Raw genomic sequence first — 110,152 nt, 5'->3', positions numbered from 1 at the left:
CGTGCCAGAGCCGCTGTCCCTGCAGGAACCGGCGCAGCGTCCACACGGGCAGCTGGTGGGAGACCAGCACCGCCTCGCGTCCGGCGGCTTCCACCCGCGCCTTGTTCACCGCGGCCAGCATGCGGTGCGCGATCTGCAAGTAGGGTTCGCCCCAGGACGGGGTGAACGGATCGCGCAGCTTCCACCAGTGCCGCGGTTTGCGCAGCGCGCCGTCGCCGACCGAGACGCGCAGACCCTCGAAGGTGTTGCCCGCCTCGATGAGGTTCTCGTCGGTCCGGACGATCAGGTCGTGCTGCCCGGCGATCGCCTCGGCGGTCTCCTGCGCCCGCTGCAGCGGCGAGGCGATCACCAGTGCGATGTCGTGATCGGCCAGCGTCCGAGCGACCGCGCCGGCCTGCGCGCGGCCCGCCACCGAGAGACTGAATCCGGGCAGGCGTCCGTAGAGGATGCCGTTCGGATTGTGCACCTCACCGTGCCGCAGCACGTGCACGATCGTCTCGATGGGCGCGGTGCCACCGTCGTGCACCCGCTCGGCGGCCGGGGCCGGGCCGTCGGCGGGCTCGGCCGAAACCTCGTTCCCGGCGGAAGCGGTCTTTCCCTCTTTACGCGCGGCGGTGACCTGCGCGGTCGGCGCCGCGGCCGCCGCGAAATGGGCGCCGGCGTCGACCACGCTGGATTCCACGGACTCGGTGTCGGCCGCCGCGGACTCGGTCGCGGCGCTTGCCGCGGCGAACTGCTCGCCCGCGTCGATCACGGTTGCCTCCGATACCGGATCGACGACCGGCGCCAGGGCATCGACGGCACTCCTCTCGGCGGCGTCGGTGGTTGGCTTGGGTAGCTCGCGCCGGTCGGCATCGGGTTGATCGAGATCGGAGCTCACGCGCGGGGTCCTTCGGGGGTGGCGGCCGCCGCCGCGTGCGCGGCGGCGGGCAGGGCGGCAGCGATACGGTCGAATGCGTTCTCGTCGAGCGCCGCGGAGACGAACCATGCTTCGAACGCGCTCGGCGGCGCGTACACGCCACCGTCGAGCAGAGCGTGGAAGAACGCTGGATAGCGCCACGTCTCGCTCGCCTTGGCGGCGGCGTAATCGGTGACCGGGCGTTCGGCGAAGAACACGCTCACCATATTGCCCGCGAATTGAACCTGGTGCCCGACCCCCGCCGTGGTCAGCGCGTCGCTGAACAAACCGCCGAGCCGCTCGGCATTGCGATCCAGCGCCGCGTAGACCTCATCGTCGGCCGCGCGCAGGGTGGCCAGACCCGCGGCCACCGCGACCGGGTTACCGGACAGCGTGCCCGCCTGATAGACGGGCCCGAGCGGGGCGAGATGGTTCATGATCTCGGCGCGCCCGCCGAACGCGGCGGCGGGAAGCCCGCCGCTCATCACCTTGCCGAAGGTGTAGAGATCGCCCGCGACGCCCTCCCGGCCGAACCAACCCGCGCGGCTGACCCGGAAGCCGGTCATCACCTCGTCCATGATCAGCAGCGCGCCGTGCTCGGCGGTGAGTGCGCGCAGGCCCGCGTTGAACCCGGGCAGGGGTGCGACCGCGCCCATATTGCCCGCCGCCGCCTCGGTGATCACGCACGCGATCTCGCCGGGATTCGTGGCGAACGCGGCCGCGACGGCGTCGAGGTCGTTGTAGGGCAGCACGATGGTGTCCGCCGCCTGGGCGCCCGTGACGCCGGGCGAGGTGGGCAAGCCGAGCGTGGCGACGCCGGATCCGGCGTCGGCGAGCAGCGCGTCGACGTGGCCGTGGTAGCAGCCGGCGAACTTGATGATCTTGGTGCGTCCGGTGTAGCCGCGAGCCAGCCGGACCGCGCTCATGGTGGCCTCGGTCCCGGAGTTCACCAGGCGCACCCGCTCCACCGGCGCGACCCGCCGCACGATCGCCTCGGCCAGCTCGATCTCCGCCTCGGTCGGCGCACCGAAAGATAGCCCGCCGGATGCCGCGTGCCGCACCGCGTCGACGACCGCGGGGTGCGCGTGGCCCAGAATCATCGGGCCCCAGGAGCAGACCAGATCGACGTACTCGTTGCCGTCGGCGTCGACGAGTGTGCAGCCGTGGGCCGAGGCGATGAATCGCGGTGTGCCGCCGACGGATCGGAACGCCCGCACCGGAGAGTTGACACCACCCGGAATCACCGAACTCGCCCGGTCGAAGAGCTGAGCGGAGACCGGCACCGCCGCACTGGTCAGACGCGGAGAAGAACTCACGTGTTCCAGTGTCTCAGTACCGCTGAAATGGTTCGACGACAGGGTGTAGTGCAGTGACGCAGGCCGCAGCCGGCCCGCAACACGCCGAGATGAGGTTCGCGCGAATTTCGATCGCTGGAGGGTTGCCGGTGCGTAATGTCGGGGCCATCGTCTACCGGCTGGGAGGGTCTGCATGCGGATTGCCATCGTCAGTGCGGGTTTACTCACCGCGGTCGCCTGCGCCACCGCGGCACTGGGCGCCGGTTCCGCCACCGCGGAGCCGCTCGATCAGCTCGACCACTCGCGCATCGGCATCCATCTGGACCACGTGGCGACCACGACGCTGGCCGGCGGCCCCATTCCCGCCGTCGTCACGATGGTCATCCCACCCAACCGCATCGGGGCCGGCCTGAAGACCGACTCCGCGATATACCGCGATCAGCACGGCAGGGTCTACGCCTCGCTGCGCCAAGTGCTGATGGAGGCGGCCGGCCATCCGGACGGGACGATCACCGTCTACCTCAATGCCCCCGGTACCCGCGACGGCCGCGTGCTGGACATCTACCAGCACTGGAGCTGAGGACGCCGCGGGCCAACGCCATCAGGTGTACATGCAGGGCACCTGCGCCGACATGGTGTGCAGGACGCACATGAACGAGTTGTAGGGCCCGGCCGAACCCGAATCCGGCACGAAGATCGGCGTCGCGTCTTCCAGCGGCAGACCGGAGTTCGCGCTGGCCGGCGCTGCCCCGATCCCGAGGGCGGCGGCCACGGCAAACGCGGCACAGATCTTTACGGCGAACCGGTTCATCAAACACTTTCCTTCATCACGTGCGTTCCGAACTACGGCCGAAATACTAACGGCCGCAGGAACATTCCTGGCAAAGCGCGCGGTCGCCGGGTGCGCACACCGGACGACACGCGGTTGCACGGTAGCCCAGACTCGCGGTATCCGCAGCGCTTCACACTCGATCCGGGGCTACGTGATGCGGAGGCAGAAAGCGGCGAATCCGGTTGTCACCAGGCACGCCAACGGCGCGGGCAGCGCATGCAGCAACGGCGCGGGCGGGGTGGCCGCGAATGCGGGCAGTGCCGGAAGCGGAGGTGCGGTAGCGGTTTCGGCGGACGCGGCCGGAACCGCTGCGGTGACGCCGATCACGCCCGCCGCCACCGCGCCGAAAAGTGTTCGTTGTACAGGTGGTCTCATGAATTCGGCGTTCCCGTCATCGCGGGGGTCAAACGAGGCGCATATGCCGAAGGCCCGGTCAGCGGCCGGTTCCTGCTCAGCCGCGGAGGCCGCGGACCAACCGGGCCGCCGCATCGATCACGAGCACTCCGGCCACCGCGACGAGCACCGCGGCCAATAGCTGCCAGGGCGCCGCGTAACGGGTCGCGGTGAACCCCGGCACGTCGCCCGAAGGCGCGAAGTCGACGGTGCGCACACTGTTGCGCCAGCTCAGCACCGCAGCCACCAGCGCGAGCAGGATCAGGTCGAGTTCCACGAACACCGGGATGATCCAACGCCTCAACGGTCGGCTCCGTTCTCGCCGCGCTGCACGGCTCCGGTCAACGCCGCCCGCAGCGCTCTGTGGTCCTTGGCCCATGCCTGCACCAGCGTATCGTCGGCCAGCCGCAGCCCGATGCCGGTGCGGCGGCGCGGCACGCCGGTCAATTCCCCGAGCGCCCTGGCCGACTCCCACGGTTCGTCGTCCCAGGACTCCTCGTCGCGTTCGGGGAGGACCTCCGCGACCGAGCTCAGCGGCAGCGACTCGGTGCCCGAGCGCAGCGTCGTCGAGGTGAGCTCGACGCTCGCATGCCGCTTACCGGCGAGCACTTGCAGCGCGACGAAGCCCGCGATCAGCGCGGCGCAGAACAGCAAAGCGAACCAGTGCACGGAACCACCCGTGACGAGTTCGAGGACGAGAATCGCCAGGCACAGGATCGGTCCATAGAGCACCGCACGCCAGCGGGCGCCCGGTTCGGCGAACAAAACGGTCGCTGCGGTCACACCCAGCCCATCACGGCGGCGCGCGGCGACACGGCGTAAAGCGGGATCAGCGAGTCAGGCCGGGCAGCAACAGCACGGCGACGGTCAGCACGGCAAACAGAATCAGCAGGCTCAATACGGCCAGATCCCGCCGAATGCTGTGCGGCTGCTGGATCACCACTCGCATCGCTGCCTCCGATCCTCCGGAGCCACCTGCTCAGTTCCCGCACGAAACGTAAAACAACGCATGGCAAATGACTTCCGGTTCCCATGTCCACTGTGACAGCCCTCACCATACATGCCGGTCTGTCTCGGACAAACTGGGAACGTGTTCCACCGGCCGGTTCAGCGTCCGCCCAGCTGGAAGTACGCGGTGGACTCCGGACGATGCGACAGATAGACGGCCCCAGCCGCGAGCACGGCCTGCACGATCGATGCTCCGCCCGCCACCAGCGAGGCTGTACCGGTCACCGCGTCGATCGCCAGCAACGAGCCGACGCCGATCACCACGACCCAGACGCCGAGCACGGTCAGCAAGGTGCGCGCCCAGAGCTTGCCGCGCCCGAACTGGTACACGATCACCAGCGCGAGCGCCGCGACGCCCAGCCCGATCAGCACCACGAACACGTACACCAGCGACACCATGAGCTCGGCGCTGGCCATCGTCACCTGCGGGTCCTTCGCACTGGCCTGTTCGAAGACCTCCTCGGCGAAGGCGCGCCGCCGCTCCAGCGCGGCGATGACCGACGCGATCAGCTGCACGACGCCGAATCCGAGACCACCCCACCACAACTGCCGCGCGGTACCGACATCCTCCGGCATCGGAACCCGGGCCGGTTGAACGGCGGACGGCTCCGTCATATTCGTCACGACAGCCAGTGCGCGGCCTCGGTCGCCCAGTAGGTGAGCACGATGTCCGCACCCGCCCGCCGGATACCGAGCAACGACTCGAGAACGGCGCCGCGGCGATCGATCCACCCGCGCTCGGCGGCGGCGGTGATCATCGCGTACTCGCCGGAGATCTGGTAGGCGGCCACCGGGACGGTCGCGCGATCGGCGACGTCGCGCAGGATGTCCAGGTACGACATGGCCGGCTTCACCATGACGATGTCCGCGCCCTCGGCGAGGTCCAGCTCCAATTCGCGGATCGCCTCGCGGCGATTGGCCGGGTCCTGCTGGTAGGTGCGCCGGTCGCCTTGCAGCGAGGAACCGACGGCCTCACGGAACGGGCCGTAGAAGGCCGAGGCATACTTCGCGGCGTAGGCCAGGATGCCGGTGTCGGTGCGGCCGGCCGCGTCCAGTCCGCGCCGGATCGCGCCGACCTGGCGGTCCATCATGCCGCTGGTGCCCAGCAGGTCGGCGCCTGCCTCCGCCTGCGCCAGCGCCATCTCGACATAGCGGTCGAGGGTGGCGTCGTTGTCGACGGCGCCGTCGGCGGCGAGCACACCGCAGTGGCCGTGGTCGGTGAACTCGTCCAGGCAGGTGTCGGCCATGACCACGGTCGAATCGCCCACCTCGTCGGCGAGGGCGCGCAGGCCGCGGTTGAGGATGCCGTGCGGATCGCTGGCCTGGCTACCGACGGCGTCCTTGTCCTCGGGGCGGGGCACGCCGAACAGCATGATCCCACCCACGCCCGCCGTGACCGCCTCGACGGCGGCCTTGCGTAGCGAATCCAGCGAATGCTGCACCACTCCGGGCATCGAGCTGATCGCGCGCGGTTCCTCCAGACCGTCGGCGACGAACATCGGGAGCACCAATTGCCGTGGTTCCAGTGTTGTTTCGGCCACGAGACGACGCAAAGCCGGGGTACGGCGCAACCGCCGCGGGCGGTCCATTCCGGTCATGAATCGCACGATACGCCTGTGTCCAATTTGCAGCGCCTGCGGCACTGCGTGTTCGCGGCAATGCTCGGTCTCGCTGCGCTCGAAACCGAGAGCTGGGCCGGCAGGTTGCGTTGGGTGGCGACCGGAGAGTCCTCGGCAGCGCCACGGGCCTTCGGAGTTTGCCGTCACCGATTCTCGCTGGCGACTGCATCGCAGATACCGCTGCCGCTCGGACGCGAGCCGAGCCGCTCGAAACGATTATGTCGAAGCCCCGCCCCGCTGAAACACCAGATAGGGGCACATTTTGGCCGGAATCGCGTCATGCTTGATGTGGGTGAAATCACACCGAAGACCCCGCCCGAGGCGCATACTCCGACTAAGCGAGACCCGCTGGGGGACAGGATGACCGATCCGCACATCGATATCTCGCTGGCCAGAGCCGCCGACTTCGAATCGTGGGTGGCGGTGCTGCTGGCGGACTGGTGGCCGGTGCTGACCCGCGGTCTGCCCCCGCCCGCGACCACGATGCGGACTTGGCGCCCCGCCGACGCCACCGGGCAGAACATCTATGTGGAGTTCGTCGCGCGGCAATGGTCCGATCCCCAGCTGATGCGTGGCGCGTACGCCGCCTTCGCGACCCTCGACATCCGCCCCGACGAGCACGAATGGATGCGCAGCCGCGGCACGCACCTGGCCGGTCGCACCGAGGATGCCTTCGTCGGGCTGCGGTACTCCGACACCGCCCACACCGTTTTCCTCCGCCTGCAGAGCAAGCCGTGCCCGGTGACTCCGGGGGCGGGCCGGCGGCTGCTGGCCGTGGCCCAGGCGAATCTGCCGTTCCCGGACACCGCCGCGGGACCGCTGGACGTGCGGGTGGCCCGCAACAGCGCGCGGCACCTGCTCGCGGCGCACAGCGCACGGCACAGCACTCCGGCCGATCCCCTGCAGCTCGGACCGCCGGAGCGGGTCTGCGACATCGGCTGGGCGTTCATCTTTCCGTGGTCGACCACGTCCTGGTACACCGACGGCGCGGTGCCCACGCTGACCCCGGGCAACCGAGGACCGATCGTGGTGGTCAAGGACACTGGACACACCTGGCTGCTGGACAGCCTGGGCAACTACGACGCGCAGCTGATCGCCTACGCCCGCGAGCACGGGTACCCGGCCCCACTCGGACAACCGTGATGATCGGCGGCGTGGCATCCGCCGGAAGCCGCCGGGCAGGAGTGTCGACATGACCGAGCCGCCGAGCGAGATCGAACTGCTCGCCATGCAGCGGCGCGCCGAAGCGCTGTGGGACGCCGGCGACGCGGCCGGCGCCGAACGCTGGCTGCGCCGGGCCGCCGCGGGCGGCAGCGTGCCCGCCATGGGAATGCTCGGCGCGCTGCTGTGGGCCGTCGGGCGGATCGGCGAAGGGATCCGCTGGTTGGAGCAGGCCGCCGCGCGCAACGACGAGTCCTCGGGTGTGCACCTGGGCCTGCTGCACCTCGAGCGTGGGAATCTGGACGAGGCCGAGCGCTGGTTGCGGCCCGCGGCCGAGAACGGGCTGCCCGAAGCACTGTGCAACATGGGCGTTCTCGCGAATCGGCGCGGTGACGACGTGGCGGCGGAGTGCTGGTACGAACGCGCCGTGCGGGCCGGAAACCCCACGGCCATGCGCAGTCTCGGCGTGCACTTGGCCCGCCGCGGCGAATTCGACCGTGCGATCGCTCTGCTCGCCGAGGCCACGCGCCGCGGAAAGACCGACGCGATGGCGGTGCTCGGCGCCTTGCACTTGGATCGCGGTGACCGGATCGAGGGCGAGCGGTGGCTGCGCAAGGGCGCCGATGCGGGCGATCCGGACTCGATGTTCCACCTCGCGCTCTTGCTGCGCACGGCGGACACGTCTTATCTCGCAGGTGATTTCGCCGACCCCGAGGTGCTGCGGGCCGCCGCCGCGATCGCGGCTGGCCGTACGCGGGCCCAACAGGAGGCCAGGCAGTGGCTCGAACGCGCCGCGGCCCTCGGCCATCCCCAGTCGCTGCGGCTGTTGCACGATCTGTGATCCGTCGCACCACATGGTGCGCGAAAACCATTGTGGCCAGCGAAGTTTGTCGGTCCCCAACGGTAGAATCGAAGGTACGTTCGAGGGGGCTAGCCGCCCCCGATCGCTACGGGAGGGATGCCAGTGCGCACACCACAAACCGTTCTCATCGATCGCCCCTACGCGCCTTTGCAGAAGCGCCCGCTCCCGCCGGGCCGTCCCCGCGCGTGGTACGTCATGCACAACCGGCGGCTGAAGGCGATGCGCCTGGCGATCGCCCTGCTCGACTCGGGCGTCTACGCACCGAGTTACGCCACCAACAAGCGGATCCGGCATACCGCCGAGGTGATCGGCATCCGCCCGCCCTCCGACGCCACCTGCACCATGGTCCGCACGATGATGCGCAGGCGGTACTGAGACGTCCGGGTGGCCGCCGCGCAAGCGATGAAGTTGCAAGCGGCGGCCACTCGGACGCGAGCCACAAGGGGGCCGCGAACACGCAGCACCGTAGGCGCTGCCAATTAGACAGAGCTCAGCGGCTGCGGCGGCTCTTCTTGCGCGGCGGCGGCAGGAGCCCTTCGGCGCGCAGACGGGCGGCATGCTCCGCCAGTGCCTCGACCAGCGGACCGACTTGGGCCACCTCGGGCTGCACGTCCACGCGCAGGCCGAACTCGATGGCCGTTTCGGCGGTCTTGGGGCCGATGCACGCCACGATCGTGCGCGCGTGCGGCTTGCCCGCGATGCCCACCAGATTGCGCACGGTGGAGGAGGAGGTGAACAGGACCGCGTCGAAGCCGCCGGTCTTGATCATCTCGCGCGTCTCCGCGGGCGGCGGCGACGCGCGCACCGTCCGGTAGGCCGTGACGTCGTCGATCTCCCAGCCACGGTCGCGCAGGCCCTCGGCCAGCGTCTCGGTGGCGATGTCGGCGCGCGGCAGCAGCACCCGGTTCACCGGGTCGAAAACATCGTCGTACGGTGGGAAGTCGGCAAGCAGGCCCTCGGAGGACTGCTCACCGCTGGGCACCAGCTCCGGGTTGATACCGAAGGAGCGGACCTTGTCCGCGGTGGCCTCGCCGACGCAGGCGATCTTCACCCCGGAGAAGGCCCGAGCGTCCAAGCCGAACTCGGCGAACTTCTCCCACACCGCGCGCACCGCGTTGGTGGAGGTGAAGACCACCCACTGGTAGCGCCCGTCGACCAAGCCCTTGACCGCCCGCTCCATCTGAGCGGGGCTGCGCGGCGGCTCGACCGCGATGGTCGGCACCTCCATCGGGATGGCGCCGTGCGTGACGAGCCGCTCGCTCATCTCGGCGGCCTGGTCCTTGGTGCGCGGCACCAGCACGGTCCAGCCGTACAGCGCGCGCGATTCCCACCACGACATCTTCGAGCGCTGTGCGACCACCTTGCCGATGGTCACCACCAGCGGGCCGACCAGCTCGGAGGCCGCGCTGTTCAGCGTGGCCAAGGTGGCCTCGATGGTGCGCTGCTGACGGGTGGTCCCCCGTACCGTCACGGCCACCGGGGTCTGCGGCGCCATGCCGTGCTCGACCAAGGCGCTCGCGGTCTCGGCCAGGTGCCCGGAGGTCGCGTGCAGCACGAGCGGACCGGGCGCGGCCGCCAGCGCGGCCCAGTCGACCTCGCCGCGCACATCGGCCTCGGTGTGCCCGGAGCCGAGCGCGATGCCCGCGTAGCTCGGCACCGCCGACCCATTGGGCAGGCCGGGCAGCACCTCGAAGACCATGTGCGACCGGGTGACGGCGTTGACCTCGGCGATCACCGAGTCGGTGGTCAGCGGGTCGCCGGCGACCACGCGCACCACGTCGTGCCCAGTGCGGGCCTCGGCGATCAGCGTCTTGGCCACTTCGGCGGGCTCGCCGAGCGCGGGCCGCACGTCGACCGGGCGCTCGCCGTCGAGGCCCGGCTCGACCTCGGTGCCGATCAAGGCCAGCACGCCTTTGTCGACGTCCGGATCGGTGAAAGCCAGCGTCGCCCGTCCGATCACCTCACGCGCCCGCACGGTGAGCAGCGACGGGTCCCCCGGACCTGATCCGACGAAAAGGATCCGACCAGGGTGCTTTTTCGTGCCTCGGCTCATGCCTGCACCTCGCTTGCGCTCGGCTCCGGCATGCCCGAAGGCGCGGTGAGGATTCGCTCACTCATCGGCTGTTCTCCATTGGGCTGGGGTTGGGCAAGTCTGTGGCGGGCGGACGCACCGCCCGGGTGAGGGAACCGTCGTCCGGTTCGGTGGCGAGCAGCTCGCGCGCGCCCATATCGAGTAACTCGCGGGCCAGCGCACGGCCGAGCTCCGCCGCGTCCGCCGGGGCGCCGACCACCGACGCCCGTAACACGTCGGACCCGTCGACGGCCGCGGCGCACGCGCGCAGCGAGAGCTCGTCCACGATCCGGCCTTCGTCGTCGAGCGACTCGACCACCTCGGCCAGCGCGCCGATCGGCGCGGTGCAGCCCGCCTCCAGCTCGGCCAGCAGGGACCGTTCGGCGAGCACGGAGGCGCGGGCGGCCGCGTCGTCCAGCCCGGTCAGGATCGCCACGAGGGCGGCGTCGTCGCTGCGGCACTCCACCGCCAGCGCGCCCTGGGCGGGAGCGGGCAGCATCTGCACCGGCTCCAGCGCCTCGGTGACCGCGTCCAACCGCTCGATGCGGGCCAGTCCGGCCCTGGCCACCACGACGGCGTCCAGCTCACCCTCGCTGACCTTGCGCAGGCGGGTGTCCAGATTGCCGCGCAGCGGGACGATGTCCAGGCCGAGACCGAGCGCCCGCAGCTGTGCGGCGCGACGCGGCGCGGAGGTGCCGACCTTGGCTCCCGCCGGCAGCTCGCCCAGCACGAGTCCGTCGCGCGCGACGAGTGCGTCACGCGGATCCTCCCTGGGCGGGATGGCGGCGATGGTGAAGCGCGGGTCCTGCGCGGTCGGCAGGTCCTTGTAGGAATGCACCGCGATGTCGATCGCGCCTGCGGCCAGTTCGTCGCGCAGCGCGGAGGTGAATACGCCGACTCCGATCTTCTGCACCGGATCGGCGGACAGGTCTCCGGCGGTCTTGATCACGACGAGTTCGGCCGGGTGCCCGGCGGCGATCAGCGCGTCGCGCACCGTGCCGGCCTGGGTGAGCGCGAGCAGGCTCCCCCGGGTGCCGATGCGCCACGGCGTGCGGATGCCGTCCGCGGCCGCGTTGCCTTGGTGGTGCACCATGGTCATGCCGTCTGCCCCTGTTCCTCGCCGCGATGTCCCTCGGTGAAGTCGTCGGCCAGCGCGATGTCCCCGTCGGCCAGTGTGATCTCGGCGCGATCGCCGGTGAGTGCGGTGATCTCCATCGGCGCGGCGACCGCCTGCGCCGCACCCGGTTTCAGCTCGAACAACTCGCGCAGCGCCTCGGCGTAGCTGTCGCCGCCCGGCGTGGACGCCAACTGCTTGACCCGCACGGTCGGCGCGTGCAGCAACTTGTCGACCACACGGCGCACCGTGCGCGCGACCTCGTCGCGCTCGGGGTCGGCCAGGCCGGGCAGCCGCGAATCCAGCCGGAGCAGTTCCGCCTCGACCACCTCCGCCGCGCGCTGACGTAGCGCGGCAACGGTGGGGGTGACCTCGGCCATCCGCTGTCCGGCAAGGTATTTGGCGAGTTCGTCGGCGACGATCGAGCGGGCGGCCGCGGTGTCGTCGGCGGCGGCGCCCGCCGCGGGATCGCGCTGCAACGTCTCGATGTCGATGAGCGTGACGCCCGGTAGCCCGGCCACGGCGTGCTCGACGTCACGGGGGAGGCCGAGATCGCAGAACACCAACGGCCGCTCCACCGTGGCGAATCCCTCGCCGCGCTCGCGGTCGGTCAGCGCACGGTGGGTGTCGGCGAGCGTCACGACCGCGCCTACCGCGCCGGTACAGGTGACCACCACGTCGGCCGCGGACATCGCCTCGGTGAGCCGGGACAGCTCCTTCGCCTCGGCCGTGACACCGTGCGTGCGCGCGGTCTCGGCGAGCCTGCGCGCCCGGCCGATCGTGCGGTTCACCACGATGATCCGGCCGATTCCCGCTCGCGAAAGATGCGCTACCGCAAGGCCGCCCATCGCGCCGGCTCCGACAACCGCGGCCGTCCGACCGGCCAGCGGCCCGAGCACGTGCTGTGCGCGGTCCAGCGCCACCGACACCACCGACGCACCCGCGCGATCGATCCCGGTTTCCGCGTGCACCCGCTTGCCGACCCGCAGTGCGTGCTGGGCCAGCTCGTGCAAGGTCCGCCCGACGGCCTGCTGCGCGTCGGCGGAGGCATAGGCGCCGCGAATCTGGCTGAGCACCTGCTGTTCGCCGACCACCATCGAGTCGAGGCCGCTGGCCACCGCGAACAGGTGCTCGGCTGCGGCCTCGGAGTACCGGACGTAGGCGTGCTTGGTCAGGTCGGGCAGCGGCAGGCCGGAGTGCTTGGTCAGCAGGTCGCCGATCTCGGCCAGGCCGCCGTGGAAGGCGTCGACCACCGCGTAGACCTCCACCCGGTTGCAGGTGGAGACGATCATCGCCTCGGACACGTGGCTGGAGGCGAGCAGGCGGTCGATCAGCTTCGGCCGGTCGGCATCGGTGATGGCCACCTTCTCCAGCACCGATACCGGCGCACTGCGGTGCGAGATGCCGACGAGGAGAACGCTCATGGTGTGACCACCGATCCCTTGCTGCTTGGCTCCGTTGCCGTATGCGGGGTTGTCGAGTGCTGAAGTGCCGGATGCGCGGACCCCGCGTGCGGTGCCGGCAGGTGACGAGCGATGCGGCCCGACCCGCCGTGCGCGACCTCGGGTAGCGAGGTCTGTTCCGCGTTGCGCACCCGTTCGAAGGAAAGCATCTGCATTTCGACGGCCAGATCCACCCGCCGCACCTCCACCGACGCCGGCGCGACCAGCTCGCACGGGGCGAAACTCAGGATCGACTGCACGCCGGCCGCGACGAGCCGGTCGCATACGTCCTGGGCCGCGTCGTCGGGAACGGTGATCACCGCGATGGTCGGCTCCAGCTCGGCGACCGCTTCGGCCAGGACGGCGACGTCACGCACCACCAGCCCGGCGACCGTCATGCCGATCACCTCGGGGTGGCTGTCGAACATGCCGACCACGCTGAATCCGCGCCGCCGGAAGCCGCCGTACCCGACCAATGCCCGGCCCAGATTGCCCGCGCCGACCAGCACCACGCGGTGGCCCTTCGACAGGCCGAGCACGTCCTCGATCCTGGAGCGCAGCTTGGCCACGTCGTACCCGACGCCACGAACTCCATTGGGGCCGAGGAAGGATAGATCCTTGCGCAATTTGGCCGAATTGACACCCGCCGCGACAGCCAGTTCCTCACTCGATACGATGGCAACACCGTCGTCGGCCAACATGGCGAGGACCCGGAGATAGGTAGCCAGCCGCGCGACGGTGGCCTGCGGGATGTCTTTCTGCAGAGCCCTGCCGGAGACGCCGCCTGGCGCCTCATGCTGCTCTGTCACGTCGTCGGCTCCTCGTCCCGGCGCCTCGGGCACCGGTTCGTCGCTCGACCCTCTGACCCGGGACGGTCCGGTGCCATGGGTGTCGAAGTTTCGGATTTCGGGGCGGCTCCGCAGCCTCGGCATGCGGGTCGCGTGCCACCACCGTAACTGCTTGTGAAGCCCTGCACAAAGTCGGTGAAATTGGCCTCATTTTCCGTCCCGACCAGCGCAGTGGCGGAAACGGTCCGGAAACGGCTCCGCTCAGCGCGTCAGGTCGGCGCGCAACCGGGTCTCGTCGACATCGAAATAGCTGTGTTCGCGGCCGTCGAGCAGCACGACCGGAAGCCGGTCGCCGTACTCCGCGCGCAGGCCAGGGTCGGTTGCCGCGGCTTCGTCGACGTCGACGGTCCCCGGTTCGATACCGAATTCGGCGCAGATCACGCGCAGCTGTTCCAGCGCCGTCGCGCACAGCCCGCAGCCGGCGCGAGTAAGCAATGTCACCGAATGTGTGGGATTGGCCATGCGGGATATTTAATCGGGAGTCCGCGCGCCCCGCATGCTCGGCACGCGTCACTCGATTGTGTCGCACGCCGCCTTCCGCCGTGACTGTCACCCGATCCGGCTACTGTTGACATGGTTCGCGCGACGGGCGGAGGTACTGGTGCCGGAACGATCGAAGGTGGCAAGGGCCGGATTCATCGCGGGACGATTCGGGGAGTTTCCGGCGCGCTGGAATCTGAGCCAGATGGGTCAGGGGCTGCAGGACCAGCTCGCCCGCATCTCGCGCAGCCCTTTCGGCCCGAGCGAAGAGGAATTGCGCGCCAACCTGGCGGGTGAGGCGAGCGCGGACGCCGCGCTGACGTTGCACGACGCGGAGCTGGCCGCAGGCGAGGTGGAAGCCGCGGGACCGGAGGCGCCGCGCGACCTGACCGCGGCGGCATTCTTCGACGTCGACAACACCATGGTGCAGGGCGCATCGATCGTCCATTTCGCTCGCGGGCTGGCCGCGCGCAAGTATTTCAAGACCTCCGATCTGGTGGATGTCGCCTGGAAGCAGGTGAAATTCCGGGTCACCGGCAAGGAAAGCAGCACCGACATGGCCAGCGGCAAGGAAAAGGCGCTGGCGTTCATCGCCGGTCGCTCCACCGCCGAACTGGCCGCGCTCGGTGAGGAGATCTACGACGAGATCATCGCCGACAAGATCTGGCCGGGCACCCGCGCACTCGCGCAGATGCACCTGGACGCGGGCCAGCAGGTATGGCTGGTGACCGCGACACCCGTCGAATTGGCGCAGGTGATCGCGAAACGGCTCGGGTTGACCGGCGCTCTCGGCACGGTCGCCGAAAGCGTGGACGGGAAGTTCACCGGACGCCTGGTCGGTGACATCCTGCACGGTCTCGGCAAAGCGCACGCGGTGCGCACGCTGGCTATCCGCGAGGGCTTGAACCTCAAGCGGTGTACCGCCTACTCCGACAGCCACAACGACGTGCCGATGCTTTCGCTGGTCGGAACGGCGGTGGCGATCAACCCGGATTCGGATCTGCGCGAGGTGGCCAAGAATCGGGGCTGGGAGATCCGTGATTTCCGGACCGGCCGCAAAGCCGCCAAGATCGGCGTGCCGACCGCACTGGCCCTGGGCGCCGCGGGCGGTGCCGTCGCCGCGGCGGTGACCCGCCGACGCGACGGCAGCTAGCCACTCACCCCGTGAAAACGTTGCGGCGCTTGGTGAGCAGCTTGTAGAGCGTCTGCTGGATGGTCTCGCGCACCTGGTCGGTGATCTCGAACATGGTCATCGGGTCGTCGGCCGCCTCCGGCTCGTAGGCCGTGGTCGGGATGGGAGTGCCGAACTCGATGTACCACTTCGACGGCAGCGGCACCGCGCCGAGCACGCCGAGGTGCGGGAACAGCGGCGTCACCGGGAAGTAGGGCAGCCCGAGCAGCCGGGCCAGCGGCTTGAGATCGGCCAGCTTCGGGTAGATCTCCTCGGAACCGACGATGGAGCACGGGATGATCGGAGCGCCGGTACGCACCGCCGCGGCGACGAAACCGCCCCGGCCGAAGCGCTGCAGCTTGTAGCGGTCGGTGTACTGCTTGCCGACGCCTTTGAAGCCTTCCGGGAACACGCCGGTCAGATTGCCGCAGCGCAGCAGGCGCTCAGCGTCCTCGCGGCAGGCGAGCGTGTGCCCTGCCTTGCGGGCCAGGACGCCGAGGACCGGCAGCTCGAAGATCAGGTCGGCGGCGAGCAGGCGCAGCGCACGCTGCTTGGGGTGCCGGTCGTGCACGGCCAGTTGCAGCATCAGGCCGTCCAGCGGCACGGTGCCCGCGTGGTTGGCGACGATCAGCGCGCCACCGGCTTCCGGGATGTTCTCCATCCCGCTGACCTCCACCCGGAACCACAGCTCCGACAGCGGGCGCAGCGCGGGCAGGATGAGCGACTCGAGCAGGTGCTCGTCGAGGCCGAACTCGTCGACCTGGTAATCGCCGGTGAGCCTGCGGCGCGCGAAATCGGCGGTCTTGCTGACCTGTTTGCCGAGTGCGCCGCGCACCATTTCCGACACCGACTGCGGCGCGGGCGGTGCCACCGCGGCGCGCCGCTCGATCAGCGACGTCACCGGGCTGGGAGCCGACAGCCGTCGCGGCGCGGGCCGCTGGCGCGCCTCTACCTGGAGGTCGTGGAGTTGGATGACCTTCGCTACGTCACTCATTGGTGTGCTCCCGTACCGGCCCTGAGCAGGCCGAGCAGTTTGTGTTCTGCGGCGTCGATCCATGCTGGATCGACCACGGGCCGCAACGCTGCGCCCCCGATGAAGTCGTCGAACGCCTGTACCGTCGTCCAACGCGGCTCGAACCCGAGTTCGATGCGCATCCGCGTGGTGTCCAGGCCACAACCGAAGTGGAAATAGTCGAGTTGTTCGGTGGAGAACTCCCGCATCACCGGGCCCATCACCAGGCGCCCCGCGGTGCGGAACACCGTGAAGGGCACCGGCAACTCGATCCGGCCCGCCCGCCGAACCGCTTGCGACAGCGACAGCGCGCCGTCGCCCGCGATGTTGTAGGTGCCGCTCGCCGCGGTGCGCGCCGCGAGAGTCAGCGCGGCCACTGCGTCCTCCTCGTGCAACAGCTGCATCCTGGCGTCCCGGCCGAATACGGTGGGGGTCACCGGCGAACGCAGATATTGCACGCCGCGGGCGGCCAGCCGGGGACCAACGATCGGGGCGAATCGCAGAATTGATGTGGCGATATCGGGGCGCCGACGGGCCAGCCCACGAACATAACCTTCGATATCGATAAGGTCGCGCGCGAACCCACCCCGTGGCGGTGTGCGCGCGCTCATTTCCTCGCTGAATTTCGCCGGGTCCTTCGCGCTGCACCCGTACACCGCCGACGAGGACCGCAACACCACCCGGCGCACGGATGGCGCCTTCTGGCAGACCGCGAACAGCTGCATCGCGCCGAGGACGTTCAGATCCTTCATTACCGCGCGACCGCCGCCCGCCGGTGGACGAGCCAGCACCGCGGTGTGCACCACGGTGTCCACTTCGCCACCATCGATCACCTTACGGATCAATGGGTTCCGAATGTCGGCGCGCACGAATTCCGCGCGGCCCATGCGCCGCTGCAACTCTCGACCGGGTGTCATCGTGTCGACGGCGAGAATACGCTCGATGCGGGGATCCTGGGCGAGCCGTGCGACAACCGTGCCGCCGAAGAACCGGCTGGCTCCAGTGACCAGCACGACCTTCGGTGTGTGTCCTTCCCGACCCTCAGAACCCACCGGCACCCGCTTCCCATCGGCCAGCCGTCTTGTGTTCATTCCCGGTCCTAGCGTAGCGGGTGCCTACCCGCTCACCGAGAGTATTAACCAGGATCTAACGATGACTTCAGTCACGTGATACAAATGGCGATTCCGAAATTTCAACTTTCAAACGAAAGGCCCGTCACCTATTGGTGACGGGCCTTCGCAGCTACCGCGCAGCGACGCTTACTTGCCGAGTTTGCGCCGCTGAACACGCGTGCGGCGAAGCAGCTTGCGGTGCTTCTTCTTCGACATGCGCTTGCGGCGCTTCTTGATCACAGAACCCATAGGGTTGTCCTCGCGTTCTCTCTACTCGGCGCGCACGCTCGCCGTGCGCGATTGCCGGACGTCTGTCCGCCGAGGCCCCGGCCGACGAGCCGGGTCGCTCGGCAAGCTCACGCCCCGTGTCCGCGCCGCCGGAGACCACGAGGCAACCGACAGCGATGCCACCGGCGGGCGAACACGAACCGAAGAGCTATCGTACCGGCCCGCCCCTGTAGTCCCGAAACCGCCTCATCCAGCGTCGAAATAAGAGGTTTCCAGATAGTCGTGCACCGCCTTGGCGTGCACGCGGAACGATCGACCGACGCGCACGGCGGGCAACTCGCCCGAGTGCACGAGCCGGTACACCGTCATCTTGGATACCCGCATCAGATTCGCCACTTCGGCGACGGTGAGAAATTGAGTGCCGCCGCCGAGCACGGATTGCCCCTGCGGCGCGGTCTCACGTTGTGCCCGGGAATTCCCCCGACCGCCTGCGGGACCGGAGCCGCCGGATGCTCCGGAACTTGCAGACATCTTGTTTGAAGACATCATTGCACCATTGACCTCCGGCACGTCCGCGCCGCCGGCTTCCCCACCGGCGGAACAGACACGCACGTGCTCCTTGAAGCTTAGCGGGACCAGTGGTGTTACTGCGACGGGAGTGAGAAATCGGGTTTTCCGATCGGAAACAGACCGGTCATTCCGCTGACGCGCCCTGTTCGGCTGACCGTTGCTTGGCCGCGAACAGCGCCTCCAGGAAGGACGAGCGCAGTCCGCCGCGCTCCAACTCGCGCATCGCGGCCGCGGTGGTGCCCGCAGGCGAGGTGACCGCGGCGCGCAGTTCCGCAGCGGTCTGGCCGGATTCATCCAGCAGCGCGGCCGAGCCGACCATGGTCTGCACCACGAGCCGGGTGGCGACATCACGGGTCAGTCCGAGCCCGACGCCCGCGTCCACCATGGCCTCGACGACCAGGAAGAAATACGCGGGCCCCGATCCGGACACGGCGGTGACCGCGTCCATCTGGTTTTCTGCGACGGTCACCACCTTGCCGACCGCGGCGAGCGTCTCCGTCACCAGCTCCAGATGGCCCTCGCGCGCGTAGCGACCTGGCGCGATCACGCTCATGCCTTGACCCACCAGCATCGGCGTATTCGGCATCACCCGGACCACCGGGAATCCGGCGGGCAACTTGCCTTCCAACCGGGTGGTCGGCACACCGGCAGCCAACGAGACCAGCACCTGATCCCGGTCGCCCAACTCGGCTTTCCCCAGCGAGGCGAGCACCGCGTCCACATCGCCCGGCTTCACCGCGATCACCAGCACATCCGCGCCGACGGCCGCATCGGCCACGTCGTCGGTTACCCGGATGCCGAGACGATCGACGATCAGATCGGCCCGTTCCCGATGCGTCTCCACGACGACCAGATCCTTGGTCAGTCGCCCGGACTCCAGCAACCCGGCGACCAACGCCTCACCGATGCGGCCGCCGCCGATCACCGCAATTCTCGTCATGGGTGTCAAGGCTAGACGGCGCGCCCGCGCACTCAGCGCTGGGGAACGAGCGCCAGCTGACGACTCTGCGCGACGACGGCCCCGGTCGAGTCGAGCACCAACTGGTCCTCGTCGAACATTCGCCCGCCCACCTCATGCGTGGTCGCTATGATCCGCAGCCAGCCGGGCGCGGGCCTGCGACGCAGGTAGGTGGTCATCTGCACGGTGGGCGCCCAGCCGAAGTGACCGAGGTTCACCGGCACCGGCGGGCTCATGTCGGCGGTCATCATCGCGAAGAACATGGCGACGTCGGGGTCCTGCTCGTCACCCGGCCGCGGACGCATCCACAACCGCAGGCGCGGTTCGCCCTGCTCGCCCTCCAGGAAGCGCGCCCACTCCCGGTCCAGGTAGATGTCGGCCCCTTGGCCGACGTGCACCACCTCACCCATCGGGGAGCCGGGCTCGTAGCCGATCGCGTCGGCAGGCGGCTGCACCGGCATGTCGGCGTGCTGCGGCGCGTAGATCGGGTCGGCGTCGTCCAAGCGGCTGAAGGTCAGTGCCGTGCGCACCAGGACGCGGCCGTCCTGGATGAGCTCAGTGTCGACCAGGCAGATCTGGCGGCCGATCTTGCGGACACGCACCTCGTACTCCACCTCGCCTGGATTGGGCGCGCCGAGAAAGTCCGAGCTCGCGGCGATCGGAGCCATACCGACCAGGGCCGGATCGGTCGCACGCAGCCAGTTGGTCGCCGCCGCCGCGCTGGCCGCGACCATCGTCCCGCCGTGCACCTTCGGTCCGATAGTCCAGATCTCGTCGATGACGCCGAGATAGCGGCCGGTGTCCGTCCGCGGAGTGCCGTCCGGGGCGGAAGGCGCCAGTTCGGTCAGCGCGCACACCCGGCTGAACGGCGCGTCGGTCGTGGCAGCCGGGCCGAGGTCGGCCGTCAGCTCCGTCGTCATCCTCACTCCTGTCATCCGTCGGCGTCGGCGGCGTCGCATACGCGTTTCGCGCCGCGATGCCGCCGAGCGGCGTTCGTACAGCGTACAACGCAGCGTCCGGAAGGGAATTTCTCCGTGTCGGAGGTTGCGACGATCGTCACATCGGCGGTTCGGCGGAGGCGCGGTTGGCCCCGGTCGCCGCGGGGGCGACGGACACGTCCAGGTGCCTGCGCGCGAACGCCAGCGTGCGGTGCAGCATGGCGGCCCGGTCCTGCGTGGTGCGGGCGTTCTGCGTGTTGATCTCCGCCACCACTTGGCCGGTGAAGCCGGTGCGGACCAGGCTCGCGCAGAGTTCGACACACGGCTGGGTGCCCTCGCCGGGAACCAGATGTTCGTCGTGGGCGGCGCCGCGGCCGTCGGCCAAGTGCAGATGGGCCAGGCCGGGCCCCATGCGGGCGGCCAGGGCCAGCGGATCGGTGCCCGCGGTCGCGGTGTGCGACAGGTCCAGGGTGTAGTGCCGGAAACCGGTGTCGGTGGGGTCGTAGGACGGGCTGAACGCGGTGAGCGCCGGACCGGGCCCGCCGCGCCGGGTCAATCGTTTGACCGCGCCTTCGCGCCTGCCGAACAGCGTGTCCGCCCGCATCGGGAACATGTTCTCCACCGCGACGATGACCGGGCTGTTCTCCTCCAGCTCGGCCACCTGCGCGGCGAACCCCGCCGCGTAGCGGCGCTGCCAGCGGAACGGCGGGTGCACCACCACGGTGCGCGCGCCGAGCGCCTCCGCGGTGTACACACTGCGCTCGAGCTTCGCGATCGGATCCGAGCCCCAGACCCGCTGCGAGATCAGCAGACAGGGCGCGTGCAGCGCGAGCACCGGGACACCGTATCGGCGGGAGTAGGTCTGCACGGTGGCGATGCTCTGGCTGGCCGGTTCGGCCCAGACCATCAGTTCGACGCCGTCGTAGCCGAGTTCGGCCGCGTAGCGGAACGCGGCCTCGGCATTCTGCGGGTACACCGACGCCGTGGAAAGGCCCACCTGGATCGGCGTGGGCCCAGGCGCGGCGCCGGGCTCGTCCGACGAGCCTGCCCCGGTCCACGAGTCCGCCTCGGGCGCCTGCCGCGTCCCGTTCTCGCCCGCCTGCCCGATATTCCCCACGGCCGCTCCCTACTCAGTTCGTGCTGAGGAGAAAGGCTAGTGGCCCCAACGTGACGAAGATGCCCACGACGACGGCGATCACAGTGCTGAGGATGTCGTCGGTCCTGCGCAGAATCCGCACGAGAGCCACCAAGCCGAGAATCACGATCATCGCCAAGGCCAGCGCCACCCAGGGCAGCATCTCCCACATGCGCTCGAAGCCCTTGAACAGCAACATTCCCGCGACCGCCGCGCCGGTGCTCTGGCCGCCCAGGATCATCCACTGGCGCCGGTTGTCGTCGTACTCCGCCTTGTCGGCCGCCCGCGACCGCCGCGGTGACGTGGAGCGTTCGCGGAGTGCCGTCCGTCCGCGGAGCGCCGTCCGAGGCCGCTCGGCGGCTTCGGCCTCGTCGTCCTCGCTGTCCAGGTCGATCGGCTCGTAGACATCGGTGACGCCGTCCAGCTCCCCGACGTCGACCGCGGAGCGGCCGGCACCGCGCGCGCCGCGCCTGTCCCGGTCCGTTCCGGCGCGCTCCGCCCGGTCCATGCCGTCACGCAGCAGGTCACCCGCGACCGTCTGCCCGGATACCAGTTGCTGATCCTGGCTGGCCAGTGACCAGGCGGCGGTCGGGATGCCGCCGGACTCCGGCGCCGCGTCGCGGGCCGGATCCTGGGACTTGTGGCGGCGGGCGGACCAGGCCGGGATGCCGTTCTCGCCCACGGCGTTGCTCCGGGACCCTCTTCGGGGCGCCTCCGGCCGCGGGTCGGGGGGAAGCGGCCGCCCTGGCTTGGGTCGCGTGTCGGGCAGTGGCAGCGGCTCCGACTCGGGTGCGAAGCCGCCCGTGGCCGGGGACCAGGCCGCGGTGGCGGGTCCGAGTTCCTCGGCCGCCTCCGCCGCTCTGCGCCTGGCCGCGCGGCCGCCCTGGACACCGTTGTGTTCGGGAAACCCGTGCGACCGGCCGAAGCCGGGCTCGTCGAAGTCCGCGTGGCGGCTGCGGCCGGGTTCGGCGGCCCCATGGTCGGGCAGCACGTCCCGGCTGGACGGCTCGGGCCGCATGTCGTGCCACCCGCGTACCCCGGTGGCTTCCTCCTCCGGCTCCTCCCGTCTGCGCCTGCGCCCGGAGCGCGGCGGCGCCTCCGGCACGGCACCGCTGGACAGCGGGTCCGGCGTGTACGGACCGGGCGCGGCCGAAAACAGTTCGGACACCGGAGTATCCGACGAGAGTGGATCGAATGGCGCGCTGTGCCGCGTGGCGGAGGGCATCTCGCGGCCAGGCATCACCCTGCTCGACCAACCGGGGCTCGGATAGTCCGCCTGGGACGGCTCCCCGGCCCGCGGCGGATCCGGCTGGGCATAGCCGGCCAGCGGGTCGTACATCGAAATGGGGCCCGAGATGGGCGAATACGCCGACGGATCGGGCTCGGGTTCCGGGGCGTAGGAGACCGGCTCGGGCGCGGGCGGGTCGAACGAGGGCGGCGCGTACGCGGGCTCCTCCGCGACGGCATCGGGCGCGGCGTGCGCGGAATGGCCGCCCCCCTCCCGGATGACCGGCAGGTCACCGGTCAGCTCGGCGACGGAGATGCCACGGCCGCTACGGCGGCGCCTGCCCCCGCCGGACGAGGCGCCTCCCTGCTGGCCGTTGCGTGCCAGCAGCTCCGCGACCGACAGCTGTTTGGAATCCTCACTCATGACGACACCGTCCCGATCGGGCCCGACAGCGGCGCGCCACCGCCGGGCGCCGGCTTACCGTCCGCGGCCGCCGGGCCCGCCGAGTAGATTGCTTCGGGTCCACCATTCATATCGGTATCCAGTTTGCGCAGGATGAGTCCTTCGCGCAGCGCCCACGGACAAATCTCCAACGTATCCAGCGACAGTGCCCGCATACTCGCCTCCGCGACCAGTGCGCCAGCCACCAATTGCTGTGACCGATCGGAACTTACGCCTTCCAATTCTGCACGGTCCGACGCCGTCATCCGCGAGATGAACGCAATCAGTTGGCGCAGACCTGAGCTGGTCAGTGTACGGCGCGCCCGTGGGCCAGCGGCGGAAGGAGCCGCCCCGGTCAGTCTGGCCAGTGATCGAAACGTCTTCGACGTGCCGACGGCGAGGTCGGGTTTCCCCGGCTCGAGCAGCTTTTTCGCCGGAACCACCAGCTCGGCGTCGAGCCAGTCGCGCAGCACGGCCACCCGGCGCTTGCCCGGCGGATCCTCGCGCAGCCATTCCCTCGTCAAGCGGCCCGCACCCAGTTGCAGCGACAACGCGACGTCCGGTTCCTCGTCGCCGCCGTTGGTCATCTCCAGCGATCCGCCACCGATGTCCAGATTCAGAATGCGTCCGGCGCTCCAGCCGTACCACCGGCGCACCGCAAGAAAAGTCAGCCGCGCCTCGTCGACGCCGGAGAGCACCTGCAGGTCTACGCCGGTCGACGCGCGCACCTCGGCGAGAACCTCGTCGGAGTTGGTCGCCTCGCGCAGCGCCGAGGTGGCGAACGGCATCAGCTCCACGCACCGGGACGTCTCGGCGATGCTGGCGAATTCGGCGACGGTGTCGATCAGCCGCCGCGCGCCCGCCTCGGTGATGCGGCCCCCGGCGTCGATGTTCTCCGACAGCCGCAACGTTGCTTTCGTCGAGCTCATGGGCAGGGGGTGACCGCCACGATGCGCGTCCACCACCAGCAGGTGAACGGTATTGCTTCCGACGTCGAGTACCCCAAGCCGCACATGAACACGGTACTGGGTGCCGCGGCACTTCAGCCCAGGCGATCGAACTGTTAGCGTCCTAATTCGTGACGGTAGGCGCATCCGCGAGCAGCCCGACCCGGTCCCGACCAGCGGGGAAGATCGACCCGGCTCCCGAAGTCGATCTCGACTTTCCCCGGGAATGGATCGAGTTCGTCGACCCGGCAAACGACGAGCATCTGATCGTCGCCGATTTGACGTGGCTGCTGTCGAAGTGGACGTGCGTGTTCGGCACACCCGCCTGTCAGGGCATTCTGGCCGACCGGCCGGATGACGGTTGCTGCTCACACGGTGCCTTCCTCTCCGATGAGGACGACCGCAAGCGACTGCAGCGTGCTGTGAAAATGCTCACACCGCAGGATTGGCAGCTGCGCGAGGAGGCCACCAACGCCGAAGGCAAGGTCACCAAGAACGGCTATCTGGAGCTCGACGAACTGGATGACGAACCCGCGCTGCGCACCCGCCGGGTCGACGGCGCGTGCATCTTCCTGAACCGTCCCGGCTTCGCGGGCGGCGTCGGCTGCGCACTGCACACCATGGCGCTGCGCCGCGGCATCGAACCGCTGGAGGTGAAGCCGGACGTGTGCTGGCAGCTGCCCATCCGGCGCACCCAGGACTGGGTGGACCGCCCGGACGGCGTGCAGATCCTGCGCACCGTGATCACCGAGTACGACCGCCGCGGCTGGGGTCCGGGCGGAGCCGACTTGGACTGGTACTGCTCCGGCTCCCCCGACGCCCACGTCGGTAGTAGGCCGGTCTGGCAGAGCTACGCGCCGGAGCTGACCGAGCTGATCGGCGCGCCCGCCTACGAGGAGCTGGCCAGACACTGCAAGCGCCGGGAAGGTCTCGGCCTGATCGCCGTGCACCCGGCCACCGTGCACGCCGAGCGAATGCGCGATTGCACCCGTCCGTCCGCCTGAACGTTTGCCGACCGAGCGCCTGCTCGGTGCGCCAGTACGCGGAACGGGTTCACTCCCTCGCCATGCGAGCTTCACCCGAATGGGGTTTGATGTGCCGCTATGTCGAAGAAAGTTCTCACCATGGCGACCATCGCGCTGGGCGCCGCCCTCTCGCTGACCGGAGTAGCTCACGCGGAGCCGAACGGCGACCCGCACAAGTTCTACGACTTCACCTCGGAGTTCGTGGCGGCCACGGATCCGGCCGCGGCCAACGCCAAGGCGGCGGGCAAGCTCGTGATCGCGAGCCCGTACGGCGCCTCGCGCACCATCGCCTGCCGCGGCACCAACACCGCCGACCTCTACGACTGCATGCAGGAAGACGATCTCGGCTGGATCACCCTGCGCAAGACCGAGACCCCGCTCGGCACCACCTGGATCTACTTGCCGTAGCCGCCTCTCCGCGACTTCAGGCCGTACTAGTCGGGTGAGACAGGATTTGCGTTCAGGTCCCGCGTTGGGTGCCACTCGGGTTCTGGTCGTACCCGGCGAGTTACCCATGTGCTTACGAAATCAGTTGTACTGTTTCGTGAGCACATGGGATATCGCCGATGGGTACAAGGCTGGGACTGACCTCGGCTTTGCGTTCTACGCTTCGAGTTTGTAGCCCAGGCCGCGGACCGTGACCAGGTGCTCCGGCTTGGCCGGGTCGGCCTCGATCTTCGAGCGCAACCGCTTGACGTGCACGTCCAGGGTCTTGGTGTCGCCGACATAGTCCGCTCCCCATACGCGGTCGATCAGCTGACCGCGGGTGAGCACCCGGCCGGAATTGCGCAGCAGGTATTCGAGCAGGTCGAATTCCTTCAGCGGCAACGTGACCGGCTTGCCGTTCACCATGACGGTGTGCCGGTCGACATCCATCCGGACCGGACCGGCCTCCAGCACGCCGCTCTCACTGGAACCGTCCAGCTCGTCGCCCGCGCCGCGGCGCAGCACCGCGCGGATGCGCGCGATGAGTTCACGCGCGGAATACGGCTTGGTGACGTAGTCGTCGGCGCCGAGTTCCAGGCCGACCACCTTATCGATTTCGCTGTCGCGCGCGGTGACCATGATCACCGGGACGCCGCTGCGGGTGCGCAGCTGCTTGCACACGTCCGTGCCGCTCATGCCCGGCAGCATGAGATCGAGCAGGACGATGTCCGCCCCGGACCGGTCGAATTCGGCGAGCGCGGACGGCCCGTCACCGACCACGGTGACCTCGAAACCCTCCTTGCGCAGCAGGAACGCGAGCGGATCGGCCAGCGACTCCTCATCCTCGACGATTAGAACACTCGTCATCTGCGTGCCTCCACACCATTCGGTCGGCCCGGACCCGAGGGACGCGGGCTTGTTTCTATCGTGCTCACCACAGGGCCGTCGTGATCATCGTCGGCGCCTGCTTCGTGGTGGGCGGGTATGCGCAAGGTGAACGTCGATCCGGTGCCCAACTTGCTCCACAGGGTGATTTCCCCGTTGTGGTTGGCGGCCACGTGTTTGACGATAGCCAGGCCGAGCCCGGTTCCGCCGGTGGCGCGGGAACGCGCCTTGTCGGACCGGAAGAATCGTTCGAACACCCGCTCTTGGTCTTCCTTGGCGATGCCGATGCCGCGGTCGGTGACCGCCATCGCGACGTGATCGCCGCGCAGCGAGCGGCTCACCGACACGTGCGAGCCGGGCGGCGAGTACGCGATGGCGTTCTCCACCAGATTGGACAGGGCGGTGACCAGCAGGGTTTCATCGCCGAGCACCTCGAGACCGCTCGGCCGGTCGGTGCTGACCGTGATGCCGGCGGCCTCGGCGGCGGTGCGCGAGCGGTCGACCGCCTGCATCACCACGGTGTCCACGTCCACCACTTCCAGTTCGGGCAGTTTCTCCGCGCCTTGGAGGCGCGAGAGCGCGATGAGTTCGGTCACCATCTTGCCGAGCCGGCGCGATTCGCCGAGCACACGCTGACCGAAGTGGCGCACGGCCTCGGGGTCCTCCGCCGATTCCAGCAGGGCCTCGGCCAGCAGGCTCATCGCGCCGACCGGGGTCTTGAGCTCATGGCTGACGTTGGCGACGAAGTCGCGCCGGGTGGCCTCCATGCGCGCCTGCTCGGAATCGTCGTCGGCGAACAGCACGGTGAACGTGGTCTCTTCGCGCGATAGTTGCCTGGCGACGCCGCGCACGGCGATGCGCCCGCGGCCGGGAACGGGGTTCTTGGCGGTCAAGTCGAACTCGGCGGACTCCCCGGTGGCGAGCACTTTCTCCACCGCGGCCCAGGCACGCTCGTCGAGCAGACGGTTGCGGACCAGGCCGAGTTCCTCCGCACGCGGATTGACCAGCACTACGTCGCGGTATTCGTCGACTACCGCGATGCCGCTTTCGGAGGCGAGCACGATCAGGTCGAGAACCTGCGACGTGGTGAGGCCGGACTCGGCCTGCCTGCGGGCGGCCTGCCTGGCATTGACATACGGGATCAGAAGCCCGCCGACTGCCAGGCCGACGACAGCCGCGAGGACTGCCAAGAGCACGGCCTGGGGAACACTCACACTTGAATCGTACGGTCGCCGACCGTTCGGCCAACTCCGGGTACACGATGTTTCGCGCAGGTCATAGCACCTTACAACCCCGTTAGCCGCGCGTTTACGCGATGTTAGGTGTGCCTCCCCGCCGCTCCGCGTATCAGGCCGTACTGGTCGGGAAGCGCGAGATTTGCGTTCAGGGCCTGCCTTAGGTGCCACCCGAGTTCTGGGCGTACCCGACGAGTTACCCATGTACTCGCGAAATCAGTCGTCACGTCGTAGTCAGTCTGCTTCATGGTCCGCCTCGGCCATGGCCTCGTTCACCGCCCTGCCGTGTTTGTCCACCCAGTCGCCGAGAGCGTAGATCGGGATCAACAGGTCTTCCCCCGCCGCGGTCAGCTCGTATTCCACCCGCGGCGGGGCCTCGGCGTAGCGGTGGCGGCGCACCAGCGTCATCTGTTCCATGCGGCGCAGGGTCTGGGTCAGCATCTTCTGGCTGATCCCGCCGATGGCCGCGCGCAGGTCGCCGGGGCGCATCGGACCCTCGCGCAGCATGTACACGATCACCGGCAACCAGGAGTTGCCGAAGATGTCCACACCCATCCGGGCCGGGCAGTCGGATTCGAAGTCGCCGTAGGGCGCGAATTCCACCCGCTCGGCGGCGATCGGTTCGGTCGGGGCTGCGCTCACCGCTCCAGCTTGCCACCGACGTCGCGCACCCTGAGGTGCCTATCGGAATTCGTAGCGTCGGTGCCGAACGCTTTTCGAGTGAGGAGTTCCAGATGCGAATCGGAATCATCGGCGCGGGTGCGATGGCAAGGGCACTTGGCGGCGGTTGGACCAAGGCCGGTCACCAAGTGCTCATCGGCGCCCGGTCCGCCGACGCCGCGGCGGAGCTTGCCGCGGTGCTCGGCGCCCAGGCCGGAACTATCAGCGAGGCCGCCGGTTTCGGCGATGTCGTGGTGCTGGCGGTACCGGTCTCCGCTTTGACGGAAGTGCTGCACGCAACCCGGGAATTGCTGGTCGGCCGGACGGTGGTCGACTGCACCAACGCCTTCGCCCCGGACGCGGCGGCACCGGAGGGATCGACCGCCTTCGTGCTCGCGGAAGACGCTGTGGGCGCACGGATCGCGGCGCAGGCGCCCGGAGCACACGTGGTGAAGGCCTTCAACCTGTGCGCCGCGGAAGTGTGGCAGTCGCAGGAGCGGACGTTCGACGGGCGCCGCCTGTCCGTGCCGATCTGCGGCGACGACGAGACCGCGATGGGGCTGGTCGCGACGCTTGCGGAAGATCTTGATCTGCGCGCGATCCCGGCCGGTGGGTTGCACCGCGCCAGGTATCTGGAGGCGATGTCGGTGTTGACCGTTGGCCTCTGGTTCGCCGGACACGATGCCCGCGCGATGTTCCCGCCGCTGGAGGCGGCGTTCGCCGTCGCCGACTGACAGATCCGCTGCCACAGCGTGCTCGGCGGACCGATCGGAGCGTGCACCCCCTCGCCCATACTCCCGGAGTGGAGAGGCGCGACGGGTGCACGCTCGCACAGCGACCGGATCTACCAGCCCGGATTTCCGCGGAGCGGGATGTTGACGAAGCTCGGCCGATCGGGATCCAGTTGCACATGCTGTGGCCGTAGACCGGTGTCGATGAGCATCGGCAGGATCGGTAGGCCCTTGGGGGAGTTGCCCGCATATACGTCGACCCGCAGGCGGTGGCCCGGCTGGAGGATCGACTCGGTGGCGGGCAGCGCGATGTCCAGCGTGGTCGCCTCGCCGGGGATCGTCAGCTGCCGCTGGTCCAGGGAGGTGAACGGTCGCGGGTCGGTGTAGTCGCCGCTGGCCGACTTGGTGCTGTTCGCGTCGTCGATCGCGCGCAGCGAGGCCATGAGCTGCCCCGATGACAGCACGCTCGACCGGCCGTCCGGCGCCACGTCGTTCACCGTGACCACCCAGTAGCCGTCGGCGGCGTCCTGAACAGTATTCAGCCGCACCGCGATCCGGCCGGAGACCGCGATCGGCTCGGCGACCGGGGCGCTGGTGAAGGTCAGCCCGTTCAACTCCTGGATCCTGGAGTCCTTCGCGCAGCCGTCGATCACCGAAAGCGCGCCCGCGCTGCCCTGCGCGGCGTCGTTGGAGCACATGCTGGTCAAGCCGGGCGCGACGGTCACCCGCGCGGTCTCCCCGGTCGCCTCCGGGGTGAGCGAGCCGTCGTAGAGGCTGTTCGCCGTGCCGCTGGGCGCGGCGGACAAGTACATCCTGCGGTGCACCGCCTGCCCGGAAACCGTTTCGTCGGCCGGCGCGGCGAACGAGTCGGTGGTGATCCAGCCGCCGCCCTGCTGGCGCAACGTGACCGGACCGTACTGCTCGATGCCGTTGTCGATGTCTTTGAGCCACCGGTCGAACCACGCGCGTTGCAGCACGTCCAGCCGCGGCGGCAAGCCCGGCTTGCCGTACTCATTGCCCGAGTTGATGTGGTATGTGTTGCCCATCAGCAGCTGTTTCTGCCCGGGCGGCAGCGGAATCTCGTTGTAGATCTTGGATTGCGAATAGGTGAACAGGTCGTGCCAGCCGCCGGTAACGAAGGTCGGCGTCTGGATCCGGCTCGGGTCACCCAGCCAATCCCGGCGCGGCTGGGAGCCGTCGGTGAGCAATTCCTTGGCGCGCGGGTCGAGATCCTCCATCCGCGCGGTGGTGTAGACGTTGAGCAGGACGTCCATGAAGGTCAACGGGTCTCGGGCGCGGTCGGCCAGCCAGGTGGTGTCGAGCTGCCCGGTGAGCACGGACGCGAGGTCGGGAATCAGCTTGAGTCCGTTGATCGCGGTGAGCCACAGTGGGATGAAGTTGAAGCCGAAACCGCCGCCCGGCGCGAGCACGTCGTTGACCAGGTCGCTGCCCGGCACGACCGGGAAGATCGCCTGCAGGGCGGCCGGGCGCTTCTCGGCGGCCTGCACCTGGTTGATCCCGGAGTAGGAGATGCCGTTCATGCCGATCCGCCCGTTTGACCACGGCTGCCGCGCCGCCCAGTCGATCACCTCGACGGTGTCCTGCTGCTCGCGCCCGCGCAGCATGTCCCAGACGCCCTGGGAGAAGCCGGTCCCGCGCACGTCGACGACCAACTGGGAGTAGCCGCTCTTGATCAGCTGGCGGTCGACGGTGAAGTTGCGCAGTTCGCCGCCGCCGAACGCCTTGGTCAGGTCGGTGACGCCGGACAGCGGGGTGCCGCTCATATCGATCTGCCGGAACAGCTGGATCAGCGCGTCGGACAGGCCGGGAATGGACTGCGCGTGATCGGCCAGGTTCGACACCAGCTTGGTGTAGGGCGTCAGGTTGACCACCGTCGGCGTCGGGGTGTCGATCGGGCGTCCCGAGGCGTCCGCGGGCCGGTAGACATTGCCCTTCAGGACGGTGCCGTCACTCATCGTGATGGGGACGTCCCACTGGATGTGGATATTCGGATACTGCTGAGAGGCGTCCTGGGTCGCCACCCAAGCGGCTCCGGCCAGGCCGCCGTCGGGTCCGGTCGGCGGCACGGCGGCGGCGCCACTGGTGAGGAAGGGGGCGAGCACGGCGACGGCAAGTGCCGCCACTGTGGCCCGCAACGCGTGCTTCATTGGACGTGATCCACCTCTCGGCTGGTCGAACGGACGAGAGTGTACCGACCTACTTGTCGGTAAGAACAGCGGGTAACACCAACTTTGTTCGGAATAACAGTTCACATAACCCGACACGATGCCGGAGATTCCGCCTTTGCGCTGGCTACACCGATTGCGGCCCGCACCCGTCGCCGGAATTGTGCCTCAGCGCAGGAACCGTAGACGGCGCCGCCCCGGACTGGCGTTCACCCATCCGGCGTGTCGCATAACACACACTTCGGAGCGCTCGGCGAACGAGCCGAAAAGACAACGCGCTGCCACCCGAATGGGTGGCAGCGCGTTGGATTCGCGTTCGGAGGTTACTTACCGCCCTGGCCCGCGACGGCGGCGGCGCCGGCGGCCGCGGCTTCCGGGTCCAGGTACTCGTGCGGGCGCACCGGGCGCAAGTTCTCGTCGAGCTCGTAGCGCAGCGGGATGCCGGTGGGGATGTTCAGGCCCGCGATGTCCTCGTCGGAGATCCGGTCGAGGTGCTTGACCAGCGCGCGCAGCGAGTTGCCGTGCGCGGCGACCAGCACGGTCTTGCCGGAGAGCAGGTCCTTGGAGATGGTCGACTCCCAGTACGGGACCATCCGGTTCACCACGTCGAGCAGGCACTCGGTCTTCGGGACATCGATGCCCGCGTAGCGCGGGTCGCCCTCCTGGCTGTACTCGTTGGCCGGGTCGATCGGCGGCGGCGGGGTGTCGTAGCTGCGGCGCCACAGCATGAACTGCTCGTCGCCGTACTTCTCCCGGACCTGCGCCTTGTTCTTGCCCTGCAGTTCGCCGTAGTGACGCTCGTTGAGCCGCCAGTCGCGGACCACCGGAACCCAGTGCCGGTCGGCTGCGTCCAGCGCGATGTTCGCGGTGGAGATCGCGCGGCGCAGCAGCGAGGTGTAGACGACGTCGGGCAGGATGCCGTGCTCGGCCATCAGCTCCCCGGCCCGCTTGCCCTCGGCGATGCCCTTGTCGGTCAGGTGCACGTCCACCCAGCCGGTGAACAGGTTCAGGGCGTTCCATTCGCTTTCGCCGTGGCGCAGCAGCACGAGGGTGTACGTCATGCCGTCATCCTCCCATGCGCGCCCGGCCAGGGCGCATCGGTTCCCCGCCACCGGCCCGACGAGCCGAGCGGGACAAGCGCGAAATCAGACCGCTTGGTCCGTGGCGAGCACGCCCGCACCCACCAGCGTGGCGCCGTGGGTGATGCGGGACGGCTCCACGCGCAATTTCCGCAGGAAGTTCAGCCGGGCGTGCTTCTCCACCGCGGCGCGCAGTGGATCCCACAGCGGCGCACCGGATTGCGCGAAGCCGCCGCCGATCACCACCCGGTCGATGTCGAGCAGGGCGGCGGCGGAGGCGATGGCCGTGCCGAGCGCGATGCCCGCCCGGTGCAGCGCGGCGATGGCGATCCCGTCGCCCGCGTGCGCGTCCTCGGCCAACCGCGCCCCGGTGTCGCCCGGCCACCCCTGCTCGCGCGCCCAGCACACCGACGACATGCCGCTGGCGACCGCCTCGACGCACCCGACCCCGCCGCAGCCGCACGGCGTGTCCCAGCCCGGCACCACGATATGCCCGACATGCCCGGCGTTGCCGGTGCGCCCGAGCAGCACCTTGCCGCCCGCGATCAGCCCGCCGCCGATCCCCGACGACACGGTCATCGCCAGAGCATCGGGCACTCCGCGCAGCGCGCCGACGCGGTGCTCGGCCAACGCCAGGCAGGCGCCGTCCATGGCGAATCGAATCGCGGCCGAGGGGAACAACTCCTGCACGGCGGCGACGATCCGAAACCCCGCTTTCCACTCGGGGATGTTCAACGGCCCGGTCACACCGGTTCGCACGTCTACCGGACCGGCGGAACCGATCCCCACGCCGACGACCGGCTCCGCGCCCGCCACCTCGAGCAGCAGTCCGCGACAGGCCTCCCAGACGCCCGTCCGCGGCACGTCCACCCGCCGCACGTCGCGCACCTCATAGCCGGGGTGCACTACCCCTGCCGCGAACTTCGTCGCGCCGATATCCAGAGCGAGAACCGCCAACGCCGTGTCCCTTTCGCCGATCCGAGCCACCAGAGATTGTCACCCAGGGCACGGGCCGGCGCGCCGGTTCCGGCGACCGACGTGCTCATGACCACGCACGTGGCTGTGTTGATTGTTCGCTCGCTACGCTCACTCAGGGCTTGTCGGCGGAGTCCACCAGATGCTCGAAGGCACGCAGATTCTGCAACGACTCACCCCGGGAGACGCGCCACTTCCATTCCCGCCGAATGGATTCGGCGAAACCGAGTTCCAGCAGCACGTTGAAATCGGCGTCCACGGCCTCGAGGATCTGGCCGAAAACCCGATCCAGCTCGTCGGGGGTGACCGCGTGCGCGGCCATCCGGCCGACCAGGTAGATGTCGCCGATCCGGTCCAGCGTGTAGGCGACGGCGTAGAGCCTGCGGTTGCGGCGCAGCAGGAATTTGTAGACGCCCTCGAAGTTCTCGTCCGGCTTGCGGCAGACGAACGATTCGATGCGGACCCCGTGCTTGCCCACCGTGAGCATCACCGTGGTCTCGAGCTTGCGCTCGCCGGGCAAGACGACGACGAAGGTCTCGTCGACGGGGCGGGTGTACTCGATCTCCCTTTCGCGCAGCGTCTCATCGATGAGCCGCGCGGTCGCCTGTACCTCGTTCACCGGCGTACTCCCATCCGGCGCCGCCACAGCGCCCGCGACCTGGCCTGGCTGCTCTCCCCGAGGAGAGCGGCCGTCCGTTCGCCGGCCAGGTTAGTGCGCTCGCCGGAGACGCGGTCGTAGGCGTCGTCGCGCAACACGCTGTGCGCGAGGCCACGACCGCCGAGCACCGCGCGATCGTCGCGGAAACCGGCCAGCGCGGCGGAGTAGCTGGCGAGCAATCCGTCGGCGGTGTGCGCCCAGGAGAAGTTTGCGGCGTGCGCGACGGCTCGCTCGCTCATCCGGTGCAGCCGATCCGGGTCGTCGAGCAGATGGCGCAGCGCGTTCGCCCAGTCCGAGGTGCGGTGCCCCGGGACGAGCAGGCCGGAGATGTCGTGCCGCACGGCCGTCCCGAGGCCGCCGACGTCGGCTGCGAGCACCGGGGTGCCGCTGGCCTGCGCCTCGATCGCAACCAAGCCGAAGGACTCGTTGTAGCTGGGCACCGCGACCAAGTCGGCAGCGCGGTATACCAGCACCAGCCGATCCGGCGGCTGCGGCGGCAGGAAGCTGACCCGCTCGGCGATACCCAGTTCGGCCGCCAGCTCGATCAGCGCGTCGGGTCGCTCGAGGCCGCTGCCGGACGGTCCGCCGACGATGAGGACGCGCAGCGCGCGCCGCGGATCGCCGCGCAGCACCTCAGCCGCGGCACGCACCAGCACGTCGGGCGCCTTCAGCGGCTGGATGCGACCGACGAACGCGACGATCTGCTCGTCGGCGGCCAGTCCGAGCGCCGCGCGCGCTTCGGTCCGGTCGCCGGGGCGGTAGCAGGTCAGATCCGCGCCGGGAGGCACGACATCGATCCGCTCGGCGTCGGCGCCGTAGAGCTCGACCAGCTGGCGGGCCTCCTCGGCGGTGTTGGCGACCAGCCGATCGGACTCCGCGATCACCTGCTTCTCGCCGATCTCGCGGGTCACCGGTTCGGGGCAGTCGCCTTCGGCCAGTGCGGCGTTCTTCACCGCCGCGAGCGTGTGCGCGGTGTGCACCAGCGGCACCCGCCAGCGGTCCCGGGCCAGCCAGCCGACCTGACCGGACAACCAGTAGTGCGAGTGCACCAGGTCGTAGTAGCCGGGCAAATGCCTGGCCTCCTGGCGCAGCACCTCCGCCGTGAACGGGCACAGCTGTGTGGGCAGATCGTGCTTGTCCAGCCCTTCGAACGGTCCGGCCACCACGTTGCGCACCAGCACGCCGGGCGCGGCCTCTTGGACGGGCGGGACGTTCGAGGCGGTGGCGCGGGTGAAGATCTCCACCTCGGTGCCGCGTCGGGCCAGTTCAACGGCTGTTTGGAGGACATAGACGTTCATACCGCCCGCGTCGCCGGTCCCTGGCTGGGCGAGTGGTGAGGTGTGCACCGATAGCACGGCGATACGGTTCGGCCGTAGGTCCAGGCGCTGACTCACACTCTCCATAGTGCACGGCGCCGCGCCGGTCTCAGACGCCCTGACCGCACCAAGTGAGAGCTATCACACAGCAGATGCCCGGGATCACAGGTCAGCGGCGAACGCGCTCACCTCGGCGACGAACCGGGAGCGATCCTCGATGAACAGGCCGTGCTGGGCGCCGTCCCAGTACGACGCGCGCCCGTTCGGGACGGTGTCGACGATGTAGCGGCCGTTCTCGATCGGGACGATCCGATCGGCGGTCCCGTGCATGACGAGCACCGGAATATCCAGCGCACGTAGCGTTTCAGTGTTGTCGACGGTGCGGTAGAAAAGCGCTTTGCGCACCGCGGGTGCCGTGGCGACACTGGCCCCGAACAGGCGCTGAGCATCCGGCCCTGTGTCTGCTCCCGGCCCGGTGTTGGCATTGCCGAAGGCGCCGAAGGCCCGCACCGCACGGCCCGCGCTGTCCTCGAAGACGCCCGGAATCGCCTCCCGCATGAGATCCCCGGTCACCGCGCCCGGCACACCCGGGCCGATATTCGCCATCGAGCCGCTGTAGATCACGCCTGCGACGGCGTCCGTGCCGTAGGCGGTCAGGTAATCCGACAGCACGATCCCGCCGTAGGACCAGCCGAGCAACACCGCGCCCGACGCGATGCCCTCAGCGGCCAGCACCGCCCCGACGTCGGCGGCCCAGTTCTTCGGATCGTCGTAGCCCGCGGCGGGCGCGTCGGAATAGCCGTGGCCGCGCAGGTCGACGGCGACCACCCGGAAGTGCGCGGTGAGGTCGTCCGCGGCCGCGCCCCAGCAGCGCAGATTCGCCGCCCAGCCGTGCAGCAGCACCAGCGGGCGGGCGCCGTCCGGCCCGCTCACCCGGTAGACGATGGACGTTCCGTCCGTGCTCACCACATCCCGAATAGGCATGGAATTCAGGCTAACCGTGATCCCGGCGACAGCGCGGTCCTGGCAAACATCGCGCATTTAGGATCACGGGCATGAGTACTCGCACCGCCGTCGTCACCGGAGCCAGCTCGGGAATCGGGGAAGCCACCGCCAGGAAGCTGGCCGAGCAGGGCTACCACGTCTACGTCGGCGCTCGCAGGCTCGACCGGCTGCGCCGCCTCGCCGACGAGATCGGCGGCACGGCAGTGGAACTCGACGTCGCCTCGGAGGAGTCGGTGCGCTCGTTCACCGACGCGGTCGAGCGCGTCGACGTGCTGGTCAACAACGCGGGCGGCGCGAAGGGCCTGGCTCCGGTCGCCGAGGCCGACCTGGATGACTGGCGCTGGATGTGGGAGACCAACGTGCTCGGCACGCTGCGCGTCACGAAGGCACTGCTGCCCAAGCTGATCGACTCCGGTGACGGATTGATCGTCACCGTCACGTCGGTGGCCGCGTTCACCGCCTACGACAACGGCTCCGGGTACACCTCGGCCAAGCACGCGCAGGCCGTGCTGCACCGCACCTTGCGCGGCGAGCTGCTCGGACAGCCGGTGCGACTGACCGAGATCGCCCCTGGTGCGGTGGAAACCGAGTTCTCGCTGGTGCGCTTCGGCGGCGACGCCGACCGCGCCGCGAAGGTGTACGAAGGCATCGACCCGCTGGTCGCCCAGGACATCGCGGAGATCATCGGCTTCGTGGCGTCGCGGCCCCCGCACGTGAACCTGGACCAGATCATCGTGAAGCCGCGCGACCAGGCCGACGCGAGCCGATTCGCTCGTCGCGGCTAGGTCCGCCCGTCCCGCCCCGAGCCGTTAGCATCCGGGGGACCGAACGCAGGACATCGGATGGGAGTGGTTCGGCTCATGCTCAAAGGCTTCAAAGAGTTCCTGATGCGCGGGAACGTCATCGACCTCGCGGTTGCCGTCGTCATGGGCACCGCGTTCACCGCCGTGGTGACCTCGGTGACGAAAGGGATCATCAATCCTTTGCTCGCCGTCTTCGGCAGCACCAATGAGCTGGGCCTCGGTGTGCAGCTGATTCCCTCCAAACCCGCCACCTTCATCGCCGCCGGGCCGATCATCACGGCGGCCATCGATTTCGTGATGGTCGCGGCCGTGCTGTATTTCGTGCTGATCCTGCCGATGAAGACGATCAAGAACCGCTTCGGCACCACCAAGGCGGCCGAGCCAACCGAAATCGAGCTGCTGATCGAGATCCGCGATCTGCTGGCCGAACGGCACGAGGCGGTCCGCGCCGAACGCACTGCCGACCGCCGCATCGAAGAAGATCAGGAGCCCGACACGGTCGGTAGTACCAAAGACCGCGGCTGACCGGACTCAGCGGCCGCCGGCCGGCTGCGGCGGCACCGGCGTCGCCGACACCACCGCCGACGGTGCGCCCCGCAACGCCGACATGCTCTTCCAGGTATTCCAGTCGATGGTCCAGTCGTAGAGGTCGCCGTCGGCGGCGGAGAGCGGGATCGACGTCCCGGTCACCTCGACCGGATCGCCGTAGAGCGCGGTGGGGAAGTAGGCCTGCGCGTCGGCGGGCGAGAGATTGATACAACCGTTGGTGACGTTCGCCGAACCCTGTGCGGACAGCGATTCCGGATTGGCGTGGATGAATTCGCCGTTGTTGGAGATGCGGACCGCCCAGCGTTCGCGGACATTGGTGTAATACGGCGGATTCGACATCATGAAGTCTTCGTATTTGTCGGTGACCACGTGAACGCCGGACCGGGTGACGTTGCGTGGCTCGTTGCCCTCGCCATAGCTGACCGCGAAATCGAACACGGTTTGCCCGTCGCGGACCACCTGCATGCGGTGGCTCGGCGCGTTCGCCTTGACGATCTGGCTGCGGCCGATGCGGAAGTCCGAGGTCAGATCGGAATAGCCGTAATTGCCGCCGCCCAGGTCGAGTCCGTAGAGCCGCGCCGAGACGTGCACGGTGGTGCCGGGCGTCCAGTAGTTCTTCGGACGCCAGTGCACCCGCGAACCACCGTCGTCCGGAAACCATGCCCACGCGCCCTCGGTGGGTGGGTCGGTGGTGACCGTGAGCGCCTTCTCCACCGCGGCCTTGTTCAGCACGGCGGACTTGAACTGCAGGACGATCGGTGCGGCGATGCCGACCTCCTGGTTGTCGCCGATATTGATGGTCGCGGGGACCGTGCTCTTCGGCGCGAGCGTGCGGAACGAGCCCTCGATCGGGATCGCCTTGCCATCGGTCCCTACCGCGGTGCCCGACCAGGTGTAGGTGGCGTCGTAGCCGAGCGGCTCGGTGATGGTGTAGCCACGCTTGTCCGGGGCGAGTTCGCCGCGGACCTGCTTGCCCGCCGCGTTGGTCAGCGCGATATGGTCGATCGTGCCGTCGCTGATCGTCACCGAGACCGGCGCGGTCGGGTTGACGTTCGCGGCGTCGTCGGCGGGAACCAACGTCGCCTCGGCGACCGGACCCGCGTCGCGGCCGCCCGCTGCGCCCCGGTCGATCGTGCATCCCGCCACCAAGGCGACGACTACCAGCAGCACAGCCGACACCGCGGCCCCTGAGCGGCGCATTATCGGTCGGTTGCTCACGTCATCGAATTTACGCGGACGCTCCTGCGCCTCTCCGCGTCTTCAGGCCGTACTAGTCGGGAGACACGGGATTTGCGTTCAGGTCCTGCGTTGGGTGCTCCTCGAGTTCTGGGCGTACCCGATGAGTTACCCATGTGCTCACGAAATCAGTCGTCGCGTCACGCCACGTCACATTCAGTCGATCCTCGGGACGAGGATCAGAGTGTGATGCCGACGGTGACGGGTTCCGGTTCCAGATGGATCCCGAAGCGGTCGGCTACGCCGTCGCGCACTGTTCTCGCCAGCGCCACCAGATCGGCCGCGCTGGCGCTGCCGCGATTGGTCAGCGCGAGTGTGTGTTTCGTCGACAGCCGGGCCGGTGCCTCGGCACCGGGGAACCCTTTCGCGAAACCCGCCCGCTCGATCAGCCAGCCCGCGGAGAACTTGACTCCACCCGCCGCCGGGTAGGTCGGCACCGTCACATCGCCCACCTGGGTGGCGATCGCGGCCCGCACCTGCGCCACCCGATCCGGGGCGACCACCGGGTTGGTGAAGAACGATCCCGCGCTCCAGGTGTCGTGGTCGGCCGGGTCGAGCACCATGCCCTTGCCCGCGCGCAGCCGCAGCACCGCGTCTCTGACCTGGGCCGCGGGCCGGGACTCCCCCGCCTCCGCGCCCAACGTTCCGGCCAGCTCGCCGTAGCGCAGCGCAGCGCTGGAACCGTCGGTGCGCAACGCGAAATCGACCGCGAGCACCACGGCGTCGTCGCGGTGCTTCAACACGCTGGTGCGATAGCCGAAGCCGAGTTCGTCGGGCGCCACCCAGCGGATCTCGCCGCTGGCGCGGTCCAGCAGCCGCACCCGGCGCAGCAGGTCGGCCACCTCGGCGCCGTACGCCCCGACGTTCTGCACCGGCGTCGCACCCGCCGAACCGGGAATGCCGGACAGACATTCCAGCCCGCCGAACCCGGCGGCGATTGTGGCGTGCACCACGTCATCCCAGTTTGCTCCGGCCTCCGCGATCACGCCGTCGGCACCGATCTCGACGCCCGTGGTGGCGACCCGGACCACCACACCGTCGAAACCGTCATCGCCGAAGAGCAGATTGGAGCCGCCCGCCAGCAACAGCACCGGGACGCCCGCGGCGTCCAGCGCGCGCACCGTCGCGACCAGCGCTTCGGTCGTCGCGCACTCGGCGACCAGCGCGGGTCCGCCCACCCGCAGCGTGGTCAGCTCCGCCAGCCGCACGTCCTCGCGCAGCCGCGCACCGGTGTCGGCGAGGAGATCCGACAGCACCAAACGTGAAGTTCGCACGCCACACGGTAGCGTGGCGTGCACTACGCGAGCAGGTCCGATGGCACCACTCGTGTAGTTCGCGCGCCACACGGTAGCGTGTGGACTCATGGCTACACCGCTGGCGTACACGGCCCGCTACTCGCATTCCCCCGCCGCCGTGCGCGCGGCCTTCGCGAACGAGTTGTACTGGAAGGACCGCGTCACCGAGGTCGGCGGCACCAACGCCCGCCTGGAGTCGGTCACCACCAGCGGCGACCAGGTGCGCGTCGAGCTGGTGCAGGCCATCGCCGCCGAAAAGCTGCCGCCCGCGATCACCGCGGTACGCCCCGGTGACCTGGTCATTCCCCGCGTAGAGAACTGGAGCGGCGATACGGCCACCTTCGAAGCGCGCGTCGACGGCGCGCCCGCCCAAGTGCGCGGCACCATCACGCTGTCCGCCGACGGCTCCGGCGCCACCGTCGCGGTCGAGGGCACCATCGAGGTGAAAATCCCGCTGTTCGGCGGCAAGATCGAGAAGGCGATCGACGAGCACCTCACCGAGCTGCTGAAGAACGAGGCGGAGTTCACCGAGACCTGGATCGCGTCGCACTGAGCCGCACCGGAGAACGGACACCGGATCCGGCCACATCCTCCGATGCCCGCGTTTGTGTGACCTCCGCACACCACCCGCCCGCCGAGGTACCTGTTACCGGACCCAGTAACCTGTGAGCCCATGGCACGCCGACTGGACTACTCCGCCCGCTATCCGCTGCATACCACAAAAGAGCTGTACGCGGCGCTGTCGAACCGTGACTACTGGGAAGCACGGGTCGAAGAGATGCGGAAGTACACCCCCGGCAACGAGGTGGTCAAGCTGGAGGCGGGCGACGGCGGCATCGACATCGAACTGCACCACATCCTGCCCCGCGAGATGCTGCCGGAGCTCGCGCAGACGGTGCTGCGCAAGGACATGGTGATCACCCGCAAGGAGAGCTACAGCGCCTACGCGCCGGACGAGATCACGGGCAAGTACTCGGCGTCGATTCCGGCCGGACCGGGCAGCCTCGGCGGCACCATCCGCCTCTTCCCCACCGAAACGGGCTGCACCATGCGCTTCTCCTCGGAGGCGAAGGTCTTCATCCCCATGGTCGGACCGCGCCTGGAGCAGCTGATGCTGGTGAACTTGGTCGACCTGTTCCGCGGCGAGGCCGAGTTCACGGTTCAGTGGCTGGAAGAACACCACCCCACCCGCTGACCGCACCGGTCGGCACCATCACCCGTGGCACCACCGCCGTCAACCGACTCCGCCGCAGCGATCGCTGGCTGATCAACGACGAGTTCGTCGCCGCCCGGCTGCGCGAGACGGCCGATCCGCTCGTGGTCGATCTCGGGTACGGCGCCAGCCCGTGGACCACGTTCGAGCTGGCCGCGCGGCTGCGCACAGTGCGCGACAACGTGCGGGTGGTGGGGCTGGAGATCGATCCGCAGCGTGTGGTGCCCGGCCGCGACGGCGTGACCTTCGCGCGCGGCGGATTCGAACTCGCCGGGCTGCGACCGGTGCTGGTGCGCGCGTTCAACGTGTTGCGGCAGTATCCGGAATCGGCGGTGCCCGAGGCGTGGTCGACCATCCGATCCGGGCTGGCGCCGGACGGTCTGCTGGTCGACGGCACCTGTGACGAAGTGGGCAGGCGCTGCGCATGGGTCCTGCTCGACCGCGATGGCCCGCGCTCACTCACGCTGGCCTGGGATCCGTTCACCGTGGAGCGGCCTTCCGATCTCGCCGAACGGCTGCCGAAGGCGTTGATCCACCGCAACATCCCCGGGGAGCCGATCCACGCGCTGCTCGCCGCCGCGGATCGCGCGTGGGCCCGCGCCGCACCGCTGGCTCCCTTTGGTCCCCGGATCCGCTGGCGCGCCGCCGCGCGGTCGCTGCGCGAGGAAGGTTTCCCGATCCGCCACTACCGTCGCCGCCTGCGCGACAACGTGCTGTCGGTGCCGTGGTCGGCCGTGGCGCCGGTCGGCTTCGGATAGCCGTTACGCGACGGCGAGCGCGCGATATACCCTTCTGGCCGCGCGGGGTGTCAGTCGCGCACCCGCGTCGGTGATCTCCTCGCCCGCACAGCGGTCGATGGCGACCGCGTCGGCGACCACCTCGTTCAAGGCGACCTGCCCGATCCCGGCCTCGGCCAGGTCGAGCACCGTGCGCACCGGCGTCGTCACCAGGAACGGACCGGCCGATTCCACGTCGACACCGGTCAGCGAGCGCCGCAGGACCACCAACCGCGGCGGCGCAGTTCGGTGGCCCGCGCGCACCGACAGGTGCAGGAACCGGGGGCGCAGCCTGCCGAGGCCGTGCAACTCGGCCGCGCTGTGATGGGACACCACCGCGGCTCCGTCGAACCAGGCCGACCACATCGCGTATTCGTCGAGCGGACCCTCCGGCCATCCGGCCAAGCGCAGCAGGCCGTCCGCCCCGGCCCTGGTCACCGAACCGTCGCCGAGCCCGTCCCGCACCCGCGCTGCGCACCCGGTGCGCAGCACCTGCCGGATAGTAAAGAAACCGGCGTGCCGACCGGCCCATCGGCGCAGAACGCGCCATCCTTGTTCCGCGGATCCGATCGCGCGGCTTGCCGCATCGCCAGCCATGCGCACCAGGCTACGCTCGGTGTTTGTGCTGCATGTCACATTCGAACCCCTCAATGCCTCCACAGAAACGGCACAGAAAGGTCGGGAAGAATCGCCACCATGAGTACGAACGCGCCGTCCACCTCGACGATCAACCGGCGGACCCTGCTGATCGCCCTGACCGTGGTAGCGATTCTGCTCGCGACGGTCCTGGTCGGCGGAGAAGTATATGCCAGGCACTCGGTGTCGAGCTGTATCAGCACGCAATTCGAGAAGGAGATGGGATCGAAGATCGACGTGAGCTTCGGTCCCAAGCCGATGCTGATCACCTGGATCGACGGCAAGGTGCCTTCGGTGCGGGTGAACAGCGACGACACCAAATTCGGCCCCGCCGTCGGGATGGTGGTCCACGCGGTCTTCCGCGACGTCGACGTCGCCGATCAGAACGGGAGCACGATCGGCAGCTCCTCCGCCGACGTCAACTGGAGCAACGAAGGTATCAAGGAGACGCTCGGCGGTCTGGTCACCGGAGTGAGCTCGTCCGAGAGTTCGGGCATGCTCACCCTGGCCGTGCTCGGCGGCTTGGCCGAGCTTCAGCTCAAGCCGCAGATCCTGAACGGGACGGTCGAGGTGGAGACGATGTCGGCGCAGCTGCTCGGCGTCGGAGTACCCTCCGATCTGGTGCAGAGCATCGTCGATATCTTCACCCAGAGCCTGCAGAGCTACCCGTTCGGCATGTCGGCGACGGACCTGAAGGTCACCGATTCCGGCGTGGTCGTCAAGCTGGCCGGTGGACGCGCCCAGCTGGAGTCCGCGGGCGACAGTTCCGGGTCTCGCTGCTGAATTCCCAGTACCGCAAAGTCTTCGGGCCGACCGCCGGGGCCACAGCAGGATGGGCCGAATACCGCCGCCACGAAACAGCATTCGGTTGACGGTCAGGCTGGAAAGCCGTCGAGCACGTCGCGGGATTTCGACAGGCCGAGCCGGGTCGCACCCGCGGCGATCATTTCGGCCGCGGCCGCGGCGGTGCGGATTCCGCCACTGGCCTTGACGCCGAGCCGACCGCCCACCGTCTCCGCCATCAGCCGCACCGCGTGGGCGCCGGCGCCACCGGCGGGGTGAAATCCGGTGGAAGTCTTCACGAAATCGGCTCCGGCGCGTTCGGCGACCCGGCACACCTCCACGATCGCCTGATCCGGCAGGGCGGCGGATTCGATGATCACTTTCAGCAGCGCCCGATCGCCGACTGCCTCGCGCACCGTGACAATGTCGGCGAGCACCGCCGTATAGTCCCCGGTACGCGCCGCGCCGACATCGATCACCATGTCGACCTCGGCCGCTCCTTGGTTCACCGCGAGCCGCGCCTCGGCGCCCTTCACCAGCGAATGATGTTTCCCCGAGGGGAATCCGGCGACCGTCGCGACCACGAGCCCCGGCGCGCGTACCGGCAGCATGGACGGCGACACACAGATGGCGAGCACGCCCAACCCACGCGCCTCCTCGACCAGCGCGGCGACTTCGGCGGGCGTCGCCTCCGGGGCCAGCAGCGTATGGTCGATCATGGCGGCCACTTCGGACCTGGTCAGCGACGCGGAATCTGCCATGGGGTGAGAGTCTGGCACACCGGACGCCGGACCCGTTCGGTGGGCGAATTCCGTTGCGCACCTGGAGGCGATTCACGCACACTCGTAGCTGATGGCGCATCGGAGAGCGTGCCGCCACGGCCGACTGACTAACGTGTGCGGGTGGGCCCCTACTTCGTTCGGGAGGAGACGACCGTGCTGATCCGTCGCGAACGCGCGGACGACGCCGCTGCGATCGCGGCGGTGCATCGCAGCGCATTCGCACCGCGCTACGCCACCGCCACCGATCCCGATGGCACCGACACGCCAGGTGACCACGGCAGCGCGGATCCGCCCGAGGTGGGCCTCGTCGCCCGGCTGCGCAGCGACGAGGGCTGGATCCCGACGCTCTCGCTGGTGGCGATCGAGCACGACAGCGTGGTCGGCCACCTGTGCCTGACCAGGGCCACGGTCGGCCCGTTCCCCGTGCTGGCGCTCGGCCCGATCGGCGTGCTCGCCGACCACCAAGGAGCGGGCGTCGGCTCGGCACTCATGCACGCGGCTCTCGGCGCCGCCGACGCCCTCGACGAACCCCTGGTCGGCCTGCTCGGCAGCCTGGAGTTCTACCCCCGCTTCGGCTTCGTCCCCGCCGCCCGCCTCGGCATCACCCCGGATGAGCCCGCCTGGGTCAGCCATTTCCAGGTCCGCTCCCTGTCGGCCTATGACTCGCAAATAGCGGGCGAATTCCATTACGCCGAGCCGTTTTACGACCTCTGATCCGCCTCGGCTTCGTCGCGGCAGTGCTCGCGGCGCCCTATGGCTCGCGTCCGATCGAGAGCCACCGGCCGCTCAGTCGCGAACGGGGGGACCACTCGGACGCGGCACTACGTTTCTCCCGTATCAGCCCCGCACTCCGGTTTCTATGCCCACGGGTCGATGACCTGCACTCCGGCCGCCCGGAAGGGTGCGATATCTCGGGTGGCCACGGCCATGCTCGCGGCACTCGCTGTCGCCGCGATGTACCCGTCAGCGGCGCCGATCGGGGCCCCGGCGAGGCGAGCACGGGTCATGAGTTCGGCGTAGGCGGCGGAGGCGGTCATGTCGAAGGCGAGCACGCGGCCTGCGAACAGGGGCAACACCCGGGTTTCGATCCTGTCGCGCAACGTATCTCGCCGCCTGCCCGCAGGCATGGCCGCAATACCGAACCGCAGTCCGGCCACGGTGACGGCCGACAGGTACAAGGTGTGCAGGGGCTGCGCGTCGATCCAGGCGACCACCCGGGCGTCCGGCGCCTTGCGCAGCGGCTCGGAGATCACGTTCGTGTCGAGAACGATCACTCGAACTCCATGGGCGCGACCGGGCGTCGGTCACGAGCGGTGAGCGCTTCGAATTCGTCGTCGGTGAGTTCGACCTCGCGACCGATCTCGGCCAGCAGCGTCCCGAGCGCTACCTGCGCCGCAGGCGTGACGGCCTCGATAAGGATCGCCCGGACCTCGGCCTCGGTACTGCGGCCGTGCTGGGCCGCGCGGACACGCAACGCCTCGCGTACGTCGTCGGGAAGATCCCGGACTGTCAGCCTGGCCATGTACACCTGCTCTCTATTGATGGCAATAGCGTCAACGCCTTCGTTGCCTTCACAATAGAACGCGAGCACGCTCACGGCATTCGGCGAAGCCGCGGCAAATCTCCGGCAGCGCACCTGGGAGGATGAGGGCATGAGTTCCGCTCCACCCGTCCAGGTCGACCGCCGCTATGTATTGACTTTGGGGTGCCTGGACCGACCCGGCATCATCGCGCGGATCACCTCGTTCATCGCCGAGTTCGGCGGCTCGATCGTGGAGGCGGGCTACCACTCCGACCTCGACACCGGGTGGTTCTTCACGCGTCAGGCGATCAAGGCCGAGACGGTGCCGTTCTCGATCGCGGAACTGCGTGAGCGGTTCGCCGCGGTGGCGGCCGGCCTTGGTCCGGAAACCGAATGGCAACTGCTGGATTCCCGCGAGCGCCGCCGCGCGGTCCTGCTAGTCAGCAAAGACGGTCACTGCCTGCACGACCTGCTCGGACGCGCCGCCAGCGGCGAGCTGCCCGCCACCATCGAGGCGGTGATCGGCAACCATCCGGATCTGGCGGCGATGACCGAGGCGCACGGCGTGAAATTCCATCACGTGCCGTTCCCCAAGGACCCGGCCGAGCGCGGCCCCGCGTTCGAGGAGGTCCGCGCCCTGGTGGACGCGCACGACCCGCACGCGGTGGTGCTCGCGCGGTTCATGCAGGTACTGCCCGCCGAGCTGTGCGAGCACTGGGCGGGCAAGGCGATCAACATCCACCACAGCTTCTTGCCCTCGTTCGTCGGCGCTCGCCCCTATCACCAGGCGTTCGCCCGCGGCGTGAAGCTGATCGGGGCCACCTGCCATTACGTGACCGCGGAACTGGACGCGGGTCCGATCATCGAGCAGGACGTCATCCGCATCGACCACGCCGACGAGGTGCGCGACATGGTCCGTCAGGGCCGCGACATCGAGCGGGTGGTGCTGGCGCGCGGCCTGCGCTGGCATCTGGAAGGACGGGTCCTGGTGCACGGCCGCCGCACGGTCGTCTTTTCCTGACCGCTGGCGCAACCGCCCCGGGAATTTCAGCCCACGAGGTCGGCGCGGCGGCGCGGGCGCACCGCGGCGAGCACGCGCGCGAGTTCCTCGTTGAACCGTTCGTAGGCTTCGACGTTGCCCAGATGGCCGGTGGGCAACACGCCGTAGCGCACCAAACTGCCGGTCTGCCGGAGCATCTCGACGATCCGCTCGGAGTGGACCGGCGGGGTCATGTCGTCGAATTGGCCCGCGAGAACCGTGGTGGGCACCACCAGGTTGCGCGCCGACTCCCCGACATCCATCGTGGCGAGCAGAACACCGAACCTGGAGCGCACCCACGCCGGACACGAGCGGACGATGGCCATGCTGAACGCCAGCACGTCGCCTTTCGCCGCGGTGCTGAGGATCTGCCGTGCGAACAGCCAGCGCACCGGCGCGATGGGCGGGAAGACGAGCGGAGTGCCGAGCCCGAGCCTGCCGAACAGGAACGGCAGCGGCACCTTCAGTTGCAGCAGCCGCAGCGGCCGGTTGAGCAGCGGCACCAGGGTGGTCTCCAGGATCAGCCGGTCGGCCGCGGTATTGAGCAGTAGCGCCGCCAGCGCCTGCTTCTCGACCCGCTCGGGGTACCGGCCGGCCCATGCCTGCATGGTCATGCCGCCGAGGCTGTGGCCGACCAGCACGGCCCGCTGTCCGGGCGCGAGCGCGGCATCGAGCACCGCGGCCAGATCGTCGGCCAGCAGCTCCATATTCAGCTTGCCGGACCCGTACTCGCTTTCGCCGTGGCCGCGCTGGTCGTAAGCGATCACGCGGTAGTCGCCGGCAAAGGCGTTGATCTGCGGGTTCCAGTACTCCAGGCAGCAGGTCCAGCCGTGGATCAGCACGATGACCGGCCGATCGGACGGGCCGTAGGCGTGCACCCGCAGCAGCGCGCCGTCCCGGGTGTGTACGGGGATCACCTCGGGCGCCGTCGTCGGGGGATTGAACGCCGCGGTCTGGTACGAACGGGAACGCAACTCGGCGCTGTGCGCGTCGCGCAAGCCCCGGAGCAGGGCCCGGAAGCTCGTCAACGCGGTCGGCAGCATGGCACGCATCGGACACTCCTTTGTGTTACTGATAGATACAGTAACCCCGATTCGCGCTGCTTGCTAGTGCAAGCACCCGTACCAGTCCGCCGAACTACTCCCTCACCAGCGCGGACCCCGCTGAACTTCATCTACCTTGGGCCGCACGTCGGCGAGGTAGACGCCGGTCGCGATGATCGCCGCGAACGAAAGCAGGCCGAGGCCCGCAGGCGAGAGGAGAAGCACGAGCACGGCCACCCCGAGAATCGCCAGCCAGATCGGCTTGGTCAGTTTGTCCACCGCGGTGAACGCGTCCGGACGCTGACGCACGGCGTGGATCAGTGCGAAAATCGTCGCACCGAGCGCCGCCAGCCACAGCACCAGCAGGATCATCCCGGTCAATCCGTGCACCATATTCACCCCAACCATGATAGGCGTACCTCCGCCTTCGCTCCGGCCATGCGCGGACTGCGGACGGACTGCGTCCGACAGCGTCCCTTATGCGTACTCCGCCTTCGCTCCGGCCATGCGCGGACTGCGGACGGACTGCGTCCGACAGCGTCCCTTTGCGTACTCCGCCTTCGCTTTAACTGCTCCATCAACAGCAACGCCCCCATACACCACTTGGGTGCACGGGGGCGTCGAAGGGGTTATCCGCTGGGCGTTCAGGCCTTCTTCGGGGCGGCCTTCTTGGCGGCGGGAGCCTTCTTCGCGGCGGGGGTGGTGGCCTTCTTGGCCGGCGCCTTCTTCGGCGCGCCGTTCGTAACGGGAGCCGGGGTCTCCTCGGTGGTCACGTCGACGACTTCGGCCTCGACGACCGGATCCGCCGCGGCGTCGTCCTCGGCCTTGGCCGGACGGCCGAGCAGCCCGTTGACGCGGTCGAGCACGTCCTCGGCGCGGCTCACCGCGTCGCCGTAGAGGGTCTCGACCTTACCGATCCGCTCCTCGACGCGTTCGTTGGCGCGCAGCCGCTCGATGGTCTCCTCACCGCGGACGGCGAGGTCGGCGTAGGCGTCGAGCACCTGGCGGTAGTACTTCTCGGCCCGCGCGCGCAGCTCCTCGGCGGTGAACTTCTCGCGCAGCTCGGCGAGGTCGTCCGGCAGCTCCGAAGGCAGCCCGGACAGCCGCTCGCGCAGCGACTCGAACTGGGCCTGCACATCGGCGGGCACGTTCGCGAAGCGCTCGCGCGCATCCTCCACCCGCGACTGGACATCGGCGCCGGCCGCGCGCTCGCGAACCTGCGCGACGACGTCGTTGACGGCGGCGTACAAGGCGTCACCCGCGCCGACGGTGGCGAGTAGGGGCTTGGTCACGGTGGCGTTCTTCTCGGTCATGATGTTTCGTTCTCCTGGCGTGGCGGAGTGTCGGTTGTCGTGCGCGGAACGTCGCTGTCCCAAACGTCCCCCCCTGCCTCGTTTCCTCCGTTTTCCCGGCGAAACGATTCATAGATGTCCAGCAGCACCTGCTTCTGCCGCTCACTGATCGACGTGTCGGCAAGCAGGGCATCCCGGACCGGACTGTGCGGCCGCTGCTCGAGATAGCCAGCCCGTACGTACAAGACCTCCGAGGAGACCCGCAGTGCCTTGGCGATCTGCGTGAGCACTTCGGCGGACGGGTTGCGCAGTCCGCGCTCGATCTGACTGAGATACGGATTGCTCACCCCCGCCAGCTGGGCAAGCTGGCGTAGCGAGACTTGCGCGGCTTCTCGCTGCGCCCTGATGAAGCCTCCGATGTCGTGCGCCGCGCTGGCGACGCGACCCCCTCGTTCGCCGACGCCGGACGAGTGCTCGTCCGATCTGTCGGTGTACTCGGCGGAAACCTCGGGCTGGTCTGCCATCACTCACCTTCTGGCGGTTGTACGGGGTCGATTCTAGGTCAGGGTGCTAGCTATTGCAAGCAGTGTGCTAGCAGAGTGTCGGCAAACGGTCCGCGCACTGCGGATCAGCCGCCGAACATCAGATGGGAGATCGTGTAGATCGCCAGTCCGGCAAGCGAACCGACCACGGTGCCATTGATGCGGATGAACTGCAGATCCCGGCCGACCTGCAATTCGATCTTTCTGCTCGCCTCGTCGGCGTCCCACCTGGCAACCGTGTCGGTGACCAGAGTGCTGATCTCATCCGCATAGTTCCCCACCAAGTAGCGGGCGCCCCGGTCGATCCAGCCGTCCACCTTCGCGCGCATTTCGGCATCGTCGCGCAAGCGCTCACCGAGCTGCTGGACATTTTCGGCGACCTTGCGCCGCAGTGTGCTGCTCGGGTCGTCGGCCGATTCCAGGATCAGCCGCTTGGCCGCCCGCCACGTGGCCTCGGCCATTCCGGTGATCTCCTCGCGACCCATGATCTGCGCCTTGACGCGCTCCGCCTTCTTGATCATGGCGTCGTCGTATTGCAGGTCTTCGGCGAATTCCTCCAGGAAGCGGTTCGCCGCCAGCCGCACCTCGTGCTCAGGGTTGGAACGGATCTTCCAGGTGAACTCGACCAGCTCGCGGTAGATCCGCTCGGAAAGCAGGATGTTGACGAATTTCGGCGCCCACTGCGGTGCGTCCCGAAGCACGATGCGGTCGATCGTCTCCTGCGAGCCGAGCGCCCATTGGTGCGCGCGCTCGGCGAGCAGGTCCAGCAGCGCCTGCTGCCGGTTGTCGGCGAGCAGTTCCGCGAGCACCCGCCCGATCGGCGGACCCCACAGCGGCTCGGCGATCCGCTTGACGATGGTGTTGTCGATCACCTGCTGCACGTCTTCGTCACGCAGGACTCCGACTACGGCGCGCAGAATCGTCGAGCTCTCCTGGGCCACGCGTGCGGCGTGGCCGGGATCGGCCATCCAGCGCCCCACCCGCCAGGAGACCTGCGCGGAGTTCAGCTTCGCCGAAACCACTTCCGGCGCGAGGAAGTTCGTGCCGACGAAGGTGCCGAGGCTGGCGCCGAGCTGGTCCTTCTTGCGCCGGATGATGGCGGTGTGCGGAATGGGCAAGCCGAGCGGGTGCCGGAACAGCGCGGTCACCGCGAACCAGTCCGCCAGCGCGCCGACCATGCCCGCCTCCGAGGCCGCCCGCACGTAACCGACCCAGTCGCCACCCGCGCCGCGCGATTCGGTCCAGCGGCAGAACAGGTAGATCGCCGTCGCCAGCGCCAGCATGCCGGTGGCGAGCGCCTTCATCCGCCATAGGTCGCGACGCTTGGCCGCCTCGTCGAGCACGGCGGCGAAGCCGAGGGACGCGGCGGCAGGCGCGGCGCCTCCGGCGCGCTCGCCCCGGGCGTTCAGCACCACGGTGTTGCCGGGAGCTTTCTCCATGCCTCCCATTCTGCTGTGCCGCGGGATCCGGGCGCGCCGGCGAGTGGCTCTCGACACGCCAGGCACGCCCGACGCTGTGGTTCCCGCCGCATCCGGGCCCAAACGCGCATATCACGGCTATCCGGGACCTAAGCTGGTAGCCACCGGAGCAATTACGAACGAGGGAGCCCACGCTGTCCACCGAAGACCTTGTCGACATCGGCGAGCGACCGACGGCGGTGCGCGGCGGCCAGATGGACGGCCGCAAGCGCCGGTGGCGGCAACACAAAATCGATCGCCGCGAGGAACTCGTCGACGGCACCCTCTCCGCCGTCCGCGCGCGCGGCAGCAACGCGGGCATGGACGAGATCGCCGCGGAGATCGGCGTTTCCAAGACCGTGCTGTACCGCTACTTCTCCGACAAGAACGACTTGGTCCACGCGACCATGCAGCGGTACATCGAGACCACTCTGATGCCGCGGGTGTACGGCGCGATCAGCCTGGACGCCGACGAATACCAGCTGGTCCGCTCGGCGCTGGCCGAATACGTCGGCACCGTCGACGAGGACCCGGAGGTCTATCGCTTCATCATGGGCAACGGCGCGGCCGACCAGTCCTCGCTGGCGGAGTTCGAGAAACTCTTCGCCGAGGTGGTCTGCACCGTCATCACCGAGCGCGCCCAGGAGCGCGGCGTGCGTACCGAAGGCGCGGCGCTGGCGTCGTATGTGCTGGTCGGCGGCATCCAGCTGGCGACGCACTGGTGGTCGACGAACAAGTCGCTGTCCCGCGAGGACGTCATCGATTACCTCACCATGCTGGCCTGGAGCGCCATCGAGGGCATGGCCCGCACCGGCGGTTCGACCGCGGTGTTCAACGCGCAGCCGCACGTGCTGCCGACGCCCGAGACGCCCGCGGCGGACTGATCGCGCCGATCGCCCATGGGTGCTAGCTGGGCCGCTAGCAAAAGTTCATCAGCCCTCTCGACTTTGCCGAAACGTTGGCTAGTCTGAAGCCGAGCGGTGCGCCGAGTGCGCTGCGTCACCGCAAGCGCCGTACTCGACGGCGGTCCGCGCGGGACGTAAGCCGGTCACGCGAGCTACCGCCCGCGCGTCCGTCGCTCCGACCGCGGCACCAACGGAGGTACCTCGATGGCGAAGCAAGTACCGACCTCTCGGCTTGCTCGTGGCACCAAGCTGGGCGCGGTGGCGGCGAGTTCGGTGCTTCGCACACAGCGGACGCGGCTGACCATGCGGGGCAGATCCGAGGCCGTCCGGGCGAAAATGGCCGAGGAATCCATGATTCGCACCACCGAGCAGGTGGTCATGGTGCTGGGCACCATGAAGGGCGTAGCAATGAAGCTCGGGCAGATGATGTCGGTGCTCGACCTGGATCTGGTGCCCGAGAACCACCGGGAACGCTTCCAGAAACGCCTGGCCGTGCTGCGCAACGCGGCGCCGACCGTCTCCTTCGCGGCCATGCGCGCGGTGATCGAAGAGGATTTCGGCAAGCCGCTCGACGCGGTGTTCGCCGAGTTCGACGCAGAGCCGGTGGCCGCGGCCTCGATCGGCCAGGTGTACCGGGCGCGCCTGCACGACGGCCGCCAGGTCGCGGTGAAGGTGCAGTATCCGGGCATCGACACGGCGGTGCGTGCGGACCTGAAGAACCTCGCGATGTTCCGGCGCGTGCTGCAATCCGCGATGCCGTGGGTGACGCCCGCGGTGCTGGACGAGCTGCGGCTGAACATGGAGGCCGAACTCGACTACCGTGCCGAGGCCGCGACCCAGCTGCAGATCGCCGAGCTCTACACCGAGCATCCGTTCATCATCGTGCCGCGGTCGCTGCCGGAGTTCAGCACCACTCGGGTGCTGGTCACCGAGTATGTGGAGGGCAAAGGCTTCGAGGAGATCCGGCAACTGCCCGAGGCCGACCGCAATCGGATCGGCGAGATCATCTACCGGTTCTACGTCGGTTCGCTGTTCACCTTCAACGAGTTCTGCGGCGACCCGCACCCGGGCAACGTGCTGTTGGCCGAAGACGACCGGGTCGGCTTCCTCGATTTCGGGTTGTTCAACCGAATGGATCCCGAGCATGTGCGGTTCGAGCTGATCTGCCTGCGCGCCGCCGCCGAGGACCGCGCCGAAGAGCTGCGGGAGTTGATGATCCAGCGCGGCGTGATCGATTCGCCGCAGGAGATCGGCGCCGATGAGTGCCTGGAATACGTGCTGGCCGCCTCGGAATGGTGTCTGGTCGACGAGGAACTGACCATCACCCCCGAGCTGGCCAGCGGCGCCTTCCTGCTCGCGGTCGACCCGAGGGCCAGCGAGTTCACCGGGATGAAGCAGCAGAATCTGCCGCCGGAGCACCTGTTCTCGCGCCGCGCCGACTTCCTCACCTTCGGCATGCTCGGTCAGCTCGGTTGCACCGCGAATTGGCACCGGGTGGCCCGCGAATGGCTGTACGACGAACCACCGGTCACCGAACTCGGCCGCGCGCACCACGCCTGGCTCGCCGACCATCCGCCCGCCGCGCCGAAGCGGCCGCGGGCGCGGAAGAAGACCACGCAGTAGCCGCCGACCGGCGACTCGATCCAGAACGGAAGACCATGGCAGACACACGGGAATTCGACCTAGTCCTCTTCGGCGCGACCGGCTTCGTCGGCAAGCTGACCGCGGAATACCTCGCCGGTGCCGCACCGGAATCCGCGCGCGTCGCGCTGGCCGGGCGGTCGCTGGACAAGCTGACCGCCGTACGCGAGGGACTCGGGCCGAAAGCCGCCGGTTGGGGCCTGGTGGTCGCCGATTCGACCGACCAGGCCGCGCTGGACGAGCTGGCCGCGCGAACCAAGGTGGTCGTCACCACCGTCGGGCCGTACCTGCGCTACGGGATGCCGCTGGTGGCGGCGTGCGCCAAGGCCGGAACCCACTACGCCGACCTCACCGGTGAGCCGCTGTTCATTCGCGACGCCATCGACGCCTATCACGACCAGGCCGCCGCGACCGGCGCGAAGATCGTGAATTCCTGCGGCTACGACTCGATTCCGTCCGACATCAACGTGTACCAGCTCTACCGCCGCTCGGTCGAGGACAACACCGGCGAGCTGGTCGACACCACGACCGTCGCCTGGCTCAAGGGCGGCGCCAGCGGCGGCACCATCGATTCAGGGCGCGCCATGATGGAGGCGATCGCCGCCGACCCGGCCAAGGGCAAGGTGCTGTCCCACCCGTATTCGCTGAGCCCGGACAAGTCGCGGGATCCCGACGTCGGCCGCCAATCCGATCAGGCGCTGTCCCGGGCGAGCGCGATCGACCCGAGCCTGGACGGCTGGGTGAGCACGTTCGTCATGGCCGCGCACAACACGAAGGTCGTGCGCCGCACCAACGGGCTGCTCGGCTGGGTGTACGGCAAGAACTTCCGCTACCGCGAGGTGATGAACGCGGGCAAATCACGGATGGCGCCGCTCGTCGCCGCGGGTATGGCGGGCGGCATCGTGGCGGGGATGACTGTGGGTGCGCTGCTGTCGCGGTCCTCCGCGGGTCGCAAAGTGCTCGACCGGGTGCTGCCCGAGCCGGGTACCGGACCGAGCGAAGAAGCCCGTACCAGCGGCTGGTTCACCATGAAGACGTTCGCGCACACCACGTCCGGCACGAAATACGTGGCTACCTTCTCGGGCACCGGCGACCCCGGATACCAGGCCACCGCGGTGCTGCTCGGCGAGAGCGGCCTGTGCCTGGCGTTCGACACCGACGAGCAACCCGACCTCGCCGGCATTCTCACACCTGCCGCCGCGATGGGCGACGCCCTCACCGATCGGCTGCGTGCGGCGGGCATGACCATCACAGTCGACCGCGCCTGAGCCACACTTCCGGTGAATCTCGCTCGCAAGACCATGAACGCCCCGGCCCTGGCCGCGGTGTACGAACGGGCCTGGCGGCCAACGGTGTTCTATCTCGCCAGCGGCCGCACCACCGCGGCGGACCGGCGCGACGCGGTTGCCACCCTGCGCCTACGCGGCGCACAGAAGGTGCTCGACATTGCCTGTGGGCCGGGCAATTTCACCAAGTATCTGAGCGAAGCGCTGTCCGGTGACGGCTACGCGGTCGGCGTGGACTATTCCGCGCCGATGTTGGCGCGCGCCGTCGCCGACAACGCCGGACCTCGCGTGGGCTATCTGCGCGGCGACGCGCGCACCCTCCCGTTCGCCGACGGAACATTCGACGCCGTCTGTTGTTTCGGCGCGCTCTACCTCATTCCGGACCCGCTCACCGCCACCCGGGAAATGATCCGGGTCCTCGCGCCCGGCGGACGAATCGCCATCACCACCAGCCACCGCGGCGACAATCCCATCGGCGATATGAGCCGCGTGGTCGGCAGTTGGAGCGGTCTGCGCGTCTTCGACACCAAGACCTTTCCCGCCCTCTTCGCCGAAAACGGCCTCGTGGAGATCGACCAGCACATCCACCGCATGCTGCAGTACGTCAGCGCGACGAAGCCCGCATAGTCTCGGCATGTTCAGTTCGTGGTGACGGACCGGACGAGGAACTCGAGCTTGTCCACGGTCTGGTCGAGCGCGCGGGTGCTGCGTTCGACCCGGCACATCGCCACGGTGCCCTCCACCGCGGCGACGATCAGCGTGGCGGTCTGCTGGGCATCGACGTCATCGGCGCCGTGGTCGCGCAGCGATCGCGCCAGCAGCGTGGTCCAGTTCTCGAACGCGGCGGCGGCTCGCTGCGGTCGGTCGTCGTCGACGGGATCTTCGATGGCGACCGCCAGAACCGGACAGCCTGCCCGGAAATCACTGTCGAGCAGCACTTTTCGCCATATGTCCGTGAACGAACGCAGAGCGGCGACCGGCCCGGCCGCAAGTCCGTCGGCGAGCTTGCGAACGGTAAGCGTCTCGGCGAACCGCACGGCTTCGGCGGCCAGCTGGGATTTGCCACCCGGAAAGTAGTGGTAGGTGGAGCCCAGTGGCGCCTGGGCGTGCTTGGCCAGTTCCCGCACGCTCGTCGCGCGCTGGCCTGGTGCCGGATCGATGAGGTGCCCGAAGGCGCCTTCGGCAGCGCCGAGGATGATCTGCCGCGGTTCCGCGTCGACGTCACCGTGCCGGAGGGCGCGTTGTCCGATCGCCGCAAGGAGGGCCTGATCGAGGAGGTGACCGCGGACGTCCTCGCCGCGGCCGGACTCGACGCCACCGAAGGATTGCGGGTCTGGGTGCTCATCCACGAGCAACGCGAAGGCACATGGGGCGCGGCCGGAAACGTGGTCCGCTTCGCCGAGCTGGCCGTCTTGGCCAAGGGTCAGCGCGCGGATGCGTGAACCGCACTTCATCCGGGCCGGGCGACTCGAATGGCGGGAACGCCCGGATCCCAGTTCGCAAACGCCTTCGGCGTCAGGGTGCGGGCGGCGCGGTACCGAGATCGACCATGCGGTGGAGGATGGCGGGCGCGAGCGCCAGTTCGAATTCTGTTCCGCTGCTTTCGAAGACGAAGGCGAGGTAGTTGTCGCGGTGTAGCGGAGCCAGCCGGACCGAGCAGTGCTCCCCCACGATCACCCAGCCGCCGATGGTCAACTGATCGGACATCGCAACTCCCACCCTTCGACGCTTCCGATAACTGGACTATGCCAGTTGCGGACGAGGGGTGTCAACGGCGGGAATCGGCCGCTGAGCTGGTGGAATACTCCTGCTGGATGACCCAGTGGCCGGGCGGGTGGACGGCCGTGCGGAACTCGAGGGCCCGGCCGTCGGCGTCGCGACAGGTGCGGTGGACGACCAGCACCGCGGCTGGCGACGGCAGCGCCAGATAACCGCGCTCGTCGGCAGTGGCCAGGCGGGCGCCGATGCGCTCGCGCACGACCGCGGGACCGCGTCCGATGACGGATTCCAGGTAGCGCAGGGCTCCGCCGGGCAGGCGTTCGAGGGTGAGCAATCGAGTGGCGGAATCGGCGAACTCGACGGGATACCAAGAGGTTATCAACGTTGTGGAGCCAGATGGACTGATGCTCAACGCTTTTCGTATCACGGCACGTGCACGGGGCAGGCCGATCGCCTCCGCGACCTCGCGCGGCGCCGCGACCACCGCCGCTTCGAGCACCGTCACCGAGTCGTCCTCGGCGAACGGCGGTCCGTATCGTGGCGCGTTCTCCCGCATCAGGGCGGACCGATCGGTCACGTAAGTGCCCGACCCGCGGCGAGAGTGGACGATTCCCTGCTGGCGCAACGTGTTCAGCGCCTTCGCCGCGGTGGGCCGGGCGACCTTCCATTGGGCGGCGAGTTCCCGCTCGGAGGGCACCTCGGCGCCCGGAGCCAGCTCACCGCGCTCGATGAGCTCGCGCAGATATGCCGAGATCTGCAGGTATTTCGGGAGCATGTCGTAGATTTCGGCCATCATTCGCCTCCCCTGCCCCGCGGACCATTGGCCAGTTTAACAACGGGCGCGTCCGATATCGGGGAGCGCGCACCGAGGCGATCCGCGCCACGACACCGGCCGGTAAAGTGCGAATCCAGTACAGCGCGGTACGGACAGGACCGAGCGGAAGGGGGCTTCCTGATGGCAGTACCCGATACCGGCCAGGGGACGGCACGAAAGCTGTACGCGGCGGCTATCGGCGAGGGCGGGGGCGAACCATTCGAGCTGGACACCGCGGTCGCCGAGAATCTCGCCGCCGCATGCGACAAGCTGGTCGACGATCTGCGTCGCGCCATGGACGACGGGCAACTCGTCACGGACGTGACGGGCTTCCCGGACCTGCCGACCGGACACGCCCTCACCCGCGGCTTCGCCGACAAAGGCAGGCAATACCTGGACACCCTGGCGGCGTTCCAGGAAACAGCGCTGCTGTTCAAAGCCGCGTATTTGGCGGCGGCCAACCGGCTGGCCGACGCCGAGGCGGCGAATCAGGCCGCGCTGCGTTTGATCACCGAGTACCTGGAGCCCCGGTGAACACGCGCCGGTGCACCGGGACCGACTGAGGGGGACGATCATGGCAGACTCCGCGGCACGCGCGGCCGCCGATGGCATCCGGCAGCAGCTGTCCGAATTCTCCGGCGGTGCAGCGGATCCCGCCTACGCACCGGATCGGGAACTGTTCGGCGCCTATACCCACCAGCAGATCTGGGATCGGGTGCACGAAGCGCTCGACCCGGCGGCGCTCGGCCGGACGGCCGCGGCATGGCAGGCCAACGCCACGGTGGTTGCCGAGGCGTTCCAAGCCTTTTCCGATGCCACCAACCGTGAGTTCGCGCATTGGACCGGCCGTGCCGCCGACGCGGCGGTGACCGCGACCAGGCAGTTCGTCCGCGCGGGTGGGGAGGCGCACGATGTGTGCCGGGCAGTCGCACGGCTGATGGAGTTGAATAGCGATGCCGCGCAAACGGTCCGGGGTGCGATCACGCCGCCCCAGCGGTACGAGCCGCTGGCCGACCCGGCCGCCGAAGCGGTTTACGGTGGAAAACGTAGGATGGAACACGATAGTGCGGCGGCAGACATCGAGGCGGATGTCCGGGACACGATGACCTACGTCTACACCCCCACCATGCCCGCCAGCGGCGACCGCGTTCCCCAGTTCCCTCGGCCGCAGGAGCCTTCGGCCGCAAGCAACCCCACCCCCGCTGATCCCAGCACCGTCCGCGGAGGCGGCGCGCGGTGAAATGGGTGCTCACCCCGGACGAATTCACGCATGTCTGGACGAACGAAACAAGCCTGGACCGTAGGCCTTACCCGGTCAACATGGTTCCCGCGGCCACCGTGCGTACCGAATCCGAGTATCGCGCACTGCGCTTGCCGCAGCGTTTCGCCCGCCAGGCCGACCCCGACCTGGCCGCCGCGCTGATGTTGTGTGCGCGCAACGACGCGACCACCATCACCGTCTCCGGCGAACGCGGCGCCCTCCCGCGCGATGGGGACGCCGCGCAGGTCGAACGGATTCTCGCCTTCGCCGCGGTGGTGCACAACCACGCGGGCATCCTGGTGGCAACGCCGGACAAGGTGACCGTGCTGATGTGCCATGCCCGCGCCGTGGGCGAACGCCTGGTGCAGATCATCGGCTCCGCGCGGGCGGGCAGGCTCGCCCCGATGCGCGAGCCGCAAGACGCGGTGCTCAGCCCTGATCGCACTGAGCCATTCGTCACCAACGGTCACCGCGGCGCGGCGCGATTCCGCCAGACGCTGCGCAAACCGGTCGACGGACGCGGCTTCATCACCGTGACGGTGCAGCCGGACAACCCCATGTCCCCGCCCACCCGCCACCGCACCTGGCTGGACTTCACCGGCGACGGCCGCTACCTGCTCACCACCGCGCACGACCTCATCCTCACGCCGGTGTCGGATGACGAGTTCGCCGCTCAGTTGCTGCGCTTGGCGCACGTCTGAAAGGGGACAGCCGGACGCTGTCGTGTTGCCGTGGGCGCTCGTCGACGGCCGAGCTCCGGCGCTCGCTTCTGGCCTGATCGGCTGCGACGGCGTGGTTAGCTGTAGGTCATGGCCAAGCAGTGGACGGTGGCGGCTACCGAGGCCCTGAAAGCCGATGGATTGCGGATCGCCGAGCTCGACACGTCAGCGCGGCCGGGATTCACCGGCGACAAGAAGGCGGGCCTCGAGTTACTCGCGGAACGAAGCGGGATTCTGTCGGATCTCCAGGAGAAGCTGTACGCGAACGGCCGCTCCGGAGACAAGCGCAGCGTGCTGCTGGTGTTGCAGGGGATGGACACCGCGGGCAAGGGCGGCATCGTCCGGCACGTCATCGGCTCGGTCGACCCCCAGGGCGTCGACCACACCGCGTTCGGCGTGCCGACTCGAGAGGAGCTGCGCCATCACTATCTGTGGCGCATCCGCAAGGCGCTGCCACGCGGCGGCCAGCTCGGCGTATTCGATCGCTCGCACTACGAGGACGTGCTGGTGGTGCGGGTGCACAACCTGGTGCCACCCACGGAATGGGAGCCGCGATACGACGAGATCAACGCGTTCGAGCGTGAACTGGTGGAAGAGGGCACCACGCTGGTGAAAGTCGCGATGTTCGTCTCGCTCGACGAACAGAAGAAGAGGCTCGCCGAGCGCTTGGAGCGCCCGGACAAATACTGGAAGTTCAATCCCGCCGACATCGACGAGCGTGCGCATTGGCCCGCCTACGAACAGGCATACCAGGCGATGCTGGACCGCACGTCCACCGAGTACGCGCCGTGGTACGTGCTGCCCGCCGATCGCAAATGGTTCTCCCGCGTCGCGGTCACCGAACTGCTCATCGACGCGCTGGAGCGGCTGGAGCTCGACTGGCCCGCACCGCAATTCGACGTCGAGGAGCAGAAGCGGCGGCTCGCGCCGGCGTAGTGCCCGCTCAGGAGACCAGCGGCCGTACCAGCTCGGACACGAAGCGCAGGAACGCGGCGGGGTCCGGATCGTCGGCGGTGGTCTGCACGACGACGGTGTCCGCACCCGCCTCAGCCAGACGGATGACGGCTTCGGCGACCGCGTGCGCGTCACCTGCGACGCCCGCACCGGGTGCGTGCGCTGGAGTGCGTTCGGCGGCGAGGCGGGCCTCGGCGTCCGGGCCGGTGACCGCGAGCAGATTCGCCACGATGTGGTGGCGGTCGGTCCGGCCCGCGGCGGCACGACCCTCATCGATCAGCTTGCGGGCAGCACGGACGCCGTCGGAGTCGGTGATCGAATCGAGCAGCGTGCCGTCGGCGTGCTCGCCGCACAGCCGGATCGAGCGCGGACCGCGGGCGCCCGCGTATACCTTCGGCGGCGCCGCGGGGGGCCAGTCCAGTGCCACATTGTCGAGGTGCACGTAGCGGCCCGACGTGGTGACCCGCTCACCGGCGAGCAGCGCACGCAGCGCGCCGAGATGCTCGCTGAGCAAGGTCACCGGCGACTCGACGCGCGCGCCGACTTGCTCCATCCAGGTCTGCACACCATGTCCGATACCGAGGATCAGCCGGTCGGGGAACAGTCGGCAGAGCGTCGCCGCCTCCATCGCGGTGAGTGCGACGTTGCGCAACGGCACGGGCAGCAGCCCGATGCCGACCCGCACCCGCTCGGTCCACGCGAGCGCCGCCGCGGCAGTGGCGATTCCGCTCTCCAGGAAGCAGTCCTCCCACAGCCACAGCTCCTCCAGCCCAGTCGCCTCGGCGACACGGACCGCCTCGCGGAGCGACTCAGGCGGATTTTGCGGACGGAACACAGCACCGAGAACAGTCACCCCGACATTCCTACCCGCCGCGGCCGGTCGGCGAAGGCATATGTCGCATAACGCGGCAACAGTGCCGAGCACCGATGTCAATCCCCTGGATATAAACGATTTTTGAGAATTTTCGGTGCTGCGGCCGGTCACCACGGGCAGTTAGGCTCAGGCAACGGGTTGCCGAGCCACACCAAGGTGGTGTCGGTGGCCAGGACAAGGAGTGGGGACATGGCATCGACAGAGCCGATCGGGCCGCTAGCGGGCCGTACCGCGATCATCACCGGGGCCAGCCGTGGCATCGGCCGTGCCGTCGCTATCCGGCTGGGCGCGGCCGGCGCGAACGTCGCCATGATCGCCCGAACCCAGGAGCCGCACCCCAAGTTCATCGGCACCATCCATACCGCTGCGGCCGAAGCGGAGGCCGCAGGCGGTGATGTGCTGCCGATCGTCGCCGACGTGCGCGACGACGTGTCCATGGCCGACGCGGTCCAGCAGACCGTTGAGCGTTTCGGCGGCATCGACTTCGTGATCAACAACGCCGCCGTGATCGCACCCGATCGGACCGAGCAGGTGAGCATGCGGCAATACGATTGGATGCACGACACCAATCTCCGGGGAACGCTGCTGCTGACCAAGCTCTCTCTGCCGGAGTTGCGGCGATCCGCACAGCAGGGGCGCTACCCGCACGTCCTGAACATCTCGCCCCCGATCAACCTCAGCCCGAAGTGGCTCGGCCGCCATCTGGAATACGCCGTCATCAAGTACGGGATCAGCATGGCCACCATCGGCCTCGCGCATGAGTACGCCCGGTACGGCATCGCGGTGAACTCCCTGTGGCCGCGCACCACCATCGACACCGCCGCGATCCGCAACGTACTCGGCGGTGAGGAATCAGTCGCCGCCTCCCGCTCCCCGTTCGTCGTCGCCGAAGCCGCCGTTCACCTCCTCGGGCAGGGCGCCGAGCCCGGGCACAGCGGACAACTCCTCCTGGACGAAGATGTGCTCACCGCCAACGGAGTCACCGACCTGGACCCGTACCGCGCTGTCCCCGGCGACGGCGAACTCGACTTGGACTTGTTCATCGACGCGTGAACCACCTGGGCGAGGGGTTCGCATTGTCGTCAGAGTCGAATGGGGGGTTTGGCGACCGCATCGAGGTCGCCGGGGGGACGTCGCGGCCGGTCGCGTGCCGCGAACGCTCGTTCATCGCCGATGACTCCTCTGATCTCGAGTTGTTGCGGGCGCATGTGACTGGGCAGCGGCAGGCGTTCGCCGAGCTGCTGCGCAGGCATAACGATCATTTGTGGCAGACGGCGTTTGCGCACCTCCTATACCCGGGAGGACGCGGCGGATTCGTTGCAGGATGCGTTGTTGTCGGCGCATCGCACGGCCGGATCGTTTCGCGGCGAGGCGGAGGTCCGCAGCTGGCTGCACGCGATCGTGGTGAACGCCTGCTTGGATCGGATCCGGCGCAACAAGTCCCGCCACGCGGTGTCGCTGTCGGCTGAGACCATGCCCGAACACAGGGATGAGCGCGATGCGATCGCCGAGCTGGAGATGTCGATGGTGATCGATCGCGCCCTGTTCACGCTGCCGCCGGAGCAGCGCACCGCGTTGGTCGCGGTGGATGTGGAGGGGTATAGCGTGGCTGAGGCGGCCGCGTTACTGGGTGTGGCGGAGGGGACGATCAAGAGCCGGTGCGCGCGGGCACGGCAGCGGTTGCAACAGCGGTTGGATTTTCTGCGTGATCCGGGGAACCGGAGCTAGCCCGGATGCGTCAGTAATAGTGAGGAACGGCGAAACGATGTAGAGGCGGCCCCGGGTTTGTGCGGGGCCCTGTGATGTCAGAGGCCGATAGCGGAGGTGTGATGGCGACCGGGGTACCGCGGCCTGCGCTCACGGCCGAGTTGCTCGCCGACCTGCACGCCGACAATCTGACTCCAGAGCAGTGTGAGCAGTTGCGGCCGGTGGTCGCACGCGACGCGGAAGCGCTGCGTTTCCTTCGGTCCCTGGACGAGGTCAGCGCCGAGCTCCGTGCTCTGGGCCGGGACGACCGCATCATCCACGCCATGCCCGCCGACGTCACCGCGCGGCTAACCCGGTTCCTCGATGAATTGGACCCATGCGAGGACTCCACCCCGCAGGACGCCGCGATCCATCCCGTGCCCACCTTGTCACCGTCCGCATCGAGCGACGAATCCGAGCTACCGCCAATCGGTTCCGAAGCCACGCCGGTCACACTCGCCGAGCACCGCCGCCGACGCAGGCAGGTGCGCTGGTTGGCAGCGGCAGCCGCGGCGACCCTCGCGCTCGCCGCCGTGGGCGGGGTTGCCTCCACCCTGCTCAGCAGTGAGAGTCCCACGCCCACCGCCCAACCCACCTCCGGAAACGACCAGGTCGGCGACGATCTCACCGCTACGATCGCCCTGTCCGCACTCGGCCGCCACACCGTCACCGGCTCCCTCGCCAACCCAGCCGCCTTGGCCCGCTGCGTGCAAGCCAACGGACTGGACCGCATCGTTCTCGGCTCAACCGACTTCATGTTCCACGGCGGCAACGCCGTGCTCATCCTGCTCAGCGGCCCGCGTCCGCCCACCATCACCGCCTTGGTGGTCGGAACTGGTTGCGATGCAGGCGATCCGCAACGCAGAGCGATCCAGGACATCGGCTGACACCGCCAAATCGGCCACAGTGACCCGAAAACGCAGGTGCCAGGCATGTGCCGGACGATGACTGTAGGTCAGCCTGCATTGCCGGGGCCTGATCGTGTTGCGCTATCGTCCTGACCCAAACCAGAAGGACGGTAGGAGATCCGGTGGGCGAGACAGCGGATGCAGGCATCCGGTGGCGCAACCTCGGAGTCTCGCCAGGGCCGATGGCACACGGCCGCCGAGGAGTGAGCGCGTATGCAGAGTCCCGAATCGAACTTTGCCCGCCTACTACGTAGGTGGCGGATAGAACACGGTTGGACATTGAAGACGGCGGCGAAGCGCAGCAACGTATCGTCGCAGGCACTGTGGTTGCTGGAGAGTCGAAACCACGTGCCGACCCCGTCCACCCTTTCATCCGTCCTGGACGGTCTGTGGGTACACCCGTGGCGTCGGCCCGCATTCCTGTCTCAGACGCCTCAGCAGCAGTTGCTCAACCAGCTGCGCTGGAACCTGCCGAAAACTGTGCCGCCGAGCGACCAGGTCGGCCTGGATCAGCTAGGCGATCCGGCCTGCTATCACGATCCTGGCTTCGACCTAAGTGGGACATCCTGATCTTGCAGTCCACGGCGCACATGGATCAGAGCATCGGCCTACCTACAGCCGAGGAGTGATCCCCCTTGTAGGGCAGACGATTTCACCGGTCGCGCGATTCTCCGGCTGCGTTCTTGCCCGTAGCCAGTGCCGCCGCGCTGCACCTGCGGAGCCGGCTCCGGTGGCTCCCGCACCGCCGCTGACGGTGGTTGCGCTTGCCCGAGTCCGAGTCCGAGAGCCCGCCGGGCTGTACGTCGGCACCTCGGCCGATCAACTTCATCGCACGATCGACACCCCGGACGCCGACTTATCGGAAGTCCTTCGCGAATCAATCCGCAGCACAGCTGAGGAACTCGTCCTTGCAGCGCTGGGCAGGGCAATACCAGCCGCGGTCGAAACGGCATGACGACAAGGCAATCGCAGTGATTCGCCTCTAAGCTATGGCGGCCCGGCGAACCCCTGCTCAGGGCAGCTGCTGGGCGAAACGGGAGCCGGGCTGATGTCGCGGCCAGCTGGTGTCCCCGACCTGTCCGGTGTGCACGAATTCGCCCCAATACCGGCGGGTCCGGACGCCGAGCGCGTCGATCTCCGCCGGACCGAGGGGGGCGAGCATTGGCGAGGTGGCCCAGGCCGAGCCACTTCCATACAGCAGCGGCAGGTCAATGCAGTGGCAGGCACCGTACGGGTTCGCCGGATGCAGTTGTGCTACGCGATAGCAGTAGACGGTCGCGCCGGCGTCGGCCAGCTCGTCGGCGAAGCGGAACAGGCCGTCCTCGAAGGCCTTTCGCCCGATCAGCCGCTCCACCGCGCGGGTCGTCCGTTCGCCGACCAGCGGCAGTCGCTCGACCTTGCCGAACACCGGATGCGGGCCGCCGTAGAACGCCCGCGCCTCCTCGGCTGTGCAGCCGAGCACCACTCGCAGGTCGGCGGCCGCGTCGTGCACCGCCTGTCGCCAGGTGGGCTCGTCGGGCAGCGGATCGGCGTCGGCCACCGGCAGGAAGGGCGGCGCCGAGTTCAACGCACCCGGCCCCGCGATCCGGCGGACCACACGCCCCTGGGCGGCAAGGAGTTCGGACACCGGAGCGGTGAACGGATCGGCGTCGAGTTCGTCGAGGAACATCGCCCCCACTCGTTCGGCACGCCCGTGGCTGTGGAATCCGATGCCGAACGGTGCGCTCTGCACCATGGCCTGCGCGAACAGCGTGCTCGCCTCCGCGATGCCCAGCAGAGCGACGACCGACTGCGCGCCCGCCGACTGCCCCGAGACGGTGACGCGCTCTGGATCGCCGCCGAACTCGGCGATGTGCTCACGCACCCACCGCAGAGCCGCTATCTGGTCACACAAACCGAGATTGCCCGCCGAAATACCCGGCGCGCGTAGGTATCCGAGAGCGCCGAGCCGGTAGTTCACCGACACCACGACGATGCGGGTCTCCCGCACGAGCTGGTCGGCGTCGTACAGATTCCACTGTCCGCTGCCCGCGAGATACGCGCCGCCGTGCAACCACACCAGCACTGGACAACCGCCGGGTTCGACGCCCTCCGGAGTCGTGACGGTCAGCGCCGAACAATCCTCCGATTGATCCAGCGGGACCGCCCGTCCCATCACGCGTTCGAGCCGCCCCGGCAGCTGCGGTGCAATCGCGTACCGCCGGGTCGCGTCGTACACCCCGTCGTGTGGTGCGACCGGCTCCGGCGCACCGAATCGCTCCGCACGCGCGTACGGGATCCCGCGAAACACCGATACCCCGCCGAGGGCTTCGCCTCGCCAGCGCCCCGAGGGTGCGACCACGTTGTCCATGCCACTCTCGCCTTCTATCGCAAGTCGACTTGCGATATGACCACGCTAAGCAGCGAGACCACACAACGCAAGACGACTTGCGATAATTGGCGGCATGGGCGAACCTTCGGCACAGATCCGCGGCGCGCGGCTCCGCAAGGCCGTGCTCGACGCGACGCTTGCCCGCATCGAGTCGGTCGGCATCGGCAGCGTGCGGGTCGCCGACGTGGCCGCGGACGCGGGCGTGCACGAGACGTCGATCTACCGGCGCTGGAAAACGGTGCCCAGGCTGCTGCTGGACGCACTGCTGTCCCGGGTGGCCGAGGAAATCCCCCTGCCGGACACCGGGTCGCTGCGCGGCGATCTGGAGCGGTTCATGACCGATCTCATCCGCTTCGCGGAAACGCCATCGGGCATGGCCCTGATTCGCGGCACGGTGATCGGCGACGCCGACCCGGACGTCGACGCCGCGCGCCGCGAATTCTGGCTGCGGCGGTTGTCGGCGTCGGAGGAGATCATCCGGCGTGGCATCGCCCGCGGTGAGGTGGCGTCGACGGTGGACCCTCGGCTGACCATGCTCACCCTGGGTGGTCTGGTCCATCTGCACGTCACGCAACTCGGCGAGGCGCTGCCGCCCGAACTCGCGCGCGACGCCATCGCTCTCGTCCTCGGCGGAATCACACCGCGCTGAAACGCCGTGCTGCACAGGCCAGCCCGGAAACGCCCACCGAAGCCTGGGCTCGATTTCAACCTTTGGCGCGAAGCCGTGGCCCGGCGGGCTCGGCTGCTCGTCGGTTGCCAGCGGTTGCGATGTGCACGTCGTAGCGGGCGCTGGTTACGGTGTACGGCCGGCGCGTTCGCCGTACGGCCCCACCAGAATTGGTGGCACAGCAACAGGGTTGGTGGCATAGCGAGCGGGTAACTTCCTGCTCGATCGATATCGCCTACGTCGATCGAGAAAGAAAGGGTATTTGGGAATGAAACGCTTTGGGATGATTGCCGTCACCATCGGCGCAGCGCTGTTTGCGACCGGGTTCGGCACGGCTACCGCGTCCGCGGGACCGATTCCGCTCGAGCAGCCGACCGATACCACCGACACCCGATCACCAGCCCAGCCGGTCGGCGCGCTGGAATCGCTGAGCTCCTCGGCGGGGCGCACCTTCGGCTGCATCATCAATCCACACGCCACCCCCTGCTGGATGCGCTGAGCGCCTCCGCAGGAGCGCGTTCGGCCGCGTGATCAATCGGGGCGATCGTCTCCATGGCGGGACGAAGCAGCGGCGTAATGATGCCCCGGCCAGGCCGGAATTCGCCGGTACGGCCGGGGCATTCGGCATCCTGTGGTCAGAATCTCACTCGCCGCCCGACACCTGGCCACCGTCCGCATTGCCACCCATAGCCAATGGCTACGAAGCGAACCGTGTGCTGACGTGGTGGATGCCCGGCTCGGTGCGGCCGCGTCGACGGTGGAGCCCCGGCTGACCATGCTCACCCCCGGCGGACCGGTCCATCACACAACTCGGCCAGGCGCTGCCCCGACCTGGCGCGGGAAGCCGTCGATCTCGTCCGGGACGGAATCACACCACAATGAACGCAGCGCCGCACGAGCCGTATTTCGGAATCTCTCAGGCAAGCGGACGATGATGGCGGCTGTAGCCCGGCCACCAGCAGACGTGGTCGGCGCAACTACGATCGTGGCGGCAGGAACGGAACGTCCGTCGAGCGAAAGGCGTGGTGAGCGCACGGTGAGCAAAAACCAGGGTGGGAAGTCGAACCCGCTGCTGGCGGCGGAACGCGCCGACCGCAACCGTCAGATCTTGATCCAGGTGGTCGTCGGGGCCGTGCTGGTCGGGCTGATCGCGGCGATCGGCATCGGCATCGCGGTCAAGCAGTCCCGTAAGAACGATCCCGGCCCTGCCCCGTCGATCGCCGCGACCGGGAACCTGAACTCCGGCGGCGTTCCCGGCTCGATCACCGACAACGGCGCCGTCCGGCTCGGCAAGCCGGACGCGAAGGTCACCGTTCGCGTCGTGGCGGACCTGCAGTGCCCCGCGTGCAAGGCCTTCGAGGCGGCCAACGGCCAGGTCCTGGAAGACGCCGTGAACAACGGCACCGCGGTCGTCGAGTACAACGTGATCGCGTTCCTGGACAAGGCGTCCACCACGCGGTACTCGACGCGCGCGGCGAACGCCTCCTACTGCGTCGCCCAAGCCGACCCGACGAAGTACCAGGACTGGCTGAAGACGATGTTCGCCCAGCAGCCGCCGGAGGGCGGCGCGGGCCTGACCGACGACCAGTTGGTCCAGATCGCCAAGAGCGCGGGATACACCGACGACGCGGTCGCCCAGTGCATCACCGAGCACACCTACGACAAGTACATTCAGGCCCGCACCAAGGACGTGCTGGACAGCGGCATCCAGTCGACCCCGTCGGTCTTCGTCAACGACAAGCAGATCCAGACGGCCAAGGAGCTCATGACCCCTGGCGGCCTTGCGCCCGTGATCGCCGCCGCGGCCCAGTGATCACCGCGGGGCCGCGGGCCGCGTGGGTCCTGCTGATCGGCGGACTCGCCGGCTGGTTGGCTTCGGTGGCGCTGACCGTGGAACGGTTCAAGCTGTTGACCGATCCCGGCTACACCCCAACGTGCAGCATCAACCCGATTCTGTCCTGCGGGTCGGTCATGGTGACCGACCAAGCCGCGGCGTTCGGGTTCCCGAACCCGCTGATCGGCGTCGTCAGCTTCTCCGTCGTGGTCACCCTCGGCGTCCTGTCGGTGGCCGGGCTGGGGTTCCCGCGCTGGATCTGGGGCGGGTTGTGGCTCGGCACCGTGTTCGGTGTCGGCTTCGTCTGCTGGCTGATCTTCGAAAGCCTCTACCGGATCAACGCGCTGTGCCCCTACTGCATGGTGGTCTGGGCGATCATCACGCCACTGCTCGCGGTGAGCATCGACCAGTTGTGGGGTCGCTCCGGCGGCCCGCTGGGGATACTCGCCGAGTGGCGCTGGACCCTGGTCGTGGTGTTCTTCGCGGTGGTGCTGCTGCTGGTGTTCCTGCGCTTCCAGGACTACTGGCTGTCGCTGGTCTGATCCGGCGCGATCAGTTCGGCGGACCCGCGGTCAGCACCACTGGAACCGTGCGATCCCCGGCCGCGCCGGTGACGCCCAATCGGACGGTGTCGTTCGGTTTGCGGGTGTTCAGCGCGGCACGCAGGGATTGGACGCTAGTGACGGCGCGATCGTCGACCGAGGTGATCACGTCGCCCGCGCTCAGCCCCGCGGCGTGCGCGGGCATACCGTAGATCGCCACGTCCACCCGGGCGCCCGTGCCGGTGGGCAGCGCGTTGGAGATGAGCACACCGAGGGTGGCCGTCGGGCCGATGTGCACCGTGTCGGTCGGCGTGCCGGATCGAATCTGCTCGACCACCTGCATCGCCGCGTCGATCGGCACCGCGTAACCGTTGGGTGAGCGGTCCTCGGCATGCTCCGGGTCTCCCGACGCCGCCGCGATGACGCCGACCACGGAGGCGTTCCGGTCGACCAAGGCACCGCCGGACTGCCCGGAAGTGACTTCCGCCGCGACCTCCAGCATGCCGCTGAGCGCCTTGCGCGACAGATCGGCGACGTTGACCGCCACGATCTCGCTGTCCAGGTCGGTGAGCGGGCCGTGCACCGCGGACGGTGGGCCGCCGGTCCCACCCGCATTGCCGATCGCCAGAACCTCTTCGCGCAACCGCAACCCGGCCGAGCTACCGATGGTGGCGGTCGGCAACGCGGCTGCCGGCAGGTCGAGCAGCGCGATGTCGGCGCCGGAGTCGTAGCCGAGGACCACGGCGTCGTAGGCCGTCCCGTTGCCGACGTCGGTGACGGTTACCGTGTCCGCGCCCTTGACCACGTGGTGGCTGGTGAGCACCTCGCCGTCGGCGGTCAGCACGATGCCGGAACCCGCCGCGCCGGGGCCGGCGAGCTTGGTGGACGCGCTGATGTTGACCAGCGCCGGTTGCACGGCCGCCGTGACGAACGCGGGGTCCAGCGGCTCGGGTAGGGCAGGCAGGGCGGAGACCGCGGTCCCGGTGGGGTCGGAGAAGTTCCGGCTGGGCAGATCGCCGCGATACCCGAGAAATGCGGCCAGGGTGAGCACGAGGGTGATCACCATGACCAGCGCGCGCCCGCCACTCGGCGCGCGCCGCGCGATGACCTGCTGCCGTCCTTCGTCCATGGCTCTCCCCGCCTCGGCCGAATCGCTGACCGTTTTCCATTGTCGCTGGAGATCACCGGCAAAGATCATCGAACCGGAGATCGGACCGAAGAATGGTCGTGACCGGGTCGTTTACGTGTCATGGTTGGCAACTGGACCCATGCGGCGGTAGGCATGTATCCATGAGTACCGCCGCCGCCTACGCCCTGTCCGCCCCCGACGGCTCGTTCGAGAAGGTCACGATCGAGCGCAGAGGGCTGGGTGCGCACGACGTCCTGATCGACATCAAGTACGCGGGGATCTGCCACTCGGACATCCACACCGCGCGCGACGAGTGGGGCCGGACCCGGTACCCGTGCGTGCCCGGGCACGAGATCGCGGGCGTGGTCGCCGCGGTGGGATCCGCGGTGTCGAGGCACCGGGTCGGTGATCGTGTCGGCGTCGGGTGCATGGTCGACTCCTGCGGCGTCTGCGCGCCGTGCCTCGCCGACGAGGAGCAGTACTGCACCGCAGGCGCGACGATGACCTACAACACCCCGGTCGATCCGGCGGTGCAGCCCGGCGGGCACACCCTGGGCGGTTACTCCACCCAGGTCGTCGTCACCGAGAACTTCGTGGTCCGGATCCCCGAGGGGATCGGGCTGGACGTCGCCGCGCCGCTGCTGTGCGCTGGCGTCACGCTGTACTCGCCGCTGCGGCACTGGGACGCCGGGCCGGGCAAGAAGATCGCGATCATCGGCATGGGCGGGCTCGGGCACGTCGGCGTGAAGCTCGCCGCCGCGATGGGCGCCGAGGTCACCGTGCTCAGCCACTCGCTGAGCAAGCAGGAGGACGGCAAGCTCTTCGGAGCGAGCGGCTACTACGCGACCGCCGACAAGCAGACTTTCCGCGACTTGCGCGGCCGGTTCGACCTCATCCTCAACACGGTCTCGGCGGATCTTCCGCTGGACGACTACCTGCGCCTGCTCAACCTGGACGGGACCCTGGTGATCCTCGGCCTTCCCGAGAATCCGTTGAGCGTCAGGCCGTTCACCCTCGCCGGGTACCGGCGCTCGGTGGCGGGCTCGATGATCGGCGGCATCGCGCAGACCCAGGAGATGCTGAACTTCTGCGCCGAGCACGGCATCGGCGCCGAGATCGAGCTGATTTCCGCCGACGAGATCGACGGCGCCTACGACCGGGTCGTAGCCAGCGACGTGCGGTATCGGTTCGTCATCGACGTCGCCACGATGTGACCCGCCTCGCCCGACCCGCGCGAAGCGCGATGCGCGAACCGGTCGCAGCGTGGGTACGTTGGCTTTGTGTCTGCGGAGGACAAGGAAGAGACGACACAAGCCGCCGAACCCGTGGGCGGCGCTACCCGCATGCCGCAGTGGTTGCCGCGCGCGTTCCTGCTCGCCGCGGCGACGGTCGCGGCACTGCTGGCGGCGGGCTGGGTGCTCCAGCGCTTACAGGGCCTATTGACGGTTCTGCTCGTCTCGCTGTTCCTCGCGTTCGCCATCGAGCCCGCGGTGAACTGGCTGGCCCGGCGTGGGATGCGCCGCGGTCTCGCGACCGGACTGGTGTTCCTCGCCCTGGCGGCACTGGTCGTCGCCTTCCTGTGGACCCTCGGCGCGCTGCTGGTCGAGCAGGTCACCACCTTGGTGAAGCACGCGCCGGAGTACGCCGACGGGGTGGTGGACTGGATCAACCGCACGTTCAAGACCGACCTGTCCAGCACCGACATCCAGAAGTACGCCCGCGAGTGGAGCTCGACCCTGGAGGGCTACTTCACCGGATTGGCGGGCAACGTGTGGGGCATCGGCGCCGCCGCGATCGGCGCGATCTTCCAGGGCCTCGGCATCCTGTTGTTCACTTACTACTTCGCCGCGGAAGGCCCCCGCTTCCGCAATGCCGTCTGCTCACTGCTACCGCCGCGACGCCAGCGACATGTGTTGCGCGCCTGGGACATCGCGGTCGACAAAACCGGCGGCTACATCTACTCGCGTGGCCTGCTCGCACTCATCTCGACGCTCGCGCATTACGTGATGCTGCGAGTGCTGGACATGCCGTCGGCGTTCGCCTTGGCGCTGTGGGTCGGTGTGGTCTCCCAGTTCATCCCCACCGTCGGTACGTATCTCGCGGGTGCGCTTCCGGTGATCGTCGCGCTGGTGCACGGCCCGAGCACCGCGCTGTGGATTCTCGGCTTCATCGTGCTCTACCAGCAGTTCGAGAACTACGTGCTGCACCCGCGCATCACCGCGAGCACGCTGGACATGCACCCGGCCGTCGCGTTCGGCGCGGTGCTGGCGGGTGCGGCGCTGCTCGGCGCGACCGGCGCGCTGCTCGCCATTCCGGTGACCGCGACGGTGCAGGCGTTCTCCAGCGCCTATATCCGCCGCTACGACGTCGAGACCGACGAGACCGATGCCCGGCGGCGGCCGCCGAAACGGCGCCGGACGTGGGCCAGGCAGTTGACCCTCCGCCTGGCACGCTCCGACCAGCCACCCACCGAATAGGAACCGCGCCTTCCCACGAGTGGCCAGAAACTCGCCGGCCGATGTAGAACTCTTCGAAAACGATCAGCACCACAAGGTGCCGAGGCTGGATGGGAACAATGCTGAAGCGGCCGCCGGACCTGGCCTTCGACCTCGGCAAGATGCACCTCAGGCGCAACGACCTGGCGGCCGCGCGCGACGCGTTCCAGACCGCTATCGCGTCCGGGCACCCGAACTGGGCCCCGCTGGCCGCCGCCGAGCTGGGCGACCTGCTCAGCGCGGCGGGCGACAAACCGGCCGCGGAGGGCGCCTACCACGTGGCAGTGGATTCCGGCCACGCGGACGCGGCGCCGCGCGCCGCGTACAACCTCGGCTTGCTGCTGGCCGAGCGCGGCGACACCGCCGCTGCCGAGGCGATGTACCAGCGCGCGGCCGAGTCCGGGCATACCGACGCGGCGCCGCGCGCCTGGATCAATCTCGGGTATTCGCGGGCCAAGCGCGGCGACTCGGACGCGGCGCGCGCCGCTTACGAGCACGCGATCGCCTCCGGTCCCGGCGAGATCGCCAGGCTGGCCCTGTCCAACCTGGCTTACCTACTGCGCACCGACGACGATATGGCCGGCCTGAAAGCCGCCTACCGCACCGTCATCGACGATTGGCCCGCCGATCAGACGGTGATCGTCGCGGGCGACCTGGTTCAGCACCTGAGCGAGGCCGGAGATCTGGCCGGGGCAAGGGAGGTCAGCCGATCCCTGGCCGCATCGGACGATCCGGCCGTAGCCGCGCGGGCCAGCTTCGACATCGGAATGTTCAGCAGCAGGCTCGGCGACACGGAGACAGCGCTGGCCGCTTTCCAGCGCGCGCTCGAGTCGACGGACGCCGAAGCGCGCACGCGAGCGGCGGACGCGCTCGCGCCGTCCTACCACGAGCGGGCCGCGACCGTTCTGCGCGAGACCGACTGGGCCGGATTGGCTCACGCCCACGGTTCCGCCGCCGACGCCCCCGTCATGCTCGCCGACTTGATCGGCGATGACGTGGATGACCGGTCACGCAGCATCGATTTCCTGTATTCCACGGTCCTGCACCAGGGTTCGATCTACTCCGTCACCGCGCCCGCCGCCATGGTCGTGCTCGGCGCCCTGCTGCACGAGCGCACCGACGTGAGCTACGCCCGCGCTTGGCTCAGCGAGCCGCAGCCGCTGCGCTTGGAGCTGCTGAACTGGCTGCACGAGGTGATCGCCACCGCCGCATGGCAATCCGCCGCCGAGGATGACGACGCGCTCACCGCGGCCGGCCGCGCCGCCGCGGCGGCCTGCGTGGCGCTGTTCCCCGACATTCGCATCGCCGCCGCGGCCGCGCTGGCCATGACGGAAACCGACTCCGTCGCCGATGCCGCCACCGAGGTGCTCGCGACGCTGAGCTCACTGCCGGCGGTCACCGGGTGATCGCGCGCAGCACCGCCGCGACCGACTGTCCGGCGAGATCGTCCGAGAGCGGCAGGTGTCCGAACAGCGCACGGTAATAGATCGGCGCCGCGACCGCGTCGAGCACGAAATCGAGGTCGATTCCCGGCTCGATCTCGCCGCGCGCGATAGCCGACCGCAGCGCGGTCGCCGTGGTCCGGCGCCGCGGTTCGAAGACGGTGGCCAGGAAGTGGGCACGCAACTGTTCGTCGCCCGCCAGGTCGGCGACCAGCGCGGGCAGCACCCGGTGCAGGCAGGTATCGCGCAGCGCGGCAACGAGGTTGCGCATGGCGAGGGTCAAGTCCGCGCGGAGGTCGCCGGTGTCCGGAGTCGGCTGCAGGCCGAGCAGGTCGGCCACGACGTCGACCACCAGGTGGCGCTTCGACGGCCATCGGCGATAGATCGCCGGGCGGTGCAAGCCCGCGCGTGCAGCGACCTGACCGATGGACAGATCGGCGTATCCGACCTCGTCGAGCAGCTCGCGCGCGGCACTCAGCACCGCGGCGTCGATGCGATCGTCCCGGGCCCGTCCCGCCATCAGAAGACCGGGCGCGGCATCAGTACGACCCGCCAGCCATCCGGATCGGGAAAGGTCAAGCCGCCGTTGGCGGCCCAGAACGGATTCTCGGCGGGCACGGGCTCGACGCCGAATTCGCCGAGGCGCTGCGCCACGTCGTACATGTGGGTTTCGCCCTCGAAGTACAGCACCAAGAGATTCTCCGCGCTCGGCGCGTCGCCGGGGCTCCCGTCGACGTGCGAGGTGAACTCCAGGTGATATCCGGTCCCGGGCAGTCCGAGCATCACGCCGTCGTAGCCCGCGTGGTTCGCGAATCGATACAGCTCGCGCAGGCCGAGACCGTCGACGTAGAACCGCACCACCTCGTCGAGCCGGTCGGTTGGTCGTGCGATCCTGACCTGCGCCACCCCCAACGAGTCCGGCCAGTCCTCGGTTTCCATATCTCAAAGAATACAGTACGAACTGTACCGAAATAGTCTCCGTGCATCGACCGAAAGGGCCGCCTCCGGTTCGGTCGAACGCGAAGGCGGCTCTCGTATGCCCTGTCCAATGGGCGCGGTCGGACGTAGCCCGTCTTCAGCCTGGCGGCGGGCCGAAGGCGGACGTGCGCCTACCTCACTCGGCGGATTCGGCGGATTCGACACGCCTGCGGATGCGTCGTGCCGCGGCGACCAGGTTCCGCAGCGACGGCTCGAGCTGCCAATAGTGGCGAGTCTTCAGGCCGCCGTCCGGATTGGCCCACAATCTCTGCGGCGTCACCGCTTCTGCCGCCGCGGTGAGCAATTCGTCCAGCTCGTCGATGTCCGGTATGCGCGCGGACCGGCTCTCGTACACGCCGGGGCCGACGCCGTGGCTGAGCCCGTGCCCGGAGGCGCAGTCCTCCTTCAGCGCCCGCAGCACCCACTCGATGGAGCGGGTCGCCACGATCGCGGTGACGTCGGCGTCGAGCTGCTCGATCGCGTCGACCACCTCGGCGCGGCCGGAATAGCCGATGTGCGTGTGGATCTGGGTCTCGGCCTGCACACCGGAGGTGGCCAGCCGGAACGCGCCGATCGCCCAGCGCAGGTACTCCGCCCTGCCCTCCGGGCGCAGCGGCAGCATCTCCCGGATCGCGGGCTCGTCGACCTGGATGATCGAGATGCCCGCCTTCTCCAGGTCCACCACTTCGTCACGGATGGCCAGCGCCACCTGGTCGGCGGTCTCGTGCAGCGGCTGGTCCTGCCGGACGAAGGAGCGGGCGAGCATCGTGACCGGCCCGGTCACCATGCCCTTGACCGGCTTGTCGGTGAGCGACTGCGCGTAGCTGATCCACTCCACCGACATCGGCTCGGGCCGGGACACATCACCGTAGAGGATCGGCGGCCGCACGCAACGGGATCCGTACACCTGCACCCAGCCGAAATGGGTGGTCGCGAAGCCGTCGAGCAGCTCGGCGAAGTACTGGATCATGTCGTTGCGCTCGTGCTCGCCGTGCACGAGCACGTCCAGCCCGATGTCCTCCTGCAGCCGGATCGTCGCCTCGATCTCGGCCTCGATCCGCTTGCGGTACTCCTCGTAGGACAACCGTCCCTCACCGAGTTCATAGCGCGCCTGACGGATTCGCGTGGTCTGCGGGAACGACCCGAGTGTGGTCGCCGGCACCGGCGGCAAGTTGAGCTTGCGCTGCTGCGCTTCCCGGCGCACCTCGTAGGGCTCGCGCGAGCGCATATCCGACGTGATCGAGTACACCCGTTGCCGCACGGCGTGCTTCTGCTTGAAGTGCACCTCGGTCGGCCGCTTACGCCATTTCTCCGACGGACCCTCGGTGAGCGCCTTGGCGAGCGAAACCACTTCGCCAACCTTCTGTTTCGCGAATGCGAGCCGGTCAGCGACATTGCCCTCGATGTCGTATTCGATGAGCAGGTCGTAGGGCACGTGCAACAGCGTGGTCCCGGTCGAGACGACCAGGTCCGGGCACACCTGAGCGAGCTCGTTGAGGTATTCCAGCGTCACGTAGCGGTCGGCGCGCCACACGTTGCGCCCGCTGATCACACCCGCGTACAGGCGCTTGCGCCGGATGCCGGGAACCTTCGCCAGATCCTCCGGACGCATCCGATGACTAGCCAGGTCGAGGCCGATCGCCTCGACGCCGGTACCGGCCAGGATGGTCAGTGCCGCACCGAAATCGCCGTACTGCCCGGTGACCAGGATGCGCGGGCGCAGCGGCGCTTTGGACAGCCGGTGATAGGCGGTCTCGAACGCGGCCAGTTCGGCGGGCGTGCGCTCGCTGGTGAACGCGGGCTCGTCCAGCTGCACACACGTGGCGCCGCGCTTGGCGAGGATCTCGAACAGCTCCTCGTAGACCGGCAGCAGCTTGTCCAGCAGGCTCAGCGTGTCGAACCCGCCCGACTCACCGGGGATGTGACCGGCCTTGGACAGCAGCAGCAGAGACACCGGGCCGATGACGACCGGCCGCAGTTCGATGTCTTGCTCCCTGGCCCGGTCGAACTCATCGAGCAAAGCCTCGGGATGCAGTGAGAACTCGGTGTCGGCGTCCAGTTCCGGCTGACGGTAGTGGTAGTTCGTGCCGAAGAAGCGGACCAGCTCCAGCGGCGGCAGATCCGGGCGGCCGCGCGCCATCAGGAAGTAGAAATCCAGCGGGTGCATGCCCTCCCGGTACGGCTCGAACCGCTTGGGCACGGCGCCGAACAGCAGCGCGTTGTCCAGCACGTGGTCGTAGAACGAGAAGGTGTTGCCCGGCACCTGGGTCAGGCCGGTGGCGGCCAGCTCGTTGAACTGGGTCTCCTGGATCTCGCGCCCGACCGCCAGCAGTTCGTCGCGGTCGATACCACCGTGCCAGTAGGACTCCAGCGCCCGCTTGAGCTCGCGGTGTGGCCCGATCCTGGGATAGCCGAGGATGCTCGACCCGTAGCCGTCGGTCACGTTCACCATGAGCGGGACAACCCCTTTCAGTGTCTAATTTGCAGCGCCTGCGGCGCTGCGTGTTCGCGGCCCCTCTTTGGCTCGTGTTCGAGCGGGCGAGACTCGCGCCTGCGGCGCATGCGCTTCGCCCACTCGAACACGAGCCGGGCCGCGAACGGTGCTCGTAAGACTCGCACCCGACGGCGCTGGGAGGGAAGGATCAGGCGGTCGGAGTCCGGGGTTCGCCGTCGCCCGCACCACCACCTTCGACGGGGGTCCTCCCGGCATAGTCGAGAACCTAGCGGTTGTTGTACTGGTAGAAGCCCGCTCCGGTCTTCTTGCCGAGCAGCCCGGCCTCGACCATGCGCATGAGCAGCGGCGGGGCCGAGTACAGCGGCTCCTTGAACTCCGCGTACATCGAGTCCGCGATGGACTTCACGGTGTCCAGGCCGACCAGGTCGGTCAGCGCCAGCGGGCCCATCGGGTGGGCACAGCCGAGCACCATGGCCTTGTCGACGTCTTCTTTGGTGGCGAAGCCGGATTCCACCATGCGGATGGCCGAAAGGAGGTACGGCACCAGCAGCGCGTTCACGACGAAACCGGAGCGGTCGGCCGAGCGCACGACCTGCTTGCCGAGCACGTCGCCGGCGAAGGCCTCGGCCCGCGTGGAGACCGACTCGCTGGTCTTGAGCGTGGTGACCAGCTCGACCAGCGGCAGTACCGGGACGGGGTTGAAGAAGTGCATGCCGACCACGCGCTCGGGGTTCGCCGTGGCGACCGCGATCTTCATGATCGGGATGGAAGAGGTGTTGGAGGCCAGCACCGCCGACGGGTCGGTGACGACCTTGTCGAGTTCGGCGAAGATGCTCGTCTTCACCTTCTCGTCCTCGAGCACCGCCTCGACCACCAGCTGGCGGTCGGCGAAGTCGCCGAGGTCGGAGGTGAAGCGCAGCCGCCACGCGGCCTGTTCGCGCTCACGCTCGGTGATCTTGCCGCTGCTCACGCCACGATCGAGGGACCGCAGGATGCGGGCGCGGCCCGCGGCAGCTAGATCCCGGGTCTGCTCGTACACCAGCACGTCGACGTGCGCCCGTGCACACACCTCCGCGATTCCTGCGCCCATCTGTCCGGCGCCGATAATACCGACGCGTTGGATCTTTTCGCTGCTCACGTCCCGCTCCTGCTGGGTTGTCTGGCTCTGGGGTGGCTGGTCTGCGAAGGTGCCGCTCCGGTGTGAGCGAGCGACCCTCGATGGTCCAAGGTATAGGGATGCCCTCCCCGCCGGGGCTGTTCAGCGGGGAGGGCAGTACACCCCTACCGGAGTAGAGGATGGCCGATATTCACGTCGGGAACCTCGCTTCCCTCGGTTAGCACCAATTTCGACCTCGTAGCGTGTGTTCACTGCTTACGCAACCACGCACGCGCGAGGCCATCGAGCGCCGTTCGCGGCCCGGCTTGGGTCCGAGCGGCCGAAGCGCATGCGCCGAAGGCGCGAGTCTCGGACGCTCGGACGCAAGCCATCAAGGGGCCGCGAACACGCAGCGCCGCAGGCGCTGCTCAGTGAAATTGTCCCTCTTCGGTGGAGCCCTTGAGCGCCGCGGTGGAGGTGTTCGGGTCCACGGTGGTGGCGATGGTGTCGAAGTAGCCGGCGCCGACCTCACGCTGGTGCTTGATGGCGGTGAAGCCACGCTCGGCGGCGGCCTTGAACTCGCGCTCCTGCAGGTCGACGAAGGCGGTCATGCCCTCGCGGGCGTAGCCGTAGGCCAGGTCGAACATGCCGTAGTTGAGCGAGTGGAAGCCGGCCAGGGTGATGAACTGGAACTTGAAGCCCATCGCGCCGAGCTCACGCTGGAACTTCGCGATGGTCGCGTCGTCCAGGTGGGCCTTCCAGTTGAAGGACGGCGAGCAGTTGTAGGCCAGCAACTGGTCCGGGAACTCGCCACGGACGGCCTCGGCGAACTTGCGCGCGACCTCGAGGTCCGGCACGCCGGTCTCCATCCAGATGAGGTCGGCGTAGGGGGCGTAGGCCTTGGCACGCGCGATGCAGGGCTCGATGCCGTTCTTCACACCGAAGAAGCCCTCGGGGGTGCGGGTGCCGTCCAGGAACTCACGGTCGCGCTCGTCCACGTCCGAGGTGATCAGGGTGGCGGCCTCGGCGTCGGTGCGGGCGATGATCACCGACGGCACGTCGGCGACGTCGGCAGCCAGACGCGCGGAGGTCAGGGTGCGGATGTGCTGCTGGGTCGGGATCAGCACCTTGCCGCCGAGGTGGCCGCACTTCTTCTCGGAGGCCAGCTGGTCCTCCCAGTGCACACCGGCGGCGCCGGCGGCGATCATGGCCTTCTGCAGCTCGTAGGCGTTCAGCGCGCCACCGAAGCCGGCCTCGGCGTCGGCGACGATCGGGGCCAGCCAGTTGGAGACGGCGGTGTCGCCCTCGACCTTGGCGATCTCGTCGGCGCGCAGCAGCGCGTTGTTGATGCGGCGGACCACGGCCGGAACCGAGTTGGCCGGGTACAGCGACTGGTCGGGGTAGGTGTGGCCGGAGAGGTTCGCGTCACCGGCGACCTGCCAACCGGACAGGTAGATGGCCTTCAGGCCGGCGCGGACCTGCTGGACCGCCTGGTTGCCGGTGAGGGCGCCGAGCGAGTTGATGTAGTCCTCGTTGTTGACGAGATCCCACAGGATCTCCGAACCACGACGAGCGAGGGTGGCCTCCTCGACGACGGTGCCCTGGAGCTTCGACACCTGCTCCGCGGTGTAGTTACGGGTGACGCCCTTCCAGCGCGGGTTGGTGTCCCAATCCTTCTGGATTTCCGCAGCGGTCTTCGGGGTGCCGGCAGTCGACATCTGTGACTCCACTTCCTCGTTCGGTCGATGCCCAACGGTCGAGCTGTGGACAACTCGAACTGCTGGAGCGGCAATTTGCAGGCTTGCTAGGGCCTGGGGGTGTACTTCCACACGATGGCACATGAGGAAATGGCCGTCTACCTGTTGCTAATGCGAATCTGAGCTAGGTTTCCCTCCCCCTTTGCTAACTCTGCAAAATTTGCCACCGAATTGCAAAGGCCAAATCTACCCACCAGTAGCCCTGACGTGCGGTTTTAGCGTAACGCTCGTACTGTTAGCGGACCGCCAGCGGGGCACGCATGACACGTCCACCCATTCCCACCTGTGAGCACCTTCACAAGCCCGCTGTGGCGTGCATCACCGGGACAGTCGCCAGAAATCACGCTGCCCCACCCGGCCCAAAAACGCCGCCGATCCGCCGAGTGGCACATGGCTGCGGAGAAGTCGGAAATGACCTCTCCACCACGTGCCACTCGCCGTCGGTGCCGGGTCCGTGCCGTCTACGACGGATCGATGCTGTGCGCCATATTCCTTGTGCCCATGGGTAGTCCGAAGAGGTCCAGACAGAAGGAGATTCCGTGAAAACACGTACGTTGCTCGGTGCTGTTGTTGCCGCGGCGGCTGTCTCGATGGCGGGAAGCGCGGTCGCCGCTGCCGCCCCGACGCAGATCGCGAATCAAGATCCGGCCGAGTATCTGGTCGGCGACACTGTGTATTTCGCCTACGCCAGTTCGAACTGCGCTATCCGGCCGAATGGTGATGTGGGATGCGATATCCCATCCGGCACGAACCTGTACGGCTTGACCATCTACGACCTCTCCATCGATCTGCCGTTCCTGCCCGCCCATCCGACCTTCGGCCTGGTCGGTGCACACGGCCGCCCCGGCAGCCAACCTATCGCCGGAACTATCAACTACGCGGGCGCGAGCTGCACCGGCGGCGGCCGAGGCGCGCTGATCTGCACCTCGAAGGGCCACAGCTTCAGCTTCGGCTGGTCGGGCACCCAGATCAGCTGACGACGCTCCGGACGTCCACGGGCACCAGGCGCGTGCCGGAGGCGATGACCGCCGCGGGGTCTGCCGTTTTGCAACGTTCGTGCAACCCCCTCCCCGTGTCTGGTCTCGACTGTCCCTGCCCGGTCACAGTGTGCGAAAGACAGATGTCACCGGATCAGAGGGTCGAGAATGCCGTTTTCTGGAACTGCCCAATGGCGTGCCGATGAACCACGAAGACCATGGTGTCGGCCGGCAACGATCTGGTCGCACAAGTGACCGACGGGGTGCGACGGCTGTCGGCAGGAGAGGACTGGTGACATCACGACCGGACCAAGGCACGCTTCCGGATCGGGAGGCACTATTGGCGGCGTGCCGTGGTTGGCCGCCGACAACCGACAGCCCGATCCTGGCGGCGGCCGTTGAACTGGCGGAGCTGCACGAGATCCGGATGAGCGAACCGGACGGTGAAACATGGCAGATTGATCGGACGCGGCTGCGGTGGGCAGCCGCCATCGACCACCTGGTCGCCTCGACAACACCGGCGCCGTCTCCGGATGCACCCATGCACACCGAGACACTGGGACAGATCATCGACCGAATGGCCCAGCTCACAGCACTCGCGTTCGCCATGTTGATCGACGGACTGGAGATGGCCTTACGCGATATCCATACCCAGCTCAACGATCTGGCGAAGGGCTATGAAGATCTCGCCGCCGAAGTGCTCGCCGGAACCAGGCGCCTACCTTTTCGCGACCCCGGCCGATAGTGCCGCCTCCGTTCGCCGCATGGCTCACCGCCGCCCAGTGTGCGGCCGAACGGCCGACTACCGAACGAGGCAATTCGAGAAACGCGATTCCGGCAACGAGAGATGCGCGGAATCCAGCAGACTCAGGCCGACGGGCCGGCCGGGTTCGCTGTGCGCCAGTGTTCGGCGATGTCGATGCGCCGAGTGATCCACACCTGGTCGTAGGACTGCACGTGGTCGAGCAAGCGCTCCAGCGCGGCGGTGCGGGCGGGGCGTCCGATCAGGCGGCAGTGCAGGCCGATCGAGAGCATCTTCGGGCTGCCTTCCGCGCCTTCCCGATAGAGCACGTCGAAGGCGTCGCGCACGTGGGCAAAGAACTGCTCGCCGGTCGGGAAGCCCGCGGGGGAGGCGAAGCGCATGTCGTTGGTGTCCAGGGTGTAGGGCACCACTAGGTGGTCGCGGTCGTGCACGCGCACCCAGTAAGGGAGGTCGTCGGCGTAGGAATCGGCGTCGTAGACGAACCCGCCGTGCTCCACCACCAGTTCCCTGGTGTGCGGCGAATCGCGGCCGGTGTACCAGCCCAAGGGTGCGGCGCCGGTCAGCTCGGTCAGGATGCGCACGGCCTCGGCCATGTGCGCGTGTTCGGTGTCGCGGTCGGCCAGCTGGTAGGACTTCCAGCGCAGCCCGTGGCAGGCGATCTCGTGGCCGAGTTCGCGGAAAGCGGCCGCCGCCTCCGGGTTGCGCTGTAGGGCGCGGGCGACGGCGAAGACGGTCAGCGGCAGCCCGCGGCGCTCGAAGACGCGCAACACCCGCCACAGTCCGGCGCGGGAGCCGTATTCGTAGAGCGACTCCATGCTCATGTGGCGGTTCGGGAATGCCTCAGCGGGAGTCATTTCCGACAGGAACGTCTCGGAATGCGCGTCCCCGTCGAGGACGTTGTTCTCGCCGCCCTCCTCGTAGTTGAGCACGAACTGGACCGCGATTCGCGCGCCGCCCGGCCACTGCGGGTCCGGCGGGTTCGGGCCGTAACCGACGAAGTCCCGGACCTGACCGCTCATGCTGTGTCCCTTCCCGCATGAGCGCAGCCCTCCGTGGTCACGCTCCGCTGCCGCCTCCGGGCTTGACCACTCATCCGCCGAGCTCCCCGTACAGCCGCAACCGCGCCAGTCCGCCGTCGGGATAGATGTCCAGGCGGACCTCTTCCACCGACGCGGCCATGGGTGCCATCGGGAACCGATGTCTGGTGTCGGGCTGCAACGTGGTGCGCGGCAACAACTCCAGTTCGGTGCCGTCGGTGGTGCGACCGGTGAGCCGGGCCGCGCCCGGACTGTTGCCCAGGAAGTAGGAGGTGTCCAGCTCGGCGAGGCGGATCAGTCCCGGTCCGGCCAGGCGGATGCGTACCCAGTCGTTGCCCTCGTCCCTGCGGCGGGCGGTCTCCCAACCGTCGCCCATGGACCGGGCCAGGCCGGGATAGAGCAATTGATTGGGCGAACTGTAGAAACGGTTGGAGCAGTCCAGCACCAGCGCGCCGTTCTCCAGCGCGGCCAAGTCCAGCGGCCCGAGGCCGAGCAGTCGCGGATCGGGTCTTCCCTCGCCGTGCACCCGCAACCGCGCCACGCCGCCGTCGGGATGCATGGTCAGCTTCACATGTGTCCAGCGTTTCTCGTTCTCGACGGTGAACAGGTTGCTGCGGTCGCCTGCAACCGGGGAACGGTCGACCAGAATCACCCAATCGTCTTGTGCGGCAACGGTTTCCGCAGACGGATAGTCCTCGATCTCCAGCGCCGACACCGAAACCGCGGGCGGGTAGTTGCCCTTGAACCACGCGGTGTCGACCACGATGCCGCGGATCACGCCCGGCACGCCCAGCCGCACGATCGCGGAATCGTCGCCGGGCTGCCCGCGGTGCCTGCGGGTCTCCCAGCCGTCGTAGATCTGGCCTTTGTGCCCGAAGGTGGACGGCCGGTACTCGGCGGGGCAGGGGTTGATCAAATTCTCTTTCTCGGCGAAGAATTCGTCATCGGCCCAGATCACCGAGCCGCCGATCGGGCGGACCGCCAGATCCGGCAGCAGCGTGAACTCTGCGTCCTCGAGGCCGTCGCGCATCGCGCCTCCGGCGTCTTCGCGGGACGCGCGCGCATGGTCGGCGTCGTCCGGGACCGCTCCGTCAGGAAGGCCGTTCACGTCGCCTCCCCCGGAATCGGTGCGCGCACCGCCAGTGCGCGCAGCACCGCCTCGGTCAGTTCCGCGGCGCCCGCGGTCGGCCGGGCGCCGCAGTCGATGCCGCGCAGGACCGTGGCGGCCAGCGCTTCCGCGGTGGCGGGCTCGTCCACTACGTCGCCGCCGCGCCGGGCCAGATAGTCCAGCAGCCGCGGCACCGCCACGTCGATGGCCCGGCGGAAGAAGTCGTAGGTGGCCAGCCAGCGCGTGACCAGGTGACCGGGATGCATGTCCCAGCCCTGGTAGTACCCGCGCCGCAGGGCTCGGGCGACCAAGCGGTGATGGTTGCGCAGCGCGGCCTCGGGGTCGGCGCCGGGCACGATCTGGGTGGAGCCGTCGCACACCCAGACCCCGGTCTGGGCGGCCGCGACCTGCATGACCGCCTTGGCGTAGTCGGCGGCCGGATGGTCCAGCGCCTGGTCCGGCGCGGCGACACCACATGCCGCGGTGTAGTCGTAGGTGCCGAAATGCAATGCGCTGCAACGCCCTTCGGCCAGTCTCAGCATGGTGGCCACCGGGGCGGTGCCGTCCGCCGCGAGGATCGCCTGCGGGCTCTCGATCTGCAGTTCGAAGCGCAGACTGCCCTCCGCGATGCCGTAGCCGCGTTCCAATCCGACGCACAGCTGCACCAGCGCTGGGACCTGCTGCGCCGCACGGATTTTCGGGACCGTGAAGACGAAATCCTCCGGCACCCCGCCCGCGCCCTCCAGCACCAGGTCCAGGGTCCGCAGGGCACGCCGACGCTCACCGGCCCCCAAGCCCTTCATCCGGATGCCGCTGGTCGCCGGGTGCGGTCGCTGTGCCCGAGCATCGACGACGATCCGCTGCGCATCGTCGGAGTGCCGCCGGCCCGGGACCCCGTCAGGTTCGTCGGCGCCCGCCGTGGATTCTCCGACCGGCTGGCCACCGGAACGCCGCGACCATGACGCGAGCAGTACGCCCGCCGCGATGGCGGCGCGGTCCTCCTCGGCGTCGGAGCGCAGGCCGAAGCCGTCCTCGAAGTCGATGCGCAGGTCTTGGACCGGGTCCAGCTCCAGCCGCTTGCGCACGTCGGGCAGCGACCCGGTTTCGTCGAGGGTGGCCAGCAGATCGTGGTGGCGGTCGAGCAATTCGACCGCGGTGGCGCCCCATTCGCCAGGAGTTTCCTCCGCGACGCGATCGGCCGGGACGTACACCGTGTGGATCGGCTGCGACCTGCCGTTCGACCCCGGATACCTCCGGCGCAGCTCGGCGTCGACCGTGTCGAGCATCGCCTCGATCCTGGCGCGGACGTGCTCGGGCACCTTGGTCATCGCGACTCCTTCTTCCGCAGCGCGGCCCAGATCCGGTCCGCGGTCATCGGCAGGCGGTCGAGGCGGACGTCCACCGCGTCGCGGATCGCGTTGGCCAGCGCCGGCGCGACCGGGTTGTACGGCGACTCGCTCATCGATTTGGCGCCCAGCGGCCCGAGGATGTCGGCCGTCTCGGCGAAGCACACCTCGGTGCGGGGCACGTCGGCGAACTGCGGCACGTGGTAGTGCCGCAAGGTCTGCGTGCGCACCACGCCGTGGTCGCTGCGCATGTCCTCGTACAGCGCGGTCCCGATGGCCTGCGCGACACCGCCTTCCACCTGCCCGCGGCACTGCACCGGATTGAGCACCGTGCCCGCGTCGGCGGCCTGGATCGACTGGAGGATGCGGACCGAGCCGGTGTCGGGCTGCACGGCCACACGGAAGGCCTGCACGTTGAAGCTCACCGATCTCGGGCTGCCCGCGTGCTCGGCGCGCGCGGTGAGATCGCCGCGAGCCAGCAGCTCGGTCGCGCCGAGTAGCTGGTCACCGCAGTGCACACCGCCGGACGTCAGCACGCAGTCGTGCTCCGGAACGCCCGACACCTCGGCCGCCCTGGCCAGCAGCAGCCCGCGCAACGCGCCCGCGGCCGCGTAGACGGCCTTGCCCGCGACCACGATGCCGGTGGAGCCGAACGCGCCGGTGTCGTACTCCACCAGATCGGTGTCGGCATGCCGGACCACGATGCGGGACACGTCGGTGTCCAGCGCGGTGGCCGCGAGCTGCGCGTGCACCGTCGTCGTGCCGTTGCCGAACTCCGCTGTGCCGACGCGGATCTCGTAGCGTCCGTCGGGCAGCAGCGATGCCGTCGCGGTCGATCGGTGGCCGCGCGGCGGGATGGTCGCGATCATCGCGGCGGCCATCCCGGTGCCGACGCGCCACTCCGGGCCGGGTGCGTGCACGTCATTGCCCCGCAGCAGTGCCCGCTCGGCCAGGTCCAGGCACTGGTCCAGGCCATAGCTGCCGAACATCAGGTCACCTTCGTTCACCGCGGCTCCGACGAATGGATCGCCGGGCACCACGACGTTGCGGCGCCGGAATTCGAACGGGTCGATGCCCAGCGCATGCGCGAGATCGTCCAGCGCCGACTCGACCCCGAAGATCACCTGACCGAGTCCGTAGCCGCGGAACGCCCCGGACGGAACGTTGTTGGTGTACACCGCTCGCGCGTCGACGCGTTTGTTGGCGCAGCGGTAGAGCTCCACCGATTCACCGACGCCGTGGTACATCACGCCGCCGCTGTGGTTGCCGTAGGCCCCGGTGTCGGCGAGCACGTCGACGGCCAGCACGGTCAGCACGCCGTTCACGTCGGCGCCCGCCGTCACGGCGACCCGCATCGGGTGCCGGCAGGTCGCGGCGGTGAACTCGTCGGAGCGGGTGAACTCGTATTGCACCGGCCTGCCGGTCCGCAGAACGGCCAGCGCGATCAGGTCCTCGGCCAGCATCTCCTGCTTCGCGCCGAATCCGCCGCCGACCCTGGCCGCGAACACCCGTACCCGCTGCGGCGGCAGTCCGAAAACGCGGCACAGTTCGTCGCGCACCAGGAACGGAACCTGGGTACTGCATCGGATGACCAGCCTGCCCGCGTCGTCCAGCCAGCCGACACCGCCGTGCGTCTCCAGGTGCACATGCTGCCCGCGCGGTGAATGCCACACACTACGCACAACCTGGGCCGCTGCCGCCAGACCCGCCGCCATGTCGCCCACCTCGCCGTGCACTTCGGCGACCAGATTGCGGCTAGGATCGGCGATTCGCGCCGACTCGAGCTTGTCCCCATGCAGTTTCGGCGCGTCGGCTCGTAGCGCCTCCTGCGGGTCGAACACCGCGGGCAGGATCTCATAGTCGACGTGCAGCAGCTGGACCGCCGCGCGGGCGGTCGCGACGCTCTCCGCCACCACCGCGGCCACCCGCTGCCCGACGAATCGGACGGTCCGGTCCAGCACGTAGGTGTCGTCGGGATCGTCCATCCGAAGCTCATGCCGTGCGGTCGAGAACGCCACATCCGGTGCGTCGGCGTAGGTGAGCACCGCGTGCACGCCCGGCAGCGCCTCGGCGGCCGCGGTGCGGATCGATCGGATTCGCGCGTGCGGGTATGGACTCCGCAGCACCTCGATGTGCAGCGGGGCAGTTGGGGGCCGGTCGGCCGCATCGCCTACTCGCGACCTGTCCGCGGCGAAGAAATCAGCGGCGTACTCGCGCTGCATGGCCGCGGGCGGCAGATCGAGGGTGAACGGCTCGCTGCCGCTGACGATGCGCGCTCCGGCGAGAGCGCCGACTCCGGCGCCCACGCCTCCGGCCGTCGTCACGGTCTCGTCCGGTGCGATAGCGGCGGGATCGTCGGGGGTTGGCGGCTCACCCAATGCCGCCCGGATCGCGCGGTAACCCGTGCAACGGCACAGGTTTCCCTTCATCAACTCGGCGAGTTCGCTCTCGCGTCCGCTGAGTGGTCCTTCCGGGCAACCCAGTCCCGCCGCGGTGACGACCATGCCCGCGGTGCAGAAACCACATTGGAATCCGGCGTTCTCGACGAATCGGCGCTGCACCGGGTGGGGGTCCTCCGGAGTCCCGAGCCCGGCGGCCGTCGTGATGGCGCGCCCGGCAGCGCGGTAGGCGGGAAAAATACAGGAGTGCACCGACATTCCGTCGACCAGCACCGAGCAGGCGCCGCAATCCCCCGCGTCACAGCCCATTTTCACGGCCGAGTGGCCACTCTCACGCAAGGCCGTGCGCAGACACTGCCCCGGCCGCGCCTCGAACTCGACAGGGTTGCCGTCCACCTCGAACCGCATCACGATCGCCGCTCCCGCAGTTCATCGGCGACCTCGCGGGCGAGCAGCCCCGCGACGTGCCGCCGCCACTCCGGCGATCCGTGCGGGTCGTCGAACCAGAGCGTGGGATCGATCGCCTCCAGGGCGTCCTGCAACTCGATTTCGCTCGGCGGTGCGGCGAAGTCAAGGATGACCGGCTTGGTCGTGGCGGCCGTGATGGTGACCGCGCTGCGGCCATCGGGATCCCGCCGTCCCATCACCACCGCGCCGGACCGGCCGAGTGGGGCGAGCGCGATCTTCCGAAAGCTGGTGTGCGCCAGCAGACTCGACCGAGGCAGGTAGATCGAGCGCAGTACCTCGCCGGGCCGCAGGGCGGTGTATCCAGGACCGATGACGAAGTCCCGCAACGGAATACCACGATCGACGCCGTCCGCTGCCCACACCAGCGCCAAGCCGTCGAGCGCGGCCAGCGCACCGAGCACCGCTCCGGCGGGCAGCGCGAGACAGACGTTGCCTCCAACAGTGGCGGTGCGCCAGATCTTGTGTGAGGCCAGCAGCGCCCGGCAGGATTGCGCGAACAGCGCCGTCCCCGGCCACAGGTCGCGCAAGACCGGCGCGCCCAGCTCACGCCCCTGCGCGGCGCCCGCGAACTCGGCCAGGGTGCAGGTCGCGGCGATCTCCAGTCCGTCGTCCACCACCTCGAACGGGGGCCAGCCCATAGTCGTGATGTCGACCAGGCGCACCAGCTGCTCCTGCGGTTCGGAGAACAGGAAGGTGCCGCCGGCGAGCACTGCGGTCGACGCGCCGAGCAGCGTCAGGTCCTCTCGCTCCCGGGCGATCACCACCTCGCGGATCGTGTCCAGGTCCACGTCTCACCTCGTTCCTGCCTCCCCGTCACGGTAGAGCCAGTCGGTTGCCGCCACATTGCGCGCGACGTACGCCAGATTGCGCGGCCGTTACCTGGCCGCGCGACGACCGCCCGCGGCCGCGAGCCACCATGTCCGAGCCCTCGGTCACCATCCAGAGCTCCCGCCCGCCTCCGCGAGTCGCCCGAGCCGACACTGTCTCAGTATCTCGCGTCCGGCCTGACCAGGCACGAAACCGCGCTCACAGCCGCGATTGCGCCCCGCGCCCGCCCTGCTGACCGCAACTGCAACCCGATCACGGCCGACTCACCATCGCGCGTGCGCAACGTCACGACCCGCGGTTACCTTCGATCTACACCGAAGGAGGGCATCCACCGCACCACCTCCCCAGCGCGGTCTGGCGCACCACCAGCAAGCGCGTAGCGCGACGCGTTCGCAGCGGTCCGCTCATCCCGCTTTCGCGACCAACGCCGCCTGTGCCCTGGTCACCTCGGTGGCGACCACATCCGTGGCGACCGTGCGTACCTCACCGTCGCGGACCACCTGGCGTCCGTTCACCAGCAGCGCGGCCAGCGGCGGCGGTGCGCCGAGCACCAGTGCGGTCACCGGGTCATCGATTCCGGCGTGCGCGGCGGTGTCCAGGCGCCACAGTGCCAGATCCGCCAGTTTGCCTGCTTCGATCGAGCCGATCTCGGCGGCGCGGCCCAGCACTCGCGCGCCGCCGATGGTGGCGAGTTCCAACGCGGTGCGCACCGTCATCGCGCGGGGGCCGCCTCGATTGCGGGCCCACAGCAGCGCGTGCCGCGGCTCCTCGATCATCGAGCCGGACTCATTGCTCGCCGCGCCGTCGACGCCGAGCCCAACCGGGACGCCCGCGCACACCAGGTCGGCGGTGCGCGCGATACCCGCGCCGAGCCGAGCGTTCGAGGTTGGGCAATGCGCCACGCCGGTGCCGGTTTGCGCCATGGCCTCGATCGCGTGGTCGTCGAGATGGACGGCGTGCGCGTACCAGACGTCGGGGCCGAGCCAGCCGAGCCGCTCCAGGTATTGCGCCGGTGTGCACTCGAAAGCCTCTGCGCAGTAGTCCTGTTCGTCGATGGTTTCGGCAAGATGGGTGTGCAACCGGACACCGGCGGTGCGGGCCAGCGCCGCCGATTCCCGCAGCAGTTCCGGCGTGACCGAGAACGGCGAGCACGGCGCCAGCGCGATCCGCAGCATCGAGTCGAACGAAGGGTCGTGCCAGCGCTCGACGGCCTCCGCGCTCGCGGTGAGGATGTCGTCCAGGCTCTCCACTACATGGTCGGGCGGCAACCCGCCCGCACTCGCCCCGAGATCCATCGAGCCGCGGCAGGGATGGAAGCGCAGCCCGACGTCGGCTGCCGCGGTGATCTCCGCCCCGAGCAGGTCACCACCTTCGCGCGGGAACAAGTAGTGGTGATCCGTCGTGGTGGTGCATCCGGTGCGGGCGAGCGCGGCCAGCGCACCCGTGGCGGCGATGCGCACCGCGTCCTCGTCGATGCCCGCCCAGATGGGATACAGCGTGGTGAGCCACTCGAACAGGGTGTGATCGGTGGCCAAGCCGCGGGTGATCCACTGGTAGAGGTGGTGGTGGGTGTTCACCAAGCCGGGAGTCAGCAGGCAGCCGCGGCCGTCGATGCGCCGCGCGCCCGCGTCGGCTTCGGGCGCCTCACCCGCGCCGACCGCCTCGATCCGGTTGCCGCGCACGACGACGTAGCCGCGCGAGTACTCGGTGCGGCGCTCGTCGATGGTTGCGATGGCACAACCGGCGATGACGGTCACCTGGTCCACGCGAGACCCGCTTCTGGTGCGTCCGCGCGCGCCACGGTGGCGTGGATCAGACCGTAGGGCCGGTCGTCGGCGTGATAGACCTCGCCGCGGTTCTCGATGCCGAAACGGGCCAGGTCGTAGTCGAAATGGTGCTTGTTCGGCGCGGCGAGCCGGATCTCGGCCAGCACCGGGTACGCCGCAAGCGCGGCTTTGCCCATCTCGAACAGCGTCTGCTGGAGCGCTTTCGAGTGCAGCGTCGCGAAGGTCTCCACCAACCGGGCCCGCACTCCCGTGTAGACCTCGTCCCAGTCGACGCCGCCGGTGTCCGCGAAGCGCCACTCGGCGACCAGCGAGGTGGCGAGCATCCGGTCGTCGGTCTGGGCGAGCACGGTGAACTCGTCGGTCAGGAATCCCGCGAACTCCGACCCGGTCGACTTGAGGATGGTCAGATCCTTGACCCCGCACACGACCCAGGCCAGCCGATCCGCACCTCTACCGGTCACGGTGACCGCCGCCGTGCGTACCTCTGGCCCCTGGCGCACCCAGGTGTGGTCGTGCTCGACCCCGCCAACCGATACCCGCTGCCAGGCGTATTCGTCGACCTCGACCCGCGCGCTGGTCACCGGCTCGACCTCGGTGACGAAGTGGTCGGCCAGCGCCAGCGCGTAGTCCTCGATCGTGCGCAGTCCCGGCTGTTTCGCGAACGCGTATGCGGTCTGCTTCTGCGTGTCGGTGGGCAGCACCTTCGCCTGGTCACCCGTGACGTACGCGCCGGCGAAATCGCCACGCAGCACCGTGGATACGTTCACGTCACGGATCTCGTGCCGCGCGGTCTGCCGGTAGATCCGGACGATCCGATTCTCCGCCTTGCCGTATCGGTGGTCCGACAGCACGATCGGCCCGGTCAGTTCCATGCTCGGCTCAGCTCCCTCGGTAGGTGGAAAAGGCGAACGGCGACAACAACAACGGGACGTGGTAGTGCCGCTCCTCGGTGACGACGAACGCGACGACGACCTCGGGATAGAAGGTTTCGACCTCGCTGCGCGCGAAATAGGCGCCGGTGTCGAACACCAGACGATAGGTTCCCGGTTCGAGCGCATCGCCCAACGCCTGGATCCGGCCATCCGCGTCAGTTTCCCCCGAATCGAGCTGCCGCGCATGCTGATACAGCGTCACCGTGACGCCCGCGGCGGGTACGCCGCGCACCGCGTCCAGCACATGGGTGCTCAACGTACTCATGACCGCGCCTCGCTGGCGCTCGGCTCCGTCATGACCACGAACGTGGCTGCGCTGACTGTTCCCTCGCTCATGACCGCTCACCCAGCAGCGCGCGCAACCGGATGCGGTTGATCTTCGCCAGTTCTGTTCGCATGACTCGCCTTTCGGTCTCGGGGTCATTGCGCAGCCGGACGGTGAGCAGCGCGAGCAGTTCCTCGGCCGACCTGCCGCTCGCGCATACCAGGTAGAGGTGTCCGAACCGTGCCTCGTAGGCGCGATTGCCTTCGGCGAGCGCCGCGCGGACCGCGTCCGCCGCACCCGCCACCCCGGCCTGTTCCCGGGCCGATGCCGCCGAGCGCGGCCGCTCTCCGATGCGGGGGTGCCCCGCGAGCGCGAGTTCCAGCTCGGATTCCGGCAATCGCTCCAGCACCGCGTCGGCGGCGTCGAGCAGCGCCTCGACGCCCTGGTAAGGACGGCCATCGACCAGAGACCGCGCGAAGCCCGGCGACGAGCAGCAGCCGAGCACCGCGGTGTAGGCCGCGTCGTCGGACAGCGCGTCGAAGGCCGCGAGTCCAGATCGCTGATCCGTCATCCGACCAGCATCGAATACGACCCCGCGGACCGCCACCGGAAACGGGACAGATCACCCTCGGCGTGTCGCCCAGGTGAACGCGGCCTGAGCACTGGTTTCACGTCGTGCGGCGCAGACCGCCCGGTATTACCGTCATAGCCATGGCTGATCAGGTCCGCCCGGCTGTCGCACCCTGCGCGGGTGTCGTTCTCGCCGCCGGCGCGGGAACACGCTACGGGCGGCCCAAAGTGCTCGCCGATGGCGGCGCATGGCTGCGTGCGACGGTGGCCGCACTGCGCGACGGTGGCTGCGATCCGGTGATCGTTGTGCTCGGCGCGACCGGCCCGACGCCGCAGATCGTCGATCTGCCGCCGGGCGTGCAGCACGTATGGGCCGCCGACTGGGCCACGGGGCTCAGCGCCGCACTACGTGCCGGTCTGATCGCCGCGGCCCGCACCCCCGCGCGCTACGCCGCGATCATGCCGGTGGATACCCCCGACATCGGCGCCGATGTAGTCGCCCGGGTCCTCGCCGCCGCACTCGCGGCACCCAGCGGCCTCGCGCGCGCTGTGTTCCATGACACACCCGGGCACCCCGTTGTTATGGCGCACAAGCATTGGAACGAGGTTTGTGGGACCGCCGCAGGAGATTCCGGAGCTCGCACCTATTTGACCGGCAGAAACGATATGGTGTGCGTCACGTGCGACGATTTGGCGACGGGGATCGATCGTGACTTTCCGGCCACGACCGCACGGTGATCGGAGCTAGCTGATGCGGGACATCATCGACGACCTGTTGCGGGTGTGGCACTCGGGCCGGACCGGTGGGCTGGCCACCATCGTGCGCACGGTGGGTTCGGCCCCGTTACCGGTGGGCTCCGCGATGCTGGTCGACCCGGACGGCGGCGTATACGGTTCGGTCGCCGCGGGCGGGCTGGAGGACATTGCGTACGAGGCCGTGCTCCAAGCCGCACGCACCGGCCGGCGCGCGATGCACCGCTTCGGGGTAGCCGGCGGCTTCGAGGCGGGTACGAACGGCGAGGGGATGATGGACGTCTTCACCGAACCGTTCTCCCGAAGACATTTCCCGGAGTTCCCCGATGTGGCCGCGGAGATCGCGGCGCACCGGAGGGTCACCGTCTTCACGGTGGTCTGGAACTCCGACGCCGACCTGATCGGCCAGCACCTGATCACCGACCGAAGACACCCGACCGAACTGGTCGCACTGCCGGATTCGGACGTATTCGTCGCCTCGTTCGCCCCACCCCCGCGCCTGATCATCTTCGGCGCCAATTCTTTCGCCGCCGCCCTCACCGTACAGGCCAAGCTGCTCGGCTACCGGGTGACGATCTGCGATTCGCGCCCCAATTTCGCTACGCCGGAAGCGTTTCCCGGCGCCGAAGTCGTGGTCGACTGGCCGCATCGCTATCTCAACACCCTCTCCGCGGCCGGTGAAATCGATAGCAGCACCGCCATCGTCGTGCTCGCGCACGATCCCACCTTCGAAATCCCGCTCCTCACCGTGGCACTGCGACTACCCGAGCTGGGGTACCTCGGCGCTATGGGTTCACGCCAGGTGCACATCCGGCGCATGGAGGACCTCCGGGCAGGCGGTTTCGGCGACGAGACCCTCGCCCGACTACATTCGCCCGCGGGCTTCGACATCGGTGCGCGCACGGCCCCCGAAGTCGCGGTCTCGATCGCGGCCGAACTTCTTGCCGCACGTGCCGCGCAACCGGCGCGACCGATCGACGCCTACAGCGGTGAAATTCCGGTCACCCCGAAAACCGCTGTCGGGCTCGGAATCTAGTTACTTCAGGCCGGGATTCTCGGCATACACCTCGCGCAGCACGGACAGGTCGAACAATTGCTCGGCCTTGATATCGATCTCCGCGGTGCGTAGCGCCGCGATATTCTGCTCGATCAGCGCGTCGGTCATCGTGAGCAGGCCATTGGCGGCCGTGTCCCGCGAGACCACCAGATCGTTCTGCGCGATGGCCTCTTTCGTCTGCTCGGCCAGATCGAGCTTCTGATCCTTGCCGTACACCTCGACCGCGAGCCGGGCCGACTCGGCTGGATCGGCAACCGCGTCCTTCCAGCCCTTGATCTCGGCGGCCAAGAACGCCTTCAGCTTGTCACGCTCCTTGTCGATGGTGGATTGCGCGACCGTCAGCGTCTCGGCGACCAACGGCAGGTTGAAGTCGGCGAACAAGAAATGCGTGTTCTGGAAGCCTTTGGCGGCCAGTACGATCGGCTCGTTGGTCACATAGCTGACCCACCCGTCGACCTCGCCGTTGGCCAGCGGGGTTGGGTCGAACTGCGCGGGCACGACGGTGACGTCGCTGGGCTTCAACCCGTTGGCGGTGAGCAGTGCGTTGAAGATCAGCTGGTTGGTGTCCTGCACGCCGATCTTGCGGCCCCTCATCTCCGCCGGCGTCCGGATCGGCTTGGCCGCGGAACTCACGATCGCGAACGGGTTCTTCTGGTAGGTGGTCGCGACGATCTTCGCCGGCAGACCCTCCAGAATCGCCGGTGCGGTGGTCTGCGGCGCCGACAGCCCCAGCCACACCTTCCCGGTGTCCAATCCCGCTTCCACGGACGTGCTCGCCGCGCCGCCCGCGATCAGGTCGACCGCACCGAAACCGGCTTCCTTGAAATAGCCTCTCGCGTCGGCGAAGTACTCGCCCGCGAATTCGATGTTCTTCAGCCAGGACAGCTGCACCGCGACCTTTCCGAATTTCGAGCCGTCCGGAGTCGAGCCGCCCGAGGTGCCGCTTGTCTCACCGCCGCAGGCGGCCAAGGCCATCGAGCCGCCGAGCACGGCCGCGGTGAGCGAGGAATAACGGAGAAAAGTGCGTCGGTTCAGGTGCCCGAACGTGGAGCGCTGCACGGGTGTCATGGGCCGAATCTAGGTGCATCGCGTTTCGAATTCTTTACTTTGAGGTTCCGAGCCTGGATTTGCGCGAATTTCGCCGGCAGACCGCGCGGTCAGTATCGTCCCGCCTCCGGCCCGAAGCGTGCGAGCACCAGATTCTCGATGACGCCGACGATCGCGTACAACACCACCGAGACCAGTGTGACGATGACGATCGAGGCCCACAGCTTGCTGTACTGGAAGGTCGGGATGGCCCGGATCAGGCTGGCGCCGAGCCCGGTCCCGCTGCCGAGCCACTCGCCGAGCAGCGCACCGATCAGCGCGCCGGGCACCGAGATCCGGGCGGCGGCGAACACCGAGGGCAGCGCCGCGGGCACGGCGACCATGCGCAACCCGGTCCACCGCGATCCGCCGTAGGCGGCCACCAGCTCCAGCGCCTGCCGCGGCGCGTTGCGCAGTCCCGCCATGATCATGACCAGGGCAGGGAAGAACACCACGATGGCGGCGAGCACGGCGACCCCAGCCAGGCCGCGGCCGAAGACCAGCACGATGATCGGGGTCAACGCCACCAGCGGCACCGAGCGCAGCAGCATCGCCACCGGAAGGAAGGTCTGCTCGACCGCCGCGAACGACACGAACAACGCGGCGACCACCAGCGCGGCCAGCATGCCCGCGCCGAACCCGATAGCCGCGTCCCGCAGGGTGATCTGAAGATCGTCGAGGATGGCCTGACGCGCGGTGTCCGCGTTGGGCGCCGTCACCAGATAGGTCCAGATATCGCCGGGTGTCTTGCCGACTCGGGGGCCGACCTGCGGGAACGCCTTCAGGAAGACGTACCAGATCAGCAGCATCAGCAGCAGCGAAGTAGCCAGCGGGAACAGGAACCGGCCGATCCGGCGCAGAACATTCATGCCGCATCGCTTCCGGGTACGCGCGCTCGTCCGCGGCTTTTCATCGCGCAGGCGGCAATCCACGGGGACACCCAGACCCGGTCGGCGCGACAGGGCGCATCGCGATCGTCCATCATCGCGCCTCCTGCGCTGTCCACGGGGCGGCCACACGGGCGGCCAGCGCCACCAGCGCGTAGCCGAGTCCGGCCAGCGCCGCGGCGGCCAGCGCCATGCCCCAGGTGCGCGGCACGTTGTACGCGGTCTGCGCGGCGGTCAGCGCCACTCCGATGCCGCTGTCCACGCCGCCGAGGTACTCGCCGATGATGGCGCCGAGCACGGCGGACGGCGCGGCGATCTTCAGCGCCGCGAAGGTGCTCGGCAGCGCCGCTATCGCCTGTACCCGGTAGAGCTGTTGCCAGCGTCCGCCACCGTAGGCGCGCACCAGGTCGAGGCTGGTGCGGTCGGCCGAGCGCAATCCGGCGACGGTGCCGACCATCGTGGTGAAGAAGCAGTACATCGCGGCGAGGAACACGGTCGGGGTGCGCCCGCCGAAGACGACCAGAATGATCGGGCCGAGGGCGAGCAGCGGCGTGCAGTAGCTCAGGATCGCCAGCTGGGTGGCCAGCGATTCGACCGGCGGGACGAGCACGATCAAGACCGCCAGCGCGATGGCCAGCCCATTGCCCCAGACGAACCCGTGCAACGCACCGACCGCGGTGATCCGGAAGTTGGGTCCGTACAAGCCCCATCCGTCGGTGTACATGGTGTGCAGCACCCGCCATGGGCCAGGTATGGTGCCGCCCGCGACCTCGAACGTCGCGAGAATCCACCACACCGCGACCAGCCCGAGCACGCCGAACACACCGCCGTAACGCTTCATGACGCGCCTCCCGCTCATGCCAGGCCTCCCTTTCCCGACTTCCCGAACAGCAGCTCGGACAGATAATCGTGCAGCTTGTGGAACTCCGGCGTGCGCATCATCTCCGGCAGCCGCGGGCGCGGCAGGTCGATCTCGACCAGCTCCAGCACCCGGCCCGGCCGCGGGCTCATCACGGCAACCACGTCGGACAGGAACACCGCCTCCGCGATGCCGTGCGTGACCATCAGCGTGGTCGCCGGTTTCTCGGTCCAGATTCGCAGCAATTCCAGATTGAGCCGCTGCCTGGTCATGTCGTCGAGGGCGCCGAACGGTTCGTCCAGCAGCAGCACGGTCGGCTTCACCACCAGCGCCCGCGCGATCGAGACCCGCTGGCGCATGCCGCCGGACAGCTGCGCGGGCTTGGCCTTCTCGAAGCCGTCCAGCCCGACCAGGCGGATCAGGTCGGCGATCTGCCCCGGCTCCGGCGTCATCCCGGCGACCTGGAGCGGCAGTTTGATGTTCGACTCCACCGACCGCCACGGCAGCAGCGCCGAATCCTGGAACGCGATGCCCAGCTCGTGGTGCCCGCGCAACTCGGCGGGCGTCTCGCCGTTGATCAACGCCCGGCCCGCGGTCGGCGTCTCCAGACCGGCGAGAATACGCAGCACCGTCGACTTGCCGCAGCCGGAGGGCCCCAGCAGCGACAGAAACGCGCCCTGCTCGGTGTGCAGATCCACGGAATCCAACGCCCGCACCACTTTCCGCCCTACCCGGAAGGTCTTGGTCAGCCCGCTGAGATGAATTCCGGTCCCCCCGGCGGTCCCGCTTTCCGTGCTCATGACGGTCACCCTAGGAGCACCCGGTTGCGCGGATATTGCGAATGGCGGCGTCAGATTGCGCAATCGTTACGGTGCGCACGAAGGCCGCCGCGCGGATTTCGAATCGCGGCGATCCGATGCGGATGAGATGCGGCCCGGCGCTGGTTGCACGACAGGTGAACCCGATCAGCACGCTGCTCGACGCCAAGCTGCACATCGCGGGCTCGGAGATCCTCTGGCGCGAAGTGATCGGCAACGGCTTCGGCCTGGCCTCCGCGATCGGCGGCATGCGGCGGCGGGTCTGGGCCTGGCCGATCGGCATCGCCGGGAACGCCCTGTTGTTCACGGTGTTCGTCGGTGGCGTGTTCAATACCCCACAGCAGCTGAACATGGCGGGGCAGGCCGGACGCCAGCTGATGTTCATCGCGGTCAGCGTCTACGGCTGGTGGCGGTGGTATGGATACGCGACCCGGGAAACCGGACTCGAGCATCGCGGGGTCGATCCGCGCTGGGCCAGTACGCGCGAACGCGTGGCGCTGGTGGCGGCGATGCTGCTGGGCACGGCGGTGTTCGCCCAGCTCTTCGCATGGATCGGCTCATACGGCCCGTGGGCCGAGGCATGGATCTTCACCGGTTCGGTCCTGGCCACCTACGGCATGGCGCGCGGTCTGGCCGAATTCTGGTTGATCTGGATCGCGGTCGACCTCGTCGGCGTTCCGTTGCTTCTGCGGGCCGGGTACTACCCGTCGGCCACCCTGTATCTGGTCTACGCGGGCTTCGTGGCCTGGGGATTCCTCGTCTGGGCCCGCAGCATGCGACCCGGCGACGAGAACCTTCGGCCACCGGTGCCGGTCGCCGCTCCGGACTGACGGGCGGCTACACCACGTCGACCCGCACGCCCGCCGCGCGGATGGTCGCCACCGCCGAGGGATCGGCGTCGGAATCGGTCACCAGTAGCTGCACCTGCTCGATGCCGCAGATGCGGGCAAGGGCCGTGCGCTCCAGCTTGTCCGCGGTGGTCACCACCAGCACCCGCCCGGAACGCCGGACCATCTCGGTGGTCACCCCGGCCTCGTCGATGTGCCTGCACTGGGCGCCGCCCTCGGCGGAGATCGCGTTCACGCCGAGGATGAGGTCGTCGAGCCGCAATTCGGCCAGCGCCCGTTCGGCCAGCGGTCCGTGCAGCTCGTAGGACTCCCGCCGCGCCACCCCGCCGAGCACGATCGTGCGCACGTGCGGCCGCAGCACCATCTCGCCCGCGATGTTCAGCGCGTTGGTGACGATGGTCAGCTGCTCGTCACCGGACAGTCCGAGGTCGGTCCGTCCGGCCAGCGCCCTGGCCACCGCCGTCGTGGTGGTGCCGCCGTTCATTCCCACCACAGCGTGCGGATCGATCAGGGCGGCGGCGTGTTCGGCGATGCGCTGCTTGGCTTCGCCGCCGGACTGCCGGTAGCGGGCGGGCAGGTCATAGGCCACGGCGGTCGCCACCACGCCGCCGTGCGTCCTGGTCGCCAGCTGCTGTTCGGCGAGCGCGGTGAAGTCGCGGCGCACGGTCGCGGCGGACACGCCGAGCCGCTCGGCGGCTTCCTCCACCGAGAGCCGTCCGGTTTCGGCGAGCAGTTCCAGCAACCGGTTCCACCGTTGCGGTCGATCGGTCGGTCCGGTCATCTCAGACCGCTCCGGTCGTGCGGGGAACCCGCTGTTTCGGTGCGCACGCGAACAATATGACCACAGGCATTCCGCTCAAGTCAGCGCCAGGCCGGCGTTCACGAAATACGCGATTTCCGCGCAGATTTCATCGAGCCCGAGTGACTCGTCCGGCGCCGTGCTCTGGACCAATTCCTGGGCTAGGGAATTGACCGCCCCGATCACCGCCAGAGCGAACAGATCGAAACGCCGCCGCGACCCGGTCTCGCCGCGCTCGATGGCGCGTTCGGCCTCGCCGACCAGCAACGCCGACAGCAGGCGGCGCTGCTGCCTGCGCCACTCCTCCACCGCGGCGCTCACGCCCACCACCTCGACGTAGCACACTCGGGCTCGGAGCGGGTCGGCGCAAGTGACCCCGAGATACGCCCGGAAACTCGCCACGACACGGGTGGCCAGCGGCTCGTCCACGGTTTCGGCGAGCGCGGCGAGCGCGCGGTCGAGGGCCCGCGCGGTGATGCGATTCGCCAGCGCGATGAGCAGTGCCTCGCGGCTGCCCATGTCCTCGTAGAAACTGCGCGTGGAGACATTGGCGAAGGAACAGAGACGCTCGATGGACGTGGCCGCGTAGCCCTGGGTGCCGAATAGTTCGAGCGCGGCGTCGATCAGCCGGGTCTGGCGCTGGGCCACCCGTTGTTCCTTGGTCAGCCCGCCGTAGTGGCGACCGTCCTTGGCTCCGTGATCCTGCCGTGTCACCATTCGATGCTACCGTGCGGCAACCGCTGGTCCGCGCCGCGAACGTCGATCCGCGACGATCCCTTTGGCTCGTCCGCGGGCGTTGGGGCCATGGACCACAAGGGATCTGGCCAAGTCCCGGCTATTTCACACTGCCCGCTGTGAGCCCCGCCACCAAGCGCTTCTCGATCACAGCGAACAGCAGCACCACCGGGATGATGCCGACGGTGGAAATCGCGAACACATATTGCCACGCCGTGTCGTACTGACCGACGAACTTGGTGAGCGCCACCGACAGCGGCTGGTTCTCCGGCGTGGTCAGCACGACCAGGCTGGCGGCGAACTCGTTCCAGCACGCCACCACGACGAAGATCGTCGCCGTGACGATGCCCGGCCACACCAGCGGCAGGCTCACCCGGATCAGCGTCTGCCACCGATTCAGTCCGTCCAGCAGCGCGGCCTCCTCGATCTCGATCGGGATCGCCGCGAAGAAACTGTGCAGGATCCACACCGCGAACGACAGGTTGAACGCCGCGTTCACCAGGATCATCGCCAGCCAGGTGTCGTTGATGCCCAGGGCGAAGAACTCCCGGATCAACCCGGTGACCAGGACGGTGGGCTGCAACATCTGGGTGACCAGCACCAGGCCGAGAAACACTCCACGGCCTGGAAAGCGATGGCGGGCCGTGTAGTACCCCGCCGGTATCGCGACCAGCAACACCAGCGCGGTGGCGCAGACCGCGATGATGATCGTGCTGGCCAGGTTGAACGGCAGCGGCGTCTCCGGCGTGTCCCACATGGTCACGTAGTTGTCCGGGTGCCAGGACTGCGGCAGATACGTCGGCGGGATGCGCAGGATCTCGGCCCTGCTCTTCAGCGAGCCGAGCACCATCACGACGAACGGCAGCAGGAAGACCGCGGCCAGCACCACCCCGACCGCGGTGAGCTCCCAGCGCCGCCTTTTGGCACGTGCGCCAACCGCGGCGGGTTGCGGCGCGCCGGGAACCTGTTCGATTCGCGCCACCTCGGTCCGGGTCGTCATCGGTCGACCTCCTTGGTCGGGCGGACCACCTTCACGTAGATCGCGATGACGACCACGATCAGCGCGAAGTTCAGCACGCTCATCGCGGCGGCCGTGTCGATCTGCTGGTTCTGCCGGATCAGCTTGAAGGTCAGCGTGGTCGTGGTGTCGGCGGAGAAGCCCGCGATGCTTCCGGTGATCACCTGCAGAATCGGCAGTGAGTTGAACACGTTGATGATGTTGATGATGGTCGCCACCGCGATCGCCGGGCGCAGCTGCGGCAGCGTGAGATAGCGGTAACGCTGCCATGCGCTCGCCCCGTCGACCCGGCCCGCCTCCTCGATTTCCGCCGGAATGGATTGCAGCCCGGCCAGAATGGTGTAGGTCGTGAACGGCACCGAGACGAACACCGCGACACCCATAGCCACGAGGAACGCCTGCGTCGGTTGCTTGGTGAAGCCGTAGCCCCGGTCCAGCACGCCGACGTCGACCAGGAACCGGTTGGCGATGCCGACGTCCGGATCGAGCAGGTAGTAGAAGATGGTCGTGGTCATCACCACCGACGCCGCCCACGGCACCAGGATCGCCATCCGCACCGCCGTGCGGCCGGGGAAGTCCTTGTTCAGGAACTTGGCCAGCGCCGCGGACAGCACCAGCGTGATCAGCACGACGCCGACCACCCAGACCACTGTGTGGACCAGCACCGAGCCGAGTTCCGAGATGCCGAACAGGGCCCGGTAGTTGGCCAGTCCGGCGCTGCCGCGGTCCTGGCCGTAGGCGCTGAGGTCCCTGGTGCTGGTCCACACCATGTAGCCGGCCGGGAAGGCGACGATGGCCGCGATCAAGACCAGCGACGGCCCGATCCACGGCAGCGCCGCGAGTATGCCTCTGCGCCGCACGCTACTTCGCGGCTTCCTGGATTCGCCGCAACACCTGTGCCGGGTCGGCGCCTTGGGCGATGGTGCCCATCTGCTGCCGGATGGCGCCCTGCGCCGCGGCCCACTTCGGGTTGTTGCTGGGATAGAACCGCGCCACCGGGAGCGTGGCGGCGAACGCTTTGGTGACCGGGTCGTCGGCGAGCGCGGCCGCGGCGCTGTGCGTGATCGGGATGAAGCCCTCGTGCTTGACGAAATTCGCGTACACGGCGGCGGAGTAGAAGTAGTCGAGGAATTTCCGGATCGACTCGGCCTTCTTGCCGTCCTTCTCGAACGCCATCAGATGATCGGCCACCCCCAGGGTGACCGGCGCGCCGGACTTGGTCGGCGACGGCGCGGTCGCGTAGCGCAGGCCGGGGTTCTTCGCGGCGATCTGGCCGATGGTGGGCGGTAGCGCCTCGATCATGCCGATCTTGCCCTGGATGAAGGCGTTGATCACGTCCTTGCGGTCGGTCGCGCCCGGATTCGGCTGTGTCGCACCCGCGTCGATGAGTTCACGCATGGCCCGCACGCCCTCCAGGTTCTCCGGGGTGTCCACGGTGATCCGGTCGCCATCCGCCCAGGCGCCGCCCGCGCCGAACGTCCAGATGGAGGTCTCCCCCTGTGCCTCCTCGCTGCCCAATGGCAGTCCGTACCCGGAGACGCCGCCGCCGAGTGCCTGGATTTTCTCGGCCGCGTCGGTCAGCTCGGCCCAGGTCTTCGGCGGCCGGGTGATGCCTGCCTTGTCGAACAGCTCGGTGTTGTAGAACAGCGTGCGGGTGGAGGCGAACAGCGGCAAAGCATATTGCGTGCCGTTCAAGGCGGCGTTCTGGGCGAATCCCGGCTGGATATCGGCTAGCACCGGCGGGGAGACGATTTCGGCCGCTGGGTAGAGCATGCCGTCGCCGGCGAAACTGGCGTAGGCGTCGATATTGAGGATGTCCGGGGTGGTGGACGTGGACTGGAGCTTGGTGCGCACCACGTCATTGATCGAGTTCCAGGACTCCATCTGCAGATTGACGGTGATGCCCGGGTTCTGCTTCTGGAACTCGGTGATGATGCCGTCCCACAGAGCCTTGGTGCCCGTCGCGCCGTCGCTGTAGGCGGGCGCGAGGAAGTTGATCGTGGTGTCGGAGTCCGCGGCATCTTTCGAACCGAACCCGCAGGACGACAGGGCCAGCGCAAAGCCGGTGACCATCGCGACTCCGGCAAGCACGCGGTGGAATGGTCTTTTCACGAGCAGAACCTTTCAGATTTACCCACCGGGCGCCAACGGAGGAACCGATGATGGGAGGACGCACCGTCCGTGCACCTCAATCTAGCCCGGTCGGTGATCATATGTGACCGGTTTGAGCGTAAATTTGACATGAACGATCACGCGGGGTGAAGCTGTTCGGGTGCCTCCCGAACACACCCCCGCGCCGTATCTGGCCACCGAGGTAGCCACCCAGCCGGACGACTGGGCGCATGCCGAGACCGTCGCCGCCGACCACCGAGCCTTGCTACCCCAACCAGGTGAGCGTGTGGCCGTGATCGGTTGTGGCACGTCGTTTTTCATGTCACAAGCGATCGCCGCGCTACGCGAGGACGCGGGTCACGGCGTCACCGACGCGTGGCCCGCCAGCGCGGTCCGCGATCGCGACTACGACCGCTACCTGGTGATCTGCCGGTCCGGAACCACCACCGAAGTGGTGCGCGCGATGCGGGCCATCCCGGCGCACGTCCCGCGGGCAGTGATCTGCTCCACCCCCGGGACACCCGTGCTCGACCTCGGCGACCCGATCCGCATCGAGCAGGTCGACGAGCAGTCGGTGGTGCAGACCCGCTTCGCGACGACCACCCTCGCCATCCTGCGCTGGCACCTGGGTGAGAACCTGACACCGGTGATCGCCCAGGCCCGCGCGGTGCTCGCCGACGATCCCGCCGAGTCCCTGGCCGCGGTGCGCGCCGCGGAGCAGATCAGTTTCGTCGGGATGGGATTCGCGGCGGCCGTAGCCGACGAAGCGGCGCTCAAGTTGCGCGAATCCTGCCAGTCCTGGACCGAGGCGTACTTGGCGACCGAATATCGCCACGGTCCGATCAGCATCTCCGCGCCGGGCCGCGCGGTCTGGGCCTTCGGGCCGCTGGAGCCGGACTTCGCCGTGGATGTCGCCGCCACCGGCGCACACCTGGAACACCGCGACATCGACCCGATGGCGGATCTGGTCCGGGTGCACCGGCTGTGCCTCCTGCGCTCCGCCGATCTGGGCCTCGACCCCGACCACCCGCGCAGCCTGAACCGCTCCGTTGTCCTGAAGTCATGACCGGGCCCGCCCTGCACGCACCGGAACCCCCGCCGCCCGACGCGGGGGTTTCATTTCCGGCCGCGTGTGCGGCGGCATGGGCGCTACCAGCAACTACTGTGCCGAACATGGGAACCGAACAGCCGGGGAGGCCCCCGCACTCCGGCGTGACCGTATCCGGTGCGGCGACGGAGTCCGCCCGCTCCGCCGCCGCACCGGACGAAGCCGAATCGCCGCGCACAAGGTCGCGCTCGGGCGCGAACGAACCCGGGGCGCCCGCAACGAAGTTCGCCCGCTCCGCCGCCGCGCCGGATCCGGCCGAGCAACGCCGGATGCGCTCACGCTCCGGAACTACCGGGCTCAGATCGCACACGACGGAGTCGAGGCCCCCCGCCCAACCGGACATGGCCGAGCAGTCCGCGACCACGCTCGGCCCGCCGGCTGCGACCCGGTCGGCCGCGCCATTGCCCGACGACGCGCTCGTGCTCGGGCTGGATGTCGGCGGAACCACCATCAAAGGCGAGATCACGGATGCCGCGGGCGCGGCGCTGGCCGTCGCCGCGGTCGCCACGCCGCGTGGCGCGGCCGCCTTCGACGCCATGGGCCGGCTGGGCGAGCGATTGCTGGCCGAACTACCGGGATCCGATCGCCGCCGCGTCGGCCGCGCGGCCGTCGTGCTGCCCGGAATCGTCGACGTCGCTCGATCCGTCGCGGTGTTCAGCAGCAACGTCGGCTGGCGAGACGTGCGCGTCGGCGACCGCTTCACCGAGCGCTGGGGCATCCCGACGCTGATCGAACATGATGTCGCCGTGGCGGGTTGGGCGGAAGGGCGTTACGGCGCCGGACGGGGCCACGAGAACGTGTGCGTCGTCATCCTCGGCACCGGCATCTCCGGGACGCTGTCCGTCGGCGGTCGACTGGTGCGCAGCGGCTACGGACAGGTCGGCGAATACGGGCACATACCCGTACGGCGCGACGGATTGCCCTGCCCCTGCGGCAATATCGGCTGCGTCGAGACCGTCGCCTCGGGCGCGGCGATCGCACGGGCCTACACCCGCCGCACGGGACGCGGGATAGACGGCGCCGCAGACGTTTTCGCGCTCATGGCCACCGACCCCGACGCCGCCGCCGTCGTCCGGGACGCGATCGACGCACTCGCCGACGGACTGGTAGGCATCGTGCACGCGGCCTGCCCCGAGCTGATCATCCTCGGCGGCGGACTCGCCGGAGCGGGCGCGGCGCTCACCGATCCACTACACCGGGCACTGGACGACCGCCTGCGCCTGGTACCCACGCCCCGGGTAGTCCTCGGTGAATTCGGCGCCCGCGCGGGCCTGGCAGGCGCCGCCTTCCTCGCACGGCAAGGCGCGCTCGCATGACGCGCAGCTGCGGGGCGACAGTTCACGGCTCAGCGGGCGTCCTACTGGACGAGGACGTCACGACGGCCCCCGTGGACCGAATCGACACACGGCCGTCCGACCAGAAGGCCGCGCCGGAACTATCCCAGCACCTGGCCCCGACGCCCCGAATGGGACTTGGCAAGCGGGGCGCCCGCGTCGTCCTGGCGCCTGCCGCAGTGTCCGCACGACAGGGAGCACTGGCATGACAGAGCACTCCGAGCTGACGATTCGGGGACGCATCGTTTCGGCGAGTGTCGTCCTGGAAGACGGTGTGGTGATGACGTGCGGGGAGCGGATCGAGGCGGTGCGGTCGTTCGCGCAGTGGCGGGCCGTCCACCCGGATTCACCCGAGCCGCCATTTTCCGGAACGCTGCTGCCGGGGCTTGTAGATATTCACAATCACGGCGGGTTCGGGCATCGGTTCGACACGGTGGACGCCGCGCAGGCGAGAGCGGCGGCCGAGTCACACCATGCGAGCGGCTCCACCACGGTGGTGGCGAGCGTGGTCACCGGACCGGCCGCGGAGATGGTGGCGCAGACCGCCGTCCTGCGCGAACTGGCCGAGGAAGGCGTGCTCGGAGGCATCCACGTCGAGGGGCCTTTCCTGGCCGAGGCCCGATGCGGAGCACAGGATCCGCGATTTCTGCGGGACCCCGATCTCGACCTGGTTGAACAACTGCTGGCCGCCGGTGGCAGGTGGCTACGCGCGATGACACTCGCGCCGGAGCGCCCCGGATACGCGGAGGTCGCAAGGCGATTGGCCGAGCACGGTGTGGTGGTCGCGCTCGGCCACAGCGACACCGACTACGAAACGTTCCGTAATTCCTTGCACCCCAATGGCTTGGGCGGCCTGGTCACTCATCTGGCGAACGGGATGCCGCCGCTGCATCACCGCGAGGCGGGTCCGGTCGCCGCGGCTCTGGTCACCGCGGCGGCAGGGGACGTGACCGTGGAACTGATCGGCGACGGTGTGCACGTCGATCCCGGCTTCGCCGCGCTGGTATTCGCGACCGCGCCGGGGCGGGTCGCGCTGGTCACCGATGCCATGCAGGCTGCCGGGCTCGGGGACGGCGAATACCGGCTCGGCCCACAGTCGGTCACGGTGCGTGACGGGGTCGCGCGAATCGCCAATGGGTCGATCGCGGGTGGGGTCAGCACGCTGTTGCGGTGTGTGGCGCGAGCGGTGCACGAATCCGATGTCCCATTGCGGGACGCGGTGCTGGCGGCCACCTGCACTCCGGCCACCGCACTAGGGCTCGCGGACGTCGGTGACCTGCGGCCCGGCTACTTCGCCGACATATTGACAGTCAGTGACAATCTCCAGTTGCGCCGGGTGCTCAGACGTGGACAGTGGTTCTCGTGATCCTCACCGTGACAATGAATCCCGCGTACGACATGACCTACCGAGTCGAACGCTTCGAACGCGGGCAGGCCCACCGGGTCCGCTCGGTGGAGCAGCGCATCGGCGGCAAGGGCATCAACGTGACGCGGGTACTGAATCAGCTCGGCAAATACGCCAGGGCCACCGGTTTCTCCGACCACGCGTTCGCGGCCGCCGCCGAACTGGAGATGCCGGTGGACTTTGTGCACGCGCTGCCCTGGGTGCGTCGCACCGTGGTGATCAGCGAATCCGACGACGGCACCGCCACCGCGCTATGGGAACCGGGCGCCCGCGTCTCCAATCCGCATGCGGCCGAGCAATTGGCCGTCCGGGTGGCCGGGCTGCTACCCGAGATCGCGGGCCTGGTCATCTCCGGTTCGTTGCCGGGCGGCATCGAACCGTCGCTTCCCGCCGAGATCGCGCGCACCGCCATCGCGGCCGACGTTCCGACCATCGTCGACGTCGACGGCGAGGCGTTGCGTCTGGCGGCCCACGTGCCGGGCATCGTGCTCACGCCGAACCGCGGCGAAATTCGTCGTCTCACCGGCGCCGAACCCGACACCGCCGACACCATCGTGAACGCCGCCTATCCCCTCGTCGAAAACGGCGTGCGCGCCGTGATCGCCACCCGCGGTGCGGAAGGAATGGTCGCGGTGACCGCCGACGGCGCGTGGTCGGCCGCGCTCCCCGAGCCGCTCGCCGGTAACCCTACCGGCGCAGGCGATTCCGTGGTGGCAGCGGTGATCGCCGCCCTTTCCACCGACTCCAGCCCGGAATGGGCGGCCGTGCTCACCGACGCGGTAGCGACCTCCGCGTCCGCCGTGGTCATCCCGGTGGCCGGTGAGATCGACCGCGGTCTGCGGACCCGCCTCACCCCGACCGTCCGAGTCGAACGTCTGGATCTACCGAAACCCCAGGACACTTCCCCATGACAATCGCTGCACGAAAGCATGAGCTATGCCGCTGACCCCTGTTCCGGAGCTGATAGCGGCGGCCCGTCCGGGCGGGCTCGGCGCGTTCAATGTGATCACCCTGGAGCACGCCGAGGCGATCGCCGCCGCAGCGGAATCCGCGAAAAGGCCGGCGGTTTTGCAGCTTTCGGAGAACACGGCGATCTACCACAGGAGCATCGCCCCGCTCGCCCTCGCCTGTTTGCGCATCGCCGCCGACAGCACCGCGGCCGTCGCGGTCCATCTCGACCACGCCACCACCGCCGAATTGGTCCATGAAGCGGTCGGCCTCGGTATCCGCTCGGTCATGTACGACGGCTCCACCCTCGACTACGCCGCCAACCTCGCCGCCACCGCCACCATCGCCCGCTGGTGCCATGACCGCGGCGTGCACATCGAAGCCGAACTCGGCGAAGTCGGCGGCAAAGACGGCGCCCACGCTCCAGGCGCACGCACCGACCCCGACGAGGCGGTCGAGTTCGTCGATGTCACCGGCGTCGACGCGCTGGCGGTGGCGGTCGGCTCCTCGCACGCCATGCACGCCCGCACCGCGGAGCTCGACAACGACCTGATCGCCTGCCTGGCGGCGAAAGTCCCGGTCCCCCTGGTACTCCACGGCTCCTCCGGCGTCCCAGACCACGGCCTACGCGCCGCAGTCGACCACGGCATGACCAAGATCAACATAGCAACCCGCCTCAATATCCAGATGACCACCGCCATCCGCACCACCCTCACCACCAACCCCACCCTCTCCGACCCCCGCAAATACCTCACCCCCGCCCGCACCGCCATCCGATCGGAAGTCGAACACTTCCTCCACCTCCTCGCCTGACCCCGCGAGTGGCACACCACGGAGGAACCTTCTCGCGTTTTGCCTCAGCGATGTGCCACTCGCCGATAAGGAGCGGCCGGCGGCGCGGGCGAGGGAGTCGGCGCCGCCGGCCGGTCGGGTGGTGGAGCAGGGCAGTTGTCCACCGGTCGAGCTGTCGGTTGGGTGCACCGACGGGGCTACTCTTCCCGGTCTGGCTGAGTGTTGCTTGTAGCCAAGCTGAGAGTCAGCTGGGAGCAGGGTGACGGCGGTTGCGGTTCTCGCTCAACTATGCGAGTTCGGCTGCTCGAATCGCCGCTGTGAATACGGACCACTCGGTGGGTGTGCAAGCCAGGACCGGCCGAGCAGCCGGTAAGCCATGAACTCGCTGTCCCGAACCAGGACTCGGTTACCGGCGAAGCAAACCTCTACGCACGCCTGACTGTCACTGGAATGGGACGACTTGAACCGGCCGGTCACTCTCCCCACGTTCATACCCGCAATGGTTTGCAGCCCACCTAGACGAGTAAGTCCGAACGCCTGTCAGTGGTCATAGGCGATCAAGGATCGGGTGATCGGTTGTCCGGTGGTGTGGTTGTGCCAGATCGCGG

General features: G+C 68.7%; 117 protein-coding genes and 1 pseudogene (1 of these 118 cut by a window edge). 46 read left to right on the top strand and 72 right to left on the bottom strand.

The window, feature by feature from the left end; genetic code table 11:
- Positions 1 to 526, bottom strand: the 5' portion of a protein-coding gene (locus tag AB0M45_RS18835) for a histidine phosphatase family protein (protein ID WP_364330454.1). The gene continues 125 nt to the left of window position 1, outside the view; the window shows 526 of its 651 coding nt (coding positions 1–526); the start codon lies at positions 524 to 526; its stop codon lies off the left edge, out of view.
- Positions 527 to 876: 350 nt separating this feature from the next.
- A complete protein-coding gene (gene hemL / locus AB0M45_RS18830; RefSeq protein ID WP_364330254.1) occupies positions 877 to 2,214 on the bottom strand; it encodes a glutamate-1-semialdehyde 2,1-aminomutase in 1,338 nt (445 codons plus the stop codon).
- Positions 2,215 to 2,386: 172 nt separating this feature from the next.
- Here hemL and AB0M45_RS18825 point away from each other — a divergent pair, with 172 nt between their 5' ends.
- Positions 2,387 to 2,773 (top strand): hypothetical protein, encoded by a 387-nt coding sequence (locus AB0M45_RS18825; RefSeq protein WP_364330251.1) that lies wholly within the window; start codon positions 2,387 to 2,389, stop codon positions 2,771 to 2,773.
- Between the two features lie 21 nt (positions 2,774 to 2,794).
- On the opposite strand, the gene AB0M45_RS18820 is transcribed toward AB0M45_RS18825, so the two are convergent.
- The 6 genes from AB0M45_RS18820 to hemB all read right to left on the bottom strand — a co-directional run bounded on the left by AB0M45_RS18820 (position 2,795) and on the right by hemB (position 6,024).
- Complete coding sequence (locus AB0M45_RS18820) at positions 2,795 to 3,004, bottom strand: hypothetical protein (protein ID WP_364330248.1); 210 nt, start codon at positions 3,002 to 3,004, stop codon at positions 2,795 to 2,797.
- A 168-nt stretch (positions 3,005 to 3,172) separates the two neighbouring features.
- Positions 3,173 to 3,400, bottom strand: coding sequence for a hypothetical protein (locus AB0M45_RS18815; protein ID WP_364330245.1), 228 nt, complete (start codon positions 3,398 to 3,400; stop codon positions 3,173 to 3,175).
- Between the two features lie 76 nt (positions 3,401 to 3,476).
- A complete protein-coding gene (locus tag AB0M45_RS18810) occupies positions 3,477 to 3,722 on the bottom strand; it encodes a hypothetical protein (protein ID WP_364330242.1) in 246 nt (81 codons plus the stop codon).
- The gene (locus AB0M45_RS18805) at positions 3,719 to 4,201 is read right to left on the bottom strand and encodes a hypothetical protein (RefSeq protein WP_364330239.1); all 483 of its coding nucleotides are present in this window, start codon (positions 4,199 to 4,201) and stop codon (positions 3,719 to 3,721) included. Before AB0M45_RS18805 ends, AB0M45_RS18810 begins: the two co-directional genes overlap by 4 nt.
- 324 nt (positions 4,202 to 4,525) lie before the next feature.
- Positions 4,526 to 5,041, bottom strand: a complete 516-nt coding sequence (locus AB0M45_RS18800; protein ID WP_364330236.1) for a hypothetical protein — start codon at positions 5,039 to 5,041, stop codon at positions 4,526 to 4,528.
- A gap of 5 nt (positions 5,042 to 5,046) precedes the next feature.
- Positions 5,047 to 6,024 carry a porphobilinogen synthase gene (hemB, locus tag AB0M45_RS18795; protein ID WP_364330233.1) on the bottom strand — a complete coding sequence of 326 codons (978 nt, stop codon included), beginning with the start codon at positions 6,022 to 6,024 and terminating at the stop codon, positions 5,047 to 5,049.
- 381 nt (positions 6,025 to 6,405) lie between these two features.
- Between hemB and AB0M45_RS18790 the strand changes: the two genes are divergently transcribed.
- From AB0M45_RS18790 to AB0M45_RS18780, 3 genes are all read left to right on the top strand, one after another.
- Positions 6,406 to 7,188: a hypothetical protein gene (locus tag AB0M45_RS18790; RefSeq protein ID WP_364330230.1), complete on the top strand. Its 783-nt coding sequence runs from the start codon at positions 6,406 to 6,408 to the stop codon at positions 7,186 to 7,188.
- A gap of 49 nt (positions 7,189 to 7,237) precedes the next feature.
- A complete protein-coding gene (locus tag AB0M45_RS18785) occupies positions 7,238 to 8,047 on the top strand; it encodes a tetratricopeptide repeat protein (RefSeq protein ID WP_364330227.1) in 810 nt (269 codons plus the stop codon).
- A 123-nt stretch (positions 8,048 to 8,170) separates the two neighbouring features.
- Positions 8,171 to 8,443, top strand: coding sequence for a hypothetical protein (locus AB0M45_RS18780; protein WP_364330225.1), 273 nt, complete (start codon positions 8,171 to 8,173; stop codon positions 8,441 to 8,443).
- A gap of 115 nt (positions 8,444 to 8,558) precedes the next feature.
- On the opposite strand, the gene AB0M45_RS18775 is transcribed toward AB0M45_RS18780, so the two are convergent.
- From AB0M45_RS18775 to AB0M45_RS18755, 5 genes are all read right to left on the bottom strand, one after another.
- Positions 8,559 to 10,121: a bifunctional uroporphyrinogen-III C-methyltransferase/uroporphyrinogen-III synthase gene (locus AB0M45_RS18775; RefSeq protein ID WP_364330222.1), complete on the bottom strand. Its 1,563-nt coding sequence runs from the start codon at positions 10,119 to 10,121 to the stop codon at positions 8,559 to 8,561.
- A 61-nt stretch (positions 10,122 to 10,182) separates the two neighbouring features.
- The gene (gene hemC, locus AB0M45_RS18770; RefSeq protein ID WP_364330219.1) at positions 10,183 to 11,238 is read right to left on the bottom strand and encodes a hydroxymethylbilane synthase; all 1,056 of its coding nucleotides are present in this window, start codon (positions 11,236 to 11,238) and stop codon (positions 10,183 to 10,185) included.
- Positions 11,235 to 12,677, bottom strand: coding sequence for a glutamyl-tRNA reductase (locus AB0M45_RS18765; protein WP_364330217.1), 1,443 nt, complete (start codon positions 12,675 to 12,677; stop codon positions 11,235 to 11,237). Before AB0M45_RS18765 ends, hemC begins: the two co-directional genes overlap by 4 nt.
- Positions 12,674 to 13,504, bottom strand: a complete 831-nt coding sequence (locus tag AB0M45_RS18760) for a redox-sensing transcriptional repressor Rex (RefSeq protein ID WP_364330214.1) — start codon at positions 13,502 to 13,504, stop codon at positions 12,674 to 12,676. The genes AB0M45_RS18765 and AB0M45_RS18760 overlap by 4 nt, the downstream gene beginning before the upstream one ends.
- A gap of 240 nt (positions 13,505 to 13,744) precedes the next feature.
- Positions 13,745 to 14,005 (bottom strand): glutaredoxin family protein, encoded by a 261-nt coding sequence (locus AB0M45_RS18755; RefSeq protein WP_364330211.1) that lies wholly within the window; start codon positions 14,003 to 14,005, stop codon positions 13,745 to 13,747.
- Positions 14,006 to 14,228: 223 nt separating this feature from the next.
- Between AB0M45_RS18755 and AB0M45_RS18750 the strand changes: the two genes are divergently transcribed.
- On the top strand, positions 14,229 to 15,176 hold the full coding sequence (locus AB0M45_RS18750; RefSeq protein ID WP_364330451.1) for an HAD-IB family hydrolase: 948 nt from the start codon (positions 14,229 to 14,231) through the stop codon (positions 15,174 to 15,176).
- Between the two features lie 4 nt (positions 15,177 to 15,180).
- Here the strand turns inward: AB0M45_RS18750 and AB0M45_RS18745 are convergent, their stop codons facing one another.
- The 9 genes from AB0M45_RS18745 to AB0M45_RS18705 all read right to left on the bottom strand — a co-directional run bounded on the left by AB0M45_RS18745 (position 15,181) and on the right by AB0M45_RS18705 (position 23,829).
- A complete protein-coding gene (locus AB0M45_RS18745; protein WP_364330208.1) occupies positions 15,181 to 16,188 on the bottom strand; it encodes a lysophospholipid acyltransferase family protein in 1,008 nt (335 codons plus the stop codon).
- Positions 16,185 to 17,219: an NAD-dependent epimerase/dehydratase family protein gene (locus AB0M45_RS18740; protein ID WP_364330448.1), complete on the bottom strand. Its 1,035-nt coding sequence runs from the start codon at positions 17,217 to 17,219 to the stop codon at positions 16,185 to 16,187. Before AB0M45_RS18740 ends, AB0M45_RS18745 begins: the two co-directional genes overlap by 4 nt.
- A gap of 246 nt (positions 17,220 to 17,465) precedes the next feature.
- A complete protein-coding gene (locus AB0M45_RS18735) occupies positions 17,466 to 17,567 on the bottom strand; it encodes an AURKAIP1/COX24 domain-containing protein (protein ID WP_003402602.1) in 102 nt (33 codons plus the stop codon).
- Between the two features lie 225 nt (positions 17,568 to 17,792).
- Positions 17,793 to 18,077, bottom strand: a complete 285-nt coding sequence (locus AB0M45_RS18730) for a helix-turn-helix domain-containing protein (RefSeq protein WP_364330205.1) — start codon at positions 18,075 to 18,077, stop codon at positions 17,793 to 17,795.
- Positions 18,078 to 18,240: 163 nt separating this feature from the next.
- A complete protein-coding gene (gene proC, locus AB0M45_RS18725; protein WP_364330203.1) occupies positions 18,241 to 19,056 on the bottom strand; it encodes a pyrroline-5-carboxylate reductase in 816 nt (271 codons plus the stop codon).
- 32 nt (positions 19,057 to 19,088) lie between these two features.
- Entirely contained in the window at positions 19,089 to 19,994 is a 906-nt protein-coding gene (locus tag AB0M45_RS18720; protein WP_364330200.1) for a thioesterase family protein, read from the bottom strand.
- A 136-nt stretch (positions 19,995 to 20,130) separates the two neighbouring features.
- Complete coding sequence (locus AB0M45_RS18715; protein WP_364330445.1) at positions 20,131 to 21,009, bottom strand: sugar phosphate isomerase/epimerase; 879 nt, start codon at positions 21,007 to 21,009, stop codon at positions 20,131 to 20,133.
- A 133-nt stretch (positions 21,010 to 21,142) separates the two neighbouring features.
- A complete protein-coding gene (locus tag AB0M45_RS18710) occupies positions 21,143 to 22,798 on the bottom strand; it encodes a hypothetical protein (protein WP_364330198.1) in 1,656 nt (551 codons plus the stop codon).
- Entirely contained in the window at positions 22,795 to 23,829 is a 1,035-nt protein-coding gene (locus AB0M45_RS18705; RefSeq protein WP_364330195.1) for a Ppx/GppA phosphatase family protein, read from the bottom strand. The genes AB0M45_RS18710 and AB0M45_RS18705 overlap by 4 nt, the downstream gene beginning before the upstream one ends.
- A gap of 65 nt (positions 23,830 to 23,894) precedes the next feature.
- On the opposite strand from AB0M45_RS18705, the gene AB0M45_RS18700 reads away from it, so the two are divergent.
- On the top strand, positions 23,895 to 24,767 hold the full coding sequence (locus tag AB0M45_RS18700; RefSeq protein ID WP_364330192.1) for a hypothetical protein: 873 nt from the start codon (positions 23,895 to 23,897) through the stop codon (positions 24,765 to 24,767).
- 99 nt (positions 24,768 to 24,866) lie between these two features.
- Positions 24,867 to 25,196 (top strand): hypothetical protein, encoded by a 330-nt coding sequence (locus tag AB0M45_RS18695; protein ID WP_364330189.1) that lies wholly within the window; start codon positions 24,867 to 24,869, stop codon positions 25,194 to 25,196.
- A gap of 195 nt (positions 25,197 to 25,391) precedes the next feature.
- Here AB0M45_RS18695 and AB0M45_RS18690 read toward each other — a convergent pair whose 3' ends face one another.
- From AB0M45_RS18690 to AB0M45_RS18680, 3 genes are all read right to left on the bottom strand, one after another.
- A complete protein-coding gene (locus AB0M45_RS18690; protein WP_040783943.1) occupies positions 25,392 to 26,081 on the bottom strand; it encodes a response regulator transcription factor in 690 nt (229 codons plus the stop codon).
- On the bottom strand, positions 26,078 to 27,313 hold the full coding sequence (locus AB0M45_RS18685) for an ATP-binding protein (protein WP_364330186.1): 1,236 nt from the start codon (positions 27,311 to 27,313) through the stop codon (positions 26,078 to 26,080). The genes AB0M45_RS18690 and AB0M45_RS18685 overlap by 4 nt, the downstream gene beginning before the upstream one ends.
- 255 nt (positions 27,314 to 27,568) lie before the next feature.
- The gene (locus AB0M45_RS18680; RefSeq protein ID WP_364330183.1) at positions 27,569 to 27,976 is read right to left on the bottom strand and encodes a helix-turn-helix domain-containing protein; all 408 of its coding nucleotides are present in this window, start codon (positions 27,974 to 27,976) and stop codon (positions 27,569 to 27,571) included.
- 92 nt (positions 27,977 to 28,068) lie between these two features.
- Between AB0M45_RS18680 and AB0M45_RS18675 the strand changes: the two genes are divergently transcribed.
- Positions 28,069 to 28,728: an NAD(P)-binding domain-containing protein gene (locus AB0M45_RS18675; protein WP_364330180.1), complete on the top strand. Its 660-nt coding sequence runs from the start codon at positions 28,069 to 28,071 to the stop codon at positions 28,726 to 28,728.
- 110 nt (positions 28,729 to 28,838) lie between these two features.
- On the opposite strand, the gene AB0M45_RS18670 is transcribed toward AB0M45_RS18675, so the two are convergent.
- The 6 genes from AB0M45_RS18670 to AB0M45_RS18645 all read right to left on the bottom strand — a co-directional run bounded on the left by AB0M45_RS18670 (position 28,839) and on the right by AB0M45_RS18645 (position 35,923).
- Entirely contained in the window at positions 28,839 to 30,893 is a 2,055-nt protein-coding gene (locus AB0M45_RS18670) for a CocE/NonD family hydrolase (RefSeq protein WP_364330177.1), read from the bottom strand.
- 341 nt (positions 30,894 to 31,234) lie between these two features.
- Complete coding sequence (locus tag AB0M45_RS18665; RefSeq protein ID WP_364330174.1) at positions 31,235 to 31,972, bottom strand: phosphoglyceromutase; 738 nt, start codon at positions 31,970 to 31,972, stop codon at positions 31,235 to 31,237.
- A gap of 84 nt (positions 31,973 to 32,056) precedes the next feature.
- A complete protein-coding gene (locus AB0M45_RS18660) occupies positions 32,057 to 32,947 on the bottom strand; it encodes an ROK family protein (protein ID WP_364330171.1) in 891 nt (296 codons plus the stop codon).
- A gap of 133 nt (positions 32,948 to 33,080) precedes the next feature.
- Positions 33,081 to 33,584, bottom strand: coding sequence for a YbjN domain-containing protein (locus AB0M45_RS18655; protein ID WP_364330168.1), 504 nt, complete (start codon positions 33,582 to 33,584; stop codon positions 33,081 to 33,083).
- Positions 33,581 to 35,026, bottom strand: coding sequence for a D-inositol-3-phosphate glycosyltransferase (gene mshA / locus AB0M45_RS18650; protein WP_364330165.1), 1,446 nt, complete (start codon positions 35,024 to 35,026; stop codon positions 33,581 to 33,583). The genes AB0M45_RS18655 and mshA overlap by 4 nt, the downstream gene beginning before the upstream one ends.
- Before the next feature lie 75 nt (positions 35,027 to 35,101).
- Positions 35,102 to 35,923, bottom strand: coding sequence for an alpha/beta hydrolase (locus AB0M45_RS18645; RefSeq protein WP_364330162.1), 822 nt, complete (start codon positions 35,921 to 35,923; stop codon positions 35,102 to 35,104).
- Positions 35,924 to 35,994: 71 nt separating this feature from the next.
- Here AB0M45_RS18645 and AB0M45_RS18640 point away from each other — a divergent pair, with 71 nt between their 5' ends.
- Together AB0M45_RS18640 and mscL are read left to right on the top strand one after the other, a co-directional pair.
- The gene (locus AB0M45_RS18640) at positions 35,995 to 36,729 is read left to right on the top strand and encodes an SDR family NAD(P)-dependent oxidoreductase (RefSeq protein ID WP_364330159.1); all 735 of its coding nucleotides are present in this window, start codon (positions 35,995 to 35,997) and stop codon (positions 36,727 to 36,729) included.
- 57 nt (positions 36,730 to 36,786) lie between these two features.
- On the top strand, positions 36,787 to 37,272 hold the full coding sequence (gene mscL / locus AB0M45_RS18635) for a large conductance mechanosensitive channel protein MscL (protein WP_364330156.1): 486 nt from the start codon (positions 36,787 to 36,789) through the stop codon (positions 37,270 to 37,272).
- A 6-nt stretch (positions 37,273 to 37,278) separates the two neighbouring features.
- Here mscL and AB0M45_RS18630 read toward each other — a convergent pair whose 3' ends face one another.
- On the bottom strand, positions 37,279 to 38,496 hold the full coding sequence (locus tag AB0M45_RS18630) for an Ig-like domain-containing protein (protein WP_364330442.1): 1,218 nt from the start codon (positions 38,494 to 38,496) through the stop codon (positions 37,279 to 37,281).
- 215 nt (positions 38,497 to 38,711) lie between these two features.
- Positions 38,712 to 39,752 carry a UDP-N-acetylmuramate dehydrogenase gene (locus AB0M45_RS18625; RefSeq protein WP_364330439.1) on the bottom strand — a complete coding sequence of 347 codons (1,041 nt, stop codon included), beginning with the start codon at positions 39,750 to 39,752 and terminating at the stop codon, positions 38,712 to 38,714.
- 142 nt (positions 39,753 to 39,894) lie between these two features.
- On the opposite strand from AB0M45_RS18625, the gene AB0M45_RS18620 reads away from it, so the two are divergent.
- The 3 genes from AB0M45_RS18620 to AB0M45_RS18610 all read left to right on the top strand — a co-directional run bounded on the left by AB0M45_RS18620 (position 39,895) and on the right by AB0M45_RS18610 (position 41,798).
- Complete coding sequence (locus AB0M45_RS18620; RefSeq protein WP_364330153.1) at positions 39,895 to 40,380, top strand: DUF2505 domain-containing protein; 486 nt, start codon at positions 39,895 to 39,897, stop codon at positions 40,378 to 40,380.
- A 120-nt stretch (positions 40,381 to 40,500) separates the two neighbouring features.
- Positions 40,501 to 41,022, top strand: coding sequence for a DUF2505 domain-containing protein (locus AB0M45_RS18615; protein ID WP_364330150.1), 522 nt, complete (start codon positions 40,501 to 40,503; stop codon positions 41,020 to 41,022).
- Positions 40,992 to 41,798 carry a class I SAM-dependent methyltransferase gene (locus AB0M45_RS18610; protein WP_364330147.1) on the top strand — a complete coding sequence of 269 codons (807 nt, stop codon included), beginning with the start codon at positions 40,992 to 40,994 and terminating at the stop codon, positions 41,796 to 41,798. The genes AB0M45_RS18615 and AB0M45_RS18610 overlap by 31 nt, the downstream gene beginning before the upstream one ends.
- 3 nt (positions 41,799 to 41,801) lie before the next feature.
- Here AB0M45_RS18610 and AB0M45_RS18605 read toward each other — a convergent pair whose 3' ends face one another.
- A complete protein-coding gene (locus tag AB0M45_RS18605) occupies positions 41,802 to 42,308 on the bottom strand; it encodes a hypothetical protein (protein ID WP_364330144.1) in 507 nt (168 codons plus the stop codon).
- Positions 42,309 to 42,512: 204 nt separating this feature from the next.
- Here AB0M45_RS18605 and AB0M45_RS18600 point away from each other — a divergent pair, with 204 nt between their 5' ends.
- On the top strand, positions 42,513 to 43,235 hold the full coding sequence (locus AB0M45_RS18600; protein WP_364330141.1) for a DUF2993 domain-containing protein: 723 nt from the start codon (positions 42,513 to 42,515) through the stop codon (positions 43,233 to 43,235).
- Positions 43,236 to 43,327: 92 nt separating this feature from the next.
- Here AB0M45_RS18600 and deoC read toward each other — a convergent pair whose 3' ends face one another.
- Positions 43,328 to 43,996, bottom strand: a complete 669-nt coding sequence (gene deoC, locus AB0M45_RS18595) for a deoxyribose-phosphate aldolase (protein WP_364330138.1) — start codon at positions 43,994 to 43,996, stop codon at positions 43,328 to 43,330.
- 174 nt (positions 43,997 to 44,170) lie between these two features.
- On the opposite strand from deoC, the gene AB0M45_RS18590 reads away from it, so the two are divergent.
- Positions 44,171 to 44,731 (top strand): N-acetyltransferase, encoded by a 561-nt coding sequence (locus tag AB0M45_RS18590; RefSeq protein WP_364330436.1) that lies wholly within the window; start codon positions 44,171 to 44,173, stop codon positions 44,729 to 44,731.
- A 143-nt stretch (positions 44,732 to 44,874) separates the two neighbouring features.
- Here the strand turns inward: AB0M45_RS18590 and AB0M45_RS18585 are convergent, their stop codons facing one another.
- Positions 44,875 to 45,291: a type II toxin-antitoxin system VapC family toxin gene (locus AB0M45_RS18585; RefSeq protein ID WP_364330135.1), complete on the bottom strand. Its 417-nt coding sequence runs from the start codon at positions 45,289 to 45,291 to the stop codon at positions 44,875 to 44,877.
- Positions 45,288 to 45,614 (bottom strand): Arc family DNA-binding protein, encoded by a 327-nt coding sequence (locus AB0M45_RS18580; protein ID WP_364330132.1) that lies wholly within the window; start codon positions 45,612 to 45,614, stop codon positions 45,288 to 45,290. The genes AB0M45_RS18585 and AB0M45_RS18580 overlap by 4 nt, the downstream gene beginning before the upstream one ends.
- A 55-nt stretch (positions 45,615 to 45,669) precedes the next feature.
- On the opposite strand from AB0M45_RS18580, the gene purU reads away from it, so the two are divergent.
- Positions 45,670 to 46,560: a formyltetrahydrofolate deformylase gene (gene purU / locus AB0M45_RS18575; protein ID WP_364330129.1), complete on the top strand. Its 891-nt coding sequence runs from the start codon at positions 45,670 to 45,672 to the stop codon at positions 46,558 to 46,560.
- 26 nt (positions 46,561 to 46,586) lie between these two features.
- Here the strand turns inward: purU and AB0M45_RS18570 are convergent, their stop codons facing one another.
- From AB0M45_RS18570 to AB0M45_RS18550, 5 genes are all read right to left on the bottom strand, one after another.
- Entirely contained in the window at positions 46,587 to 47,630 is a 1,044-nt protein-coding gene (locus AB0M45_RS18570) for an alpha/beta hydrolase (protein ID WP_364330126.1), read from the bottom strand.
- 93 nt (positions 47,631 to 47,723) lie between these two features.
- On the bottom strand, positions 47,724 to 48,014 hold the full coding sequence (locus tag AB0M45_RS18565) for a DUF2516 family protein (protein ID WP_040783979.1): 291 nt from the start codon (positions 48,012 to 48,014) through the stop codon (positions 47,724 to 47,726).
- Positions 48,015 to 48,265: 251 nt separating this feature from the next.
- Positions 48,266 to 48,934, bottom strand: coding sequence for a heparin-binding hemagglutinin (locus AB0M45_RS18560; RefSeq protein WP_364330123.1), 669 nt, complete (start codon positions 48,932 to 48,934; stop codon positions 48,266 to 48,268).
- The gene (locus AB0M45_RS18555) at positions 48,931 to 49,437 is read right to left on the bottom strand and encodes a helix-turn-helix transcriptional regulator (RefSeq protein ID WP_067463501.1); all 507 of its coding nucleotides are present in this window, start codon (positions 49,435 to 49,437) and stop codon (positions 48,931 to 48,933) included. The genes AB0M45_RS18560 and AB0M45_RS18555 overlap by 4 nt, the downstream gene beginning before the upstream one ends.
- A gap of 104 nt (positions 49,438 to 49,541) precedes the next feature.
- On the bottom strand, positions 49,542 to 50,759 hold the full coding sequence (locus AB0M45_RS18550) for a DUF445 family protein (protein ID WP_364330432.1): 1,218 nt from the start codon (positions 50,757 to 50,759) through the stop codon (positions 49,542 to 49,544).
- Positions 50,760 to 51,127: 368 nt separating this feature from the next.
- On the opposite strand from AB0M45_RS18550, the gene AB0M45_RS18545 reads away from it, so the two are divergent.
- From AB0M45_RS18545 to AB0M45_RS18530, 4 genes are all read left to right on the top strand, one after another.
- Positions 51,128 to 51,796, top strand: coding sequence for a TetR/AcrR family transcriptional regulator (locus tag AB0M45_RS18545; RefSeq protein ID WP_364330120.1), 669 nt, complete (start codon positions 51,128 to 51,130; stop codon positions 51,794 to 51,796).
- 225 nt (positions 51,797 to 52,021) lie between these two features.
- Positions 52,022 to 53,440: an AarF/ABC1/UbiB kinase family protein gene (locus AB0M45_RS18540; protein WP_364330117.1), complete on the top strand. Its 1,419-nt coding sequence runs from the start codon at positions 52,022 to 52,024 to the stop codon at positions 53,438 to 53,440.
- Positions 53,441 to 53,475: 35 nt separating this feature from the next.
- Entirely contained in the window at positions 53,476 to 54,726 is a 1,251-nt protein-coding gene (locus tag AB0M45_RS18535) for a saccharopine dehydrogenase NADP-binding domain-containing protein (protein WP_364330114.1), read from the top strand.
- A 12-nt stretch (positions 54,727 to 54,738) separates the two neighbouring features.
- The gene (locus AB0M45_RS18530; RefSeq protein WP_364330111.1) at positions 54,739 to 55,371 is read left to right on the top strand and encodes a class I SAM-dependent methyltransferase; all 633 of its coding nucleotides are present in this window, start codon (positions 54,739 to 54,741) and stop codon (positions 55,369 to 55,371) included.
- An 11-nt stretch (positions 55,372 to 55,382) separates the two neighbouring features.
- On the opposite strand, the gene AB0M45_RS18525 is transcribed toward AB0M45_RS18530, so the two are convergent.
- Complete coding sequence (locus AB0M45_RS18525) at positions 55,383 to 55,871, bottom strand: TetR/AcrR family transcriptional regulator (protein WP_364330108.1); 489 nt, start codon at positions 55,869 to 55,871, stop codon at positions 55,383 to 55,385.
- On the opposite strand from AB0M45_RS18525, the gene AB0M45_RS18520 reads away from it, so the two are divergent.
- Positions 55,851 to 56,186 carry a tautomerase family protein gene (locus AB0M45_RS18520; protein ID WP_364330105.1) on the top strand — a complete coding sequence of 112 codons (336 nt, stop codon included), beginning with the start codon at positions 55,851 to 55,853 and terminating at the stop codon, positions 56,184 to 56,186. The genes AB0M45_RS18525 and AB0M45_RS18520 overlap by 21 nt on opposite strands.
- A gap of 73 nt (positions 56,187 to 56,259) precedes the next feature.
- Here the strand turns inward: AB0M45_RS18520 and AB0M45_RS18515 are convergent, their stop codons facing one another.
- A complete protein-coding gene (locus AB0M45_RS18515) occupies positions 56,260 to 56,451 on the bottom strand; it encodes a hypothetical protein (protein ID WP_357726640.1) in 192 nt (63 codons plus the stop codon).
- A 61-nt stretch (positions 56,452 to 56,512) separates the two neighbouring features.
- A complete protein-coding gene (locus AB0M45_RS18510) occupies positions 56,513 to 57,259 on the bottom strand; it encodes a GntR family transcriptional regulator (RefSeq protein ID WP_364330101.1) in 747 nt (248 codons plus the stop codon).
- Positions 57,260 to 57,418: 159 nt separating this feature from the next.
- Between AB0M45_RS18510 and AB0M45_RS18505 the strand changes: the two genes are divergently transcribed.
- From AB0M45_RS18505 to AB0M45_RS18490, 4 genes are all read left to right on the top strand, one after another.
- Positions 57,419 to 57,811: a hypothetical protein gene (locus tag AB0M45_RS18505; protein WP_364330098.1), complete on the top strand. Its 393-nt coding sequence runs from the start codon at positions 57,419 to 57,421 to the stop codon at positions 57,809 to 57,811.
- Positions 57,812 to 57,851: 40 nt separating this feature from the next.
- Entirely contained in the window at positions 57,852 to 58,517 is a 666-nt protein-coding gene (locus tag AB0M45_RS18500; RefSeq protein ID WP_364330096.1) for a hypothetical protein, read from the top strand.
- Positions 58,514 to 59,239 (top strand): ESX secretion-associated protein EspG, encoded by a 726-nt coding sequence (locus AB0M45_RS18495; protein ID WP_364330093.1) that lies wholly within the window; start codon positions 58,514 to 58,516, stop codon positions 59,237 to 59,239. Before AB0M45_RS18500 ends, AB0M45_RS18495 begins: the two co-directional genes overlap by 4 nt.
- Positions 59,240 to 59,347: 108 nt before the next feature.
- Complete coding sequence (locus tag AB0M45_RS18490) at positions 59,348 to 60,193, top strand: polyphosphate kinase 2 family protein (RefSeq protein WP_364330090.1); 846 nt, start codon at positions 59,348 to 59,350, stop codon at positions 60,191 to 60,193.
- Between the two features lie 7 nt (positions 60,194 to 60,200).
- Here AB0M45_RS18490 and AB0M45_RS18485 read toward each other — a convergent pair whose 3' ends face one another.
- Positions 60,201 to 61,064, bottom strand: a complete 864-nt coding sequence (locus AB0M45_RS18485; protein WP_364330087.1) for an LLM class flavin-dependent oxidoreductase — start codon at positions 61,062 to 61,064, stop codon at positions 60,201 to 60,203.
- 210 nt (positions 61,065 to 61,274) lie between these two features.
- Here AB0M45_RS18485 and AB0M45_RS18480 point away from each other — a divergent pair, with 210 nt between their 5' ends.
- The 4 genes and pseudogenes from AB0M45_RS18480 (at position 61,275) to AB0M45_RS18465 (ending at position 64,309) form a co-directional block, all read left to right on the top strand.
- A complete protein-coding gene (locus AB0M45_RS18480; protein WP_364330084.1) occupies positions 61,275 to 62,138 on the top strand; it encodes an SDR family oxidoreductase in 864 nt (287 codons plus the stop codon).
- A 113-nt stretch (positions 62,139 to 62,251) separates the two neighbouring features.
- Positions 62,252 to 62,813 (top strand): annotated as a pseudogene (sigM, locus tag AB0M45_RS18475) (RNA polymerase sigma factor SigM).
- Positions 62,814 to 62,914: 101 nt separating this feature from the next.
- Positions 62,915 to 63,718 carry a hypothetical protein gene (locus tag AB0M45_RS18470; RefSeq protein ID WP_364330081.1) on the top strand — a complete coding sequence of 268 codons (804 nt, stop codon included), beginning with the start codon at positions 62,915 to 62,917 and terminating at the stop codon, positions 63,716 to 63,718.
- 234 nt (positions 63,719 to 63,952) lie between these two features.
- Positions 63,953 to 64,309, top strand: a complete 357-nt coding sequence (locus AB0M45_RS18465; RefSeq protein ID WP_364330078.1) for a helix-turn-helix transcriptional regulator — start codon at positions 63,953 to 63,955, stop codon at positions 64,307 to 64,309.
- Positions 64,310 to 64,751: 442 nt separating this feature from the next.
- Here AB0M45_RS18465 and AB0M45_RS18460 read toward each other — a convergent pair whose 3' ends face one another.
- Entirely contained in the window at positions 64,752 to 66,089 is a 1,338-nt protein-coding gene (locus tag AB0M45_RS18460) for a carboxylesterase family protein (protein WP_364330075.1), read from the bottom strand.
- Positions 66,090 to 66,183: 94 nt separating this feature from the next.
- Here AB0M45_RS18460 and AB0M45_RS18455 point away from each other — a divergent pair, with 94 nt between their 5' ends.
- From AB0M45_RS18455 to AB0M45_RS18440, 4 genes are all read left to right on the top strand, one after another.
- Entirely contained in the window at positions 66,184 to 66,759 is a 576-nt protein-coding gene (locus tag AB0M45_RS18455) for a TetR-like C-terminal domain-containing protein (RefSeq protein WP_364330072.1), read from the top strand.
- A gap of 286 nt (positions 66,760 to 67,045) precedes the next feature.
- Positions 67,046 to 67,276, top strand: coding sequence for a hypothetical protein (locus tag AB0M45_RS18450; protein WP_364330069.1), 231 nt, complete (start codon positions 67,046 to 67,048; stop codon positions 67,274 to 67,276).
- A 537-nt stretch (positions 67,277 to 67,813) separates the two neighbouring features.
- Complete coding sequence (locus AB0M45_RS18445) at positions 67,814 to 68,590, top strand: thioredoxin domain-containing protein (RefSeq protein WP_364330066.1); 777 nt, start codon at positions 67,814 to 67,816, stop codon at positions 68,588 to 68,590.
- Positions 68,587 to 69,153: a vitamin K epoxide reductase family protein gene (locus AB0M45_RS18440; protein ID WP_364330063.1), complete on the top strand. Its 567-nt coding sequence runs from the start codon at positions 68,587 to 68,589 to the stop codon at positions 69,151 to 69,153. Before AB0M45_RS18445 ends, AB0M45_RS18440 begins: the two co-directional genes overlap by 4 nt.
- Positions 69,154 to 69,163: 10 nt before the next feature.
- Here the strand turns inward: AB0M45_RS18440 and AB0M45_RS18435 are convergent, their stop codons facing one another.
- Positions 69,164 to 70,282, bottom strand: a complete 1,119-nt coding sequence (locus AB0M45_RS18435) for a S1C family serine protease (protein ID WP_364330060.1) — start codon at positions 70,280 to 70,282, stop codon at positions 69,164 to 69,166.
- A gap of 161 nt (positions 70,283 to 70,443) precedes the next feature.
- Here AB0M45_RS18435 and AB0M45_RS18430 point away from each other — a divergent pair, with 161 nt between their 5' ends.
- From AB0M45_RS18430 to AB0M45_RS18420, 3 genes are all read left to right on the top strand, one after another.
- Entirely contained in the window at positions 70,444 to 71,496 is a 1,053-nt protein-coding gene (locus tag AB0M45_RS18430) for an NAD(P)-dependent alcohol dehydrogenase (RefSeq protein WP_364330057.1), read from the top strand.
- Between the two features lie 66 nt (positions 71,497 to 71,562).
- Entirely contained in the window at positions 71,563 to 72,759 is a 1,197-nt protein-coding gene (locus tag AB0M45_RS18425; RefSeq protein WP_364330054.1) for an AI-2E family transporter, read from the top strand.
- Between the two features lie 89 nt (positions 72,760 to 72,848).
- Positions 72,849 to 74,183 carry a tetratricopeptide repeat protein gene (locus AB0M45_RS18420; RefSeq protein ID WP_364330051.1) on the top strand — a complete coding sequence of 445 codons (1,335 nt, stop codon included), beginning with the start codon at positions 72,849 to 72,851 and terminating at the stop codon, positions 74,181 to 74,183.
- Here AB0M45_RS18420 and AB0M45_RS18415 read toward each other — a convergent pair.
- From AB0M45_RS18415 to aceA, 5 genes are all read right to left on the bottom strand, one after another.
- Complete coding sequence (locus AB0M45_RS18415) at positions 74,173 to 74,739, bottom strand: TetR/AcrR family transcriptional regulator (protein ID WP_364330048.1); 567 nt, start codon at positions 74,737 to 74,739, stop codon at positions 74,173 to 74,175. The two genes, AB0M45_RS18420 and AB0M45_RS18415, sit on opposite strands and share 11 nt — an antisense overlap.
- Entirely contained in the window at positions 74,739 to 75,158 is a 420-nt protein-coding gene (locus AB0M45_RS18410; protein ID WP_364330045.1) for a VOC family protein, read from the bottom strand. Before AB0M45_RS18410 ends, AB0M45_RS18415 begins: the two co-directional genes overlap by 1 nt.
- A 175-nt stretch (positions 75,159 to 75,333) precedes the next feature.
- Positions 75,334 to 77,649, bottom strand: coding sequence for a 5-methyltetrahydropteroyltriglutamate--homocysteine S-methyltransferase (gene metE / locus AB0M45_RS18405; protein WP_364330042.1), 2,316 nt, complete (start codon positions 77,647 to 77,649; stop codon positions 75,334 to 75,336).
- A gap of 268 nt (positions 77,650 to 77,917) precedes the next feature.
- Positions 77,918 to 78,790: a 3-hydroxybutyryl-CoA dehydrogenase gene (locus tag AB0M45_RS18400; RefSeq protein WP_364330039.1), complete on the bottom strand. Its 873-nt coding sequence runs from the start codon at positions 78,788 to 78,790 to the stop codon at positions 77,918 to 77,920.
- Positions 78,791 to 79,176: 386 nt separating this feature from the next.
- Positions 79,177 to 80,466 carry an isocitrate lyase gene (aceA, locus tag AB0M45_RS18395; RefSeq protein ID WP_364330036.1) on the bottom strand — a complete coding sequence of 430 codons (1,290 nt, stop codon included), beginning with the start codon at positions 80,464 to 80,466 and terminating at the stop codon, positions 79,177 to 79,179.
- A 578-nt stretch (positions 80,467 to 81,044) separates the two neighbouring features.
- Here aceA and AB0M45_RS18390 point away from each other — a divergent pair.
- Together AB0M45_RS18390 and AB0M45_RS18385 are read left to right on the top strand one after the other, a co-directional pair.
- Entirely contained in the window at positions 81,045 to 81,482 is a 438-nt protein-coding gene (locus AB0M45_RS18390) for a hypothetical protein (RefSeq protein ID WP_364330033.1), read from the top strand.
- A 292-nt stretch (positions 81,483 to 81,774) separates the two neighbouring features.
- On the top strand, positions 81,775 to 82,227 hold the full coding sequence (locus tag AB0M45_RS18385) for a DUF4254 domain-containing protein (protein WP_364330030.1): 453 nt from the start codon (positions 81,775 to 81,777) through the stop codon (positions 82,225 to 82,227).
- A 122-nt stretch (positions 82,228 to 82,349) separates the two neighbouring features.
- Here AB0M45_RS18385 and puuE read toward each other — a convergent pair whose 3' ends face one another.
- From puuE to uraD, 9 genes are all read right to left on the bottom strand, one after another.
- A complete protein-coding gene (gene puuE, locus AB0M45_RS18380; protein WP_364330027.1) occupies positions 82,350 to 83,264 on the bottom strand; it encodes an allantoinase PuuE in 915 nt (304 codons plus the stop codon).
- Positions 83,265 to 83,334: 70 nt separating this feature from the next.
- Positions 83,335 to 84,312: an allantoicase gene (gene alc, locus AB0M45_RS18375; protein WP_364330429.1), complete on the bottom strand. Its 978-nt coding sequence runs from the start codon at positions 84,310 to 84,312 to the stop codon at positions 83,335 to 83,337.
- Between the two features lie 74 nt (positions 84,313 to 84,386).
- On the bottom strand, positions 84,387 to 85,718 hold the full coding sequence (locus AB0M45_RS18370) for an aldolase/citrate lyase family protein (RefSeq protein WP_364330024.1): 1,332 nt from the start codon (positions 85,716 to 85,718) through the stop codon (positions 84,387 to 84,389).
- Positions 85,715 to 88,543: a molybdopterin cofactor-binding domain-containing protein gene (locus AB0M45_RS18365; RefSeq protein ID WP_364330426.1), complete on the bottom strand. Its 2,829-nt coding sequence runs from the start codon at positions 88,541 to 88,543 to the stop codon at positions 85,715 to 85,717. The genes AB0M45_RS18370 and AB0M45_RS18365 overlap by 4 nt, the downstream gene beginning before the upstream one ends.
- Positions 88,543 to 89,391 carry an FAD binding domain-containing protein gene (locus AB0M45_RS18360; RefSeq protein WP_364330021.1) on the bottom strand — a complete coding sequence of 283 codons (849 nt, stop codon included), beginning with the start codon at positions 89,389 to 89,391 and terminating at the stop codon, positions 88,543 to 88,545. The genes AB0M45_RS18365 and AB0M45_RS18360 overlap by 1 nt, the downstream gene beginning before the upstream one ends.
- Before the next feature lie 444 nt (positions 89,392 to 89,835).
- A complete protein-coding gene (locus AB0M45_RS18355; protein ID WP_364330018.1) occupies positions 89,836 to 91,197 on the bottom strand; it encodes an 8-oxoguanine deaminase in 1,362 nt (453 codons plus the stop codon).
- Complete coding sequence (gene pucL / locus AB0M45_RS18350; protein WP_364330015.1) at positions 91,185 to 92,090, bottom strand: factor-independent urate hydroxylase; 906 nt, start codon at positions 92,088 to 92,090, stop codon at positions 91,185 to 91,187. The genes AB0M45_RS18355 and pucL overlap by 13 nt, the downstream gene beginning before the upstream one ends.
- Positions 92,091 to 92,097: 7 nt before the next feature.
- Positions 92,098 to 92,415 (bottom strand): hydroxyisourate hydrolase, encoded by a 318-nt coding sequence (uraH, locus tag AB0M45_RS18345; RefSeq protein ID WP_364330012.1) that lies wholly within the window; start codon positions 92,413 to 92,415, stop codon positions 92,098 to 92,100.
- A gap of 67 nt (positions 92,416 to 92,482) precedes the next feature.
- Positions 92,483 to 92,986, bottom strand: coding sequence for a 2-oxo-4-hydroxy-4-carboxy-5-ureidoimidazoline decarboxylase (gene uraD, locus AB0M45_RS18340; RefSeq protein ID WP_364330008.1), 504 nt, complete (start codon positions 92,984 to 92,986; stop codon positions 92,483 to 92,485).
- A gap of 140 nt (positions 92,987 to 93,126) precedes the next feature.
- Between uraD and AB0M45_RS18335 the strand changes: the two genes are divergently transcribed.
- Both AB0M45_RS18335 and AB0M45_RS18330 read left to right on the top strand, forming a co-directional pair.
- Positions 93,127 to 93,723 (top strand): NTP transferase domain-containing protein, encoded by a 597-nt coding sequence (locus tag AB0M45_RS18335; protein ID WP_364330005.1) that lies wholly within the window; start codon positions 93,127 to 93,129, stop codon positions 93,721 to 93,723.
- A gap of 13 nt (positions 93,724 to 93,736) precedes the next feature.
- Positions 93,737 to 94,774, top strand: coding sequence for an XdhC family protein (locus tag AB0M45_RS18330; RefSeq protein WP_364330002.1), 1,038 nt, complete (start codon positions 93,737 to 93,739; stop codon positions 94,772 to 94,774).
- Here AB0M45_RS18330 and AB0M45_RS18325 read toward each other — a convergent pair whose 3' ends face one another.
- From AB0M45_RS18325 to AB0M45_RS18310, 4 genes are all read right to left on the bottom strand, one after another.
- The gene (locus AB0M45_RS18325; protein WP_364329999.1) at positions 94,775 to 95,863 is read right to left on the bottom strand and encodes an ABC transporter substrate-binding protein; all 1,089 of its coding nucleotides are present in this window, start codon (positions 95,861 to 95,863) and stop codon (positions 94,775 to 94,777) included.
- Between the two features lie 89 nt (positions 95,864 to 95,952).
- Entirely contained in the window at positions 95,953 to 96,750 is a 798-nt protein-coding gene (locus tag AB0M45_RS18320) for an ABC transporter permease subunit (RefSeq protein WP_364329996.1), read from the bottom strand.
- A 112-nt stretch (positions 96,751 to 96,862) separates the two neighbouring features.
- On the bottom strand, positions 96,863 to 97,627 hold the full coding sequence (locus AB0M45_RS18315; RefSeq protein ID WP_364329993.1) for an ABC transporter permease subunit: 765 nt from the start codon (positions 97,625 to 97,627) through the stop codon (positions 96,863 to 96,865).
- Positions 97,624 to 98,427 (bottom strand): ABC transporter ATP-binding protein, encoded by an 804-nt coding sequence (locus AB0M45_RS18310; protein ID WP_364329990.1) that lies wholly within the window; start codon positions 98,425 to 98,427, stop codon positions 97,624 to 97,626. The genes AB0M45_RS18315 and AB0M45_RS18310 overlap by 4 nt, the downstream gene beginning before the upstream one ends.
- A 155-nt stretch (positions 98,428 to 98,582) precedes the next feature.
- On the opposite strand from AB0M45_RS18310, the gene pnuC reads away from it, so the two are divergent.
- The gene (pnuC, locus tag AB0M45_RS18305; protein ID WP_364329987.1) at positions 98,583 to 99,275 is read left to right on the top strand and encodes a nicotinamide riboside transporter PnuC; all 693 of its coding nucleotides are present in this window, start codon (positions 98,583 to 98,585) and stop codon (positions 99,273 to 99,275) included.
- Between the two features lie 7 nt (positions 99,276 to 99,282).
- On the opposite strand, the gene AB0M45_RS18300 is transcribed toward pnuC, so the two are convergent.
- From AB0M45_RS18300 to AB0M45_RS18280, 5 genes are all read right to left on the bottom strand, one after another.
- The gene (locus tag AB0M45_RS18300) at positions 99,283 to 100,074 is read right to left on the bottom strand and encodes a DeoR/GlpR family DNA-binding transcription regulator (protein ID WP_364329984.1); all 792 of its coding nucleotides are present in this window, start codon (positions 100,072 to 100,074) and stop codon (positions 99,283 to 99,285) included.
- 75 nt (positions 100,075 to 100,149) lie between these two features.
- Positions 100,150 to 100,809 (bottom strand): TetR/AcrR family transcriptional regulator, encoded by a 660-nt coding sequence (locus AB0M45_RS18295; protein ID WP_364329981.1) that lies wholly within the window; start codon positions 100,807 to 100,809, stop codon positions 100,150 to 100,152.
- A gap of 118 nt (positions 100,810 to 100,927) precedes the next feature.
- Positions 100,928 to 101,827 carry a carbohydrate ABC transporter permease gene (locus tag AB0M45_RS18290; RefSeq protein ID WP_364329978.1) on the bottom strand — a complete coding sequence of 300 codons (900 nt, stop codon included), beginning with the start codon at positions 101,825 to 101,827 and terminating at the stop codon, positions 100,928 to 100,930.
- On the bottom strand, positions 101,824 to 102,705 hold the full coding sequence (locus tag AB0M45_RS18285) for a sugar ABC transporter permease (RefSeq protein WP_364329976.1): 882 nt from the start codon (positions 102,703 to 102,705) through the stop codon (positions 101,824 to 101,826). The genes AB0M45_RS18290 and AB0M45_RS18285 overlap by 4 nt, the downstream gene beginning before the upstream one ends.
- Position 102,706: 1 nt before the next feature.
- Entirely contained in the window at positions 102,707 to 103,957 is a 1,251-nt protein-coding gene (locus AB0M45_RS18280; RefSeq protein ID WP_364329973.1) for an extracellular solute-binding protein, read from the bottom strand.
- Between the two features lie 160 nt (positions 103,958 to 104,117).
- Between AB0M45_RS18280 and AB0M45_RS18275 the strand changes: the two genes are divergently transcribed.
- From AB0M45_RS18275 to AB0M45_RS18255, 5 genes are all read left to right on the top strand, one after another.
- Positions 104,118 to 105,023, top strand: a complete 906-nt coding sequence (locus AB0M45_RS18275; protein WP_364329970.1) for a sugar isomerase — start codon at positions 104,118 to 104,120, stop codon at positions 105,021 to 105,023.
- A 107-nt stretch (positions 105,024 to 105,130) separates the two neighbouring features.
- Positions 105,131 to 106,381: an ROK family protein gene (locus AB0M45_RS18270; protein WP_364329967.1), complete on the top strand. Its 1,251-nt coding sequence runs from the start codon at positions 105,131 to 105,133 to the stop codon at positions 106,379 to 106,381.
- 223 nt (positions 106,382 to 106,604) lie between these two features.
- Positions 106,605 to 107,765, top strand: coding sequence for an amidohydrolase family protein (locus AB0M45_RS18265; protein ID WP_364329964.1), 1,161 nt, complete (start codon positions 106,605 to 106,607; stop codon positions 107,763 to 107,765).
- Positions 107,762 to 108,715 (top strand): 1-phosphofructokinase, encoded by a 954-nt coding sequence (locus AB0M45_RS18260; protein WP_364329961.1) that lies wholly within the window; start codon positions 107,762 to 107,764, stop codon positions 108,713 to 108,715. Before AB0M45_RS18265 ends, AB0M45_RS18260 begins: the two co-directional genes overlap by 4 nt.
- 25 nt (positions 108,716 to 108,740) lie before the next feature.
- Positions 108,741 to 109,565 carry a class II fructose-bisphosphate aldolase gene (locus AB0M45_RS18255; RefSeq protein ID WP_364329958.1) on the top strand — a complete coding sequence of 275 codons (825 nt, stop codon included), beginning with the start codon at positions 108,741 to 108,743 and terminating at the stop codon, positions 109,563 to 109,565.
- A 261-nt stretch (positions 109,566 to 109,826) separates the two neighbouring features.
- Here AB0M45_RS18255 and AB0M45_RS18250 read toward each other — a convergent pair whose 3' ends face one another.
- Complete coding sequence (locus tag AB0M45_RS18250) at positions 109,827 to 110,036, bottom strand: DUF397 domain-containing protein (protein ID WP_364329955.1); 210 nt, start codon at positions 110,034 to 110,036, stop codon at positions 109,827 to 109,829.
- Between the last annotated feature and the right edge of the window lie 116 nt (positions 110,037 to 110,152).

The organism is Nocardia sp. NPDC051787 (assembly GCF_040681325.1).
Classification (GTDB): Bacteria; Actinomycetota; Actinomycetes; order Mycobacteriales; family Mycobacteriaceae; genus Nocardia.
The sequence above is the reverse complement of the archived record's forward strand: the minus strand, read 5'-3'. Positions and strand labels throughout refer to the sequence as shown.

Bases quoted from the DNA above. Each gene is read 5' to 3' on its own strand.
- AB0M45_RS18825 (WP_364330251.1), top strand. From the start codon at position 2,387: ATGCGGATTGCCATCGTCAGTGCGGGTTTACTCACCGCGGTCGCCTGC.
- AB0M45_RS18820 (WP_364330248.1), bottom strand. From the start codon at position 3,004: ATGAACCGGTTCGCCGTAAAGATCTGTGCCGCGTTTGCCGTGGCCGCC.
- AB0M45_RS18815 (WP_364330245.1), bottom strand. From the start codon at position 3,400: ATGAGACCACCTGTACAACGAACACTTTTCGGCGCGGTGGCGGCGGGC.
- AB0M45_RS18800 (WP_364330236.1), bottom strand. From the start codon at position 5,041: ATGACGGAGCCGTCCGCCGTTCAACCGGCCCGGGTTCCGATGCCGGAG.
- hemB (WP_364330233.1), bottom strand. From the start codon at position 6,024: ATGACCGGAATGGACCGCCCGCGGCGGTTGCGCCGTACCCCGGCTTTG.
- AB0M45_RS18790 (WP_364330230.1), top strand. From the start codon at position 6,406: ATGACCGATCCGCACATCGATATCTCGCTGGCCAGAGCCGCCGACTTC.
- AB0M45_RS18785 (WP_364330227.1), top strand. From the start codon at position 7,238: ATGACCGAGCCGCCGAGCGAGATCGAACTGCTCGCCATGCAGCGGCGC.
- AB0M45_RS18775 (WP_364330222.1), bottom strand. From the start codon at position 10,121: ATGAGCCGAGGCACGAAAAAGCACCCTGGTCGGATCCTTTTCGTCGGA.
- hemC (WP_364330219.1), bottom strand. From the start codon at position 11,238: ATGACCATGGTGCACCACCAAGGCAACGCGGCCGCGGACGGCATCCGC.
- AB0M45_RS18765 (WP_364330217.1), bottom strand. From the start codon at position 12,677: ATGAGCGTTCTCCTCGTCGGCATCTCGCACCGCAGTGCGCCGGTATCG.
- AB0M45_RS18755 (WP_364330211.1), bottom strand. From the start codon at position 14,005: ATGGCCAATCCCACACATTCGGTGACATTGCTTACTCGCGCCGGCTGC.
- AB0M45_RS18750 (WP_364330451.1), top strand. From the start codon at position 14,229: ATGGGTCAGGGGCTGCAGGACCAGCTCGCCCGCATCTCGCGCAGCCCT.
- AB0M45_RS18745 (WP_364330208.1), bottom strand. From the start codon at position 16,188: ATGAGTGACGTAGCGAAGGTCATCCAACTCCACGACCTCCAGGTAGAG.
- AB0M45_RS18735 (WP_003402602.1), bottom strand. From the start codon at position 17,567: ATGGGTTCTGTGATCAAGAAGCGCCGCAAGCGCATGTCGAAGAAGAAG.
- AB0M45_RS18730 (WP_364330205.1), bottom strand. From the start codon at position 18,077: ATGTCTGCAAGTTCCGGAGCATCCGGCGGCTCCGGTCCCGCAGGCGGT.
- proC (WP_364330203.1), bottom strand. From the start codon at position 19,056: ATGACGAGAATTGCGGTGATCGGCGGCGGCCGCATCGGTGAGGCGTTG.
- AB0M45_RS18720 (WP_364330200.1), bottom strand. From the start codon at position 19,994: ATGACGACGGAGCTGACGGCCGACCTCGGCCCGGCTGCCACGACCGAC.
- AB0M45_RS18710 (WP_364330198.1), bottom strand. From the start codon at position 22,798: ATGAGTGAGGATTCCAAACAGCTGTCGGTCGCGGAGCTGCTGGCACGC.
- AB0M45_RS18695 (WP_364330189.1), top strand. From the start codon at position 24,867: ATGTCGAAGAAAGTTCTCACCATGGCGACCATCGCGCTGGGCGCCGCC.
- AB0M45_RS18690 (WP_040783943.1), bottom strand. From the start codon at position 26,081: ATGACGAGTGTTCTAATCGTCGAGGATGAGGAGTCGCTGGCCGATCCG.
- AB0M45_RS18675 (WP_364330180.1), top strand. From the start codon at position 28,069: ATGCGAATCGGAATCATCGGCGCGGGTGCGATGGCAAGGGCACTTGGC.
- AB0M45_RS18670 (WP_364330177.1), bottom strand. From the start codon at position 30,893: ATGAAGCACGCGTTGCGGGCCACAGTGGCGGCACTTGCCGTCGCCGTG.
- AB0M45_RS18665 (WP_364330174.1), bottom strand. From the start codon at position 31,972: ATGACGTACACCCTCGTGCTGCTGCGCCACGGCGAAAGCGAATGGAAC.
- mshA (WP_364330165.1), bottom strand. From the start codon at position 35,026: ATGGAGAGTGTGAGTCAGCGCCTGGACCTACGGCCGAACCGTATCGCC.
- AB0M45_RS18645 (WP_364330162.1), bottom strand. From the start codon at position 35,923: ATGCCTATTCGGGATGTGGTGAGCACGGACGGAACGTCCATCGTCTAC.
- AB0M45_RS18640 (WP_364330159.1), top strand. From the start codon at position 35,995: ATGAGTACTCGCACCGCCGTCGTCACCGGAGCCAGCTCGGGAATCGGG.
- mscL (WP_364330156.1), top strand. From the start codon at position 36,787: ATGGGAGTGGTTCGGCTCATGCTCAAAGGCTTCAAAGAGTTCCTGATG.
- AB0M45_RS18630 (WP_364330442.1), bottom strand. From the start codon at position 38,496: ATGCGCCGCTCAGGGGCCGCGGTGTCGGCTGTGCTGCTGGTAGTCGTC.
- AB0M45_RS18620 (WP_364330153.1), top strand. From the start codon at position 39,895: ATGGCTACACCGCTGGCGTACACGGCCCGCTACTCGCATTCCCCCGCC.
- AB0M45_RS18615 (WP_364330150.1), top strand. From the start codon at position 40,501: ATGGCACGCCGACTGGACTACTCCGCCCGCTATCCGCTGCATACCACA.
- AB0M45_RS18600 (WP_364330141.1), top strand. From the start codon at position 42,513: ATGAGTACGAACGCGCCGTCCACCTCGACGATCAACCGGCGGACCCTG.
- deoC (WP_364330138.1), bottom strand. From the start codon at position 43,996: ATGGCAGATTCCGCGTCGCTGACCAGGTCCGAAGTGGCCGCCATGATC.
- purU (WP_364330129.1), top strand. From the start codon at position 45,670: ATGAGTTCCGCTCCACCCGTCCAGGTCGACCGCCGCTATGTATTGACT.
- AB0M45_RS18570 (WP_364330126.1), bottom strand. From the start codon at position 47,630: ATGCGTGCCATGCTGCCGACCGCGTTGACGAGCTTCCGGGCCCTGCTC.
- AB0M45_RS18565 (WP_040783979.1), bottom strand. From the start codon at position 48,014: ATGGTGCACGGATTGACCGGGATGATCCTGCTGGTGCTGTGGCTGGCG.
- AB0M45_RS18560 (WP_364330123.1), bottom strand. From the start codon at position 48,934: ATGACCGAGAAGAACGCCACCGTGACCAAGCCCCTACTCGCCACCGTC.
- AB0M45_RS18555 (WP_067463501.1), bottom strand. From the start codon at position 49,437: ATGGCAGACCAGCCCGAGGTTTCCGCCGAGTACACCGACAGATCGGAC.
- AB0M45_RS18550 (WP_364330432.1), bottom strand. From the start codon at position 50,759: ATGAAGGCGCTCGCCACCGGCATGCTGGCGCTGGCGACGGCGATCTAC.
- AB0M45_RS18545 (WP_364330120.1), top strand. From the start codon at position 51,128: ATGGACGGCCGCAAGCGCCGGTGGCGGCAACACAAAATCGATCGCCGC.
- AB0M45_RS18540 (WP_364330117.1), top strand. From the start codon at position 52,022: ATGGCGAAGCAAGTACCGACCTCTCGGCTTGCTCGTGGCACCAAGCTG.
- AB0M45_RS18535 (WP_364330114.1), top strand. From the start codon at position 53,476: ATGGCAGACACACGGGAATTCGACCTAGTCCTCTTCGGCGCGACCGGC.
- AB0M45_RS18515 (WP_357726640.1), bottom strand. From the start codon at position 56,451: ATGTCCGATCAGTTGACCATCGGCGGCTGGGTGATCGTGGGGGAGCAC.
- AB0M45_RS18510 (WP_364330101.1), bottom strand. From the start codon at position 57,259: ATGATGGCCGAAATCTACGACATGCTCCCGAAATACCTGCAGATCTCG.
- AB0M45_RS18505 (WP_364330098.1), top strand. From the start codon at position 57,419: ATGGCAGTACCCGATACCGGCCAGGGGACGGCACGAAAGCTGTACGCG.
- AB0M45_RS18500 (WP_364330096.1), top strand. From the start codon at position 57,852: ATGGCAGACTCCGCGGCACGCGCGGCCGCCGATGGCATCCGGCAGCAG.
- AB0M45_RS18490 (WP_364330090.1), top strand. From the start codon at position 59,348: ATGGCCAAGCAGTGGACGGTGGCGGCTACCGAGGCCCTGAAAGCCGAT.
- AB0M45_RS18480 (WP_364330084.1), top strand. From the start codon at position 61,275: ATGGCATCGACAGAGCCGATCGGGCCGCTAGCGGGCCGTACCGCGATC.
- AB0M45_RS18470 (WP_364330081.1), top strand. From the start codon at position 62,915: ATGGCGACCGGGGTACCGCGGCCTGCGCTCACGGCCGAGTTGCTCGCC.
- AB0M45_RS18465 (WP_364330078.1), top strand. From the start codon at position 63,953: ATGCAGAGTCCCGAATCGAACTTTGCCCGCCTACTACGTAGGTGGCGG.
- AB0M45_RS18460 (WP_364330075.1), bottom strand. From the start codon at position 66,089: ATGGACAACGTGGTCGCACCCTCGGGGCGCTGGCGAGGCGAAGCCCTC.
- AB0M45_RS18455 (WP_364330072.1), top strand. From the start codon at position 66,184: ATGGGCGAACCTTCGGCACAGATCCGCGGCGCGCGGCTCCGCAAGGCC.
- AB0M45_RS18450 (WP_364330069.1), top strand. From the start codon at position 67,046: ATGAAACGCTTTGGGATGATTGCCGTCACCATCGGCGCAGCGCTGTTT.
- AB0M45_RS18435 (WP_364330060.1), bottom strand. From the start codon at position 70,282: ATGGACGAAGGACGGCAGCAGGTCATCGCGCGGCGCGCGCCGAGTGGC.
- AB0M45_RS18430 (WP_364330057.1), top strand. From the start codon at position 70,444: ATGAGTACCGCCGCCGCCTACGCCCTGTCCGCCCCCGACGGCTCGTTC.
- AB0M45_RS18420 (WP_364330051.1), top strand. From the start codon at position 72,849: ATGGGAACAATGCTGAAGCGGCCGCCGGACCTGGCCTTCGACCTCGGC.
- AB0M45_RS18415 (WP_364330048.1), bottom strand. From the start codon at position 74,739: ATGGCGGGACGGGCCCGGGACGATCGCATCGACGCCGCGGTGCTGAGT.
- AB0M45_RS18410 (WP_364330045.1), bottom strand. From the start codon at position 75,158: ATGGAAACCGAGGACTGGCCGGACTCGTTGGGGGTGGCGCAGGTCAGG.
- metE (WP_364330042.1), bottom strand. From the start codon at position 77,649: ATGGTGAACGTGACCGACGGCTACGGGTCGAGCATCCTCGGCTATCCC.
- aceA (WP_364330036.1), bottom strand. From the start codon at position 80,466: ATGTCGACTGCCGGCACCCCGAAGACCGCTGCGGAAATCCAGAAGGAT.
- puuE (WP_364330027.1), bottom strand. From the start codon at position 83,264: ATGAGCGGTCAGGTCCGGGACTTCGTCGGTTACGGCCCGAACCCGCCG.
- alc (WP_364330429.1), bottom strand. From the start codon at position 84,312: ATGCGCGACGGCCTCGAGGACGCAGAGTTCACGCTGCTGCCGGATCTG.
- AB0M45_RS18370 (WP_364330024.1), bottom strand. From the start codon at position 85,718: ATGACCAAGGTGCCCGAGCACGTCCGCGCCAGGATCGAGGCGATGCTC.
- AB0M45_RS18365 (WP_364330426.1), bottom strand. From the start codon at position 88,543: ATGCGGTTCGAGGTGGACGGCAACCCTGTCGAGTTCGAGGCGCGGCCG.
- pucL (WP_364330015.1), bottom strand. From the start codon at position 92,090: ATGGAACTGACCGGGCCGATCGTGCTGTCGGACCACCGATACGGCAAG.
- uraH (WP_364330012.1), bottom strand. From the start codon at position 92,415: ATGAGTACGTTGAGCACCCATGTGCTGGACGCGGTGCGCGGCGTACCC.
- uraD (WP_364330008.1), bottom strand. From the start codon at position 92,986: ATGACGGATCAGCGATCTGGACTCGCGGCCTTCGACGCGCTGTCCGAC.
- AB0M45_RS18335 (WP_364330005.1), top strand. From the start codon at position 93,127: ATGGCTGATCAGGTCCGCCCGGCTGTCGCACCCTGCGCGGGTGTCGTT.
- AB0M45_RS18330 (WP_364330002.1), top strand. From the start codon at position 93,737: ATGCGGGACATCATCGACGACCTGTTGCGGGTGTGGCACTCGGGCCGG.
- AB0M45_RS18325 (WP_364329999.1), bottom strand. From the start codon at position 95,863: ATGACACCCGTGCAGCGCTCCACGTTCGGGCACCTGAACCGACGCACT.
- AB0M45_RS18320 (WP_364329996.1), bottom strand. From the start codon at position 96,750: ATGAATGTTCTGCGCCGGATCGGCCGGTTCCTGTTCCCGCTGGCTACT.
- AB0M45_RS18315 (WP_364329993.1), bottom strand. From the start codon at position 97,627: ATGAGCGGGAGGCGCGTCATGAAGCGTTACGGCGGTGTGTTCGGCGTG.
- AB0M45_RS18310 (WP_364329990.1), bottom strand. From the start codon at position 98,427: ATGAGCACGGAAAGCGGGACCGCCGGGGGGACCGGAATTCATCTCAGC.
- AB0M45_RS18300 (WP_364329984.1), bottom strand. From the start codon at position 100,074: ATGACCGGACCGACCGATCGACCGCAACGGTGGAACCGGTTGCTGGAA.
- AB0M45_RS18295 (WP_364329981.1), bottom strand. From the start codon at position 100,809: ATGGTGACACGGCAGGATCACGGAGCCAAGGACGGTCGCCACTACGGC.
- AB0M45_RS18290 (WP_364329978.1), bottom strand. From the start codon at position 101,827: ATGACGACCCGGACCGAGGTGGCGCGAATCGAACAGGTTCCCGGCGCG.
- AB0M45_RS18270 (WP_364329967.1), top strand. From the start codon at position 105,131: ATGGGAACCGAACAGCCGGGGAGGCCCCCGCACTCCGGCGTGACCGTA.
- AB0M45_RS18265 (WP_364329964.1), top strand. From the start codon at position 106,605: ATGACAGAGCACTCCGAGCTGACGATTCGGGGACGCATCGTTTCGGCG.
- AB0M45_RS18255 (WP_364329958.1), top strand. From the start codon at position 108,741: ATGCCGCTGACCCCTGTTCCGGAGCTGATAGCGGCGGCCCGTCCGGGC.
- AB0M45_RS18250 (WP_364329955.1), bottom strand. From the start codon at position 110,036: ATGAACGTGGGGAGAGTGACCGGCCGGTTCAAGTCGTCCCATTCCAGT.